Origin of the sequence: Streptomyces racemochromogenes (assembly GCF_044129415.1) — a bacterium.
GTDB lineage: Bacteria > Actinomycetota > Actinomycetes > Streptomycetales > Streptomycetaceae > Streptomyces > Streptomyces racemochromogenes_A.
This window is the reverse complement of the sequence record NZ_JBBDHD010000011.1, coordinates 1-107,011: the sequence shown is the minus strand read 5'-3', so window position 1 is coordinate 107,011 and position 107,011 is coordinate 1. Positions and strand designations below refer to the sequence as shown.

Annotated in this window: 101 protein-coding genes and 3 pseudogenes; 47 read left to right on the top strand and 57 right to left on the bottom strand. The window is 73.2% G+C overall.

Going from position 1 to position 107,011, the window contains the following annotated elements:
• Positions 1 to 69 precede the first annotated feature (69 nt).
• The gene (locus WDV06_RS06930; protein WP_395508754.1) at positions 70 to 231 is read left to right on the top strand and encodes a hydrophobic protein; all 162 of its coding nucleotides are present in this window, start codon (positions 70 to 72) and stop codon (positions 229 to 231) included.
• A 58-nt stretch (positions 232 to 289) separates the two neighbouring features.
• Here the strand turns inward: WDV06_RS06930 and WDV06_RS06925 are convergent, their stop codons facing one another.
• Positions 290 to 802, bottom strand: coding sequence for a DUF3291 domain-containing protein (locus tag WDV06_RS06925; RefSeq protein WP_395508753.1), 513 nt, complete (start codon positions 800 to 802; stop codon positions 290 to 292).
• 32 nt (positions 803 to 834) lie between these two features.
• Positions 835 to 1,515 (bottom strand): helix-turn-helix transcriptional regulator, encoded by a 681-nt coding sequence (locus tag WDV06_RS06920; protein ID WP_395508752.1) that lies wholly within the window; start codon positions 1,513 to 1,515, stop codon positions 835 to 837.
• A 95-nt stretch (positions 1,516 to 1,610) separates the two neighbouring features.
• Here WDV06_RS06920 and WDV06_RS06915 point away from each other — a divergent pair, with 95 nt between their 5' ends.
• Positions 1,611 to 1,979, top strand: coding sequence for a VOC family protein (locus WDV06_RS06915; protein WP_395508751.1), 369 nt, complete (start codon positions 1,611 to 1,613; stop codon positions 1,977 to 1,979).
• A gap of 139 nt (positions 1,980 to 2,118) precedes the next feature.
• Here WDV06_RS06915 and WDV06_RS06910 read toward each other — a convergent pair whose 3' ends face one another.
• Positions 2,119 to 2,730, bottom strand: a complete 612-nt coding sequence (locus WDV06_RS06910; protein WP_395508750.1) for an SGNH/GDSL hydrolase family protein — start codon at positions 2,728 to 2,730, stop codon at positions 2,119 to 2,121.
• Between the two features lie 273 nt (positions 2,731 to 3,003).
• The gene (locus WDV06_RS06905) at positions 3,004 to 6,504 is read right to left on the bottom strand and encodes a BTAD domain-containing putative transcriptional regulator (RefSeq protein WP_395508749.1); all 3,501 of its coding nucleotides are present in this window, start codon (positions 6,502 to 6,504) and stop codon (positions 3,004 to 3,006) included.
• Positions 6,505 to 6,730: 226 nt separating this feature from the next.
• On the opposite strand from WDV06_RS06905, the gene WDV06_RS06900 reads away from it, so the two are divergent.
• Positions 6,731 to 7,429, top strand: a complete 699-nt coding sequence (locus WDV06_RS06900; protein WP_395508748.1) for a hemerythrin domain-containing protein — start codon at positions 6,731 to 6,733, stop codon at positions 7,427 to 7,429.
• A gap of 42 nt (positions 7,430 to 7,471) precedes the next feature.
• Here the strand turns inward: WDV06_RS06900 and WDV06_RS06895 are convergent, their stop codons facing one another.
• The 3 genes from WDV06_RS06895 to WDV06_RS06885 form a co-directional block, all read right to left on the bottom strand.
• A complete protein-coding gene (locus tag WDV06_RS06895; RefSeq protein ID WP_395508747.1) occupies positions 7,472 to 9,001 on the bottom strand; it encodes a glycosyltransferase in 1,530 nt (509 codons plus the stop codon).
• Positions 8,998 to 9,159, bottom strand: coding sequence for a hypothetical protein (locus tag WDV06_RS06890; RefSeq protein ID WP_395508746.1), 162 nt, complete (start codon positions 9,157 to 9,159; stop codon positions 8,998 to 9,000). The genes WDV06_RS06895 and WDV06_RS06890 overlap by 4 nt, the downstream gene beginning before the upstream one ends.
• Positions 9,160 to 9,301: 142 nt before the next feature.
• Positions 9,302 to 10,213: a LysR family transcriptional regulator gene (locus WDV06_RS06885; RefSeq protein ID WP_395508745.1), complete on the bottom strand. Its 912-nt coding sequence runs from the start codon at positions 10,211 to 10,213 to the stop codon at positions 9,302 to 9,304.
• Positions 10,214 to 10,545: 332 nt separating this feature from the next.
• On the opposite strand from WDV06_RS06885, the gene WDV06_RS06880 reads away from it, so the two are divergent.
• Both WDV06_RS06880 and WDV06_RS06875 read left to right on the top strand, forming a co-directional pair.
• Positions 10,546 to 11,175, top strand: coding sequence for a sigma-70 family RNA polymerase sigma factor (locus WDV06_RS06880; protein WP_395508744.1), 630 nt, complete (start codon positions 10,546 to 10,548; stop codon positions 11,173 to 11,175).
• Positions 11,176 to 11,559: 384 nt separating this feature from the next.
• Positions 11,560 to 12,564 carry a hypothetical protein gene (locus WDV06_RS06875; protein ID WP_395508743.1) on the top strand — a complete coding sequence of 335 codons (1,005 nt, stop codon included), beginning with the start codon at positions 11,560 to 11,562 and terminating at the stop codon, positions 12,562 to 12,564.
• On the opposite strand, the gene WDV06_RS06870 is transcribed toward WDV06_RS06875, so the two are convergent.
• Positions 12,518 to 12,904 (bottom strand): hypothetical protein, encoded by a 387-nt coding sequence (locus tag WDV06_RS06870; protein WP_395508759.1) that lies wholly within the window; start codon positions 12,902 to 12,904, stop codon positions 12,518 to 12,520. The two genes, WDV06_RS06875 and WDV06_RS06870, sit on opposite strands and share 47 nt — an antisense overlap.
• A gap of 357 nt (positions 12,905 to 13,261) precedes the next feature.
• A complete protein-coding gene (locus tag WDV06_RS06865) occupies positions 13,262 to 13,480 on the bottom strand; it encodes a hypothetical protein (protein WP_395508742.1) in 219 nt (72 codons plus the stop codon).
• Between the two features lie 210 nt (positions 13,481 to 13,690).
• Here WDV06_RS06865 and WDV06_RS06860 point away from each other — a divergent pair, with 210 nt between their 5' ends.
• Together WDV06_RS06860 and WDV06_RS06855 are read left to right on the top strand one after the other, a co-directional pair.
• On the top strand, positions 13,691 to 14,206 hold the full coding sequence (locus WDV06_RS06860; protein ID WP_395508741.1) for an Imm50 family immunity protein: 516 nt from the start codon (positions 13,691 to 13,693) through the stop codon (positions 14,204 to 14,206).
• Positions 14,193 to 14,588 (top strand): Imm50 family immunity protein, encoded by a 396-nt coding sequence (locus WDV06_RS06855; RefSeq protein WP_395508740.1) that lies wholly within the window; start codon positions 14,193 to 14,195, stop codon positions 14,586 to 14,588. Before WDV06_RS06860 ends, WDV06_RS06855 begins: the two co-directional genes overlap by 14 nt.
• 2 nt (positions 14,589 to 14,590) lie before the next feature.
• On the opposite strand, the gene WDV06_RS06850 is transcribed toward WDV06_RS06855, so the two are convergent.
• On the bottom strand, positions 14,591 to 15,190 hold the full coding sequence (locus WDV06_RS06850; protein ID WP_395508739.1) for a TetR/AcrR family transcriptional regulator: 600 nt from the start codon (positions 15,188 to 15,190) through the stop codon (positions 14,591 to 14,593).
• 85 nt (positions 15,191 to 15,275) lie between these two features.
• Positions 15,276 to 16,166, bottom strand: coding sequence for an SDR family NAD(P)-dependent oxidoreductase (locus WDV06_RS06845; RefSeq protein ID WP_395508738.1), 891 nt, complete (start codon positions 16,164 to 16,166; stop codon positions 15,276 to 15,278).
• A 760-nt stretch (positions 16,167 to 16,926) separates the two neighbouring features.
• Between WDV06_RS06845 and WDV06_RS06840 the strand changes: the two genes are divergently transcribed.
• The 5 genes from WDV06_RS06840 (at position 16,927) to WDV06_RS06820 (ending at position 22,322) form a co-directional block, all read left to right on the top strand.
• Entirely contained in the window at positions 16,927 to 17,448 is a 522-nt protein-coding gene (locus tag WDV06_RS06840; RefSeq protein WP_395508737.1) for a MarR family winged helix-turn-helix transcriptional regulator, read from the top strand.
• Positions 17,449 to 17,573: 125 nt separating this feature from the next.
• Positions 17,574 to 18,035: a hypothetical protein gene (locus WDV06_RS06835; RefSeq protein ID WP_395508736.1), complete on the top strand. Its 462-nt coding sequence runs from the start codon at positions 17,574 to 17,576 to the stop codon at positions 18,033 to 18,035.
• Positions 18,036 to 18,088: 53 nt separating this feature from the next.
• Complete coding sequence (locus WDV06_RS06830) at positions 18,089 to 18,955, top strand: NmrA family NAD(P)-binding protein (protein ID WP_395508735.1); 867 nt, start codon at positions 18,089 to 18,091, stop codon at positions 18,953 to 18,955.
• 136 nt (positions 18,956 to 19,091) lie between these two features.
• Positions 19,092 to 20,450: a ricin-type beta-trefoil lectin domain protein gene (locus tag WDV06_RS06825; protein WP_395508734.1), complete on the top strand. Its 1,359-nt coding sequence runs from the start codon at positions 19,092 to 19,094 to the stop codon at positions 20,448 to 20,450.
• 402 nt (positions 20,451 to 20,852) lie between these two features.
• Positions 20,853 to 22,322, top strand: a complete 1,470-nt coding sequence (locus WDV06_RS06820; protein WP_395508733.1) for a hypothetical protein — start codon at positions 20,853 to 20,855, stop codon at positions 22,320 to 22,322.
• A gap of 27 nt (positions 22,323 to 22,349) precedes the next feature.
• Here the strand turns inward: WDV06_RS06820 and WDV06_RS06815 are convergent, their stop codons facing one another.
• The 3 genes from WDV06_RS06815 to WDV06_RS06805 all read right to left on the bottom strand — a co-directional run bounded on the left by WDV06_RS06815 (position 22,350) and on the right by WDV06_RS06805 (position 25,284).
• Positions 22,350 to 23,129 (bottom strand): amino acid ABC transporter ATP-binding protein, encoded by a 780-nt coding sequence (locus tag WDV06_RS06815; RefSeq protein WP_395508732.1) that lies wholly within the window; start codon positions 23,127 to 23,129, stop codon positions 22,350 to 22,352.
• Positions 23,126 to 24,016 carry an ABC transporter substrate-binding protein gene (locus WDV06_RS06810; protein WP_395508758.1) on the bottom strand — a complete coding sequence of 297 codons (891 nt, stop codon included), beginning with the start codon at positions 24,014 to 24,016 and terminating at the stop codon, positions 23,126 to 23,128. The genes WDV06_RS06815 and WDV06_RS06810 overlap by 4 nt, the downstream gene beginning before the upstream one ends.
• Before the next feature lie 110 nt (positions 24,017 to 24,126).
• The gene (locus WDV06_RS06805; protein WP_395508731.1) at positions 24,127 to 25,284 is read right to left on the bottom strand and encodes an LLM class flavin-dependent oxidoreductase; all 1,158 of its coding nucleotides are present in this window, start codon (positions 25,282 to 25,284) and stop codon (positions 24,127 to 24,129) included.
• A gap of 611 nt (positions 25,285 to 25,895) precedes the next feature.
• On the opposite strand from WDV06_RS06805, the gene WDV06_RS06800 reads away from it, so the two are divergent.
• The 5 genes from WDV06_RS06800 to WDV06_RS06780 all read left to right on the top strand — a co-directional run bounded on the left by WDV06_RS06800 (position 25,896) and on the right by WDV06_RS06780 (position 30,970).
• The gene (locus WDV06_RS06800; protein ID WP_395508730.1) at positions 25,896 to 26,861 is read left to right on the top strand and encodes an amino acid ABC transporter permease; all 966 of its coding nucleotides are present in this window, start codon (positions 25,896 to 25,898) and stop codon (positions 26,859 to 26,861) included.
• Between the two features lie 168 nt (positions 26,862 to 27,029).
• Complete coding sequence (locus WDV06_RS06795) at positions 27,030 to 27,998, top strand: amino acid ABC transporter permease (protein WP_395508757.1); 969 nt, start codon at positions 27,030 to 27,032, stop codon at positions 27,996 to 27,998.
• 29 nt (positions 27,999 to 28,027) lie between these two features.
• Positions 28,028 to 29,044, top strand: coding sequence for a transporter substrate-binding domain-containing protein (locus WDV06_RS06790; RefSeq protein WP_395508729.1), 1,017 nt, complete (start codon positions 28,028 to 28,030; stop codon positions 29,042 to 29,044).
• Entirely contained in the window at positions 29,041 to 29,832 is a 792-nt protein-coding gene (locus WDV06_RS06785; RefSeq protein ID WP_395508728.1) for a GNAT family N-acetyltransferase, read from the top strand. Before WDV06_RS06790 ends, WDV06_RS06785 begins: the two co-directional genes overlap by 4 nt.
• Positions 29,833 to 29,896: 64 nt before the next feature.
• Entirely contained in the window at positions 29,897 to 30,970 is a 1,074-nt protein-coding gene (locus tag WDV06_RS06780) for an LLM class flavin-dependent oxidoreductase (RefSeq protein ID WP_395508727.1), read from the top strand.
• Positions 30,971 to 31,013: 43 nt separating this feature from the next.
• Here the strand turns inward: WDV06_RS06780 and WDV06_RS06775 are convergent, their stop codons facing one another.
• On the bottom strand, positions 31,014 to 31,931 hold the full coding sequence (locus tag WDV06_RS06775) for a PhzF family phenazine biosynthesis isomerase (RefSeq protein WP_395508726.1): 918 nt from the start codon (positions 31,929 to 31,931) through the stop codon (positions 31,014 to 31,016).
• Positions 31,932 to 32,026: 95 nt separating this feature from the next.
• Between WDV06_RS06775 and WDV06_RS06770 the strand changes: the two genes are divergently transcribed.
• Entirely contained in the window at positions 32,027 to 32,998 is a 972-nt protein-coding gene (locus WDV06_RS06770) for a LysR family transcriptional regulator (protein ID WP_395508725.1), read from the top strand.
• On the opposite strand, the gene WDV06_RS06765 is transcribed toward WDV06_RS06770, so the two are convergent.
• Together WDV06_RS06765 and WDV06_RS06760 are read right to left on the bottom strand one after the other, a co-directional pair.
• The gene (locus WDV06_RS06765; RefSeq protein ID WP_395508756.1) at positions 32,995 to 33,261 is read right to left on the bottom strand and encodes an SHOCT domain-containing protein; all 267 of its coding nucleotides are present in this window, start codon (positions 33,259 to 33,261) and stop codon (positions 32,995 to 32,997) included. The two genes, WDV06_RS06770 and WDV06_RS06765, sit on opposite strands and share 4 nt — an antisense overlap.
• A 342-nt stretch (positions 33,262 to 33,603) precedes the next feature.
• Positions 33,604 to 34,320, bottom strand: a complete 717-nt coding sequence (locus WDV06_RS06760; RefSeq protein WP_395508724.1) for a hypothetical protein — start codon at positions 34,318 to 34,320, stop codon at positions 33,604 to 33,606.
• 432 nt (positions 34,321 to 34,752) lie between these two features.
• Between WDV06_RS06760 and WDV06_RS06755 the strand changes: the two genes are divergently transcribed.
• From WDV06_RS06755 to WDV06_RS06740, 4 genes are all read left to right on the top strand, one after another.
• The gene (locus tag WDV06_RS06755; RefSeq protein WP_395508723.1) at positions 34,753 to 36,621 is read left to right on the top strand and encodes a ThiF family adenylyltransferase; all 1,869 of its coding nucleotides are present in this window, start codon (positions 34,753 to 34,755) and stop codon (positions 36,619 to 36,621) included.
• The gene (locus WDV06_RS06750) at positions 36,618 to 37,655 is read left to right on the top strand and encodes a 3-oxoacyl-ACP synthase III family protein (protein WP_395508722.1); all 1,038 of its coding nucleotides are present in this window, start codon (positions 36,618 to 36,620) and stop codon (positions 37,653 to 37,655) included. Before WDV06_RS06755 ends, WDV06_RS06750 begins: the two co-directional genes overlap by 4 nt.
• A gap of 77 nt (positions 37,656 to 37,732) precedes the next feature.
• Positions 37,733 to 38,713 carry a beta-ketoacyl-ACP synthase III gene (locus tag WDV06_RS06745; RefSeq protein ID WP_395508721.1) on the top strand — a complete coding sequence of 327 codons (981 nt, stop codon included), beginning with the start codon at positions 37,733 to 37,735 and terminating at the stop codon, positions 38,711 to 38,713.
• Between the two features lie 62 nt (positions 38,714 to 38,775).
• A complete protein-coding gene (locus tag WDV06_RS06740) occupies positions 38,776 to 39,051 on the top strand; it encodes an acyl carrier protein (protein ID WP_395508720.1) in 276 nt (91 codons plus the stop codon).
• Here WDV06_RS06740 and WDV06_RS06735 read toward each other — a convergent pair.
• The 4 genes from WDV06_RS06735 to WDV06_RS06720 are packed head-to-tail and all read right to left on the bottom strand — an operon-like array spanning position 39,044 to position 41,119.
• Positions 39,044 to 39,550, bottom strand: a complete 507-nt coding sequence (locus WDV06_RS06735; protein WP_395508719.1) for a GNAT family N-acetyltransferase — start codon at positions 39,548 to 39,550, stop codon at positions 39,044 to 39,046. The genes WDV06_RS06740 and WDV06_RS06735 overlap by 8 nt on opposite strands.
• Positions 39,547 to 39,966, bottom strand: coding sequence for an arsenate reductase ArsC (locus WDV06_RS06730; protein ID WP_395508718.1), 420 nt, complete (start codon positions 39,964 to 39,966; stop codon positions 39,547 to 39,549). Before WDV06_RS06730 ends, WDV06_RS06735 begins: the two co-directional genes overlap by 4 nt.
• The gene (locus tag WDV06_RS06725) at positions 39,966 to 40,739 is read right to left on the bottom strand and encodes an aquaporin (protein WP_395508717.1); all 774 of its coding nucleotides are present in this window, start codon (positions 40,737 to 40,739) and stop codon (positions 39,966 to 39,968) included. Before WDV06_RS06725 ends, WDV06_RS06730 begins: the two co-directional genes overlap by 1 nt.
• Positions 40,736 to 41,119: an ArsR/SmtB family transcription factor gene (locus WDV06_RS06720; RefSeq protein ID WP_395508716.1), complete on the bottom strand. Its 384-nt coding sequence runs from the start codon at positions 41,117 to 41,119 to the stop codon at positions 40,736 to 40,738. The genes WDV06_RS06725 and WDV06_RS06720 overlap by 4 nt, the downstream gene beginning before the upstream one ends.
• An 82-nt stretch (positions 41,120 to 41,201) precedes the next feature.
• Here WDV06_RS06720 and WDV06_RS06715 point away from each other — a divergent pair, with 82 nt between their 5' ends.
• The gene (locus WDV06_RS06715) at positions 41,202 to 41,630 is read left to right on the top strand and encodes an ArsI/CadI family heavy metal resistance metalloenzyme (RefSeq protein ID WP_395508715.1); all 429 of its coding nucleotides are present in this window, start codon (positions 41,202 to 41,204) and stop codon (positions 41,628 to 41,630) included.
• An 18-nt stretch (positions 41,631 to 41,648) separates the two neighbouring features.
• Here WDV06_RS06715 and WDV06_RS06710 read toward each other — a convergent pair whose 3' ends face one another.
• Positions 41,649 to 42,149, bottom strand: coding sequence for a carboxymuconolactone decarboxylase family protein (locus tag WDV06_RS06710; protein WP_395508714.1), 501 nt, complete (start codon positions 42,147 to 42,149; stop codon positions 41,649 to 41,651).
• Positions 42,150 to 42,243: 94 nt separating this feature from the next.
• Here WDV06_RS06710 and WDV06_RS06705 point away from each other — a divergent pair, with 94 nt between their 5' ends.
• The 4 genes from WDV06_RS06705 (at position 42,244) to WDV06_RS06690 (ending at position 47,495) form a co-directional block, all read left to right on the top strand.
• Positions 42,244 to 43,185, top strand: coding sequence for a pirin family protein (locus WDV06_RS06705; RefSeq protein ID WP_395508713.1), 942 nt, complete (start codon positions 42,244 to 42,246; stop codon positions 43,183 to 43,185).
• Positions 43,186 to 43,206: 21 nt separating this feature from the next.
• Positions 43,207 to 43,563, top strand: a complete 357-nt coding sequence (locus WDV06_RS06700; protein ID WP_395508712.1) for a GNAT family N-acetyltransferase — start codon at positions 43,207 to 43,209, stop codon at positions 43,561 to 43,563.
• 131 nt (positions 43,564 to 43,694) lie between these two features.
• Positions 43,695 to 46,394 (top strand): AAA family ATPase, encoded by a 2,700-nt coding sequence (locus tag WDV06_RS06695; protein WP_395508711.1) that lies wholly within the window; start codon positions 43,695 to 43,697, stop codon positions 46,392 to 46,394.
• Between the two features lie 111 nt (positions 46,395 to 46,505).
• Entirely contained in the window at positions 46,506 to 47,495 is a 990-nt protein-coding gene (locus WDV06_RS06690; protein WP_463668208.1) for an AraC-like ligand-binding domain-containing protein, read from the top strand.
• Positions 47,496 to 47,499: 4 nt separating this feature from the next.
• Here the strand turns inward: WDV06_RS06690 and WDV06_RS06685 are convergent, their stop codons facing one another.
• From WDV06_RS06685 to WDV06_RS06640, 10 genes are all read right to left on the bottom strand, one after another.
• Entirely contained in the window at positions 47,500 to 48,243 is a 744-nt protein-coding gene (locus WDV06_RS06685) for a GPR1/FUN34/YaaH family transporter (RefSeq protein ID WP_395508755.1), read from the bottom strand.
• Positions 48,244 to 48,260: 17 nt separating this feature from the next.
• Positions 48,261 to 50,156: an amidohydrolase gene (locus WDV06_RS06680; protein WP_395508709.1), complete on the bottom strand. Its 1,896-nt coding sequence runs from the start codon at positions 50,154 to 50,156 to the stop codon at positions 48,261 to 48,263.
• Positions 50,153 to 51,106, bottom strand: a complete 954-nt coding sequence (locus tag WDV06_RS06675; protein ID WP_395508708.1) for an alpha/beta hydrolase — start codon at positions 51,104 to 51,106, stop codon at positions 50,153 to 50,155. The genes WDV06_RS06680 and WDV06_RS06675 overlap by 4 nt, the downstream gene beginning before the upstream one ends.
• 134 nt (positions 51,107 to 51,240) lie before the next feature.
• Complete coding sequence (locus tag WDV06_RS06670; protein WP_395508707.1) at positions 51,241 to 52,071, bottom strand: alpha/beta fold hydrolase; 831 nt, start codon at positions 52,069 to 52,071, stop codon at positions 51,241 to 51,243.
• A gap of 62 nt (positions 52,072 to 52,133) precedes the next feature.
• Entirely contained in the window at positions 52,134 to 53,579 is a 1,446-nt protein-coding gene (locus WDV06_RS06665; RefSeq protein WP_395508706.1) for a dihydrolipoyl dehydrogenase family protein, read from the bottom strand.
• Positions 53,576 to 54,145 (bottom strand): Dps family protein, encoded by a 570-nt coding sequence (locus WDV06_RS06660; protein ID WP_395508705.1) that lies wholly within the window; start codon positions 54,143 to 54,145, stop codon positions 53,576 to 53,578. Before WDV06_RS06660 ends, WDV06_RS06665 begins: the two co-directional genes overlap by 4 nt.
• 108 nt (positions 54,146 to 54,253) lie before the next feature.
• Positions 54,254 to 54,745 (bottom strand): DoxX family membrane protein, encoded by a 492-nt coding sequence (locus WDV06_RS06655; RefSeq protein ID WP_395508704.1) that lies wholly within the window; start codon positions 54,743 to 54,745, stop codon positions 54,254 to 54,256.
• A gap of 5 nt (positions 54,746 to 54,750) precedes the next feature.
• On the bottom strand, positions 54,751 to 55,413 hold the full coding sequence (locus WDV06_RS06650) for a hydrolase (protein ID WP_395508703.1): 663 nt from the start codon (positions 55,411 to 55,413) through the stop codon (positions 54,751 to 54,753).
• A 299-nt stretch (positions 55,414 to 55,712) separates the two neighbouring features.
• A complete protein-coding gene (locus tag WDV06_RS06645) occupies positions 55,713 to 60,521 on the bottom strand; it encodes a tetratricopeptide repeat protein (protein ID WP_395508702.1) in 4,809 nt (1,602 codons plus the stop codon).
• Position 60,522: 1 nt separating this feature from the next.
• Complete coding sequence (locus WDV06_RS06640; protein WP_395508701.1) at positions 60,523 to 60,918, bottom strand: trypco2 family protein; 396 nt, start codon at positions 60,916 to 60,918, stop codon at positions 60,523 to 60,525.
• A 360-nt stretch (positions 60,919 to 61,278) separates the two neighbouring features.
• Here WDV06_RS06640 and WDV06_RS06635 point away from each other — a divergent pair, with 360 nt between their 5' ends.
• On the top strand, positions 61,279 to 62,838 hold the full coding sequence (locus WDV06_RS06635) for a serine/threonine protein kinase (RefSeq protein WP_395508700.1): 1,560 nt from the start codon (positions 61,279 to 61,281) through the stop codon (positions 62,836 to 62,838).
• A gap of 11 nt (positions 62,839 to 62,849) precedes the next feature.
• Here WDV06_RS06635 and WDV06_RS06630 read toward each other — a convergent pair whose 3' ends face one another.
• Positions 62,850 to 63,116: a hypothetical protein gene (locus tag WDV06_RS06630; RefSeq protein WP_395508699.1), complete on the bottom strand. Its 267-nt coding sequence runs from the start codon at positions 63,114 to 63,116 to the stop codon at positions 62,850 to 62,852.
• A gap of 211 nt (positions 63,117 to 63,327) precedes the next feature.
• Here WDV06_RS06630 and WDV06_RS06625 point away from each other — a divergent pair, with 211 nt between their 5' ends.
• The 5 genes from WDV06_RS06625 (at position 63,328) to WDV06_RS06605 (ending at position 72,273) form a co-directional block, all read left to right on the top strand.
• Positions 63,328 to 64,869, top strand: a complete 1,542-nt coding sequence (locus WDV06_RS06625) for a sigma-70 family RNA polymerase sigma factor (RefSeq protein WP_395508698.1) — start codon at positions 63,328 to 63,330, stop codon at positions 64,867 to 64,869.
• A gap of 323 nt (positions 64,870 to 65,192) precedes the next feature.
• Positions 65,193 to 67,580 carry a non-reducing end alpha-L-arabinofuranosidase family hydrolase gene (locus WDV06_RS06620; protein ID WP_395508697.1) on the top strand — a complete coding sequence of 796 codons (2,388 nt, stop codon included), beginning with the start codon at positions 65,193 to 65,195 and terminating at the stop codon, positions 67,578 to 67,580.
• Positions 67,581 to 67,621: 41 nt separating this feature from the next.
• A complete protein-coding gene (locus tag WDV06_RS06615) occupies positions 67,622 to 70,246 on the top strand; it encodes an RICIN domain-containing protein (protein ID WP_395508696.1) in 2,625 nt (874 codons plus the stop codon).
• 163 nt (positions 70,247 to 70,409) lie between these two features.
• A complete protein-coding gene (locus tag WDV06_RS06610; protein WP_395508695.1) occupies positions 70,410 to 70,577 on the top strand; it encodes a hypothetical protein in 168 nt (55 codons plus the stop codon).
• 862 nt (positions 70,578 to 71,439) lie between these two features.
• Complete coding sequence (locus WDV06_RS06605; protein WP_395508694.1) at positions 71,440 to 72,273, top strand: hypothetical protein; 834 nt, start codon at positions 71,440 to 71,442, stop codon at positions 72,271 to 72,273.
• 135 nt (positions 72,274 to 72,408) lie between these two features.
• On the opposite strand, the gene WDV06_RS06600 is transcribed toward WDV06_RS06605, so the two are convergent.
• The 4 genes from WDV06_RS06600 to WDV06_RS06585 form a co-directional block, all read right to left on the bottom strand.
• Positions 72,409 to 72,855: a hypothetical protein gene (locus tag WDV06_RS06600; protein ID WP_395508693.1), complete on the bottom strand. Its 447-nt coding sequence runs from the start codon at positions 72,853 to 72,855 to the stop codon at positions 72,409 to 72,411.
• Between the two features lie 118 nt (positions 72,856 to 72,973).
• Positions 72,974 to 74,209: a threonine--tRNA ligase gene (gene thrS / locus WDV06_RS06595; RefSeq protein WP_395508692.1), complete on the bottom strand. Its 1,236-nt coding sequence runs from the start codon at positions 74,207 to 74,209 to the stop codon at positions 72,974 to 72,976.
• A gap of 397 nt (positions 74,210 to 74,606) precedes the next feature.
• Entirely contained in the window at positions 74,607 to 74,765 is a 159-nt protein-coding gene (locus tag WDV06_RS06590; RefSeq protein ID WP_395508691.1) for a hypothetical protein, read from the bottom strand.
• 155 nt (positions 74,766 to 74,920) lie between these two features.
• Positions 74,921 to 75,868 (bottom strand): helix-turn-helix transcriptional regulator, encoded by a 948-nt coding sequence (locus tag WDV06_RS06585; RefSeq protein ID WP_395508690.1) that lies wholly within the window; start codon positions 75,866 to 75,868, stop codon positions 74,921 to 74,923.
• A 111-nt stretch (positions 75,869 to 75,979) separates the two neighbouring features.
• On the opposite strand from WDV06_RS06585, the gene WDV06_RS06580 reads away from it, so the two are divergent.
• On the top strand, positions 75,980 to 76,615 hold the full coding sequence (locus tag WDV06_RS06580) for a TIGR03086 family metal-binding protein (protein ID WP_395508689.1): 636 nt from the start codon (positions 75,980 to 75,982) through the stop codon (positions 76,613 to 76,615).
• Positions 76,616 to 76,639: 24 nt separating this feature from the next.
• Here the strand turns inward: WDV06_RS06580 and WDV06_RS06575 are convergent.
• A pseudogene (locus WDV06_RS06575) lies at positions 76,640 to 76,807 on the bottom strand (GNAT family N-acetyltransferase); the annotation flags it as partial.
• A 227-nt stretch (positions 76,808 to 77,034) separates the two neighbouring features.
• On the opposite strand from WDV06_RS06575, the gene WDV06_RS06570 reads away from it, so the two are divergent.
• The 6 genes from WDV06_RS06570 to WDV06_RS06545 all read left to right on the top strand — a co-directional run bounded on the left by WDV06_RS06570 (position 77,035) and on the right by WDV06_RS06545 (position 83,500).
• The gene (locus WDV06_RS06570; RefSeq protein ID WP_395508688.1) at positions 77,035 to 78,465 is read left to right on the top strand and encodes a cryptochrome/photolyase family protein; all 1,431 of its coding nucleotides are present in this window, start codon (positions 77,035 to 77,037) and stop codon (positions 78,463 to 78,465) included.
• Positions 78,466 to 78,573: 108 nt separating this feature from the next.
• Positions 78,574 to 79,194, top strand: coding sequence for a sigma-70 family RNA polymerase sigma factor (locus tag WDV06_RS06565; RefSeq protein ID WP_395508687.1), 621 nt, complete (start codon positions 78,574 to 78,576; stop codon positions 79,192 to 79,194).
• Positions 79,195 to 79,294: 100 nt separating this feature from the next.
• The gene (locus tag WDV06_RS06560; RefSeq protein ID WP_395508686.1) at positions 79,295 to 80,551 is read left to right on the top strand and encodes an NAD(P)/FAD-dependent oxidoreductase; all 1,257 of its coding nucleotides are present in this window, start codon (positions 79,295 to 79,297) and stop codon (positions 80,549 to 80,551) included.
• Positions 80,548 to 81,345 carry a DUF1365 domain-containing protein gene (locus tag WDV06_RS06555; protein WP_395508685.1) on the top strand — a complete coding sequence of 266 codons (798 nt, stop codon included), beginning with the start codon at positions 80,548 to 80,550 and terminating at the stop codon, positions 81,343 to 81,345. Before WDV06_RS06560 ends, WDV06_RS06555 begins: the two co-directional genes overlap by 4 nt.
• The gene (locus WDV06_RS06550) at positions 81,342 to 82,679 is read left to right on the top strand and encodes a class I SAM-dependent methyltransferase (protein ID WP_395508684.1); all 1,338 of its coding nucleotides are present in this window, start codon (positions 81,342 to 81,344) and stop codon (positions 82,677 to 82,679) included. The genes WDV06_RS06555 and WDV06_RS06550 overlap by 4 nt, the downstream gene beginning before the upstream one ends.
• Positions 82,676 to 83,500 carry a DUF1295 domain-containing protein gene (locus WDV06_RS06545; protein WP_395508683.1) on the top strand — a complete coding sequence of 275 codons (825 nt, stop codon included), beginning with the start codon at positions 82,676 to 82,678 and terminating at the stop codon, positions 83,498 to 83,500. The genes WDV06_RS06550 and WDV06_RS06545 overlap by 4 nt, the downstream gene beginning before the upstream one ends.
• 392 nt (positions 83,501 to 83,892) lie before the next feature.
• Here WDV06_RS06545 and WDV06_RS06540 read toward each other — a convergent pair whose 3' ends face one another.
• The gene (locus WDV06_RS06540) at positions 83,893 to 84,915 is read right to left on the bottom strand and encodes a MerR family transcriptional regulator (RefSeq protein ID WP_395508682.1); all 1,023 of its coding nucleotides are present in this window, start codon (positions 84,913 to 84,915) and stop codon (positions 83,893 to 83,895) included.
• 118 nt (positions 84,916 to 85,033) lie between these two features.
• Between WDV06_RS06540 and WDV06_RS06535 the strand changes: the two genes are divergently transcribed.
• The 3 genes from WDV06_RS06535 (at position 85,034) to WDV06_RS06525 (ending at position 87,253) form a co-directional block, all read left to right on the top strand.
• Entirely contained in the window at positions 85,034 to 85,465 is a 432-nt protein-coding gene (locus WDV06_RS06535) for an SRPBCC family protein (protein ID WP_395508681.1), read from the top strand.
• A gap of 221 nt (positions 85,466 to 85,686) precedes the next feature.
• Complete coding sequence (locus WDV06_RS06530) at positions 85,687 to 86,349, top strand: MSMEG_1061 family FMN-dependent PPOX-type flavoprotein (RefSeq protein ID WP_395508680.1); 663 nt, start codon at positions 85,687 to 85,689, stop codon at positions 86,347 to 86,349.
• A gap of 97 nt (positions 86,350 to 86,446) precedes the next feature.
• Entirely contained in the window at positions 86,447 to 87,253 is an 807-nt protein-coding gene (locus tag WDV06_RS06525; RefSeq protein ID WP_395508679.1) for a hypothetical protein, read from the top strand.
• Here WDV06_RS06525 and WDV06_RS06520 read toward each other — a convergent pair.
• The 6 genes from WDV06_RS06520 to WDV06_RS06495 all read right to left on the bottom strand — a co-directional run bounded on the left by WDV06_RS06520 (position 87,244) and on the right by WDV06_RS06495 (position 94,443).
• Positions 87,244 to 87,864, bottom strand: a complete 621-nt coding sequence (locus WDV06_RS06520; RefSeq protein ID WP_395508678.1) for a hypothetical protein — start codon at positions 87,862 to 87,864, stop codon at positions 87,244 to 87,246. The two genes, WDV06_RS06525 and WDV06_RS06520, sit on opposite strands and share 10 nt — an antisense overlap.
• A 281-nt stretch (positions 87,865 to 88,145) precedes the next feature.
• Positions 88,146 to 89,237, bottom strand: a complete 1,092-nt coding sequence (locus WDV06_RS06515) for a hypothetical protein (protein WP_395508677.1) — start codon at positions 89,235 to 89,237, stop codon at positions 88,146 to 88,148.
• 77 nt (positions 89,238 to 89,314) lie between these two features.
• Positions 89,315 to 90,385: a hypothetical protein gene (locus tag WDV06_RS06510; protein WP_395508676.1), complete on the bottom strand. Its 1,071-nt coding sequence runs from the start codon at positions 90,383 to 90,385 to the stop codon at positions 89,315 to 89,317.
• 524 nt (positions 90,386 to 90,909) lie between these two features.
• A complete protein-coding gene (locus WDV06_RS06505) occupies positions 90,910 to 92,703 on the bottom strand; it encodes a hypothetical protein (protein WP_395508675.1) in 1,794 nt (597 codons plus the stop codon).
• A 229-nt stretch (positions 92,704 to 92,932) separates the two neighbouring features.
• A complete protein-coding gene (locus tag WDV06_RS06500) occupies positions 92,933 to 93,577 on the bottom strand; it encodes an NADPH-dependent F420 reductase (RefSeq protein WP_395508674.1) in 645 nt (214 codons plus the stop codon).
• 53 nt (positions 93,578 to 93,630) lie between these two features.
• Positions 93,631 to 94,443, bottom strand: coding sequence for an inositol monophosphatase family protein (locus WDV06_RS06495; protein WP_395508673.1), 813 nt, complete (start codon positions 94,441 to 94,443; stop codon positions 93,631 to 93,633).
• A 125-nt stretch (positions 94,444 to 94,568) separates the two neighbouring features.
• On the opposite strand from WDV06_RS06495, the gene WDV06_RS06490 reads away from it, so the two are divergent.
• Positions 94,569 to 95,573, top strand: a complete 1,005-nt coding sequence (locus WDV06_RS06490; RefSeq protein WP_395508672.1) for a LysR family transcriptional regulator — start codon at positions 94,569 to 94,571, stop codon at positions 95,571 to 95,573.
• On the opposite strand, the gene WDV06_RS06485 is transcribed toward WDV06_RS06490, so the two are convergent.
• The 5 genes from WDV06_RS06485 to WDV06_RS06465 all read right to left on the bottom strand — a co-directional run bounded on the left by WDV06_RS06485 (position 95,524) and on the right by WDV06_RS06465 (position 100,335).
• Positions 95,524 to 95,841, bottom strand: coding sequence for a hypothetical protein (locus WDV06_RS06485; RefSeq protein WP_395508671.1), 318 nt, complete (start codon positions 95,839 to 95,841; stop codon positions 95,524 to 95,526). The two genes, WDV06_RS06490 and WDV06_RS06485, sit on opposite strands and share 50 nt — an antisense overlap.
• 253 nt (positions 95,842 to 96,094) lie before the next feature.
• On the bottom strand, positions 96,095 to 96,490 hold the full coding sequence (locus WDV06_RS06480) for a hypothetical protein (protein WP_395508670.1): 396 nt from the start codon (positions 96,488 to 96,490) through the stop codon (positions 96,095 to 96,097).
• 227 nt (positions 96,491 to 96,717) lie between these two features.
• Positions 96,718 to 98,838: a hypothetical protein gene (locus WDV06_RS06475; protein ID WP_395508669.1), complete on the bottom strand. Its 2,121-nt coding sequence runs from the start codon at positions 98,836 to 98,838 to the stop codon at positions 96,718 to 96,720.
• 10 nt (positions 98,839 to 98,848) lie between these two features.
• Positions 98,849 to 99,853, bottom strand: coding sequence for a hypothetical protein (locus WDV06_RS06470; protein ID WP_395508668.1), 1,005 nt, complete (start codon positions 99,851 to 99,853; stop codon positions 98,849 to 98,851).
• The gene (locus WDV06_RS06465) at positions 99,850 to 100,335 is read right to left on the bottom strand and encodes a hypothetical protein (protein WP_395508667.1); all 486 of its coding nucleotides are present in this window, start codon (positions 100,333 to 100,335) and stop codon (positions 99,850 to 99,852) included. Before WDV06_RS06465 ends, WDV06_RS06470 begins: the two co-directional genes overlap by 4 nt.
• A 352-nt stretch (positions 100,336 to 100,687) precedes the next feature.
• Here WDV06_RS06465 and WDV06_RS06460 point away from each other — a divergent pair, with 352 nt between their 5' ends.
• Positions 100,688 to 101,323, top strand: a complete 636-nt coding sequence (locus WDV06_RS06460) for a VOC family protein (protein ID WP_395508666.1) — start codon at positions 100,688 to 100,690, stop codon at positions 101,321 to 101,323.
• Positions 101,324 to 101,423: 100 nt separating this feature from the next.
• On the opposite strand, the gene WDV06_RS06455 is transcribed toward WDV06_RS06460, so the two are convergent.
• Positions 101,424 to 102,164, bottom strand: a complete 741-nt coding sequence (locus WDV06_RS06455; protein WP_395508665.1) for a class I SAM-dependent DNA methyltransferase — start codon at positions 102,162 to 102,164, stop codon at positions 101,424 to 101,426.
• Between the two features lie 895 nt (positions 102,165 to 103,059).
• Here WDV06_RS06455 and WDV06_RS06450 point away from each other — a divergent pair.
• Positions 103,060 to 103,518, top strand: coding sequence for a hypothetical protein (locus WDV06_RS06450; RefSeq protein WP_395508664.1), 459 nt, complete (start codon positions 103,060 to 103,062; stop codon positions 103,516 to 103,518).
• A 16-nt stretch (positions 103,519 to 103,534) separates the two neighbouring features.
• Here the strand turns inward: WDV06_RS06450 and WDV06_RS06445 are convergent, their stop codons facing one another.
• The 6 genes and pseudogenes from WDV06_RS06445 to WDV06_RS06420 all read right to left on the bottom strand — a co-directional run bounded on the left by WDV06_RS06445 (position 103,535) and on the right by WDV06_RS06420 (position 106,731).
• Positions 103,535 to 103,948 (bottom strand): hypothetical protein, encoded by a 414-nt coding sequence (locus tag WDV06_RS06445; protein ID WP_395508663.1) that lies wholly within the window; start codon positions 103,946 to 103,948, stop codon positions 103,535 to 103,537.
• Between the two features lie 56 nt (positions 103,949 to 104,004).
• Complete coding sequence (locus tag WDV06_RS06440) at positions 104,005 to 104,178, bottom strand: hypothetical protein (RefSeq protein WP_395508662.1); 174 nt, start codon at positions 104,176 to 104,178, stop codon at positions 104,005 to 104,007.
• Positions 104,175 to 104,639 (bottom strand): hypothetical protein, encoded by a 465-nt coding sequence (locus WDV06_RS06435; RefSeq protein ID WP_395508661.1) that lies wholly within the window; start codon positions 104,637 to 104,639, stop codon positions 104,175 to 104,177. Before WDV06_RS06435 ends, WDV06_RS06440 begins: the two co-directional genes overlap by 4 nt.
• Positions 104,640 to 104,730: 91 nt before the next feature.
• Complete coding sequence (locus WDV06_RS06430; protein WP_395508660.1) at positions 104,731 to 105,396, bottom strand: hypothetical protein; 666 nt, start codon at positions 105,394 to 105,396, stop codon at positions 104,731 to 104,733.
• A pseudogene (locus WDV06_RS06425) lies at positions 105,393 to 105,557 on the bottom strand (DUF2199 domain-containing protein); the annotation flags it as partial. The gene WDV06_RS06430 and the pseudogene WDV06_RS06425, both read right to left, overlap by 4 nt.
• A gap of 100 nt (positions 105,558 to 105,657) precedes the next feature.
• Positions 105,658 to 106,731, bottom strand: coding sequence for an alpha/beta hydrolase family protein (locus WDV06_RS06420; protein ID WP_395508659.1), 1,074 nt, complete (start codon positions 106,729 to 106,731; stop codon positions 105,658 to 105,660).
• 84 nt (positions 106,732 to 106,815) lie between these two features.
• Between WDV06_RS06420 and WDV06_RS06415 the strand changes: the two are divergent.
• A pseudogene (locus tag WDV06_RS06415) lies at positions 106,816 to 107,011 on the top strand (ArsR family transcriptional regulator); the annotation flags it as partial.

The window sequence follows — 107,011 nt, the reverse complement described above, 5'->3', positions numbered from 1 at the left end:
AGTTCGCGTGGAGTTCGCGTGCATGGGCGGCGGGGGGCCGGGCAGACGACGGCTCGGAGGTTGATAATCATGGTTCCCCTGCTTCTCGTTCTCCTGCTCGCGCTGATCCTCTTCGGTGCCGGTTTCGCGGTGAAGGTCCTCTGGTGGGTCGCCGTCGCGGTGCTGGTGCTGTGGCTGGTCGGTTTCGTCGCCCGTCCCCAGGGCGGTGGCGGCCGCTGGTATCGCTGGTAGCCGCATGCGACACGCGGTGGGGCCGGCTGCGGCGTGCGCGGTCATCCTGCCCCACGGGTCAGTTGACCGCTTCAGGCTGCGGGGCCGGCACGGCCGGGAGGTGCCCGGAGGCCTCGGCCGCGGTGTAGGGGGAGGCGAAGGTGAACGCACGCGGGGACGGCCCGTGGGCCCGCAGGTCCGCCAGCCGCTCCATGCCCTCGTCGACGGTGGGGAGGTGACCGGCGGGGACCCACCAGAGCACCAGGTGCGCCCGGACGTGCCGTTCGAACCATTCGCGGCGCCGCTGCATGGCCTCAAGGTGGCCGCTGCGGTAGGTGAAGTCCCACAGGGCTTCCCGGGTTTCCCACACCGACATGGTGACGATCACGTTCTCACCAGCGGGGCGCAGACCTGTGGCGTCGGCCGCGCCTTCCTCGGCGAGCCTCCACACGAAGCCGGGCGCGGCGTCGGCGGAGGCGTTGACCGGGTCGAGCAGCTCGACAAACGGCGCGACGCGCGGGTCGTCGAGGGGGTGGAGGAGCGTGGCGACGTTGAACTGGGCGAGGTGGGCGGCGGGCGCGGATGGGGTCATGGCCTCATCCCAGCACGCCCCTCTTTTCTATGTCAATCATTATTGTTTTTAGTAGACTCGACCACGACGCAGCAGTCGCCCGGCCGGGCGTCCATGCGTGCGCGGACGGGGCTGTCCGTGCCCAACAACCCTTCGAGCAGGGCGAGGTTCATGCCGCAGACGAGCGGTGGGAAGCGTTCGGCGACCACGTGGAAGGGGCAGTTGCGCATGCGGACGACGCGTGCGGCTCCCTCGGTCTCCCCCTGGACGCCTTCCAGACGGGGTTCGTACCCGCGGGCCGCCAGCATCTCGATCGCCTGGTCGAGTCCTGCGCAGGGGGCGGCCGAACCGCGCAGGGACTCCCCCCGGCGCCGGGCGGCGGCGCGGAGCCCGTCGTCCAGCCCGGCCTCCTCGGCGGCCTCGGCGAGCAGTTCGGCGGCCGTGCGGTAGTCGCGGGCGGGGAGTGAGACCGAGTGCTCGGTTCGCGTCCGCGTGTACACCTTGGCGGGGCGGCCCGCCCCCGGCCCCGAGCGGCCGGTCAGGCGGCGGCTGCCACTCTCCAGCAGGCCGGCTTCGACCAGCCGGTCCAGATGGTGCGCGGCGAGCGTGCGCGCCACCCCGGCCGCCTCGGCCGCCTCGTTGCGGCCGACCTCGCGGCCCTGCGCCGCCACGTACTCGTACAGGCGGCGCCGCACCGGATCCTGCAGGGCCGCAATCGCGTCGATGTCCTCCACTTGCCCATTCTACGAACAACACGGATTGGAGATAGAACGGCGGACCGCCTCTATGGTGTGCATCGCGGACGTCCACTGATCGGCCCGGAGGTGCCATGTCCCTGCAGATGAAGCTGTGCGCGATCACGCTCGACTGCTCTGATCCGCTGGCTCTGGCGGCGTTCTACCAGCAGGCCACCGGCCTCGAACCCCACCCGAAATCCGACGCCGACTTCGCCGGTCTCAACGGCGAGGGCGGACTCTTCATCGGATTCCAGCGAGTCGACGGCTACCGGCCTCCCCGCTGGCCCGACCAAACCGTTCCTCAGCAGTCGCACCTCGACTTCGCGGTCGATGACCTGGACGAAGCGGAGAGCCGGCTGCTTGAGCTGGGAGCGGGCAAACCTGACCATCAGCCGAACGAGGACAGGTGGCGGGTCCTCACCGATCCGGCCGGGCATCCCTTCTGTCTGGTCAGAGGCTGAGGGACGCTGCCGCCGACTGAGCGCCCCCACGTGGACGGGACGGCCCGCCACCTCGTCCATCCGGGCCCGGCGTGACCGTGCACGCCCCATGGTTCGGCGGGCAAGGAGGGCGCGGCTGACAGCTCCGGGGCGGCGTGGCTCAGTAGCGGGGCGTCATGGGCCCCAGGCCCAGGGCCCGCAGGGTGTGTTCGGCCATCTGGAGGTGGCCGGCGGCGTTGGGGTGGGCCGGGTCGTCGAGCCAGGAGATGGGATCGGCGTCGCCGAAGTGCGCGCGCCAGTGGGCCTCGTGGTCGACCAGCAGGGACCCGGTCTCCTCGGCGATCTCGCGTACGGCCTGTGCGTACGCCGGGAGCCGGCCCCGAGCCTCCCGGCCGGCCACGCTGACCAGCACCGGCGTGTGCAGGACGGTCTGGGTCTGCGCTCCCGACCGGTCGATGATCCGTCGCATGGCGTCGCGGAACTCCGGCAGCCCCGCCAGACCGGCCCGCGCATCGTTGGTGCCGAGCGAGAGGGAAAGGACGTCGGGCGCGAAGCGGCCGATGAGGTGGTCGTACGAGCCGAGCACGTCCACGGCACGCCAGCCGGACACACCGCTGTTGACGACGATGTCGGTCAGGCGGTCCAGCTCCCACCTGATGCGTTCCTGCAGGTGCTCCACCCAGCCGCGTGCGCCGTGGGTGTGCAGTACGGCCTGGGTGATGCTGTCCCCGGCGGCCACCCACGTCATGGGCTGGGCAGACAGGCGGATCATTGCGTCCTCCTCGATGGTCACGGCTTTCCAAGATCACACGCATAACGCACGCACCCGCCGCGACCTTCCCCCGGCCGCCGGTCTCGGGGCGCCGGGTCGTCCCGTTCCCGAGCCCTCGACCTCACCCGCGGCATCCGCCGGCGCCTGGGCTGCCGGCCCTGCGATGGCGGACAACCGGTCCGCCGGCGACAGACACCGCCCCACCACCGCCCGGGCCCGTTCCCACCCCGCTCCCGGACCACGTCCACCAGCTTCGCGAGCCGGTGCTTCCGCTCAGAACGCGAACGTGCGGTGGCGGCCGAGTGACGTCGCCAGTTCCGCAGCGGCGCGGCGGGCGGCTGCCGCGTGGTGCGGGGCGTGCCAGGCCAGCGCGACGCGCTCGGCGCGGGCGTACGCCTCGGCCGCCGCCGCCTCCTCACCGAGCAGCCGGTACAGATCTCCCAGCGGGTGGGCCAGCGGCCGGGAGGCGTAGGCGGCGCCCGCCGCGCCCCCGAACTGGTCCCGGAGCGGGAGCAGATGCCGGACCAGCAGCCCGGCTGCGGACAAGTCCCCGCACAGGACCGCCAGTTCGCTCCGGTAGTCCAGTTCGATGCCGTACAGGTGGTCTGTCACCGGCGCGGTGGGGAGGGAGATCGCCCGTGCCTCGTCCAGCCTCCCCTGACGGGCCAGAACGAGGGCGTGTGCCACGGCCACCGGGGCGCCGACCGCCTCGTGAACCTCGCGGATGCTCCGCTCGATGTCCGCCGTCCGCCCCTGGGTGAACCGGATCGTCCACAGGCCCAGCGTGCGCGGCCCGTTCGCGTGGTGCGCTCCCACCCGGCTGAACAGCTCGTCGGCCTGGGCGTAGCGTTCCTCCGCCTCGGTGAACCGCCCCGTGATCGCGGCGAGCATGGCCTGGGTGGTGGCGTTGATGCCGCGCGCCCACAGCATCTCGTACCGGTCGGCGAGGTGCAGTCCCTCGCTGGTGTGCCGGTTGACGCCCGCCGGGTCGTTGCGGCTGGCGGCCGTCATGGCGTCGAGGTGCTCGCACACCCACCGGTACGCGGGCAGGTCGTGCTCGCAGGCCAGGAGGCGCAGTCGGGCGACGAGGGGGTCCCGTTCCCGAGCGTGGTGTTCGAGGGGAAGCAGTCTGGCGGAGGTCATCAGGGCGGCGGCCAGCAGTTTCGGCTCCCCGGAGGCGCGGGCCAGCGCCAGCTGCGCGTCGGCCGCTGCCCGGGCGCGCGTGGCGTCTTCGCCGGCCACGGCGTCCGCCAGCACCTGGAGGACCCTGGCCCGGGTCTCCTCGTCGAGCGAGCGGTCCCCGGCCAGCCGCTCCAGCCTGGCCAGCGCCGTCCGGTCGAAGAGTCCTTCCAGCCGGCTGCGCCAGGGGGAGGGCTCGGTCCAGGCTCCGTAGACGGCGGCTACCAGGTCGTCGCGCCGGGCCCGCACCGCCAGTTCCACGGCGCGCCGGCGGGTGTGCCGGGCCGCGTCGGTGGCGCCTGCGCGGATCTGGGCGCCGAGCAGGCGGACCAGCAGGCCGACGGTCGCGTCCGGTGCCGCGTGCGGGTCGGTGGCGGCCGCCGCGTGCACGTCGATGGCCTGCGTGAGCAGGCCGACGGCAACGTCGTGCGCGTATCTCCGCTCGGCCAGCTCGGCCGCGCGCAGGGCGTAGTCCACGGCCAGCGGCGCGTTGGCGGTACGGCCGGAGCGGGCGAAGTGGTGGGCCAGCGCCGCCAGGTCGTCGGGGCGATGGCGGCGCAGGACCGCGGCGACGCGGTCGTGCAGCCGGGCCCGGCGCACGCCGGTCAGACCGGTGTAGACCGTGTCCCGTACCAAGGCGTGCACGAAACCGACCCTGCCCGGACCCGGTTCGGTGAGCAGGTCGGCCGCGAGCGCGGCGTCGAGTCCTGCCAGGACCGTCTCCTCCTCCGCGTCGGCCGCCTCCACCAGCAGCGCCACGTCGGCTTCCGCGCCCATGACGGACACCAGGCGCATGGCTGCGAGCGCGGCGTCCGGCAGCAGCGCCAGCCGGCGACGCAGGACGTCCCGGACGCCTTGGGGGACTTCCGAGAGGGCGACGAGTTCGCCTTCGCCGGCCAGGAGCCGTGCGCTCTCCCACACGTAGAACGGGTTGCCTCCGGTACGCGCGGCGATCGCGGCCAGGGTGGCCGGGGCCACCGCGGTACCGCACACCGTGGTGACGACGGTGGCCACGGCGTCGGCCGGCAGCCCGCCCAGCGCGATCCGGTGCGGCGGGCGCGGGGCGAGCTGGGCGAGCGTCTTCGCCAGCCGGTCGCCCACCTCCGACGGCCGGTAGCAGGCGACGGTGAGCAGGGGCACGCCCACGGCTGCGCCCGCTGCCTCCAGCAGCGCCAGTGTCTCCGCGTCGGCCCGGTGGAGGTCCTCCAGCAGCACGGCGAGCGGCCGCTCGGCAGCCGCGGCGGACAGCCAGGCGGTGAACGCCCGGTGCATGCGGAAGCGGCCGGCCGTGGCTTCGTCGCGGGTGGCGGCGGGCGCTGCCGCCGGCTCGTGCAGCAGGACGGCCAGCTCGGCCGGGGCCGCGGGCTCGGCCCGGCGGGCGAGCGCGCCCAGCGCCTCGACCCAGGCCCAGGCGGGCGGCGCCCCCTCGTGTGCGGGGCAGCGCCCCACCACCACCGTCCAGCCGTCGCTCGCCAGCCGGTCGGCGAGCCGGCTGAGGAAGGCCGATTTGCCGGCGCCGGCCTCTCCGGTGACCAGCATCACGCCCCCGCCCGCCCGCGCGGCGCGCGCGGCGGCCTCGGCGGTGCGCAGTTCCTCCTCCCGGCCGAGGAACAGCCTCCCCGCGTCGGCGCCGGGCCTCCCCGCGTCGGCGCCGGGCCTCCCCGTGTCCGCGCCGGGCCTCCCCGTGTCCGCGCCGGGCCTCCCCGTGTCCGCGCCGGGCCTCCCGGCGTCCGCGCCGGGCGTCGGCGCCTGCGCTCCGCCGGCGTGGGCGCCGTTCAAGGCGACCGGACCTGACGCCGAGGACGGGACGGACGTTCCGGGGGCCGTTGACGTCTCGGCGCGCAGGACGTCCAGGCGCTGTTCCAGGATGGCCCGCTCGACGCTGCCCAGCACGGGAGAGGGATCGCAGCCCAGTTCCTCCCGGATGACGGCCCCGGCCCGGCGCAGCGCGGTCAATGCGTCCGCCTGCCGCCCGCAGGCCCAATGGGCGAGCGCGAGCAACCGCCACCCTTCCTCCCGCAGCGGCTGCGCCGCCACCAGGTCGGCGGCCGCCCGTGCCGCCTCGGCGGGGGACCCGGTACGCAGGTCGGCTGCCGCAGCGAGCTCACGGGCGTCCGCCAACAGCCCGGTCAGCCGGGCCGCTTCCGGTGCGGCCCAGTCTTCGTCGGCGTGTTCCTGGAACGCCGGCCCCCGCCAGCAGGCCAATGCGTCGGCCAGCAGTTCCCGCGCCTGCGGTGCCGGAACCTTCCGGGCCTGCTCCAGCAGCCCCTCGAAGTGCCAGGCGTCCACCGCTTCACCCGGCAGCCGCAGCGCGTACCCCGGCACGGAGGTGACGAGCAGGCACGCGGGGGCGCGGGGCGGTCGCTCCGGTTCCAGCAGTCGGCGCAGGTTGGACACGTAGGTGTGCAGGGAGACGAGGGCCTTGGCGGGCGGGGTGCCGCGCCACAGGTCCTCGGCAAGCCGGTCGACCGAGACCACGGCGCCGCGGGCGACCAGCAGCCGGGCCAGCACGGCACGCTGCCGCGGGGCTCCCAAGGGGACGGCCGTACCCTTCGTCCCGGCTTCCAGGGGACCCAGCGCTCGTATCTGCAACACGCCCGTGAATCTACCGGAGATGGCTGGGACGCCCGCTGGACAGAAGGTAAACGCCCCTGCTCAGAGGGGGTGTGGCACGAGGGCCGGCCGAGCGACGGCGACAGTGGGGGCCGGGCGGACTGCGGGCACCCGCCAAGTCGGCACCAAGTGGGTGGGAAGTGAACGCCAAGAGGCGGTCGGCACGCTGCTCCCTCCCGATCCGCCGACGATCCCGGAGCAGTCAAGCGTGTCCTCCAGCCGCACCCCCGGCCCCGCCCGCCCGTACACCCACGAGATGGTCGTGGTGCACCGGGTCTTCCGGCGCGAGTCGGCCCTTCTCCCCCGGCTGGTACGGGCCGTACCCGACGGCGACACGCAGCGCGCCGCCGTCGTCGGCGCGCACCTGACCGAGTACGTCACCGGCTTGCACCACCACCACACGGTCGAGGACGAGACGATATGGCCGCTCCTGCGCGAGCGTGCCGACGCCGTCGCCGCCGGCGCGGACGTCGTCGTGCGCATGGAGGAGCAGCACGCCCGCATCGACCGGACCCTGAGCGAGGTCTCCGCCCAGGCCCCCGCCTGGCGGCTGACCGCCGACCGGTCGGCCGCGACGGAACTGGCAAGGGTCCTGGAAGAGCATCGCGCCGCACTCCTGGAGCATCTCGACGACGAGGAACGGCTGGTCCTGCCCCTGGTGGAGCAGCACTTGTCGGTCGCCGAGTGGGACGCGGTGGGCCGCCGCGGACTGGAGACCGTTCCCAGGGACAAGCTCATGCTGGCCCTGGGGTCGCTCCTCGAAGACGCCGACCCGCAGGAGCGTGCCTACTTCCTGGACAAGGCGCCCCTGATCGGCCGGCTGCTGTGGCGGGCCTTCGGCAGGCGCCAGTACGCCGCCGCCTGCCGGGCCCTGCGCGCCCCTCTCCACGGAGGCACGCGGCAGTGACCGCCCTCGCATCGGGGCCGCTCGACGCAGAGGGCGCACGTTTCACGGTGTCAGGGCCGGGGCGGCCGCTCCTGGCTCTCCCGGATGCTGTAGCCCGACTTCGACGCTGTCGCGGGTGCCCCAGCGGTTGATCCGGTGGCAGGTGGCCATCGCGTAGAGGTACATCGGCCGCAGGACGACCGCGCGCCAGAGGGCGGCCACGGGGGCCAGGGCGAACAGGAGGAGGGCCTGACGTGTGGTCATGTCCGAGCGCCGCACGGTGAACAGGCGCAGGGCCATCAGGTAGCTCATGACGGTCGCGATGGCCACGCCGGAGAGGAACAGTGTTCCCAGGTGGCCGCGCAGGTCCGGCTGGGCGAGGACCGCAACGGGGATGGCGAGGCCGAGCAGTACGTGGACGTATTCGGCGACGGTCGTCCAGAAGACGATGCCGGTGGCGGGGAGGTAGCGCAGCCACCACAGGTGGCGCACGGTGGTGCCGCGCATCCAGCGCATCTGCTGGCGCAGGTAGTGACCGGGCCGCTCCGGGGCGAGGGTGAACACCAGGGAGGACGGCTGGTGGACGGTGTCTCCCGCCAGCAGCCCGTAGAAGGTGAGCATGGAGTCGTCGTTCATCTGCATGGGCCGGCCGCGGAACGTCTCGTTCTCGTAGACGCCGGCCGCACCCCTGACGATCTCCGCCCGGTAGAAGGCGAGGGTGCCGGAGTTGATCGTGACCCGCCCGAGGACGGACTGGGCGCTGCGCAGTCCACGGGTGAACGGCAGGTAGAGCAGGTTGATCATCCTGGTCAGGGCGTTGGCGTCGTGGTTGAGGACGAGGACCTGGCCCGCGACGGAGGTGACCCGCGGGTCGGCGAAGGGCTTGAGGCCCTCTTCGACGGCGTGGAGGTCGAGGACGGAGTCGCTGTCGAGGGTGACGAAGACGTCGGCGTCGTCGTGGGCGAGGACGGTCATCTGGGCGTGGCGCTTGCCGCGGTTGGGTGTGCGGTTCCAGGTCACTTCCGGCATGCCGGGGGTTCGGGTGCGCCTGAGGAGCTCGGCGCGGACGTCGTCGTAGGTGAAGGGGGCCCCGTCATCGTCGACCGACCCGTCGTCGACGACGTGGATCCGCTGTACGGGGCGGGTCTGGCGCAGGACCGAGTCGAGGCAGGCCCGCAGGGCCTGGGGGTCCTCGTTGTAGACGGGGATCTGGACGGTCACGGTGAGGGCGTCGAGGGCGGGACGGGCGGCGGGTGCGGCCGTCCTGGGCCGTTCGAGCCAGGATACGGGCACCCACCACAGCAGCAGGAAGGAGACCAGCCAGGCCAGGGCCATGCCACCGGGCTGCCCGCCGGTCCATGAGGCGGCCACGCTCACCGTGTGGGCGATGCCCCAGGCCAGGAAGGCGATGAGGGGGACGGCGGCCAGGAGGGCCAGGGTCCGCGGGCGGACGTGGCGGGCGCGCGGCGGGTCCGGGACGGGGGACGGGGAGGGTGCGGGGGCCGCGGGGCCGTCCGGGGTGTGGAGGGGGGCGGCCCCGGCGGCGGCATCGGTGGGCCGGGCCGTTCCGGAGGGGCCGGGGTGGGGGGTCACCGCTCCACCGGCCCCTTCTGGCGGCGGAACGCCAGGCGTACCAGCAGGGCTCCGAGGACCACGGTGGCGATGCTCGCGCCGACGAGCCACAGCTGGCCGGTGGCCAGGCCGGTGGCCGCGAGGGTGCCGCCGGGGGCGGTGGCGGATGCGTAGGGCATGGGGTCTTCCTTCGGATGCGAGGGTTTCTCGGACTCGGGCGTGGTGGGAGGGCGGACGTCGTTGCGGTTCGGCTGGTCGTGCGACGGCCGACGGGTCGGTTGGGGCGGTGCCTTCAGCGGGGTGGTGGCCGGGTGGGCCGCTTTACGGGCGGGGCAGGCAGGCGATGGCGCAGAGGTCCCGGGCGGGGCCGACGGGCCGCTGCCCGGCGGGCCAGACGGCCCGCAGGCGGCGCCGGATGCGCAGTCCGGACACGGTGACGGCGGTCAGGGTTCCGGCCGCCAGGTCGTGGGCGACGGCCAGCGAGCTCACCACCGCGGGGCCCACTCCGCCCATGGCGGCGTTCTTGATCGCGGTCGTGGAGGCGAGTTCCAGCAGGGGTGCGGGCGTCCAGCCGGGTGCCTGGGCCTTCACCGCCTGCTCGAACGCGGTACGGGCGCCGGAGCCCTGCTCGCGCTGGATCAGCTCGGCGGACGCCAGCTCCTCGACCGTGATCGCCGTACGGCCGGCCCACGCGTGCCGGGGTGCGACCACGACCAGCAGTTCGTCCTGCGCCACCGTTCTGCCGGCCAGCCCCCTGGGGACCCGGGGGCCCTCGATGAAGCCGATCGGGAACCTGCCTTCGAGGACGGCTGCCGCCACTTGCGCCGAATTGCCCGCGTCCAGCGCCACGGCGAGGTCGGGGCTCCGCAGCCGCAGGTCCTTGAGCCAGCGCGGAAACAGGTACTCCACGATCGTCTGGCTGGCGACGACGCTCATCTGTGAGCTGTGCTGCTCGCGCAGGGTCGCCAGGGCGGCGTCCATGCGTTGCGCGGCCTCGATCACGTCCTGTGCCAGCGTCGCCACCAGCGTCCCGGCGGGGGTGGGTCTGGAGCCCAGGGCGGAGCGTTGCAGGACGGGGGCGCCGACCAGTTGTTCCAGGTAGCGGATGCGGGAGCTGACCGAGGGCTGGCTGATGTGGTGGGCCTGAGCGGCCCGGCCGAGGCTGCCGAGCTCGATGACGCTGAGGAGGAGGTCGAGGGCGGGGAGGTCGGGTACTCGGGGCGAGATGCGCATGAAAGGTGCCTCGTCGTCGGTGGTTTCGCCCGGCCTTCGGAAGGCACGGTTCGTCGTGTCCGCGCCCCCTCGCGGGTGGCGGACCGGGTCGGCTGCTCGGGGCTCGGCCGCTCGGCGCGGCCGCTCGTGCTGGGGGCTCGGCGGTCGGGTGCTCGGACAGGGCGCCCGTCGCGGAACGGCTGCCGTCGGGCGCCGCCGGCGTGGAGGCGCGGTGTCCACGGGGCCAGGGCCCCTCTCCAGCTAGCCATGCCTCATCCGGATAGGTCAAATCCGGATGAATGGCCGCCGGGCGCCAACTGGATACGACACGTCCGGATGAATACGGTGGCGGAATGGCGGCTGAGCAGCAGAATCCGGAGACCACGCGGGCCCACGGCGGCCCGCCGGACTTCACAGGTCCCCTGTCACCCCCGCCGCCCCTGCCGGACCTGGTGGGGGCCCCGGGGACCTGGGTGCGGGAGGAGCTCGCCCACGGCACCTTCGAGGCCTGGCACTTCTTCCGCCACGGATCGGCGGGCTCCGCGCCCACCCACGTGTTCATCCAGCCGGTCGCGAACGGGGACCCCGCCGCCGTCGCGCGAGGGGTGACCACGACGGTCCTGCGGGAGGTGCGGCCCGCGGAGGCCGCCGAGGCAGCACGCCGGGGGCACCGGACGGGGCAGGCCGAGAGGTATCCGCTCGCCGAGCGCGTCGAGGAACTCCTGCGGACGCCGGACCGCCCCACCGAGGCATACCTCGCGGCGGTCGCCCTGCGTTACGAACGCCTGGCGGATGCCGGCAACCGCTCCCCCGTGCGCAGCCTGGTGGAGATCACCGGCCTGCCGCTCGGAACCGTCAAGTCACACATCCAGCTCGCCAGGAAGAGAGGCCTGCTGGAAGCGGTCGGGGCGAAGGCGGGCGGCCGGGCGACCGCGCGGGCGCACGCTCTCGTGGCGGCGGCGGAGCCGGGAGACGGCGGCTGACGGCCCCCGGGCCACCGCCGTGCCGCAACTCCGGAAAACTCGTCCCGTATCCACCCGCACCGTTTCCGTTTCCATCTCCATGACGGCGGCCACGTCCGGCCCGGCCGGCCGGGCCGCCTCGTCCTCGTTCCCCGAGCTCCCGGGGCTTCGGCCAGCATCGCCGCCGCGGCATCCCCTGCCCAGGGGGGACGGGCCGATGCGTCCATAGACCCGTCCTATGCGAAGCGGCCCGGCCGACACGCCCCCGGCAACCGGCAACCGGCAACCGGCACGCATCGACTCGGCCTATGGGCCCATCGGGCCAACCGCCCTACTGCCGGACGCCCTCCCGGCCCGAGGGTGAGCGGGAAGCACACCGCACCATGGAGGGACGAAGAAGTGAACGTGACGCACATGGCCGTGGCCACCGCGGTCGCGGCGATGGCACCGGCAGCCCTCGGGGCCGCCCCTTCGACCGCGGCCGAGCGGTCCGACACCGGGGCGAACGTGCCGGACCGGGCTCCCGCGGCCGACGTCGGGTCACCGGCCGAGGGGGACGCACCGTCCGCGCCACCGGTGGGACCCCCGGAGGAGGGGACGCCTGCCCCCGTGCCCCCGGCTGCCACTCCGGCGCCGCCGCCCCTCACCGCCGCGCCGAAAGCCCCGGTCCTGGGGCTGGAAGGCGTGCCGGAGTCGTTCGAGGCGGGCGGGGGATGGGGAGCGTTCTCCGTCACCGTGGCCCACTCCGCCGGCAGCGAGGCGGAGCTCTACAGCCTCGTCCTGAGCGTCGGATCCACCGGACAGGTGGCCGAGCGGGACATCCGGCTCCAGGCCTTCCTGGAGGGAGCCTGGCACGACCTGTCGTTCATCCCGGCCGGGGGCGAACCCATCGCGTACATCGCACGGAACGTCGCGGTCCCGACGGACGTGCTCACCATCCCCGTACGCGCGAGGTTCAGCACGCAGGCCGCGCTCACGGACATCTACTTCATGTGCGGCGGCAGCAGCATGACGCATGAGGACATCCGTTCCGCCAGCACGTACGCCTGGTCGGAGATCGTCGCTCCGTCCGAAGGAGGCGAGGATCCCGGGAACGGCGAAGACCCCGGCGAGGGTGAGGACCCGGGGCACGGCGCCGGCCCCGGGGAGGGCGGCAGCGCCGGGGACGGTGGCGGCCCCGAGGACGGTGGGGGCCATGCCCCGGGCGACACCCCCGCCGGTCAGGACCACGGCGGAGGGGTCGCCGTCTCCGTGCACGCTCCCGGCGGCACAGGCCGTCTTGCGGAGACCGGGGCCGACGGCCGTGATACCGGTCGGCTGCTGGGTATCGCCGCACTGGTGACGGCCGCGGGGGGCGGGCTGCTCATCGGAACCGGCAGGCACCGGCGCCGCCGCGGACGGGCTTCCTGACGCCCATCCGGCACCGGCCCGCTCCGGCCGCTCGGGCCGAGCGCGGCCCGTTCGGCTCGAAACGCGGGCCCGTGGCCGGGCGGTCCGGGCCGTCCACGGTAGGTACTGACGGCGAGTCATCGTGCCGTCGGGGGACGGGCTCATCGTGGGTCGGGCCGGCCGCGGACATGATGGCCTGCCAGGGGGCGGCGTCGAAGACGAGCTTGATCGAGGTGATCCGGCCGTCGCGCAAGCGGAAGTGCTCGGCCGTGTGCTGGGTGATGCCGACGGCAGGGGCGGTGTGGACGTCGTAGACCAGGGTGGCCTCGGTCTCGCCGTACAGCTCGCTGATCAGCTCCACGCCGGTGACGATGCCGTCGAGGTGGCCGGTGGGGCTGTCGGAGGTGACGAAGGGGCTGCGGAAGCGGAGGCCTCGTGGTAGGCCCGGACCGTGCGTCGGGTGGCTGCGGAGGCTGTGTCGGTGGGCATGGGGTGCTCCGTCGTCGTCGGTCGCGGAGGCGGGCGAGGTCGTCTTGGGTGAAGCCCTGGAAGACGGCGGCCACGGCGCGTTGCGTCGGCTGCCGGAAGGCGTCCCGCCAGTCGCGGCCGGCCGGGGTGATCGTGACTCGTACCGACCGGCGGTCGCGCGGGTCCTGGGCCCGCCGCGCCAAGCCGTCACGTTCGAGGGTGTCGACCATGCCGGTGACGTTGCGGGAACTCACCCCCGCCGCGCGAGGACGTCGAGCGCCCCCGCGCTGAGCCCACGTCCCCCCGCACCGTGCGACCCCAGCCGGTCGACCGCCTGCGAGGCCGACCGGACGGCTGCGGCCGTCTCCATCGTGCGGGTGTCACCGCCTGCCGAGAACACCTGCAGGGAGTCCCGGACGCCGGGGTCGTAGAGGGAGCCGTCCGGGTCACGGGGTGTCGAGGGCGACACCACCAGAGCCCGTCGCCACGCAGGCCCCATGCCGTCTCCGGGACCACCTCGCCGGGACGCGTCAGTCTCGTGCCGGGGCGATGTGATCGGACCGTGGGCGGGCGGTATCCTCCCAGCTCAAGTGCACTTCCTCGGTCTCCCTGCGCCGCCTCGGGCGAGGAGTCGCCGGTCTTGCCGGGTACGAAGCACCCAGAGCGGAGGGGTCCGCCCATGTCAGCCGACGGATGGCCGGAGTTCTTGGTCCACTCCGAGCGGTTCACCGCGCTCTACAGCGAGCTGCCGGCACTGGAGGGCCTGGTTCTCAGATCGGTGCACCTCGGTCCGTACGGTCCTGCTGTGACGTTGCGGGTCGAGCTTCCCCGCTTCCCCGACCTGGCTCCGCAGGACTGGACCGAAGCCGGCTGTGACCGTTTCGAGGCCCAGATCGAGTTCCTCGCGGTCGAGGACCTTCGGATGCGGGGCGTCCCGCACAGCACCGTGGTCGACATCGAGTTCGGTTCCCGGGTCCGGACGCCGGAGCGCCGGATCAGGATCGCGGTGAGCGGTCCGCAGGTCGCGCTGGGTTTCACCGCGCACGCCCTCAAGGTGGGCCGTCTCAATGCCTATCGCTCCGGCACCGAGGGTCCTTACACGGCTCGGCGGTGGTTCGTGAGTCCCCTTGACCGGCGCCTGCACCAAGGGGTGCTGCCTCCCACGACCGCGAAGGTGTTCTATGAGCGGGCCTGACTGGTCTGCCGGGGTGGCCGGCTCCGAGGCGCTCCGTGACGTCCTGGGCTCACCTCCACCACCGCTCACCGACTACCACCTCGACTCCGTCCTGGTCGACGAGCGCGAATCGTCGGTCACCTTGAGGTTTTCCGCGTTCGGCGTCCCGGCCGGTGCCGCCGGGCTGTGGCGGGCCCGGGGCCACAACGCGGTCGAGTTCGTTCTGGTCTGCGTGGGCGTGACCAACTTCGAGGTGGACGGCTGGTCCGGCCGGCCCTTGACCGTCGCCAGGCTTGGCCGCCGAACCGTCGTGCTCGCCGGCCAGGACGGGCGCGTGTCCTTCGAGACCGACGAAATCCGTGCCCAGTACCCGGTCGGAAGCCTGCGGAGTCGGGCCGAGTGACCTCAGCCCGACGGCAGACGAGGATCAGCCTCGGTCCCCGTCGCCTGCAAGCCTTCGAGGAGGGCGGTGAGGTAGCGGTGTGCGGTGTCGATCCGGTCGGCGGGGGTGCCGCCGTGGACGCCCACGGCGTGGGCGATGCCGCACATGAGCGGGACGAGGTCGGCGGCGGTGAGGTCCGGGCGGATCACTTCGGCGTCGCGGGCCCGGGCGAGGAGGGTGGCGCCGGCCGACGCCAGTGACTCCTTGAGTTCCGTGGTGCGCGGCACGGCGTCCGTGGCCGCGGCGGCGACGGGGGGCAGGGCGGCGTCGGTGACCTGCGCCTCGACGGTGCGGAAGAGGAAGCCCGTCAGGCCGCGCCAGGGGTCGGCGTCGGCCAGCGCCTGCCGGCCGTGGGCGGCCAGGTCCTCCAGGCACGGCGCGGCGACGGCCTCCAGCAGCGCCTCGGGCGTGGCGAAGTGACGGTAGACGGTGCCGACGCCGAGGCCGGCCCGGCGTGCGACGTCGTTGAGCTGCAACGGTGTGCCCTCGTCGACCAGGTCGCGGGCGACGGAGACGATCCGCTGCCAGTTGCGGGCCGCGTCCTTGCGTAGAGGGGTCGTCATGAGGCCATGGTAATCGGATGGTTCATCCGAATGGTTCCGCCGCCCGCCGCCGGGTTCCCTCGCCGCCGCGCCGCCCGTCGGACGCTCAGGCGGGGGCGAGCGGCGCGTGCCGTTCGCTGAGTCGGCGTACGGCTTCGGCGACGCGGGGGTCGGCCGCCGCGCGGTGCGGGGCGACCGGGTGCGCCTGGGCGCCGATGACGATGCCGGTTCGGCCCGTCAGGCTCTCGTCGGTGGCGGCCGCGATGGAGGGCCTGGCTGCCACGGACGCCGGCCCTGAGGTCGAGCGCTCGAAGGTGCGGCGCACCAGGGGCCACAGCAGCCGCAGGGCGGGCGAGACGATCTTCGGGTCGGTCATGGTGCCGTTGGTCATGTCGGTCGCGGCCCCTCCGGGATCGGCGGCGAAGACCGAGACGCCGGTGCCGTCCAGTCGGTCCGCCAGGTCCAGGGTGTAGGCCAGGTTGGCGAGCTTGGCGCGGCCGTACCAGTGGAAGCCGTAGTAGCCGCCCGGCGGCTCGACGGCGTCGAAGACGCGCTTGGCCAGGGCGACCGCACCCGAGGTCACGTTCACGATCCTGCTCGGCGCACCGGCCGCGAGGGTGGGCAGCAGCAGTTCGGTCAGCAGGTACGGCGAGAGGTGGTTGACGACGAACGACGCCTCGACACCGTCCCGGGTCTGGCGCTCGGCGAACATCGCCCCGACGTTGTTGACCAGCACCGTCAGTGGTTCGCCGGAGGCGGCGTGGTCGTCCGCGATCGTCCGGGCGAGCGCACGGACCTGGTCGAGCGAGGCGAGGTCCGCGGACAGGAACCGGGACGGGTGCACCGGGTCCGTCGCGTTGATCCGCTCGACGGCCTCGGCTCCCCGTTCGGCGTCCCGCCCGATCACCGTGACCGCGAAGCCGGCGACGGCCAGCCCCAGCGCCGTCTCCAGGCCGATGCCGGCTGTTCCGGCCGTGACCACTGCTGTCTTCTTCATGTGCCCCTCCACCCTGACAACCAATCGGATAGGTCATCCACTTCGTCGGACGGTAGCACAGATGCGGATGGACTATCCGCTTGAGGTCTCGGCGGCAGCGGCGGTGCGGCCGCCGACAGGAAGACAGCCGAGCGCCTGAGGAATGACGACGTGACGGCGACAGCTCGTGAGTCGGCCCGTCGATCCTGACGACAACGGCGCGGACCGCCGGCGAGCGTCGGCTGCACGCGCCTCAAGCCGCTCCACGCCATACCGCCGGGCGGAGGCTTCTGCCGCGCGCGGGGCGTCCGCCCGGCCGGCCCTGGCGAGAGTGGTTCCGGGGGCTGCGCGGGCCACGGCCGAAGGCGTCGAGGCTTTGCCGGTCGGTCAGGTGTCAAAGGCGCGCCGGCGGGCACGAGCGGGACCATGACCGTGATGCTGCTGCTCCTGCTCCCTCTCGGCCTCGCCCTCGTCCTCCTGGTGACCGCCGAGCCCCCGCGCCACAACCGACACCGCCAGCACTGACCTGCCCGGGCGAGGCCGCGGGCGCGAGGCGCCGCGCCGCCCGCCGCCCTGCCCGCGTCCACCTCCCCGCAGGTGGCAGCGCGTGGGAGGCGGCCGGTTCCGCGGTGGACACCGACCCCGGACCGTGGAACCCCACCCTGTTCGACCTCGCCGGCGGCGACGACCCGCAACTCCACGCCTGCCCCGCGTCCGTGGAGCATCCGCACCTGCTCTCGGCGGCTTGACCGGCAGATGGTTAGCTGCCATATTACTTCTCATGAGTGACGAGGACGCGAACCCCGGCGCTGCACCCACGCTCGAACAGGCGCGGAAGCAGATCGCACGGTACGGACTTGAGGCCGACCCGCAGGCGGTGCTCGTCGCGGTGCGCCTGATGGCCGCCGGGGCGCGCCTGGACCGGGCCTCCGAAGTGCACTTCGCGCGTTCCGGGCTGTCGACCGGACGCTACCGCCTCCTGGTGGACCTGGAGGACAGCGACGGGGAGAAGTCGCCGTCGCAGCTCGCGAAGAGCCTCGGCGTCTCGCGCGCCACGGTGACCGGCCTGGTCGTCGGCCTGGAGCGAGAGGGTCTGGTGGCTCGCCGCGCCTCGACGGAGGACGGGCGGGGCGCGGTGGTCGTCCTCACGGCGCGCGGCAGCCGGCGGTTGCACGACATGGCCGCGGACCACTTCGCACGGCTTGAGGCGCTGGTCGGCGGACTGGCCGCCGACGAACGCGGGCTGTTCCTCGACCTCCTGGAACGGATCACTCGGCGGATCGGCGCGCTGACCGCCGAATAGCGGCGGCATCACTTCCACGCGGGGGGGGGCGACCGCCTCGACCCCCGCGCGGCACCCTTTCTCACACCCTAGTAGTTAGCCCCCTAAGTATATAGTTAGCCAGCTTATTACCTTCGAGGAGTCATATGAGTCCCCCATCCGGAACCGTCCAGCGCGACTCCGCCACGCGTCCGTTCACCCTGTGGACGGAAGTCGCGACCGCCTATCTGGCTCCCGCGCTCACCGCCGGGCTCGGCGGATTCCTCAGTGGGCAGCCCGCAGTGACCAGGGCGGCCTTCACCTCCATCGGAGCCACCTCGGCCGTGGTGGCCTGCATCGTCGGCGCATGGCTGCACCGCGGGGGCCGGCCCCGGCGGTGGACGACCTCGATGCCGCGACCGCTCCTCACCCTCGGACTCGCCATCACAGCGGTCGCCATCGCCGGCGTGGCCGGATGGTTCGCATCCGACTGGCTGCCGTCGCACACACCGGTGCCCGATGCCGGATGGCTGAAGCGGCTGCGGATCGACCTGCCGCTGTCGGCCGGCCTGGCCACCACCATCGTCACCTGGCGCTGGCACGGCACGACGTCCCGGCAACCGACCTGACCCAGCCCCTTCCCCTCGATTCTCCCGACCCCTCACCCGCGAGAGGCAACACTGTGATCACCATCATCGGCGCCACCGGCGCCACCGGAAGCGCCCTGCTCCAGCGGCTCATCGCACTCCAAGTCCCCTGCCGCGCCGTCAGCCGCACCCCCGACCGTCTGCGCGCCGCCATCGGCGCGAACACGCCGGTCGAGATCGTCGGTGCGGACGCCGCCGACCCCCGGACGCTCCGCGACGCCTTCGAGGGATCCACCCAGCTGTTCCTCTCCATGGCCAACAGCCCGCGCCAGGCGGAGCTGGAGACCAACGTGATAGACGCCGCGGCCCACCGCGGGGTACGGCACGTGGTCAAGCTCTCCGCCCCGGCAGCCGAGCCCGACTCACCGGTGGCCATCTCCCGCAGCCACTGGCGGATCGAGGAACACCTGGCCGCCACCGGAATGACGGCCACGCTGCTCCGGCCCTACGCCTTCATGCAGAAGCTGCTCCTGAACGCCCCCGCCATCGCCGAGGGCGTACTCATCGGAGCCATGCGCGAAGCACCCTGCAACTACATCGACGTCCGGGACATCGCCGACGTCGCCGCCGAGACCCTCCTGCGCCCCGGCCTCGCCGGGGCCACCTACACCCTGACCGGCCCCCAGGCCTTCAGCAACCCCGAACTCGCCCGCCTGCTCGGCGAACTGACCTGCCGCCCCGTCCGCGCCATCGACCTGCCGCCCAGCGAGTTCCGCAACCACCTCCTGAACACCGCACACATGCCGCCCTGGCTCGCCGACCACGTCGTGGAGATCCAGCAACTGGCCATCACCCGACCGGAATCCCCCAACGACACCATCGAGACCCTCCTCGGCCGCCCCGCCAGGACCCTGCACACCTTCCTCCGCGAGCACCTCCACGCGTTCACCACGTCCGCCTGACGGACCGCCCGACCGGCCGGTCCTGGCGGAGCGAGCCGCCCCCACCTCTCCTATCATCTGATCAACTCCCGGTCCGGGCCCCGTTGGTGGCTCCGGACCGGGGGCTTTCACGAGAGGCAACGGGGATTTGGCATTCATGGGCAAGTACCGGAAAGCAGTGATGGCGGCCTGTGCCGTGGCGGCGGTCGCGGGCGGCGGGCTCCTCGCCCCCACGGCCTTCGGTACCGAAGGCACTGAAGGCGGCGAAGGCACCGAGACCGTGGTGGAGGCCGCTGCGTCGGAGGCCGCCGAAGCGGTCACGATCCCGCGGGTCGAGGACGCGTTGGACGCCCACGCGTCGGACTCCGCCACCTCCACCAGCGACAACGCGGCCTTCAAGGACGGCGTGATGACGCCCGGCGGGCCGGTGGCGGCCGCACCGCGGTCGGGTGTCGCCGCGGGCGGCGCCACCAGCGCGCCCTCGGGCACGGGATGGAAGCTGAGCGGGGCCACCAGGTGGCTGGCGACCGGCTACACGATCAGGTTCTACGACCAGAAGTCCGCGGACTGGCTCGCCCCGTACGCGAAGGCCACGGCCGCCGACCTCCAGCGGATCACCACGCTGCCGGTCACCGTCGACACCAAGCCCGTGGGCTGGGAGCACGTCCGGCTCAAGGGCGAGGTGATCGTCGGCGTGCTGCACCGGCCGTGCGTACCGCCCGCCGGCGAGGGCAGCATGGGCAGCACCGGCTGGAAGGTGGTCCGCGACGGGTCCGGAACGGCCAACCTCAGCTGCGGTTTCACCAGTTCCTCCGTGCCGGAGACGGTGACCAGCGGACACGCCTACATCGACGACTCGTTCTTCACGGCGCAGGGCAAGCCCACGGCCGAGATGGGCGAGACGTACATGAGGAACCACATCAGCCACGAGCTCGGTCACACGCTCGGTCTCACCCACGCCAACCGCAGCCTGACCAAGGGCGACTGCGTCAAGGGCACCGACTCCGGGGAGTTTCCGGTGATGTGCTCGCCGACGTACGCGTACCAGGACAAGCGGGCGGGCACGTACGTCCAGCAGTTCGACGTCCAGGGGCTGCGGCTGCTCGCCGCCGGGGCCGGCGCCGCGCTGCCGCCGCAGGGCAAGGTGACGGGCCTGGGCGGCAAGTGCCTGGACGTCAAGGGCGGCAAGGCGGCCAACGGCACGCAGATCCAGCTCTACACCTGCAACGGCTCGGTCGCCCAGTCGTGGATCCTCGGCAAGGACGGCACATTCCGCGCGCTGGGCAAGTGCCTGGACGACTCGCGCAACCTGACCGCCAACGGCAACAAGATCCAGCTGTACGACTGCAACGGCAGTGCCGCGCAGCGCTGGACGGTCAACGGCAAGGGGCAGATCGTGCACGCGGCCTCCGGCAAGGTGCTCGACGTGACCGGCGGCAAGACCGACAACGGCACGCCGGTACAGCTGTACGCGGCGGGCGGCGACAAGCGCCAGGTCTGGGTCGCGCCCAAGTAGGAGCGACGTCGGTCGCCACGGAGCGCCCGCGCGGGTGCCTGGCAGGGTCCTGCGCGGGTGGGGCGGCGCGCCGCACGGGGCGTGATGTGTTGCCGCCGTGCTGCGGGGACGTGAACGGGATGAACAAGCCGTGGCGGGCGGCCGCGGAAGGATCCGGACCGGGCGGGCAGCGGCTAACGTCCCCGTGTCAGAGCCGTTCCGGGGAGCGACCGCCCCGCGGGACCGGGCCCGGCCGCACCATCGGCCGGCGCCTCGCCCGCCGGCCCCGCAGCGCCGGGCACACCCGCGCGCCCGCCTCCGATCCGGGCACGCCGCACCGTGCGCGGCCCTTCGTCGCGAACGGGCGGCCCGCGCCGCAGCCCCGTGCGCTCCCCTCCAGTCCCGAGGACCAGGACACCCTTGATGCCGTACTCCCTGCCCACGGGCGGGCGCCTCGCCGCGCTCGCCCTCTCCCTCGCCGTGACCCTCGGCGCCACCGGCCTCACCGGGGCCCCCGCCTCCGCCGCCACGCCCGCGGCGTCCGCGTACGGACCGCAGCCCCCGCAGAACCCCTTCACCGCGGCCAACGGCGCCGCGACCATGCACGGCGACAGCGCATCCAGCGGCACCACGGCCTCTCCCGGGCCCGGAACCGCCGCCGTCGACTACTCGCGCACGGCGCTCGCCTCCGCCTGCCCCACCGTCGTCGTGGGCGGCGACGGATACGTGGTGGCGCTCTGCACCACCATCTTCGGCCGGACGCCGACCGTCCACCTGCTCGACCCCGCCACGGGAGCCGACCTGGCCTCCCTCGCCCTGCCCAAGGGCAGTCTCTTCGGCGGCGTCTACGCCTACCTGGACAACGAGGACCGGCTCGTCGCCGTCGACGGGAACCACAACCTCCTGCGCATCGGGCACCACCGCGCCGGAGGCGCCTGGACCCTGTGGGTCGACCAGTCCACCCCGCTCGGCGACGCCGTCCCCGCAGGGGACGACATCGTCGGCCTGACCCCCGACTGGGACGGCAGGGTCTGGTTCGCCACCAGCGGCGGCGTGATCGGAACCGTCGACACCGGCACCGGGGCGGTGCGCAGCATCCGTACCGGTGAGGGCGTCCAGAACAGCATCTCCACCGTGCCCGGCCGCACCGCCGTGGCCACCGACCACGCCCTCTACCTGCTGTCCGCCGCTCCCGACGGTACCCCCGTCGTGGACTGGCGGGCCGCCTACGACCGGGGTCCGGCCCGCAAGCCGGGCCAGCTGAGCTGGGGCACGGGCACCACCCCGAGCTTCTTCGGGCCGGGCGACGGCACCGAGTACGTCGCCATCGTCGACAACGCCGACCCGCACGGGAACCTGCTCGTCTACCGGGCGGACGGCGGACCGGACCCGATCTGCCGGATCCCCGTGCTCACCCAGTACGCACGCAGCGGCACCGAGGACGCCGTCATCGCCACCGGGCGCAGCGTCTTCGTCACCAACACCTACGGCTACCCCTACCCGGCCCTGCCCGAGGGCGCCCCGGCCAGCCGGCCCTCCTCCGCGAACTTCGACGGCGGTCTCAGCCGCATCGACGTCAACGCGCAGGGGACCGGCTGCGACGTGGTGTGGAACAGCCCGGTGAAGTCCGCGGCGCTGCCCCGCCTCTCCCTGGCCGACGGCCAGATCTACACCGTCTCCGTGACCGGGCCGACCGGCAGCGCCGGCCTCAACACCTTCGCCCAGTACCACCACTCCGTCATCGACCCGGCCACCGGCGCCCAGACCGCTTCCTCCTTCCTGGGCATCGGACTGGTCTACAACCCGCTCCAGATGCGGGGGACGGCCGCCCCGGACGGCACCCTCTACCAGGGCACCGAAACGGGGGTGGTCCGGATCTCCAGGCGCCGCTGACCCGCGCCCGGCCCGCCGCGCGGAGGGTCAGACGGCCTTGGCGAGGAAGGCCCGGGTGCGCGGGTGGCCCGGGTCGTCCAGGACGGCGGCGGGCGGGCCCTGTTCGACGACGGCCCCGCCGTCCATGAACACGACGGTGTCGGCGACCTCGCGGGCGAAGCCGATCTCGTGCGTCACGACGATCATGGTGGTGCCCGCCCGGGCGAGGTCCTTGATCACGTCGAGGACCTCGCCGACCAGCTCCGGGTCGAGCGCCGAGGTGGGCTCGTCGAAGAGCAGGACCCGCGGTTCGAGGGCGAGGGCCCGGGCGATGGCCACGCGCTGCTGCTGGCCGCCGGACAACTGCCGGGGGCGGGCGTCGGCCTTGTCGGAGAGGCCGACCCGGTCGAGCAGCCGGCGGGCCGTCGCCTCCGCCTCCCGCCGCGGGCGCCCCAGCGCGGAGACCGGGGCCTCGACCAGGTTCTCCAGCACGGTGAGGTGCGGGAAGAGGTTGAAGTTCTGGAAGACGAACCCGATGCGGGTGCGCTGCCTCAGCACCTCCTTCTCCTTCAGCTCGTACAGCTTGCCGCGGTGCCTGCGGTAGCCGATGAGGTCGCCGTCGACGCTCACCCAGCCGCGGTCGACCTTCTCCAGGTGGTTGATGGTGCGCAGCAGGGTGGACTTCCCCGAGCCGGAGGGGCCGAGGACGACGGTGACCTCGCCGGTCCGGACGGTCAGGTCGATCCCGCGCAGCACCTCCAGCGGTCCGTAGTTCTTGTGGACGCCGCGTACGTCGACCATGACGTCGTTCACGGGTGCGCTCCTCATGTGTGCTCGGCGGGGTTGATCCGGGCGGCCTCGACCGCGGAGGCTTCGGTGCCCCACTTCTTCAGGATCCGCGCGTAGGTGCCGTTCTTGATCAGCTCGTTGACCGCGGCCTGGACGGCCTGGGTCAGCGGGGAGTCCTTCTTGAAGGCGAAGCCCACGTCGAGGCGGTGGTATTCGCCCAGGAAGGTGGTCTGCGCGGCGGGCTGCGCGGCCTGGTGGCGCAGGCCGTTGATCGTCGACATGACGACGTCGATGCGGCCCTGCTGGAGTGCGGTGGTGACGGCTCCGGGTTCGGAGAAGACCTTGACCTCGTAGGGCTTCTTGCCGGCGGCGGTGCACACGCCCTTGCTGTCGGTGAGGGTCTTCTCGAAGGTGGTGCCCGCTCCGGTGCCGACGGTCAGTCCGCACAGCTGGACGAGGTCGGTGATCCGTGTGGTCAGCCGGGTGTTGCCCGTCTTGACCGCGAAGCCCTGCCCGTCGTTGATGTAGGTGACGAAGTCGACGCTCTTCAGGCGTTCGGCGGTGACGCCGAAGTTGCCCGTGCCGAGGTCGTACTTGCCGCTGCCGAGGGCGGGCAGGATCGTCTCGAACGAGGCGCCCTGCCGGTCCGGTTTCACGCCGAGGACCTTGGCCACCGCGTCGGCGATGTCGATGTCCTGTCCGGCGGGCGGTTTGTCCTGTCCGTTCGGATAGTACGCCGAGGGTGGGGATCCGATGGAGCTGCCGATCCTCAGGGTTCCCGTGCGGCGGACGTCGGCGGGGAGCAGGGCGGCGACCGCGTCGACGGTCCGTACGTCGGCCACGGGGTCGTCGGCCGGCGGCCGGGCGGCGGCCTCGGCGCCCGTCGGCGCCGGGGTTCCGCCGGATCCGCAGGCGGTCAGCGCCATGAGGGGCAGGGCGGCCAGGGTGGCGGCCGTGCGCAGGGCGGTGCGCTTCGCGCTCCGGGGCGGGTCGCCCGGGCACGCCCTGCGTCTGCGCGGGGTGCGGTCGGCGGGGGTCATGCGCGCACCGCCGCGACGGCCCGGACGGGGGAGGCGGCGGGCCGCGCGGCCTCGCGTGCGGCGTCGCGCTTGGCGACTTCCTCGCGGACGAGCGGGATCACGTACCGGCCGAAGTCGATGGCGTCGTCCAGGAGGTCGTAGCCGCGGGCCGAGAGGATGTCGACGCCGAGGTCGTGGTAGTCGAGCAGGGCCTGTGCGACGGTCTCGGGGGTGCCGACCAGGGCGTTGGAGTTGCCGGCGCCGCCGGTGGCCGCGGCGGTCGGCGTCCACAGGGCCCGGTCGTAGCGCTCGCCCGCTTCGGCGATGGCGATCAGCCGCTGGGAGCCGGTGTTCTGCGGGGCCGCCGTCTCCGTGACCCCGCCCCGGTGGTGTCGTGCGGGGGCGGCCGCGCGCCGCTGCCGGATGGCGCCCAGGGTGCGGTGGGCCTTCTCCCAGGCCAGTTCCTCGGTGGGGGCGATGACGGGGCGGAAGGCGACCTGGATGCGCGGGACGTCGGTGCGGCCGGCGGCCTCGGCGGCCGCCTTCACCGCCTGGATCTGCTGGGCGGTCTTCTCCAGCGGCTCTCCCCAGAGGCAGTAGATGTCCGCCTCGGCCCCGCCCGCGGCGTAGGCGGCGGGTGAGGAGCCGCCGAAGGAGACGTCGGGGCGCGGCTGCCGGGCGGGGAAGACGTCGCTGACGAAGTCGTGGAAGCGGTAGTGCTCGCCCTCGTGGTCGAAGGGCTCGTGGGTGGTCCAGATCTTCTTGACGATCCGGATGTACTCGCGCGTGCGGGCGTAGCGCTCGTCCTTGGTGAGGGTGTCGCCCTCGCGGGCCTGTTCGTGGTCGTTGCCCCCGGTGATGAAGTGGACCGTCAGCCGGCCGTCGCTGATCTGGTCGAGGGTGGCGAAGGTCTTGGCGGCGTAGGTGGGGTAGGAGACGTTGGGCCGGTGGGCGAGCAGGAGCTGGAGGCGGTCCAGACGGGCGGCGATGTAGGCCGCCGCCGGCGCGGGGTCCGGCGATCCGGAGCCGTAGGCGAACAGCACCCGGTCCCAGCCGTGTTCCTCGTGTGCCCGGGCGAGCCGGAGCGTGTACTCCTTGTCGAACGCGGCGCCGGATCGCGCGGTGGTTTCGGAGGCGTCGTTGGTGGCGGCGATGCCGAGGAACTCCACGGGCATGGGGTGGCCTTTCGGAAGGACGGTGGTGCGCACACGGGCAGGGGTGGGCGTCGGCCCGGACGGCCGCCGACGGGGATGCGGACGCGGGGTGCCGCGGGGGCGTGACGACGCTGGGCGTCGGGGACTCGGGGGTCTTCGGGCGGCGGCAGCGCACGTCCGGGCGCACGCCGCCCCGCCGTGGCACGGCGGGTGGTGCGCGGGGATCTCGGCCCGCGACGGGGTCACCGAGGGAGGGAAGGGCCGATCAGGCAGCCCGCTGCCGCATCAGGCGCGACACGCGGCGGACCACACCCGACCGAAGTCGATGTGGCCGCGCGAGACGAGGCGCTGATGGGCGTTCATATGACTACTTGAGCAGTACGCGATGGTCTTCGTCAAGCAACGGCCCGGATCCCGGACGGTCCCGACGGCCGGACCGGACGCGCCCGACGGACCCGGACCGGGCCGCACGGTTGACAGCGCCGGGCCGCGGGCGCATACGATCGACGGCGGATCGGCCCCGCCCCGCGCGGCGGCCCTTCCGGCCGCGTTGAGGGACGCGGCGAGCGTGACGACACACGTCCCGGACCCCCACCCGTCCACGCCCCGATCCCTCGACTGGAGGGCCTCCCATGGCCACCGCCCCTTCCCCCGTCTCCCCCTCCCTCGCGGAGCCCGCGCCGGCGCCCGGCCCCGGCCCCGACGGCGGGCCGCCGCGGATCGTGCCGAGGCGGCGCACCGGCCGCCGGCTGTCCGCAGCCGCCGCCCTGCTGGTCTTCGCGCTGGTGGTGCGTTCCGTGGTCCTCAACGACGCCTTCCAATGGGACGTGGTGGGCCGCTACTTCACCACCTCCGCGGTACTGAGCGGGCTGCTGCTCACCCTGTGGCTGACCGGTGTCGTGATGGTGCTCGGCTTCGCCGCCGGCACCGTGCTGGCGGTGATGCGGCTCTCCGAGAGCCCGGTCCTGCGGACCCTGAGCTGGGGCTACGTGTGGATCTTCCGCTCCACGCCGCTGCTGGTGCAGCTGCTGTTCTGGTTCAACATCGGCGCCCTGTACCCCACTCTGGGCCTCGCGATCCCGTACGGCCCGGAGCTGTTCAGCGTCAGGACGGTGAACCTGCTCGGCCCGACGCTCACGGCCGTCATCGGCCTGACCCTGCACGAGAGCGCGTACGCCGCCGAGGTGGTGCGCGGCGGCATCCAGTCCGTGGACCCCGGCCAGACCGAGGCCGCGCAGGCGCTCGGCCTGAGCAGGGCGCGCACCCTGCGCCGGATCGTGGTGCCCCAGGCGATGCGCTCGATCGTGCCGACTGCCGGGAACATGCTGATCGGCACCTTGAAGGGCACGAGCGTCGTCAGCGTGCTGGCCGTGCACGACCTGCTGTACTCGGTCCAGCTGGTCTACAACCAGAACTACCGGGTGATCCCGTTGCTGTTGGTGGCCACGCTCTGGTACGTCGCCGTCACCACCGTGCTGAGCGCGGGCCAGTACTACGTGGAGCGGTACTACGCGCGGGGCACCTCCCGCGACGGCGCCGCGGGCACCGGCAGAAAGCCGTTTCATTTCACCAAGAGGCGTTATATGTACGGCCGATGAAATCGGCCCGCGTATGCAGGCATTCCGATATCGAGGCCGTTGACACCCCTTCTCCGGGCTGCCTAGCTTACGCCGCAGCCCCCATCCGCCGTTTCTCCTCCACGGCATCAAGGCTGCTTTTCGATTCTGCGCTTCGCCGAAGCCGCTGGAGTTTCCGTGACCGAACCCCTGCTCCTCCCCGCGCCCGGCGGCCCTTCCGGCCCGTCCGTCCCCTCCGGTCTTCCGGGCACCGCCGAACGGGTCCTCCCGCTCCGCCGACCCGGCCGCTGGGTGACCGCCGCCGTCGTCCTGGTGCTGGTCTCCCAGGCCGCCCACGGGCTGATCACCAACCCGTTCTACCAATGGGACCGCTTCGCCTACTGGTTCCTGCGCCCGGTCGTCCTGGACGGGCTGCTCGTCACCCTCCAGGTGACCGCGTACAGTGCCGTCCTCGGCCTGGCCGGCGGTGTCCTGCTGGCCCTCGGCCGGCTGTCGGGCAACGCGGTGGTGCGGTCGGTGAGCTGGACGTACGTCTGGCTGTTCCGCTCCGTGCCGCTCATCGTCGTCCTGATCTTCCTCTACAACTTCAGCGCCCTCTATCCCACGCTCGGCATCGGGGTGCCGTTCGGGCCCGCGTTCGTCACCTTCGACGAGTCCCGGCTCGCGACCGACATGGTGATCGCCGTGGTCGGGCTGGGCCTGTGCGAGGCGGCGTACGCGGCCGAGGTCGTGCGGGCCGGTGTGCTCTCCGTCGACCAGGGCCAGCACGAGGCCGCGGCGGCCCTCGGGATCCCCCGGTGGCGGCAGTTCACCCGGATCGTCTTCCCCCAGGCGCTCCGCTCGATCGTCCCCTCCTACGTCAACCAGCTGATCGGCCTGCTCAAGGCCACCTCGCTCGTCTTCTACGTCTCGCTGCTCGACCTGTTCGGCTCCGTGCAGAGCCTCGCCGCGACCTATCCCGGCGACGTGGTGCCGCTGCTGCTGGTGGCGACCGTCTGGTACGTGATCCTCACCAGCCTGGTCTCCGTCGCGCAGTACCACGTCGAGCGGTACTACGCCCGCGGCGCCCTGCGCGCCGTACCCGCGAGTCCCCTCCAGCGGGGCCGGGCGGCCCTGCGCGACCTGCGGCTCCGCTTCCGGCGGGAGACGGCCCCGTGACCCCGTACGCACCCACGAGAAGGAACCCCATGCGACGCCAGTCCACTCTGCGCTCCAGATTCGTCCGCGGCCTCGGCGCGGTGACCGCGACCGCCTCCCTCGCCGCGGGGCTCACGGCGTGCGGCGGCGAGGCCGAGGCCGACAGCGCCGCGACGGGCAGGGTGACCATCGGCGCCGTCTCCAACGGGGCCGCCCGGCAGGCCGAACTGTCCGTCCCCGTCGTCCAGTCCCTGCGCGCACAGCTGCCGAAGGACGTGCGCGAGCGCGGCGAGCTGGTCATCGGCGTCGGCGCCCTGCCCGCCGGCTTCCCGCCGCTCGCCTACGTCGGCACCGACCAGAAGACCCTCACGGGCGCGGAGCCGGATCTCGGCCGCCTGGTCGCCGCGACCCTGGGGCTGAAGCCGGTGTTCAAGAACTCCACGTGGGAGAACCTCTTCGTCGGCATCGACAGCGGCAAGGTCGACGCGGCCTTCTCGAACGTGACGGTCACCGAGGACCGCAAGAAGAAGTACGAGTTCGCCTCCTACCGGCAGGACAACCTGGCCTTCGAGGTGCTGAAGGACAGCACCTGGAACTTCGGTGGCGACTACCACGCCCTGGCGGGGAAGACGGTGTCGGTGAGCAAGGGCACCAACCAGGAGAAGATCCTCCTGGAGTGGCAGGCGAAGCTCCGGTCCGAGGGCAAGGACGTCGAGGTCAAATACTTCCCCGACCCCAACAGCGTCTACCTGGCGCTGAGCGGCAGGAAGATCGACCTCAGCTTCGGCCCGAACCCCTCCATCGCGTACCACGTCACGCAGACCGCGAGCAGCGGCGCCCCCACACGCACCGCGGGTTCGTTCTCCGGGGCAGGCGAGGGCCTCCAGGGGCTGATCGCCGCGACGGCGAAGAAGGACAGCGGGCTGGCGAAGCCGCTGGCGGGCGCGGTCGACCACCTCATCGCAAACGGCCAGTACGCCCGCGTCCTCGCCGCCTGGAACCTCTCGAACGAGGCCGTCACCACCTCCGAGGTGAACCCGCCCGGCCTCCCTCCGGCCGCCTCATGAGCGCGGGCACGGAGACGGAGACGGGCACGGAGACGGGCACGGACCTCGGCGCGCCCGCGCGGGCCGCAACCTCCCCGCACGTCCTGGACAACGCGGCGTGGGCCTCGCTGGCCGGTGCGCACTCCGGCTTCGCGGAGCACCCGTGCGGAACGCCGCCCGGCACCTCCCGCGCCGCCCGCTACGACCCGGACGTCTCCCCCTTCGCCGCCCTCGCCGACCCGGCCGACCCCCGCTCCTGGGCGGACCTGGCCCTCCTGGTCGGCCCGGGCCGGACCGCCGCCCTCTCCGGGCTCCTGACGCCGCCCGAGGGCTGGGAGACCGTCGGCTCCGTCGCGGGGGTCCAGCTCGTCGGCACCTCCCTGCGCGCCGAACCCGCCCCGGAGGCGGTCCGACTGGGGCCCGCCGACGTACCGGCGATGCTCGCCCTGACCGGGCTGGCGAAGCCGGGGCCCTTCCTGCGCCGCACCGTGGAACTGGGGACCTATCTCGGCATCCGCCACCGGGGCCGGCTGATCGCCATGGCCGGGGAACGGTTGCACCCGCCCGGGTGGACCGAGATCAGCGCGGTGTGCACCCATCCCGGGTACCGGGGCCGGGGCCTGGCGACCCGGCTGGTGCGCGCCGTGGCGGCGGGCATCCGGGAGCGGGGCGAGATCCCCTTCCTGCACACCTCCGCGGCCAACACCGGCGCCGTCCGCCTCTACGAGTCGATCGGATTCACGGTGCGCCACCGCCCCTTCTTCATGGCGGTCCGGGCCCCCGTCGGTACACCCGCCGAACACCCTTGAGAAGGAAGGCTGATTCCGACGTGTCCTCATTGCCTCTCCCGGCGGCCCGACGGGCGGTGGTCGCGTGAAGTTCCTCGCCATCACCCTGATCACGGATTCCACGGACCCGGTGACGGGCGCCCCCACCCCCACGCGCGAGCGGTTCCGCGAGGTCGTGGCCGCCGCGCAGCTGGCGGAGTCGCTCGGCTTCGACGGTTTCGGGGTGGGTGAGCGCCACGAACGGCCGTTCCTGTCCTCCTCGCCGCCGGTGGTGCTCTCCCACATCGCCGCGCTGACCCGCCGGATCCGGCTGTTCACCACCGTCACCACCCTGAGCCTGCTCGATCCGGTGCGGGCGTACGAGGACTACGCGACGCTCGACCACCTCAGCGACGGCCGCCTGGAGCTGATGATCGGCAAGGGCAACGGCACGGCCCAGCGGGAGCTGTTCGACGTCACCCCCGAGGAGCAGTGGGAGCGCAACATCGAGGGCTACGAACTGTTCCGGCGGATCTGGCGCGAGGACAAGGTCACCGCCGAGCCGCGCTTCCGCCCCGCGCTGCACGGGGCGGAGGTGCTGCCGAGGCCGTACCAGCGGGCCGTCCGGATCTGGCACGGCAGCGCCACGAGCCGGGAGTCCGTCGACCTCGCCGCCCGCCACGGGGACCCCCTCTTCTCCGCGAACGTCACCCATCCCATCGGCCCCTACGCCGAGCTGGTCCGCCACTACCGGGAGCGCTGGCGGCACTACGGGCACGATCCGGCCCACGCGGTCGTCGGCGCGGGCACGGCCGGCTTCCACACGGCCCCCACGTCGCAGCAGGCGGTACGGGCCTACCGGCCGGCCTTCGCCCGGTACCTCGACGCGCACGCGCGGCAGGGGCTGGACCCGGTGTTCCCGACGCTGGAGGACTTCATCGAGCGCAGCTCGGCGCTGATCGGCAGCCCCCAACAGGTGATCGCGAAGGTCCACCGCTACCACGCGGAGTTCGGCCACACCGTCCTGCACCTCCAGGCCGAACCGGGCGGGCTCACCCACGCCGAGCACCGCGCCTCGTTGGAGCTCTTCCAGTCGGACGTCGCCCCGGTGCTCCGGCGCGAGATCCCCGACCCCGCCTTTCCTCCAGGGGACGGCCGGACGGCGCCGTCGGACGGCTGAGGAACGTGAGGCGCTGCCGCAGCCGCCCCTCCCGGCAGCTTTTTCAGCCCTGCGCGCGGCCGGTCCGCCCGGCTTCGACCTCGACGGTGCGTGCGCTCGTGCCGGCGATCGCCACCGCCTGCCCGCTCACCCACACCCGTGGGTCCGTGGTGGACGCCTCGACCCGGAGCAGGCTGAGCCGGCCGAGGTCCTCGCCCTGGCGGATGGTGAAGGCGCCGGAGGGCGGGAGGGCGCCGAGGGTGCGCAGGTAGCCGCCGAAGGCGGCGGCCGCGGCTCCGGTGGCCGGGTCCTCGACGACACCGCCGATCGGGAAGGGGTCGCGGGCGTGGAAGAGGTCCTGGGCCTCGCGCCAGACCAGCTGGAGCGTGGTCCAGCCGTGACGGTGCATCACCTCGGCCAGGGCGTCGAAGTCGTAGTCGAGGGCCGCGAGACGCTCGCGGGTGGCCACGGCCAGGACCAGGTGCTCGTTCCCGCCGAAGGCAACGTGCGGGGGGAGTGCGGTGTCGAGGTCTTCGGGGGACCAGTGCAGGGCCGCGAGGGAGGCGTTCACCTCCTCGTCGGCCGCCGGCCGGGAGCGGGTGGGGACGCTGGTGAGCGTCGCCGTCACGGAGCCTCCGGGCTCGGCGGAGGTGTCCAGGGCGATCTCACCCACCGGCGTGTCGAAGACGAGCGGGCCGGGACCGAGCCGCTCCGCCAGAGCCACCGCGGTGGCGACGGTCGCGTGCCCGCAGAAGGCCACCTCCGCCAGCGGGCTGAAGTAGCGCAGCCGGAACCGGCGCGCCGCGTGGTCGGCGGCCGTGACGAAAGCGGTCTCCGAGTAGCCGACTTCGGCGGCGGTCGCGAGCATGGCGGCGTCGTCGAGTGCGGCCGCGTCCAGCACGACGCCGGCCGGATTGCCACCGGCGGGGTCGGTGGTGAAGGCGCTGTAGCGCAGGATTTCGGGGTGCGTCCTCAGGTTCATGCCCCCACTGTCACACCCGCGCAGACATCCCCACAAACGATGGATACGGATCGCAGCCATCGATGTCTCCGATGAGGGCGACTATCGTCTACGGCATGGACACCAGACTCCTGCGCACCTTCACCACCGTTGCCCGGACCGGCAACCTGACCGCGGCCGCGGAACGCCTGCACCTCGTCCAGTCCACCGTCACCGCCCAGGTGCAGGCGCTGGAGAAGGAACTCGGCCTGCGCCTGTTCGACCGGCTGCCGCGCGGGGTGGTGCTCACGGGCGCCGGACATGAGGTACTGGGGCAGGCCGAGGCAGTCCTGGAGGCCGAGTCCCGGCTGCGGGCGGTCGCCTCCTCGGCCGGCGGCACGGGCGGTCGGGTGACCGGACGCGTGGTGCTCGCGGCCGGCGAGACGCTGGTCTCCGCCCGGCTGCCGGGACTCATCGCCGCGCTCCGGCGCAGCCACCCCGGGATCGAAGTGGACATGCGCACGATGGGGACTTCGGCCGCCGTGGCAGCGCTGCGCACCGGCGAGCTGGACCTGGCGCTGCTGCTGGAGGACGAGGCCTCGTTCCGCGACATCGCCTGCACACCGCTGGCCCGCGAACCGCTGGTCCTCGTCTGCTCGCCCGAGCACCCCGCCGCCCGCAGAACCCCGGATGCGCCCACCGACTGGGCGGAGCTGGCCCGCGAGGACTACTTCCTGCACGAGCAGGGTTGCTCGTACAGCGACCGCTTCCTTGAACAGCTGCTCACCGCGGCCCGGGGCACACAGCCCCGCATCACGCGCTTCGGCAGTCTGGAGGTCGCCAGGTCCTGCGTCGCGGCGGGCCTCGGCCTCAGCCTGCTGGCCCGCGCCAACGTCGCGGAAGCGCTGGAAACGGGCCGCCTGGCACAGGTGCCCGGCCCGCGGTTCCCCGACGTCACCGTCCAACTGGCCCGCCACCGCCGACGCTGGCTCTCCCCCGCGGCGGCCGCCCTCACCACGGAACTCCCCCACCACTTCCCCCCACTGAACGCCGTCACGAAAAGCCGGCGCGACCGTACCGCCCCGCAGCAGTACGGGGAAACGGGCTAGGGGGCGTTCCGGGGGTGGCCGTGCAGGACGGCCAGGCGGCGCTCGTACTCGTCCGCGTCGATCTCTCCTCGGGCCAGTCGCTGGGCGAGAATGTGTTCGGGTGCCGGGGCGTCGGCCGGGGTGTGAGTGTGCTCCTGGGGGCGGTTCAGGGCCCGCACGAGGAGCACGGCCGCGGCGATGATCAGCGCCCAGAACAGGATCATGCCGGCCGTCATCGCGAACCAGCCCCATCCGCTGCCGTCGGGGTCGTACCAGAACATCATCACCGCTCGCCTTCTTCGTCGACGGGGTTCGTCCTGCCTGCATCGTCACGCAGACCGGGCTGCGGGGGACGGGGCCGAACGGGTCCCTTCCGGGGCCGCCCGGTCCCTGCCTCGCGGCACCGCGAGGGGGCGCATGCCGGAAGGGCGGGCCGGACGGGGAGGCGAGAGCCGGCCCCCGCCGAGCCGGATCCGCCCGGTTGGAGGACGGTGTCCAGCGGGTGGACGTGGTCGTTCGGGGCGGCTACAGCCCGAACCTGATCAAGGTCCGGCCGGCACGCCGCTGGAGCTGGTCTTCGGCCGGCAGGAGGGCACCTCGGATCCGCCGGCGGCGGAGTGCGGCGTTCAGCGCAGGATGCTGACCGCCCGGGCGATGACCAGAAGCGACGTCAGCAGCGCCGCCACGCTCTGCACGGCCATGAGCACCTTGGCGCGCGCGGACAGGGGCATCGTGTCGGTCGGGCTGAAGGCGGTCGAGTTCGTCAGGGACACGTACAGGTAGTCGATGAGGGTGGGGACCCAGTCGGAAGCCTTGCTGGCGCCGTCCGCCACTTCCTGCACCGCGTCGTCGTTCTCGTCCTGCGAGAAACGGAAGTCGGCGAGTTGCAGCTCTTCACGAGGGGTCTGGGTACGGCTGACGGGGCCGCCGCGGTCGAGTTCCCAGTACGCCAGCCCGAACGCGATGACGTTCGTCAGCCACACCTGGAGTGCCGCCACGAGCAGGGAACGCCCGTCGTCGACTCCGGCGTAGAGGAGCTCGTGGACGAGGATGCCGAGGGCGGTCAGATTGCTCCCCACGATGAGCATGACCAGCGCCACCGACAGGAAGCGGAACACCTTCGTCTGGCGGGTCAGACGACGCGGGTTGATCGCGATCAACGGCAGGAGGAGCAGTACCTCCAGGGCTGGGAGCACGTAGCGCGGAGCGATCAACAGCTTCTGTGGCAGCGCCAGGTAGAGAAGGAGGGCCGCCAACACGGCGACGACCGCGGGCAGCCTGGCTTCGCCGCGCCGTTCGTGGCGCGGATGGCGGATACGGGCAGCGGCCCTGCTACCGGACATGCCAGTCCCTTCTGACACCCGCACCGAAGAGAAGTGACCTCCCCACAGCCGTCTGCCCCGCTCAGGGCCCTGCATTCGCCCGTCCCCCGAAGTGTTCGGAGCGTGGTGGGGTGGTGACGGTGGGCGCGTGGGGGCGCGTTGGACTGGCCTTGAGTGCGCCGGTGGGTTGGGGAGGCGTGCGCCGGAGCCGTGCGCGCTGGGCGGCGGCCGGGCGGGTAACGGCGCCGGGTCGGTCCGGGCAACTTCGCACGTCAGAGCCGCCAGTGGGCTGCTGGGCGCCCACTTCACGCTGGCGTGCGCCCCCTGCGGGCACCATCACCCGGAAGGATGCGCAACGACCGTCAGTTCGATTACTTGCACCGTAACGACGGTGCCTCTTGATCGTTTCCCAGGCCGACGCCCCATGGCTCAGTCAGTTCCGATCTTCAGTTGATGACGGGGGAGGCCTTCGTGCCCATGCAGACGGTTCCGACCACGACCCGATGGCTGGTGACCGCCTTTCACCTGGAGCGCGGGCCCGGCTGCGAAGCCGTGGCCGAGCGCGTCCGGCGGCTGCGGGCACGCATCCTCTTCGACCACGGCCGACGGCCCGAGTTCCGCAAGGGCCGGGGGGTCTACGCCGACGACCAGGAACTGGACTACGGTGCCTGGCACTTCGTGGCGAGACGCCAGGCGGACGGCCCGCCACTGGGCTACGTCCGGTTGTGCACGCCGGAGGCGGGCGAGCTGTTCCAGACACGTTCCTTCATGGGTGAGGAGCGGTACCGGGATTTCCTGCTGGCACACGGCCTCGGCGAGGAAGAAACGTTCGAGCACAGTCGTCTGGTCGTGGAGCACAGGGCGCGCAAGCTCGGCCTCGGCGTCCACCTCAACGCCGTGGCCATCGCGGCGGCCCGCCACCTCGGCGCCAAGGCCATGGTCGGCACGTCCGGCACGGCGGACGGGCAGGACCTCTTCCACGCGCGGTTCGGCTTCCGGCACGTCGCGGGCACCCGCCGGTACGTGGAGCAGTACACGGAGGACGTCGTGGTCATGCTGTACCGGCCCACAGGCGGTTCCGGCGCGTACGCCGCCCTCGTCGACGAACTGGAAGAGGCCTTCCCCGGACTGGTGAGGCCCCTGTCGGACATCGACGCGGCGCAGTGGGACGAAGGCGGTGCGGGCCCGGCCGCCGGACCGGTCGCCGAGCCCCCCGCCGTGGACGCGGACGGGGACGAGCCGTGCTGGCGCCCCACCCTGTTCGATCTCCGGCGGCCCGGGGACGCCGCGGCCTTCGAGGCCCTGCTGGGTTCGGGCGGCGTGCGGGAGGTGGCGGACACCGTCGCGGAGCAGCTGGTGGAACTGGTCACCTGCCGCGAACCGGCACTGCGCTGCCGGCCGGAGGACGTGGAGCGGGCCGTCGCCGCGCAGCTGGCGGGACGGCCGGTGCGGGAGTACGGAACGTGGGTGTGGTACCCCTGGTCCGGGCGGCTCGTGCACCTGCTCCCCCGTGAGGAGTTCCGCCTGGTGCGCACGGACCGTAACCGCGGGCGCATCGAACGGCCGCAGCAGCGGCACTTGCTGGAACGCCGGGTGGGCATCATCGGCCTGTCGGTGGGCAGCAGTGCCGCGCTCACCTTCGCGATGGAGGGCATCGCCGGCGCCTACAAGCTGGCGGATTTCGACGCGCTCAGCGTCTCCAATCTCAACCGGCTCCGGGCCGGGGTGCACCACCTGGGTCTCAACAAGTGCGTGATCGCCGCCCGGCAGATGGCGGAGATCGACCCCTGGCTCGACATCGAGATCTTCCCGCGCGGCCTGGACGACGCGTCGATGGCGGAGTTCTTCACCGGTGGACACGGGAGCATCGACCTGCTCGTGGAGGAGTGCGACGACCCGCGGGTCAAGCTCGCCGCCCGGGAATGGGCGCGGCACCTGCGCGTGCCGGTGGTGATGGACGCCAACGACCGCGGCCTGCTGGACGTGGAGCGCTTCGACCTGGAACCGGAACGTCCGCTCCTGCACGGGATCCTCGGCGACGCCACCGCGGAGGACCTCAAGGACCTCACACCCGAGGAGAAGGTCGACGTCATCTTGGCCATGGTCGACCGGGACCGCATCAGTGCCGAGCTGGAGGCCTCGATCGCCCGCCTCGGGACGACCTTGAGCAGCTGGCCGCAACTGGCGTCCGGGGTCGCGCTGGGGGGCGCCCTCACCGCGGAGGCGGCCCGGCGCATCCTGCTGGGCCTGCCCCGCCCCTCGGGTCGCTTCTACGCCGACCTCGCCGTCCTGACCTCGGCAGAGCGGAGCGTCGTGGCATGAGCACCCGCCTCCTCCCCGGAGCGGAGGCCTCCCACACGGGAACCGGCCCGTCGGGGTCCTTCGCCATCACCGGGAGCGGACTTCACGTCCCGCCCACCGTCGTCACCAACGAGGAGATCACCCGGGTCACGCACCGCAACGGCGACTGGATCACCTCCCGCACGGGCATCCGCGAGCGGCGGCGGCTCGCGCCGGACCTCGCGACCTCCGACATGTGTCTCGCCGCGGCCCTCCCCGCCCTGCGGGCCTCCGGTACCGACGCACGGGACCTGGACGCCGTCATCGTGGCGAGCTACACCCAGGACCAGCCGATGCCTTCGACGTCCGTGATGCTCAAGGACGCCCTCGGGGCGCAGCGAGCGCTCGCCCTGGACGTGTCGCAGGCCGCCTGCGCATCGGGCATCCACGCTCTGCTCATCGCCTCCCACCTGCTGCACAACCCGTGCTTCCGGCACGTGCTGGTCGTCGGGGCCGACTGTGCCTCGCGCATCATCAGCCCCACCGACCGCACCGCCGGCGTGTTCTTCGGCGACGCGGCCGCGGCCGCGGTCCTCAGCCGCACCGAAACCGAGGGGGCCGGGCTCCTCGCTTACGACATCGGATCCGAGCTGTCCTACGCCGTCCAGGTGCCCGCCGGAGGGTCCCGTCGCCCCGCCAGCACGGAGAGCGTCTCCTCCGGCGGCCACTACGTCGTCATGGACGGCCGGGCCGTGTGGGACACCGCCACCCACCGCCTTCCCGAGAGCATCGGCAACGCCGTCGGCCGTGCGGGCCTGACCCCCCAGGACATCGACCACTACTTCCTCCACCAGGCCAACCTCAACATCCTGCAGGCGGCGCAGCGCCGGCTGGGCATTCCCGCGTCCCGCATGCCGGTCACGCTGGACGAGCTGGGCAACACCGGATCGGCGGGGGTGTTCACCGCCTTGCACCGCGTCGTCGGCCGCGGGGGCCTACGCCCGGGAGACACCTCCGTCATCTGCGGGATCGGGGCCGGGTTCCACTGGGGAACCCTCGTCCTGCGCCAGCCCTGAGCCCTCGCGTTCTCGACCACCCTTCCCGACCACCCGTTGAGCCACTCGCCTCCCCCTACCCGAAGGCTGCCCGCCCCATGATTCGGACAGCGGTCGTCGCCGCGGTCGCAGGACACCTCCCGCCCCGCGTCGTCACCAACCACGACCTGGCCCTGCGCTTCGACACCACCGACGAGTGGATCCGCACCCGTACGGGCATCGCCCGGCGCCACCACGTCGACCCGGGTACCACCACCAGCGACCTGGCGGTCCAGGCGGGACGCCGCGCGCTGGAGAACGCCGGTGAGGAGCAGGTGGACCTGGTCGTCGTGGCCACCACCACCCCCGACCGGCCGTGCCCCGCCACGGCACCCACCGTCGCCACGAAGCTGGGGCTGACGGGCGTCGCCGCCTACGACGTCTCCGCCGTCTGCACCGGCTTCCTCTACGCGCTGCACGCCGCCGCGGCGGCCGTACAGGTGGGGTCCGCCCGCCGGGCCCTGGTCATCGGTGCGGAGACGTTCAGCACCCTCCTCGACCCGGCCGACCGCACCACCGGCGTCATCTTCGGAGACGGCGCCGGCGCGGTGCTGCTGCGGGCCGGGGAACGCGGCGAGCCGGGATCGCTGGAATCCATGCACCTCGGCAGCGACGGGACCATGGCCGACCTCATCACCGTGCGCGGGGGCCGCGGCGACGCCGCCCCCGACGATCCGTACTTCCGGATGCAGGGAACCCCCGTGTTCATGGCGGCCGTACGGCACATGGCCCAGTCCACGCGCAGCGTCCTGAACGACGTCGGCTGGAGCGTCGAGGACGTCGACCACCTCATCGGTCACCAGGCCAACACCCGCATCCTGCGGGCCGTCGCGGAGAAACTGAACCTCCCGCCGCAGCGCGCGCTGGTCAACATCGACCGCGTGGGGAACACCGCCGCGGCCTCGATTCCCCTGGCCATGGCCGACGGCCACAGCACGGGCAGGCTCCGGAAGGGCGAGCGGGTCGTCCTGACCGCCTTCGGCGGCGGAGCCACCTGGGGCGCCGCCGCGCTCACCTGGCCGGACCTGCCCGCGCTGTGAGGGCCGCCCGGCCACCCCGACCACTCAGGCACCGCGAGCCCACTCCCCCGAAAGGCACTTCCATGTCCGACGCCGTGCTGGCCGTCCTCATCGACACCCTCGTGACCAGGTTCGACACGCCGCCCGGCAGCGCCGACGCCCACACCTCCCTCGGGGAAACGGCCGTCGACTCCCTCGCCCTGGTCGAGCTCGGCCTCATCCTCGAAGAGCGGCTGGGCACTCCCGTCCCCGAAGGCGTCCTGCACCCCGAGCAGACCCTCCGGGAGGCGGCACAGGCTCTGGCCGCGCTGCACTCGTCGGGCCCCGCACCCGTGTCCGCGCCTCCGGCGTTCAGTTGACGAGGGGGCTTCGGCGTTCGACGAGGACGACGTCGCGCCATGTGCCGTGGTGGCGACCGATGCGTTCGCGGGTGCCGATGATGCGGAACCCGGCGCGTCGGTGGAGGGCGAGGCTGGCGGTGTTCTCCGGGAAGATGCCGGACTGCACCGTCCAGATCCCGGCGGCGTCGGTGGAGGCGAGCAGCGCTTCCAGCAGCGCGAGGCCGACCCCCCGGCCGCGGGCGTCGGGGTGGACGTAGACGGAGTGCTCGACGACGCCGGCGTAGGCGCACCGGTCGGATACGGGCACGACGGCGGCCCACCCCAGCACCCGGCCGCCGTCGAGCGCGACCAGGCGGTGGTCGGGCAGCTTGGCCCTGTCGAACGCCTCCCAGGCCGGGGCGCCGGTCTCGAAGGTGGCGTCGCCCTCGTCGATGCCGAGCTGGTAGATCGCCAGGACCTGCTCGGCGTGCTCCGGGCGCAGGGGCGCGATGCGCACGCCGGTCTCGGGGGCCGTCACGCCGCGGGCTCGATGCCGAGCTCGGCGAGCAGGCCGCGGATGCGGCGTTCGATCTCGTCGCGGATCGGCCGGACCGCCTCGACGCCCTGCCCGGCGGGGTCCTCCAGCTGCCAGTCGAGGTACCGCTTGCCGGGGAAGTAGGGACAGGCGTCGCCGCAGCCCATGGTGATCACCACGTCCGAGGCCTGCACGGCCCCGGTGGTGAGGACCTTGGGGGTCTCGGCGGAGATGTCGATGCCGACCTCGGCCATGGCCTCCACGACGGCCGGATTCACCGTGACGGCGGGGGCGGATCCGGCGGAGCGGACCTGGACGCGGGTACCGCCGAGGTGGGTGAGGAACGCGGCGGCCATCTGGGACCGGCCGGCGTTGTGCACGCAGACGAACAGCACGGACGGGGTGGCGGAGGCGCTCATCAGGCCAGGGCGCTTTCTTCGGTGGAACGGGCGGGGGCGACGGGCTGCCGCCCTGTCCGGGGGACGACGACCTCGTCCCGGTCCGCGGCGGCCGGGCGGCCGAAGCAGACGGCGACCAGGCCGAGACCGGCGGCGGCGCCGAGCAGCTGCGCGGCGAGGAACGGCAGCACGGAGGCGGGGGCGATGCCGGCGAAGGTGTCGGTGCACGCCCGGCCGATCGTCACGGCCGGGTTGGCGAAGGACGTGGAGGAGGTGAACCAGTACGCCGCACCGATGTAGGCGGCGACCAGCAGCGGCGCCAGGTGCGCGCGGCCGGCGCGGGCCAGGCCGAAGACGAGCCAGACGAGCCCGGCGGTGGCCACGACTTCGGCCAGCCACAGGTGTCCGGCCCACCGCTCGTGGGTGGAGAAGGCGACCAGCGGCTTGCCGAACATCGCGTCGGCCAGCACCGCGCCCCCGACCGCCCCGGCGACCTGGGCGGGCAGGTACGCGGCGACGTCGCGCAGGGCGGGGCCGTCGCCGGTGCGGCGGGCGGTGAACCAGGCAGCCAGGGTGACCGCGGGATTGAAGTGCGCCCCGGACACCGGGCCCAGGAAGGCGATGAGCACGCCGAGGCCGAAGACGGTGGCGAGTGAGTCGGCCAGCAGCTGCGTCCCGACGTCGTGGGTCAGTTCGGTGGCCTGGATCCCGGAGCCGACCACCACCGCGACCAGCGCGGCCGTCCCCAGGCCCTCGACGGCGGCCCGGCGCAGCAGCGGGGCGGGCGCGCTCACGCGGGGGTCTTCGCGGACACGGCGGGAATCTCCAGCAGGGCCGCCGGCTTCGCCAGGGCCTCGGGGAGCACCCAGTAGTACACCCACGTTCCACGCCGCTCGGAACCGACCAGCCCGGCCTCGCGCAGCACCTTCAGGTGGTGGGAGATCGTCGGCTGGGAGACGTCGAACGGGCCGGTGAGGTCGCACACGCACGCCTCGCCGCCCTCGTGGGAGGCGATCAGGGACAGCAGGCGCAGCCGGATCGGGTCCGACAGGGCCTTGAACATCCGCGACAGCTCGGCCGCGGCCTCCTCGCCGAGCGGCTCGCGGACCATCGGCGCGCAGCACGCCGTCTCCTCGTCCTGTCCGAGCACCGGCAGACCAGCTTGTTTCGACATTCCTCAATATTGACAGCCGTCGATCCCGGTGGCAAGGTCGAGCTATATCGACAGATGTCGAAACAGCAGTTGGGAGACCGCCATGTCCCGTGTCCAGCTCGCCCTGCGCGTTGCCGACCTCGAAGCCTCGATCGCCTTCTACTCCAAGCTGTTCGGCACCGAGCCGGCCAAGCGGCGCGAGGGCTACGCCAACTTCGCCGTCACCGAGCCCCCGCTCAAGCTCGTCCTCATCGAGGGCGAGGCCGGCGAGGACACCCGCCTGGACCACCTCGGCGTGGAGGTCGCCTCCACCGAGGACGTCACCGCGGCCACCACCCGGCTCAAGGACGCGGGCCTGGCCACCTTCGAGGAGAACGACACCTCCTGCTGCTACGCCCTCCAGGACAAGGTGTGGGTCACCGGCCCCGGAAAGGAGCCGTGGGAGGGCTACGTCGTCAAGACCGACGCCGACACCCTGGGCAAGAGCGCCGAAGGCACCCCGGACGCCTGCTGCGGCACCACCGCCTGCTGACCCCCGACGAGCGCCCGGTCAGCGGGCGGGCGCGTCCCGTACCGGGTGCTTGCTGAGTATCGAGACCCGGTTGAAGGCGTTGATCGTGATCGCCACCCAGATCACGGCCGAGATCTCGTCGTCGTCCAAGACCTCGCGCGCCTGCGCGTACGCCCGTTCCTGCGCGAGGGCGTCGGCGGGGTGCGTGGTGGCCTCGGCGAGGCCGAGGGCCGCGCGCTCGGGGGCGGTGAAGAGGTCGGTGTCGCGCCAGGCCGCGAGCACGCCCAGGCGCCGGGCGGCCTCTCCGGCGCGCAGGGCGGCGCGGGTGTGGACGTCGAGGCAGGAGGCGCAGCCGTTGAGCTGGGAGACCCGCAGGTTGACCAGCTCGACCAGGATGCGGTCCAGGCCGGCCTCGGCGGCCGTCGCACGGACGGTGTCCGCGGTCTTGACCAGCGCCCGGTACGCGGCGGGGCTCTGCTTGTCGAGGTAGATCCGGTCCTTGGTCGGGTGCGCTTCCGCGGTCCGCGCCGTCTCGGTCACCGTGGGCTCCTTCGCCTGTTGTCCTGGGTCGTCTTCGGGACTATGATCACCGATAGTTGTTGAAAACGAAACTATTTTGGAGAGGGGCCGGGAGATGGAGCACGCGGAGGCAGGGACCGAGGCCGCGGTCGAGGTCCTCTCCGCCCGGGACGTCCCTCTGGGCGGACCTCGGGCGATGACGGTACGGCGCACCCTGCCGCAGCGGGACCGGACGCTCATCGGGGCCTGGTGCTTCGCCGACCACTACGGCCCCGACCGGGTCGCCGACTCCGGCGGAATGGACGTCGCACCCCACCCGCACACCGGACTCCAGACCGTGAGCTGGCTGTTCAGCGGCGAGATCGAACACCGCGACAGCCTGGGCACCCACGCCCACGTGCGGCCCGGCGAGATCAACCTCATGACCGGCGGACACGGCATCAGCCACACCGAGGTCTCCACCCCCGCCACCACCGTACTGCACGGCGTACAGCTCTGGGTGGCCCTTCCGGACGAACACCGCCACGCGCCCCGCGAGTTCCAGCACCACGCACCCGGACCGGTCCGCGTCGACGGCGCAGGCCTGCGGGTCTTCCTGGGCACCCTCGCGGGCCAGGCCTCCCCCGTCCGCACCTTCACCCCGCTCCTCGGCGCCGAGATCCTGATCGACGCCGGCGCCACGGTCACCCTCGACGCGGACCCGGAGTTCGAACACGGTCTGCTCGTCGACACCGGCGACGTCCGCTTCGAAGGCACGCCCCTGCGTCCCGCCGAACTCGGCTACGCCGCCCCCGGCCGTACCACCCTCACCCTGGCCAACGACTCCGGCCACCCGGCCCGGACGGTCCTCCTGGGCGGCCCACCCTTCGAGGAGGAGATCGTGATGTGGTGGAACTTCATCGGCCGCAGCCACCAGGACATCGTCGAAGCGCGGGAGGAGTGGGAGCGGGCCTCCGACCGCTTCGGCACCGTCGACGGCTACCCCGGCGAGCGGCTCCCCGCCCCAGCCCTGCCCAACGCCGTCATCACACCCCGCAAGAACCCCTCCCACCGCTGACATCGCCCCGGAAGGCCCGTCATGAGCGACCAGACCACCGCCCTCAGCACCACCGCCCCCGCCGTCGTGCGCGTCGACGCCCGCCACCGCTACGAGATCCTCGTCGACGACGCACGCGCCGGCCTCACCGCGTACCGCGACCGCGACGAGCAGCGGGTCTTCTTCCACACCGAGATCGACGACGCCTACGCCGGCCGGGGCCTCGCCGCGATCCTCGTCGAACAGGCCCTGACCGACGTCCGCGCCTCCGGCAAGCGGATCGTGCCCGTCTGCCCCTACGTCGCCAAGTTCCTCACCAAGCACCGGGAGTTCTCGGACATCACCGACCCCGTCACCCCCGAGGTCCTCACCTGGCTCGACGCCCGCCTGGGACGCTGAGCCCGCACGGAGCGCGAGTTCGTCATCGGGGCGGCGGCGACTATGCTCCGGCCAGTGCCCTCCGACCGGGCCGCCGGACGGTGCGGGCGGAGGACGCGTCTTCGCAGGCATGAGGTTTCGGGAGTCCCGTGGTGATCGGACGTCAGGAAGAACGGGCGTTCATCGCCGAGGCGCTCTCCCCCCGAGCGGCGTCGTCGGTGCTGCTCCTCGGGGAGGCCGGAGTGGGCAAGACCCTGCTCCTGGACACCGCCGTCGAGGAGGCCGGCCGCGCCGGCGCCCGGGTGCTGCGCGTGCGGGGCAACGCCGCCGAGTCCGAGCTGGCCTTCGCCGGCCTGCACCAGCTGCTGCTGCCGCTCCTCGACGACGTCGGCGGTCTGCCGCCCCGTCAGCGCGCCGCACTGCTGGCGGCGTTCGGCCTCGGGGACGACCCGGCTCCGCCGGACCTGATGATGATGAGCCTGGCCGTGCTCACCCTCACCTCCCAGGCCGCGTCCACCGCGCGGCTGCTGCTGGCCGTCGACGACGCGCAGTGGCTCGACCGCGGCAGCTGCCAGGTGCTCGGTTTCCTGAGCCGCCGCCTGGACGGCGAGTCCATCGCCCTGGCCTTCGCCGCCCGCGGGTGGCGCCCCGACTGGCTGGACGCGGCCGTCCCGGAGCTGGTCGTACCCCCGCTCCCGCCCGCCGAGGCGGAGGAACTCCTCGCCGCGCAGCCGGACGCCCCCGTCGGGGCGGCCCGCCGCCACCTCCTCGACACCGCCGCCGGCAACCCGCTGGCCCTGGTCGAGCTGGCCCGGTCCTCCGCCCGCGACGGCCGCCTCCCCGCCGTCGGCCCCGTGCCGGTCACCGATCTGCTGGAGCGTACGTTCGCCGACCAGCTGGACGCGCTGCCCGCCCCCACCCGCGCCGCGCTGGTGGTCGCCGCGGCCGCCGAGGGCGCCGCCCTCGGCGACGTCCTCGCCGCACTGCCTTCCGGCCCCGACACCGACGTGTGGCTGCCCGCCGAACGCGCAGGACTCGTACGCCTCCAGGCCGACCGCATCGCCTTCCGCCACCCCCTGATCCGCTCCGCCGTCTACGGAGCCGCCCCGTTCGCCGAACGGCGACGCGCACACCTGGCGCTCGCGGCCGTCCTCGGCGCGGACCCGGACCGGCGGGCCTGGCAGCTGTCCGCCGCCACGGTCGCCCCCGATCCGGAGGTCTCGGGCGAGCTGGAGCGCACCGCCCTGCGCGCCCTCGCCCGGGGCGCCGTCGCCGAGACCGTCGCCGGCCTCGAACGCGCGGCCCAGCTGCACCCCGTGACGGCCGAGCGGACCCGGCTGCTGTCGACCGCGGCCTACGCGGCCGTCGTCGCCGGCGACACCGAGCGGGCCGAAGCCCTCGCCGCCGACGCCTCCCGCCTCGACGTCGGCCCGGAGGCGCTGCGCTGGATATCGGCGCTCAGCGGCCTCGTCGCCATGCTGACCCTGCGCCTGGAGCGCGCCTTCGCCCTGGTGGTGCCCGACGAGCTGCCCGGCTCGGCGCAGATCGACGCGGGCGTCTCCACGATCGCCACCGGCGTCGCGTACCACTCGGGGCTCCCCGCGCAGCGGGAGCGGCTCCGCCCCATGCTCGCGGCGCGCTCCGGCGACGACGGCATGGCCACCCACCCGTTCCACCTGTGGGACACCGGCTGCACGGCGCCGTTCGTCCACGGACCGGCGATCCGCGCACTGCTGCCCGCCGTGACGGCCTCCCCCGGCCTGCTCCCCACCGAGCGCCACACGCTGGGCGTCCTGTGCCTGCTGCTCGACGAGACCGAGACCTCCATCAGCCTGCTCGGTGAACTCGTCAACCCGCAGTGGGAGGGCGCCGCGGACTTCCATGCCGGGACCACCGCCGCCGACCTGGCCTTCGCCCATCTCGACGGCGGCCGATGGGCCGACGCCCGCCTCGGCGTCGAGCGGCTGGCCGAAACGTTCCTGGCGGGCCGGCACACCCTCGGGCCCGCCCGTGCCCTGGCCGCGCTGGCCACCGTGTGCGCCCTGACGGGCGAGGTGGAGACGGCCCTGAGCCACGCGGCGGCCGTCCTCGCCGTCACCGAACCGGCCGGGGCGCTCGCCACCGCGGCCCGCGCCCACCGGGCCGCCGGTCTGGCGGCCTCCGCCGTCGGGGACCACACCGCCGCCCACCGCCACCTGCGTGCCCTCTACGACGGAGCGGGGGCACCGCTGCACTACCACCTGTCCTGCTACGCCGTCGCCGACCTCGCGGCCGCCGCCGCGCTCACCGGCCAGGCCGAGGACGCCCGTACCGTCCTCGCCCGGGTCCGTGCCGAGGTCGGCGACGGGGCGTCGGCCCGGCTGCGCCAGGTCCTGCTGCGTACCACGGCGCTGCTCGCCGAGCCGGCCGACGCGGGAGCGCACTTCCGGGAGGCCCTGGAGGACCCGGCGGGCGGGCGCTGGCCCTTCGAGCGGGGCCAGGTGTGGCTGGAGTACGGCGAATGGCTGCGCCGGCAGCGTCGGATCGCCGATGCCCGCGCGGCGCTGACCAAGGCGCGCGCGGTCTTCGAGGGGCTCGGCGCCGGCCCCTGGGCGTCCCGCGCCGAGGCCGAACTGCGCGCGGCCGGCATCGCCGTCGAATCGGCACCGCACAGTGCCCTGCGCTCGCTGACCCCGCAGCGGCAGCGGATCGTCCGCCTCGCCGCCCAGGGTCTGACCAACCGGGAGATCGGCGAACGGCTGTTCCTCTCGCCGCGCACCGTCGGCACGCACCTCTACCAGGTCTTCCCCGTCCTCGGGGTGTCGGCGCGCAGCCAGCTGCGCGACGTGGTGGAGCGGGAACCCGGGGACTGAGGAACGCGGGCGTCCACGACGTACGTCATGTGACGGATGGCCCCGGCGGGCGGGGGTCCGAGAGTGGGTGCAGAGCGCCCCCTACCGCACCCGGAGCCTGACATGTCCGTCATACGGTCCACCCTCGCGCTGCCGCCCGGTGAGCGCGCCGAGTACTGGCACGAGCTGGTGTCCGGCACCTTCATCCCGCTCGACGTCCGGCTGCACGAACCGGTGCCCTCGGCCGGGACGATCACCAGCAGGCGGCTCGGCCCCCTCCAGATCTCGGAGGTGGAAGCCGGACCCCAGACGGTGGACCGCAGCGCGCGCAGGATCGCCCAGGGCGGTGAGGAGTACCTGACCGTCACCCTCCAGCAGAGGGGAAGCGCACGGCTCACCCAGGGCGGCCGCCAGGCCGTCGCCGGCCCCGGCACCTTCACCTGCTCGGACGCCGGACGGCCCTACCGGCGCGAGCAGCCCGGCACCTTCCGCTTCACGGCCTTCCGGGTGCCCAAGGCGTCTCTGGGCGTCCCGGACGGCGATCTGCGCACCGCCACCGGCACCCTGTTCGACGGCGCCTCCGGGACGTCCGGCCTGGTGGCGGCGTACCTGGGCCGGCTGGCCGAACAGGCCGCCGGATTCGACCCGCACACCGCGCACCGGCTCGCCCTGACCACCTCCGATCTGCTGGCCGTCCTGTTCCGCGAACGGGGCGGCCGGCTCGACCCGCAGGCTCCGGAGCACGCGCACGGCATGCTGACCCGTGTGCAGGAGTACGTCCTGCTCCACCTGGGCGATCCCGCCCTGGGGCCGGAGCGGATCGCGGCGGCCCACCACATCTCGGTGCGGTACCTGCACAAGCTGTTCCGTACCGGGGGCACGACGGTGGGGCGCTGGATCCTGCGCGAGCGGCTGGAGCGCTGCCGCCGCGAACTGGCCCGGCCGGCGGCCCGGTCCGTCCCGACCGTGGCAGCCGTCGCCCAGCGCTGGGGGTTCGTCAGCCCCTCCCACTTCAGCCGGGCCTTCCGTGCCGCCTACGGCATGACGCCCCGCGAATGGCAGGCCGCCGCCCGCCTCCGGCCGGCCGGGGCGCCCGGCCCGTCGGACCGGGCGTCGCGGTGACGGCTCACAGGGTGCGGCGTACGCCCGCCTGGCGTTCGATGTTGCGGAGTTGGACGGTGAGGTTGCCGTCCATGGCGTGGTGGGCGGGTCCGCTGCGGCCGATGGGCAGGACTTCCTCGCCGCGCATGTCTTCGAGCATGAGGGCGAACGCCGCGTAGGTGGCGACGAGGGCGACCAGGACGCCCAGGGCTCCCGCCGTGTGGGTCAGCCATGCCGTGTCGGTGAGTCCGCCCAGTCCGGTGGCCGCCCAGCGGGGCAGGGAGGCGACGAGGACCAGCCACAGGGCGCGCTTGGGCCGGGTGACGGCCGCCATCAGCGCCCCGAAGCACAGGAACGCCAGGTTGAAGACGCCGAGGACCCGGGTCCCGCCCGGGGCGCCGCTGCCCATGACGAGGGCGTAGGCGAGCCAGCTGCCGGCGAAGGTGCCCATCAGCGTCGCGGCGATCACGTCGCGGGCCTGGAAGGCCAGGTGGCTGACGAGGAGTTGCAGGGCGAAGGCGGGCAGTACGCACAGGGCGACCGCCCGTCGGTCGGTGGTGTCCAGGACGCCCAGTTGCAGGCAGCCGGTCATCAGGGAGGCGATGGCCACCGTGAAGAAGCCCAGTGGCATCGGCGAGGCGATGGGGCGCAGGTTGATGCGGGTCATCGCCCGCAGGTCCGGTTCGAAGTGGCGCCCCGATGTGTCTGGGGTCCCGGGTTCCTGCGCGGGTGGGGAGCCGGTGGGCTCAGCGGTGGCGTCGGGGCTCATCTGCTGGTCCTCCTCGTTCAGTGCGTCAGGCACGGGTCGACGGGGCAGGCCGGGCCGGGGGCGGGGCCGGCACCGGTGCGGGCCGCCCGCCAGGCCCGGTGGAGTTCGGACTCGGCCACCATCTCGGCCACGGTGTCGGCCTGGGCGGCGCCGTCGCCGCGGGCGGCGTATCCGCCGAAGTGGGCGACCGGGCTCCACGCCGGGGAGACCGGTGGTACCGCCTCCTCCAGGCCGGCGTACTCGGCCGTGGCGTGCACGATGCGTCCGCCGACCACCGTGCACACCGACTCGATGTCGGGGATGGTCTCGGCGGGCACGGTGAAGTAGTCGTGGGAGAGAACGGCCAGGTCCGCGTAGCAGCCTTCGCGCAGGACGCCCTTGACGTCCTCCTCGCCGGTCAGGCGGGCACCGCCCCGGGTATAGAGGTCGAGCGCCTGGCGTCGGTCGAGGAGGTTCGCGGACGGGTACAGGGGTGTGCCGCCGACGGTCCGCCCGGTGACGAGCCAGTGCAGGGCGACCCACGGGTTGTAGGAGGACACGCGGGTCGCGTCGGTGCCGGCGGCGACGGTCAGCCCGCGGTCGAGCATGGCGGAGACCGGGGGTGTCCGGGCGGTGGCCTGCGCGCCGTAGCGGTCGAGGAAGACCGCGCCCTGGAAGGACATCCGGTTCTGCACGGACAGGGAGCCGCCGAGGGCGGCGATCCGGTCGAGGCTGTCGTCGCGGACCGTTTCGGCGTGGTCGAACAGCCAGCGGTTCCCGGCGGGGAAGAGGCCTTCGACGGCGAGCTTCTCGAACACCGCCAGGTCGCGCCGGATGGTCTCGTCGTAGGTGGCGTGCAGGCGGAAGCCCCAGCCGTTCTCCATGAGCAGCCGCACGGCCTGCTCGAACTCGGCCTCGTAGCCGGGGTCGAGGGCGGGCCGGGGTTCGGCGAAGTTCTCGAAGTCGGCCGCCGCCCAGGTCAGGTTCTCGCCCGCGCCGGCGAGGCGCAGCCATGCGTCGCCGTCGCCGGGACGGACGGCCTCGGTCCAGCGGCGCAGGTCGTCCAGCTCCTGGCCGGCGGTCTGCGGGAAGAGGTAGTACGCGATGCGCAGGGACAGTTCCCCCGAGCGGGCCAGGTCGGTGACGGTGGCGTAGTCGTCGGGGAAGTTCTGGAAGCCGCCGGCGGCGTCGAGCGCCGAGGTGAGGCCGAACCGGTTGAGTTCGCGCAGGAAGTGCAGGGTGGAGGTGCGCCGGTCGGCTTCGTCCAGGCGCGGCGCCTTGGCGAGGGTGGAGTACAGCACGAGGGCGCCGGGGGCGGCCAGCAGCACTCCGGTGGGTTCGCCGTCGCGGCCGCGTACGATCTGTCCGCCGCGCGGGTCGGGGGTGTCGCGGGTGAAGCCTGCGGCGCGGACGGCGGCACGGTTCATCAGGGCCGACTGGTAGAGGTGGAGGACGAAGACGGGGGTGTCGGGGGCGGCGGCGTTCAGTTCGGCGACCGTCGGCATGCGGCGTTCGGCGAACTGCTCGGGGGTCCAGCCGCCGACGACACGGATCCACTGGCCCTTGGGGGTCCGGCCGGCCTGCTCGCGCAGCATCGCCAGGGCGCGGCGCAGGCTCCGTACGCCGTCCCAGCGCAGTTCCAGTACGTAGTTCAGGCCGCCACGGATGACGTGGAGGTGCGAGTCGTTCAGTCCGGGGACGACCCGGCGGCCCAGCGCGTCGACCACCCGGGTGTCCGGGCCGATGAGGTCGACGAGGTCGTGATCGTCTCCCAGGGCCACGATGCGGCCCTCGCGGATGGCGACCGCACCCGCCGAGGGGCGGAGGGGGTCTCCGGTGTGGACCTTGGCGTTGCGGACGACGAGGTCCGCGGCGGCCGGGTGACGGTGGGCGGACGGCGTCATGCCGGCGACGGGCATGCCGGTGTCGTTCATGCCAGGGCCTCGCGGAGGGTGTCGGTGGCCAGGCGGACGGCCAGGCGGGCGGCGCGGGTGTCGCGCAGCGCGTCGAGCATCACGAAGTCGTGGATGGTGCCCAGCACGCGCAGGGAGCTGACGGGGACACCGGCCTCGCGCAGCCGGGCCGCGTACGCCTCGCCCTCGTCGCGCAGCACGTCCGCCTCGGCGGTGACCACCAGGGCCGGCGGGAGCCCGGTGAGCTGCTCGACGCTCGCGCGCAGCGGGGACGCGGTGGGCCGGGCGCGTTCGGCCGGGTCGGTCGTGTACTGGTCCCAGAACCAGCGCATGGCGTCACGGCGCAGGAAGTAGCCCTCGGCGAAGTCCGTGTAGGAGGCGGTGTCGAAGGAGGCGTCGGTGACGGGGTAGAACAGCACCTGCGCGAGGAGGCGTACGTCGCCGCGTTCCTTGGCCATCAGGGTGAGGGCGGCGCTCATGTTGCCGCCGACGGAGTCGCCGGCGACGGCGATCCGCGCGGGGTCGAGGTCGTGGGCGGTGCCGTCGGTGGTGATCCACCGGGCGACCGTGTAGTTCTGCTCGATGGCGACGGGATAGCGGGCCTCGGGCGAGCGGTCGTACTCGGGGAAGACGACGGCGGCGTGCGCGCCGAGGGCGAGTTCGCGCACCAGCCGGTCGTGGGTGCGGGCGTCGCCGAACACCCAGCCCGCGCCGTGGATGTAGAGGACCACGGGGAGGGTGCCGGGGGCGCCGCGCGGGCGGACGATGCGGGTGCGGACCTCGCCGGTCGGGCCGCCGGGGACCACGATCCACTCCTCGTCCACGGGCGGCAGGGCGACGCCGTCGCCGCTCTGCACTCCCTCGACGGCCCGACGGCCTTCGGCGACGGGGACCTCGTAGAGGTAGGGCGGCTTCGCGGTCGCGTCGGCGAAGGCCTGGGCGGCGCCTTCCAGCACCGGACGGTGGGACATGCGGGCTCCTTGATCGGTCGTGGTGTGGCTCGAATGCGTTTCCGGGGGCGGTACCGGGGTGGCCCCCGGGGGTGCGGGGCCGGCGGCCGCTCCCGGACGGGAGACGGCCACCGGCGCGTCGGGGTGGGGCCGGCTCAGCCGAGGAAGGCGAGCAGTGCCTCGTTGACCTCGTCCGCGTGGGTCCAGAGGAGACCGTGCGGGCCGCCGGGGACGACGACCAGTTCGGCGCCGTCGATCAGGCGGGCCAGCGGGACCGCGGTGGAGTCGATGGGCAGGGTGCGGTCGGCGTCGCCGTGGACGATCAGGGTGGGGACGTCGATGCGGGGCAGGTCGGCGCGGAAGTCGGTCAGCCAGGCCTGGACGCAGTCGAGGGTGCCCTTGGCGGAGGCTCCGACGGCGACGTTCCAGCTCGCCCGCACCGCCTGCTCGCTGATGCGCTCGCCGCCCAGGACGTCGACGTTGTAGAAGTCGGCGAGGAAGGCGGTCATGAACGCGAACCGGTCGGCGCGGATGGCTTCCTCGATGCCCTTGAAGACCACGCCGTCGACCCCGGCGGGGTTGTCGTCGGTCTTGAGCAGGAACGGCGGGACCACGCCGATCATGACGGCCTTGGCGACCCGCTCGGAGCCGTAGGTGCCGAGGTAGCGGGTCACCTCGCCGGTGCCCATGGAGAAGCCGACCAGGACGGCGTCGCGCAGGTCGAGGGTGGTCAGCAGCTGGTTCAGGTCGGCCGCGAAGGTGTCGTAGTCGTAGCCGTCGGCGGGCTGGTCGGAGCGGCCGAAGCCGCGCCGGTCGTAGGTGATGACCCGGTTCCCGGCGGCGAGGAGGGCAGCGGTCTGCTTCTCCCAGGAGGCGCCGTTGAGCGGCCAGCCGTGGATGAGGACGACCGGGCGGCCGTTGCCGTGGTCCTCGTAGTAGAGCTCGACGGGCGCGGAGTTGCCCTCGGCGACCTTGATGTACGGCATGTGTGTACTCCTCGTGTGTGCAGATGGATGGTTCTGTTGGGTCGGGCGGGGGTGGTGGGGGCTCAGAGGCCGTAGGCCTCCAGCAGGCGCAGCCAGATCTCGCTGACGGTGGGGAAGGCGGGGACCGCGTGCCACAGGCGGTCGAGGGGGACCTCGCCCGCGACGGCCACGGTGGCCGTGTGGATGAGTTCGGTCGCCATGGGGCCGGTCAGGGTGCAGCCGAGGACGACCCGCCGTTCGGCGTCCACCACGAGCTTGGCGTGGCCGCGGTAGCCGTCGGCGTGCAGGGCGGCTCCCGCGACGTCGTCAGTGCGGTATTCGGCGGTGCGCACCGTGAACCCTGCCTGGCGTGCCGCGCGTTCGGTCAGCCCGACGCTCGCCGCCTCGGGAAGGGTGAAGACGGCCTGCGCGGCCGCCGCGCGGACCGTCCCCGGCTGCCAGGAACCGACGGCGGCCGGCCGTCCCGCGTCAGCCGCGAGCGCGGCGGCGCAGGCCCGGGCCTGGTACTTGGCCAGGTGGGTGAGGTGCGAGCGTCCGGATACGTCCCCGATCGCGTAGAGCCAGCCTCCGGGCACCGAGGTGACCCGGCCGGTGTCATCGACCGGCAGCCCGGCCGGGGCGGACGCCGGGTGCCCCGGGACGACGTCCTCCAGGCCCAGGCCGGCGGTGCGCGGCCGGCGTCCCACGGCCACGAGCAGTTCGTCGCAGCGCAGAACGCCGCCGTCGTCGGTCGTGACGCTCACCTCGCCCGTGTCCGCGTCACGGGCGGCCGCCAGGGCGGTGACCCCGAACCGCACGCCGATGCCGAGGCCGGTCAGTCCGCGGGCGATCTCCTCGCCCGCGCAGGGCTCCCAGTCCGACAGCAGCGCCCGGCCGCGGACCAGGAGGGTGACCTCCGCGCCCAGTGAGCGCCAGGCGGTGGCCGTCTCGCAGGCCACCACGCCTCCGCCGACGACGACCAGGCGGTCGGGCACGGCGTCGGCCGTGGTGGCCCGCTCGCTGGTCCACACGCCGATGCGGTCCAGCCCGTCGATGTCGGGCATGACCGGTTCGGAGCCCGTGGCCAACACCACGGCCCGCCCGGCCCGCAGCACGCGGGTCGCGCCGTCGGTCGCCGTGACGCGCACCCGGCGCTCGCCGTCGAGCCGGCCCCGGCCGCGCACCAGGGTGGCGCCGGCCGCCGTGAGCCAGGCGGCCTGGCCGCTGTCGTCACCGCGTCCGGTGAAGCGGTCCCGGCGCGCCAGGACGGCCTCGGGCTCGGGCGGTCCCGTCACCGACTGCCGGGCCCCGTCGACCGCACGGGCCGACGCGAGGGCCGCGCCCGGCCGCAGGAGGGCCTTGCTGGGGACGCACGCCGTGTAGGAGCAGGCACCGCCGACGGCCCCGTCCTCGACGACGGCGACGCTCAGACCGGCGTGCGCGGCCCGGTCGGCGAGGACTTCCCCGCCGGGCCCGGCGCCGATCACCACGACGTCGTACGTCTCGACCGTCTCCTCGGGCTCGGTCACACCCGTACCAAGGGGGTGTCGACGAGGTGTTCGGCGAGGAACCACACCTGTGCTTCCCCGGTGCGGACGACCTCGGAGACCAACAGGTCGTTGCTGCCCTCGTCGCCCTCGGCCGAAATCCGGGAGGCGGCATCACGGGCGTCGACGAGGATGCGCTCGTGCGCGTCCAGGAGCCGCGAGAGCATGACCGGGACCGGCTCGACGCCGTCGGGCGGACGGGGGATGGAGGTCAGCTCGGCGACGTGGCGCGGATCGCCGACCGCGACGCCGCCGAGGCTCTGGATGCGCTCGGCCAGCGAGTCCACCAGGGCGGACTGGGCCGTGGCATGATGGTCCAGCAGTTCGTGGAGCATGTGGAACGTCGCACCGCGGACCATCCAATGGTGCTTGCGGTACAGGGCGTGGAGGATCTGTGTGTCGGCGAGTATCCGGTTGAGGCGTTGACAGGCGTACATGCGCGTGTCGTGGCCGAGGCCGAGCGGAAGCTGCTTGACCGTCCCGAAACGCTGGGTCTCGGGGCTCTTCTGGTGCAGCAGCGGCTGGCCGCCGCCGGTTGCGGTCTCCATGGCGGAGTTCTCCTCGGGTGGTGCGCGATGTCCTGTGGGGTGGCCCGGCCGCCGGTTCCAGGGGGAGTCGGCCGGCGGCCGGGCCGGAATGGGGGGCTGGGCGGCCGGCTAGGCGGTGGGGGTGCGGTGCAGCACGAGCCGGGTGAGCAGTCCGCTGCCGACGCCGGCCGAGAGCACGAGCGCCGTCCACCACAGGGGGTACGTGTCCAGGCCCAGTGCCGCGTCCAGGGACCAGGCCCCGGGGCCGGTCGCGGCCAGTGCGGCGGCGGCGCCGATCAGCACGAGGGGGTACTCGTAGCCGTCGTTCTGCACCCAGAGGCCGTTGGGCCACTTCACGGTGAGGGCGACGGTCATGACCCCGATGGCGCCGGTCGCGGCGAGCGGTGTGAGCAGCCCGGACGCGAGCAGCAACCCGGAGCCGATCTGACCGCCGCCCGCCGCGAGGGCCGTGAGGGCGCCGCCGCGGAAGCCGTCCGCGCGGAACTCCCGCGCCCCGCCGTCGAGTCCCCTCCCGCCGAGGCGCGTGCTGATCTTCTGTACTCCGTGGCCAGCGATGAGCAGGCCGACCAGCAGCCGGAGGGTCAACAGGCCGGTGTCCACGGGGGTCAGCCGGCCGCGTGCGCGCCGATGACCGTCTGCGCGTAGACGACGCCGAGGCCGTACGCGCCGGCGTGCTCCTTGACGATCTCCATGACGGCGCCGTACGTCTCGGTGCGGGCCCAGTCGCGCTGGAGCTCCAGCAGGACCTGCACCCAGGTGACCGGGACGGCGCCGGCGGCGATCATCCGCTGGAGGGCGTGCTCGTGGGCGGCCGGGGTCACGCCGCCCGAGGCGTCGGAGACCACGTAGACCTCGTAGCCCTGCTCCAGGGCCGACAGCGCGGGCAGGACGAGACACACCTCGGTCCACAGGCCGGACAGGATGATCTTCTTGCGGCCGGTGGCACGGACGGCCTCGACCAGGGCCTCGTCCTCCCAGGCGTTCATGCTGGTGCGGTCGATGGGCTTCTGGTCGGGGAACACCGCGGCGAGCTGGGGCAGGAGCGGGCCGGAGAAGGACTCGGCGGCGACGGTCGTGAGAACGGCGGGCACGTCGAAGGCGCGGGCCGCCTTGCCGAGGCCCACCGTGCTGTTGATGATCGCGGCGCGGTCGCCGCTGCCCGTGCCGAAGAACATCTGCGGCTGGTGGTCGACGAAGAGCATGACCGCGTTGTCGGGGGTGAGCAGGTCGGAACTCGGGCCGGCGTGCACCTGGGCGATGTCGAACATGAAAAGAGGCGTCCTCTCGTGAAACGGGAGACCGAAGCGGTCGAGGGGCCGGTCCGTCACTGCGGTGACCGGCACTCCCTGAACGTAGGTCCGCGCCGGCCGGACGGGTTGCCCGAGCGCGCCGCGCTCATTGCCGCTGCGTGCACTCCTTGATCACGGGCCGCGGGCCCCTCCCCCATCGGCTCGGTCACCCGCGCCGGTGCGTGCGGCACGGGATGTCGCCGGGCAGGGGCGCGGGGGCGCGGCAGAGCCCCTGGCCCATGCCAGGGGCTCCTGAGGCTGGACAGCCGCTTCGGGCGTCAGGATCCGTCTGTGCCGGAGGGGCGCAGGGGGCGACCCCGTTCGCCCCGTACCGCTGACAGTTCCGACCGGGCCTTCGCCGTGTCCGGGTGGGCGGGCCCCAGGATGCGGGTCCGGTCCTCCACGACGGACGTCAACAGCCCGATGGCCTCGCCGGTGCGTCCTGCCTGCCGGTGGGAGGAGCCGAGGTGGTGTCGGGCGGTGAGGGTCTGGGGGTGGTCCGGGCCCAGGGCCCGGACGCAGGCGGCCAGGGCCTGCTCTCCGACGGCGATGGCCTCGGCGAGGCGCCCGACGAGCCGGTAGGACACGCCGAGGCCGCCCTGGGCGGTGAGGGTTTGGGGGTGGTCCGGGCCCAGGAGCCTGGTGCGGGCGGCCAGGACCTGCTCTCCGACGGTGACGGCCTCCTCCAGGCGCCCGGCGAGGCGGTAGAAGGGGGCGAGGTTGCCGTGGGAGAGCAGTGTGTCCGGGTGGTGGGGGCCCAGGAGTCGACGGCGGGTGGCCAGCACCTGCTCCCCGAGGGCGATCGCCTCGTCGTTGCGGCCGACTCCGTGGTAGGAGAAGGAGAGGTTGCTGAGGGCCGTCAGGGTCTCCGGATGCTCCGGGCCCAGGACCCGCACCTTGTCGGCGAGGACCTGCTCCTCCATGGCGATGGCCTCGTCGAGGCGTCCCGCGTCCCAGTAGCAGCTGGCGAGGCTGCCGCGGGCGGTGAGGGTGTCGGGATGGTCGGAGCCCAGGACGCGGGTGCGGTCGGCAACCACCCGTTCCAGCAGGGCGGTCGCATCGGCGGTGCGCCCGGCCTGGTGGTAGGCCGCGGCGAGGTTGCTGCGGGTGGCGATGGTGTCGGGGTGCTCGGGGCCCAGGAGCCGCTCCCTGTCGGCGAGGACCTCCTCCCCGAGGTCGATGGCCTCGGCGGAGTGCCCGGCCTGGTGGTAGGCCGTGGCCAGGTTGCTGCGGGTGGTGAGCGTGCTGGGGTGGTGCATGCCGAGGATCCGTACCTCGTCGGCGAGGACGTCCTCCTCGATCTCCACGGCATCGTCGAGACGTCCGGCCTGTTGAAAGGCCGTGGCCAGGTTGGCGCGGGCGGTGAGGGTCCGGGGGTGGTGGGGGCCCTGGACGCGCGCGCTCTCGGCCACCACCTGTTCCAGCAGCGTGATGGCCCGGGCGGCGTGCCCCGCGTCCTGGTGGGCGAGGGCGAGGTTGCCGCGGGCGGTGAGGACCTCGGGGTGCTCCGGGCCCAGGAGCCGCTCCTTGCCGGCGAGGACCTCCTCCCCGAGGTCGATGGCCTCGGCGGTGCGTCCGGCCTCCTGGAGGACCACGGCGAGGTTGCTCCGCACCGTGAGGGTGTCCAGGTGGTGCGCGCCCAGGACGCGCACGCTGTCGGCGGCCGCCCCTTCCAGTAAGGAGACGGCCCGGGCGGTGTCCCCGGCCTCCTGATGGGCCAGGGCGAGGCTGCCGCGGGCGGTGAGGGTGTCGGGATGGTCGGAGCCCAGGACGCGGGTGCGGTCGCTCACCACCTGCTCCAGCAGCGTGACGGCTCGGGCGCTGTGTCCGGCCTGTAGTCGGCAGACCGCGAGTTCAGCACGGACACCGATGGTGTCGGGGTGGTCGGGACCCAGGGAGCGGACGCTGTCGGCAGTGAGCCGCTCAAGCAGGGCGAGGGCGTCCCCGGTCCGTCCGGCGTGTCGGTGGCAGGCGGCGAGGACGCCGCGCGCGGCGAGCGAGTCGGGGGTGTGGGCCAACACCTCTCCCAGCAGGGAAGCGGCTTCGTCGGTGCGGCCCATCCGTACCAGCAGGGCGGCGAGCTCGGTCCGGGCGGTCAGGGTCCTGGGGTGGTCGGGGCCCAGGAGCCGCGCCTGGTCGGCGGCCACGTCCGTCAGCAGGCCGAGGGCTTCGTCGCCGCGCCCGACCAGGCGGTAGGACGAGGCCAGGTTGCCACGGGCCACGAAGGTCTCGGGGTGGTCGGGGCCCAGGACGCGCGCGCTGTCGGCCGCCACCTGCTCTTCGAGGAGGACGGCCTCGTCCGTTCGCCCGGCCCGGAAGTACGACAGGGCGAGGCTTGCCCGGGCCGTGAGGCTGTGGGGGTGGTCGGGGCCCAGGAGCCGGACGCGGTCGGCGAGGACCTGCTCCTTGACGGCCAGCGCCTGCTCGTTGAGTCCGGCGTCGTGACAGGAGTCCGCGAGGTTGCCGAGGGCGCCGAGGGTGTCGGGGTGGTCGGGGCCGAGGACCCGTCGGCAGTCGGCCACGAGCTGTTCGAGCAGAGCGACCGCGTGGGCGGTGCGCCCGGCCTTCCGGTGGGCGAGGGCGAGGTTGCCGCGCGCCGCGAGCGTCTCGGGGTGGTCCGGGCCGAAGGTCCGCGTGTCGTCGGCCACCGCTCGTTCCAGCAGCGGCACGGCGTCGCTGGTGTGCCCGGCCTGCTCGTGGCAGAGCGCCAGGACGCCCCGTGCCGTGAGGGTGTCGGGGTGGTCGGGGCCCAGGATGCGCTCGTAGTCGGCGAGCACCTGCTCCCCGAGGGCCACGGCATCATCCGGACGTCCTGCCTGTCGGTGGGCGAGGACGAGGTTGCCGCGGGTGGCCAGGGTGTGGGGGTGGTCGGGGCCCAGGAAGCGTTCGTGGTCCGAGAGGACCCGCTCCCCGGTGGAGACCGCCTCGTCGAAGCGTCCGGCCTGCCTGTACGCGACGGCGAGGTGGGCGCGGGCGCTGAGCGCGTCGGGGTGGTCGGGGCCGAGGAGGCGCCCGCCGTCGATGGCCAGCTGGTTCCAGTGGGCGGTGGCGGCCGTGGCCAGGCCGGCTTCGAGGAGGCTGGTGCCGTAGCGGAAGAGCAGGCGGTGGGCGTGGGGGTCGGAACGGTCGAAGTGCCAGAGGAGTCCGCCGGCGTTGCCCCGCAGCGCTTCGGTGTTGGCCCTCAGGACGACGGCGAGGGCGTGGTCCTCGTGCTCCTCCGCCGGCCACAGGGCGAGGAGCGCGTCGGCGGCCGTGCCGTACGGGCGCTCGCCGGCGGGGGTGGTGTCGAGGGTGGCGCGGGCGGTGAGCGCGTGGAGGGTGACCTGCCGGTTCGGTTTCTCGGTGAGGGTGAGGAGGCTGTAGTTGTGCAGGACGGCCAGGGCGTCGAGCGCGTCGTCTTCCCGCACCCCTCGCACGGCGCCGCGCCCGTCCTCGACCGCGGCGCGCTCGTCCCCCGCCGCTGCGGCACGGGCGCGGGCGAGGTGCTCCAGAACCGGCTCGGTGGCCCACAGGGCCTCGGGATGGCCGGCGGGGTCGAGGAGCGAGGCCAGGACCAGCGCGTGCACGGTGAGCGGGTCCTCCTGCCGGACGGCGTCGAGGGACAGCAGAAGGGCCACTGCGACGGACAGGTGGTAGCCGTCGACGCCGTCGCGTGCCGGTAGGACCTCCTCCAAGGACCGGCCGCGCTCACGGAACGACTGGAGGTACCGGCTGCTGCTGCGCCGCCGCTGGATCATGTAGGCGGCGGCGTAGGCAAGCGCCAGGGGCAGGTGCCCGAGCGCCTCGGCGAGGTCGGCGCTCCCGGCGTCCAGCAGGTGGGAGCAGCGGGCGCCTTCGAGGCGCTCGCGCAGGTAGGCGGCGGACTCGGAAGCCGAGTAGACGCCGACGTCCACGAGTGCGCGCCCGGCGTCGCTGGCCGCGGCCCCTCGCAGCCGGCTGGTGGCGATCACCCGTCCGCGGCCGCCGCGGCTCGTGGCGGGCCACAGGTTGCCGAGGGTCTGGTCGGTGATGTTGTCGAGGACGACCAGCCACGTCCTCTCGGTGGTGGCGAGCCAGGCCAGGAACGCGGCCGCGTCCTGTTCGACGGTCTCCGGCTGTCCGCCGACCCCGGGCACCCGCACCTTCACCGCGGTGCGGGCGTACGCCTCCAGCACACCGGCCGGCCGTGTGGCGTCCACCCACAGCACCAGGTCGGTGCCCTCGTTGACGGCCCGGCGGGCGTAGTGCGCCGCGAGCTGGGTCTTGCCGACCCCGCCCTGCCCGGCCAGCACCTGGGACAGGACGACGGTGCCGGACCTCTCCCGCGCGTCGTCGATGACCTCGCACACCGCGGTTCGCGGTTGGAAAGCACTGGGTTCGGCTGGGAGATCGCCCTCCAGGACCGGCCAGTGGACCGGGCCCTTCTGGGCTTCGACCGACTCCAGGTCGGGCATGATCCGGCGGTCGCCGTGCCGTGACAGGAGGTCGGCGAACCGCGGGATCCCGAACAGGGGGTGGACCGGCTGGGCGTGCAGGCGGCGCTGCCCGAGTGCCGGGTCGGCTTCGGTGACGACACCGACCAGCCGTCCCTCGCAGAAGACGGCGCTGCCCGAAACCCCCGCCCACGGCGACGCGCCGTTGCGTCCCCTCCGGTGCTCGGGCCAGATCGGGGTGTCCAGGACCCATCCCCCGCCGGTCCTGGAGGTGCCGGCCGGGGGCAGGTCGCCCCGCAGGTGCTCCACCTGCGGTTCCCCGCCGTCGTCGGCGAACGAGGGGAAGCCCAGGCCCTCGTACGACAACAACGCGGCCCCCGCCGGCCGGCCCCACCGCACGGGGGCGGAACCGCCCACGTCAACGGGCTTGTCCAGCCAGAGCAGCGCCACGTCCACCGTGTCGGCGATGTGGTCGTGGGGAGTGGGCCAGCAGACGCGCACGCCGCGCCGGTGCAGCTCGTTGCTCAGGACCGGATGCCCGACGCGCACGCTCAGCCACGGTTCGGGTTCGCGCACGACGTGGAGGCTCGTCAGGACCAGCTGGGGCCCGATCAGATAGCCGGTGCCGTTCGGTGCGTCCCCTACGCGGATCAGTACCAGTCTCTTCGGATCCATGTCACTCGTCCCAGGGCTCGGGCTGCGACGGCTCGGACGGCTGAGAGCCGTAGGCGGGGTGCGGCGCCCTGCCGTACGCGTGGGGGACCGCGGCACCGCGCTGGACCAGGAAGCGTCGATCCGGGCCGAGGGCCTCGTCCAGGACGTTCAAGGTGAGGGTGAGCCGCTCTCGCCGGACGGCCCCGCGGGCCCCTCCGGCCTCGGCCTCGCCCTTCGTGCCGAGCGCGCCGACGGACACCTTCACCTTGCCGGTGCCGTCCCGCCGGAACTCGACCTCCAGCTCCAGCTCCGCCTTCTCCACTTCGAACCTCAACTGCTGCCCCGCTGCGTCGGTCTGCGCCTGGTACAGCTCCGAGCGCAACTGCCGCAACGCTTCACTGAGACTGATCTCGTCCATCCGTACCGTCCCCACCCATCCGTGGCCGCCCGACACCGTGGTGCTCGCGGCGCACAACCGGTCCAGCCCACCCACGACGGCCGCAACAGACCCGCTCCGTCGACGCGTACCAGTCTGCTGGCGGAGGAGGGCGCTCGTCCCGGGAACGGCCAACTGTCCACCCCGCCGCGCGCCGGGAGGGCGGTCGGCCGCTGCGGTGGCACAGCTCGGCATCGGCCGCAACGGATCGTGCACCCGCCGAGTCGGTGCGCTGGCATCCTGATCCCGAGCCGGATCGAGGGGGGCGCGCACGGCGGGCGGAGGACCGCCGGGGCGCCACGGTCCGTGACCACCGCACGTCTCAGGAGGAGCCAGGTGAGTGTGAGCGGGCTGCACGCGGGGGACCCGAAGAAGATCGGCGGTTTCAGGCTCGTCGGTCGGCTGGGTGTGGGGGGCATGGGCGTCGTCTACCTGGCGCAGGGCGCTGACGGCCGACTCGTGGCCCTCAAGAGGCTCCGCGAGGAACTCGCCGCGGACTCCGAGTTCCGCGCCCGTTTCCGGCGTGAGGCCGCAGCGTTGCTGCGGGTCCAGGGCGCCTGCACGGTCCGCGTTCTGGCGGTCGAGGTCGAGGCGAGCACCCCGTTCGTCGTCATGGAGTACGTACCGGGTCCGACACTGGCGGAGTACGTGGGCGAGCACGGACCGCTGCACGGCGACATGGCGCACGGATTCGCCGTCGGCCTCGCCGAGGCGCTCGGGGCGATCCACCGGGCCGGGATGGTGCACCGCGACCTCAAGCCCGCCAACGTCCTGCTCGCGCAGGACGGCCCGAAGGTCATCGACTTCGGCATCGCGCAGGCCGTCGACGGGACGGCGCTGACCCGCACCGGGATCGCGGTCGGGACCGTGGGCTACATGGCACCGGAGCAGGTCCGGGGGCAGGCCGGACCGCCGGCCGACGTGTTCGCATGGGCGATGACCGTCGCCTACGCCGCCACCGGACGGCCACCGTTCGGCACCGGGCCGTCCGAGGCGGTGCTCTACAGGATCCTGCACGACGAACCCGACCTCGACGGTGTTCCCGCCCGGCTCGAACCACTCCTGGCGGCGGCCCTGGACAGATCGCCCGAGCGGCGTCCCACGCCCGGTCGCCTGCTCGCCGAACTGAGCGGCGCCGAGGGCCCCGCAACGGCCCCCGTGACGGCGATCGACGCGGAGGCCGTCACCACGGTGCTCGCCGCGGCGTGGCGGATGCCCGAGACGGCCGTGCCGCCGGTTCCCCGGCCGAAGCAGCGCACCACGCGGGCCGCCGCCGCGGCGGCGGTACTCCTGCTGTCGACCGCCGGGATCCTGTGGGCGGTGCTGACGGGCGGCGACGGTTCGACGGCGTCCGGCGCCGCCGGCTCGGCCGTGGCTGCGAGCGGGTCGGCGGGCACGGCGGGGCCCTCCTCGTCCTCGAAGGGGCCCACGCCGGCCGCCGACACCGGAACGAGGACACCCTCGGCCCCTTCCGGCCCGACCACATCCCCCGCACAGCCCGCGCCGTCACCGTCCGCGCCCACGGGTGCGATCACCAACACCCACAGCGGCCTGTGTCTCGACACCAACGGTCCGCAGCGCCCCGGGCTGGAGGTGGTGCTCCGCGCGTGCGGGTACTTCAGCGGCCAGATCTGGCAGTACGACGGGACGAGCCGGCACCTCACGAACCCGCCCAGCGGCCTGTGCCTCGACACGAACGGGGAACCGGCCGCCGGCGCCCGGGCCGTGCTCGGTCCCTGCGGCAACCACACGGGCCAGCAGTGGCAGTACGACGCCACAGGCGGCCCGTTCACCAACCCCGCGAGTGGCCTGTGCCTGGACACGGCCGGCCCCCCGGCCGTCGACACCGGCCTGCTCCTCAACCCCTGCGGGAACTACACCGGCCAGCACTGGAGGATCTGAACCGGCCGGAATCAGCAGCGGTAGCCGTGGGGAACCCGGAGGAGGGCCACGAAGACCCACAGCATGGCCGCACTGCCGAGGGTGCCCCCGAGGAGGGCTGCCGCAGGGCTCCGGCGTCCTGCGTACCCGATGAGCACCCCCCACCATACGGTCGCCGTGATCGTGAGCAGGGCTCCGTAGAAGACCAACGCGAGGCCGTTGGCCGCGCCGTTCACTCCGACGTCGCATGCCCGCCAGGCCGCTGACAGCAGGACCGACCCGAGCACGCCAGTGCTCACACCGGCCACAGGGCCGGTCACCCGAGCCCCCCACTGTCCGCGCGTCATGTGCGATTCCTGACCTCTGGGACGTTCTCGCCCGGAGCTTACCTCGCGGTGTGTTCACGGCGTCCGCCGCGCTCGCACCGCCACCCGAGGGGCGGCGGGCGGCTGTTCGGAGGCTAGGGTGTGACGCCGTACTCGGCGGATCGCTTCCCGGAGGAGGGTGGGAATGGGGCTCATGGACGCGAACCACGCGAGGCTGGTCATCGCGGCGCAGGCCGGTGACGACCGGGCGCGCGAGGAGCTGATCGCCGCATACCTGCCATTGGTCTACAACATCGTCAGGCGGGCGCTGAGCGCCGGCGCCGACGCCGACGACGTCGTCCAGGAGACCCTGCTGCGCGCGGTGCGCGACCTGCCCGCCCTGCGGGCCCCCGAGAGCTTCCGGTCCTGGCTGGTGGCGATCACGCTCCGCCAGATCAACACGCACTGGCAGCGGCATCGCGCCCTCGCCGACCGGACCGCGGACATCGACGAGGCACTCCTGATACCGGCTGCCGGCGCCGAGCCCGAGGACGCGACGATCCTGCGCCTGCGCATGTCGGACGAGCGCCGTCGGGTCGTCGAAGCCGGCCGTTGGCTCGACCCTGACCACCAGGTGCTGCTGTCGCTGTGGTGGCAGGAGTGCGCCGGCCTGCTGAGCCGTGACGACATCGCCGCCGCGACGGGCCTCACCGTCGCCCATGCGGGCGTGCGTCTGCAGCGCATGCGCGAGCAGCTCGACCTGAGCCGGACGATCGTCGCCGCGCTGGAGGCGCAGCCGCGCTGTGCGGGGTTGGACGAGACCGTCGCCGGCTGGGACGGTCTCCGTGCGCCGGTGTGGCGCAAGCGGATCGCGCGGCACACCCGTGACTGCCAGGTCTGCCTGGCGACGACGACGAAGCGTGTCCCCGCCGACGAACTGCTGCTGCTCACCCTCGCACCGCTGGCCGTGCCGGCCGGGCTCGTCGCCGCGCTGGCCGCCAAGGGCCTGCTGTCGGGCGCGGCCGCGGGCTCCGCCGGGCTCGCCATGGCACCTGCCGCCGCCGGCACGGCAACGGGAGGAGGCGGTCTGCCCGGCGCGCTGACCGGCACGCTGCAGGCGGTGACCTCTCATCCGCTGCTGAGCCTCGCCGCCGGCGCGGTGCTCGTCGCGGGCACCGCCACCTACGCGGCGTGGCCCGAACCGGCGGCCCGGGAGCCCGGGGTCACCGCCGCCCGCACGGCGGGCGAGCCCACGCCGGTCCCCTCGCCCGCCACCTCGTCGGCCGGGCCGTCCCCGTCCGCGCCGCCGGTGAGTCCGTCCGCCGTCGCGGGCACCGTTCCGCTGGGCGCGCAGGCGCTGGAGTCGGTGGACGAACCGGGGCTGTACCTCTCGTACGCCGACGACCTGGCCACGCTCGGCCGGGTTTCCGCCCGGGTCACCTTCACGGTCGTCCGGGGTCTGGCCGACACCCGGTGCGTGACCTTCCGCGCAGCCGACGGCCGCTATCTGCGCCACCGTGAGCTGCGCCTGCGGCTGAGCACCGACGACGGCAGCGAACTCTTCCGGGAGGACGCCACCTTCTGTCCGCGCCCCGCGGCGGCCGCGGGGGCGGTGACCCTGCACGCGCACAACTATCCGGGGTCGGTCATCCGGCACCGCGACGGCGGCATCTGGCTCGACGGCTCCGACGGCACCCGGACCTTCGCCGGACAGGCTTCCTTCATCGTGCGCAGGGTCCAGGGCTGAGCACCGCTTCCTGAGCCCTCCCCGGGGACGACCAGCCCGGCGGGCCCGTCATAACACTTTCCGCCTGCGAGATGCATCACCCGGCGGATCGTCCGGGCGGGGCGACTTTTTCGTTACGAGGCCACGCGTTCGGAAGCCTCCACTTCGTGGGGTTTCCTTTCCGCCGCTCACCCTGAGGTGCCGGCGCGGAAGGTTCCCCGGCTTCCCCCGTACGCATCGCCTGAAGAAAGCCTTCCCATGACGCGACACTTCCACCGACCCCCGGTGCCCGGCCCGGACACGAGCACGGCGCCCAAGACGGCCCGTGACCCCCGAGGTGAATCATGAAGGGCACGCACCGGCTCGCCCGCCGGCGCCGGACCGTGACGACAGCGCTGGCGGCCGCGGCGCTGGTGGCGGGCGTCGTGACGCTGCTGCCCGGCTCCGCCGGGGCCGCGACCCCGCTGGGCACGCAGGCCGCCCCCTCGGGCAGGTACTTCGGCACCGCCGTGGCGGCCGGCAGGCTGGGCGACCCGGCGTACTCCACGATCCTGGACCGGGAATTCAACATGGTCACCCCGGAGAACGAGATGAAGTGGGACGCCACGGAACCGTCCCGTGGCAACTTCACCTTCGCCGCCGCCGACCGGATCGTCGACCACGCCGCGGCACACGGCCAGCGCATGCGCGGCCACACCGCGGTCTGGCACTCGCAGCTGCCGCCCTGGGTCAAATCCATCGGTGACGCGAACACGCTGCGCGGCGTGATGAACAACCACATCACCACCCTGATGGGCCACTACAAGGGCAAGGTCTACGCCTGGGACGTGGTCAACGAGGCCTTCGCCGACGGCTCCACCCAGCACCGCGACTCGGTGTTCCAGAAGGTGCTGGGCAACGGCTTCATCGAGGAGGCGTTCCGCACGGCCCGGGCGGCCGACCCCTCGGCCAAGCTCTGCTACAACGACTACAACATCGAGAACTGGTCGGACGCCAAGACCCAGGGCGTCTACAGCATGGTCAAGGACTTCAAGTCCCGCGGCGTGCCGATCGACTGCGTCGGGTTCCAGAGCCACTTCGGCCCCGGCGGCCCCCCGTCCAGCCTCCGGACCACGCTGGCCGGCTTCGCCGCCCTGGGCGTCGACGTCCAGATCACCGAGCTGGACATCGCCCAGGCCTCGCCCGCCCACTACGCCGACACGGTCAAGGCCTGCCTGTCAGTGGCCCGGTGCACCGGCATCACGGTGTGGGGCATCCGCGACGGCGACTCCTGGCGGCGCGGCGAGAGCCCCCTGTTGTTCGACGACAACGGCAGGCCCAAGGCCGCCTACACCGCCGTCGTGAACGCCCTCAAGGCCGCCACCGGCACCACCGGCGGGACCGGAGGAGGCGGTACCGGGGCGATCAGGGGCGTCGCCTCCGGTCGGTGCATCGACATCGAGAACGCCGGCACGGCCAACGGCACGCGGGCACAGCTGTGGGACTGCAACGGGCAGACCAACCAGCGCTGGACCTACACCGCCGGCAGGCAGCTGACGGTCTACGGCAACAAGTGCCTGAGTGCCAAGGCCAACGGCACCGTCAACGGCACCGCGGTGGTCATCGGGGACTGCACCGGCGGCGCCGGCCAGCAGTGGACCGTCAACCCCGACGGCTCGATCGCCAACGTCCATTCCGGGCTGTGCCTCGACGCCGTCGGCGCGGGCACCGCCAACCGCACCGGGATCCAGCTGTACTCCTGCTGGTCCGGCGGCAACCAGAAGTGGACCGGCCCGTCCGGGACGCCGGCCCCCACGACGCCGGCGCCGACGGGCGGCACGTGCGCTCTTGCGTCGACGTACCGATGGACGTCGACGGGTGCGCTGGCGCAGCCGGCGAACGGGTGGGCGTCCCTGAAGGACTTCACCACCGTGACGTACAACGGCAGGCACCTGGTCTACGGGTCGGACTTCTCGGGATCGTCGTACGGCTCCATGATGTTCGGCCCCTTCGCGAACTGGTCGGACATGGCGTCGGCCGGCCAGACCGGAATGAAGCAGCCCGCGGTGGCGCCCACGCTGTTCTACTTCGCACCCAAGAAGATCTGGGTGCTGGCGTACCAGTGGGGCCCGTGGCCCTTCATCTACCGCACGTCGAGCGACCCGGCCGACCCCGACGGCTGGTCCGCGCCGCAGCCGCTGTTCACCGGCAGCATCCCCCGCACCGAATCCCCCACCGGCCCCATCGACCAGACCCTGATCGCCGACGACACGAACATGTACCTGTTCTTCGCCGGTGACAACGGCAAGATCTACCGGGCGAGCATGCCGATCGGGAACTTCCCGGGCAACTTCGGCTCCTCCTACACGACCGTCATGAGCGACACGCCGGACCACCTGTTCGAGGCGCCGCAGGTCTACAAGGTCCGGGGCCAGAACCAGTACCTCATGATCGTCGAGGCCAGGGGCGCCCACCAGGACCGCTACTTCCGCTCGTTCACGGCCCCCGGCCTGAACGGTCCGTGGACCCCCCAGGCCGGCAGCGAGGGCAACCCCTTCGCTGGCAAGGCCAACAGCGGCGCGACCTGGACCGACGACATCAGCCATGGAGACCTGGTCCGCGACAACCCCGACCAGACCATGACCATCGACCCCTGCCACCTGCAGTTCCTCTACCAGGGCAAGAGCCCGGCGGCGGGCGGCCCCTACGACCGGCTGCCGTACCGGCCGGGTGTCCTCACCCTGCAGCGCTGACCTGCCCCGATCCACGGTTTACGCAAGGAGAACACCTCCCCATGAACAACCCCAAGAACGACGGGCGCCGCGGGCGTCACCGCCGGCGCTGGGCCGGGACCGGACTGCTGCTCGGTGTGCCCGCCGTCCTCGTGCCGTACCTCCTGTTGGTGCAGGACGACTCGCAGGCCGCGACGGTCGACGGCGACGCCTACTACCGGCTGGTCTCCGTGCGGAGCGGCAAGGTGCTGGACGTCAACGCCTTCTCCACCGCCGACGGTACCCGCGTCCAGCAGTGGACCGACCAGAACACCGCCAACCAGCAGTGGAGGCTGCGCCCCACCGGGGACGGCCACTACGAGCTGGTGAACCGCAACAGCGGCAAGCTCCTCGGCATAGCGGGGGACTCGACCGGCCCGGGGGCCGCCGCCGAGCAGCAGAGCGACACCTCCTCCACCTCCCAGGAATGGCGGATCGACGAGGTGAGCGGTTCCGACGCCGTCGTCCTCACCTCCCGCAGGAGCGGCCAGGTCCTGGACGTCGCCGGAGGCTCCGCCACGGATGGCGCGGCCGTCATCCAGTATCCCGGGCATGGCGGCACCAACCAGCAGTGGAAGCTGGTGAAGGCGGCCGGCACCCAGGCGCCCGGTTCCGGACCGTACACCTGGCGCAACGCCCAGGTGGTGGGCGGCGGTTACGTCACCGGGCTGGTGTTCAACCCGCGGGAGAAGGGCCTGCTGTACGCGCGCACCGACATGGGCGGCGCCTACCGCTGGGACACCGGAGCCGAGCGGTGGGTCCCGCTGACCGACTGGCTCGGCGAGAAGGACTGGAACCTGCTGGGCATCGACGCGCTGGCCACCGACCCGGTGGACCCGGGCCGGCTCTACCTCGCGGCGGGCACCTACACCAACGACTGGGCGGGCAACGGCGCGATCCTGCGGTCCACCGACCGCGGCCGCACCTTCCAGCGCACGGAGCTGCCCTTCAAGCTGGGCGGCAACGAGGACGGCCGCGGGGCCGGAGAGCGACTGGCGGTCAATCCCTCGGACAACGGGACACTGCTGCTGGGCACCCGTAAGAACGGCCTCTGGCGCAGCACCGACCACGGCGCGACGTGGAGCCGGGTCTCCTCGTTCCCCGTGAAGGACGGGGCGGGCAGCGGCGCGGGCATCTCCTTCGTGACGTACGGCCCCGCCGGCAGCAGGACGGTCTATGTCGGTGTCGCCGACAGGTCCGCCCCCCTGTACCGCTCCACCGACGGCGGCAGCACCTGGCAGGCCGTCCCGGGGCAGCCCACCGGCCAGCTGCCGCAGCACGGCGTGCTCTCCGGAGACGGCCCGCTGTACCTGACGTACACCAACGCCCTCGGGCCCAACGGCGTGACGGGGGGCTCGGTCTGGAAGCACACCCCGGCCGACGGGGCGTGGAAGAACGTCTCCCCGTCCCAGGGCGGCTACGGGTTCTCCGGTCTGGCCGTCGACCCGCGCAAACCCTCGACGGTGATGGTCACCACCCTCGACCGGTGGTGGCCGCAGGACGAGATCTACCGGACCACCGACGGCGGCACGACCTGGAAGGCGCTGGCCGGAACCTCGGTACGGGACGCTTCCGCCGCTCCCTACGTCGGTACCGGCACCGGGCACTGGATGACCGCCCTGGCCATCGATCCCTTCGACTCCGGGCACGTGCTGTACGGCACCGGCAACGGCATCCTGCGCAGCAAGGACGCCAACGCCTCCGACGGCGGCGGCACCAGCCACTGGACCGTGGGCGCCCGGGGGCTGGAGGAGACCTCACTGCTGGACGCGATCGCCCCGCCCGGCGGCGCCCAGGTCATCACGGCCATGGGCGACCAGGGCGGATTCCGCCACGACTCCCTCACCGAGGTGCCCGCCGGGCGGCTGAAGAACCCGACGATGGCCAACAGCACCGGCATCGACTTCGCCCAGTCCAACCCGTCGGTCATGGTCCGTGTCGGCAGCGGCGGCGAGAAGGACGGCGCCTGGTCCACCGACGGCGGCATCAGCTGGAACGGCTTCGCCTCGGAGCCGGTGGGCGGCGCCGACAGCGGCCGTGTGGCGCTCTCGGCGGACGGCTCGACCATCGTCTGGACCCAGGCCGGGCAGGTTCCGTACCGCTCGGCCGACAAGGGGGCGAGCTGGTCGAGGGTCAGCGGCCTGGGCGCCGGCGCCGTGGTCGTCGCCGACCGCTCCTCGGCCGGTACGTTCTACTCCCTGGCCGGGGGCACGCTCTACGCCAGCACCGATGGCGGCGTGACGTTCACCGCCCGCGCCGCCGGCCTCCCCGACGGCCGGCTCAAGGCCGTTCCGGGCGTCGCCGGCGACCTGTGGATCGCCGGCGGTGCCAGGGGGCTGCTGCACTCCACCGACGGCGGACGCACCTTCACCACGCTCGCCACGGTGCGGTCCGCCTCCGCCCTCGGCTTCGGCAAGGCCGCACCGGGCGCCTCCTACCAGGCCCTGTACCTGATCGGCACCGTCAAGGACGTCACCGGCGTCTTCCGCTCCACCGACAAGGGCGCCACCTGGCTCCGCGTCAACGACGACGCCCACCAGTGGGGCGGCATCGGATCCGTCGGCGTCATCACGGGCGACCCCGACACCTACGGCCGCGTCTACATCGGCACCAACGGACGCGGCCTCCAGTACGGAGACCCGTCCTGATCCCCGTGCTGGTGGTCTGACGCGCGGCCGGCAACAGAACGGGGAGCCGCTCCTCCCGACCGGTGCGAGACCGCGGTCGGGAGGAGCGGCCTTCCGCCGCCTCCGACGAGGAGGGGCGGCAGGACATGTGTGAAGGCGCCCCGCGCCGGTAAAAGGTGCTGGTATGCCGCACACCGCCGAAGGCCTGGCCCACGCGATCGCCCGCGCCGTCCGCGACGGCGACGACCAGCGCATCAGCCACTTGCTCAAATCCTTCGCCCAGCAGGCCGACCTGCCCGCCCTCCTCCACCTCCGCCACATCCTCGACCAGCCCCCCGGCCCCACCCGCTGAACCCCCTTCGGGGGCCGGTCCAGGTGCCATCAGCCGGAACAGGTGTGGGGGTGCAACGGCACCACCGCGTGACGCCTCCGACGATCGCGGTCGTGGAGCTCGACCCCGGCACGGGCTTCGCCCGGTGGCCCTGCCACGGCGGTGCCGAGCAGCGGTGGACGACCTCCGCCTGACCGCCGGGTGGCCGGCCACCGGCGGCCTTCGACCGTCGTCTCGCGGCTGCTTCCTCACGAAGCCGCGGGACGACGGGCCCGGGAGCGCGTGGCTACGGTGTGCGGCCCGCTCCGCCAGGGTAATGACCCTCGGCGGGCGGCGCGTGGTGAGCGCCGACGCTCCGGTGCCGGTCCTGCCGGGCCCCCGGCCTCACGGGACCGTATGGTCCACGGTCCTCACGCTGTGGCTGCTCGCGTTGTTCCTCGGGCCGCTGATCGCCTGCGTCGCGGTGCGCCGGATCGTACGCGCGAGCCGACCAGGACGCTCCGCCCTCCTCCTCGGCCCGACGAGGAGACGCCGTCGCAGGCCCCGCGCACCGCACAGGAACCGGACGCCGAGCGGCGCGCAACCGCCGACTGCGCGAACGGGGCCGGCGGTACTGACCCGGTGGTGACCGGGTCCTGCGGCGACCCCATAAGCTTCCGTCACTCCATGTGACGATCGCCGGGGCGGGCCAGTGTGTGAGGGTGAAGACATAAGCGCTGGTCAGAGCAAGTCTTTGGGCCGTTGACCGGCGTGTCGCCGGGGGCGGGAGGGCGGCTCCGATTGCGGTACGTGACGGAGTGGCGGTGACTGGTAGAGGGCATCTCCCCCGCCCCGGGCCGACTCCGGCCACACCACAGCCTCATCACCGAACAGGAGCGAGCCGTTGCACCGCATCACCCGCTATTCCGTTCCCGCCGCCCTCTGCGTGACCCTGCTGACCGCGTCCCCGGGTATCGCGGCAGTCGCCCGCGGTCCCGAGCAGCCGCCCGTCAGCGTCACGGGACAAGCCGTCCCCGGCAGTGACGCGCTGCTCGCACAGGTTCAGTCGCTCGGCGCTGCCGCCGGGATGCTGGAGCCCGTCACGGATCTCCTCTCGGCGGTGCTGAAGTCGCCGGACGGGAAGGTGTCGGCGGCCGAACTGGCCGCGGTCAAGGCGAAGATCGAGCCCGCGTTCGCCGACCTGAAGAAGTCGGTGCCCGCCGCGCAGGCTCCGGCGAATCCTGTCGTCAACACCCCGGCGAAGCCCGCGGACCCGCCGGCCGACTCGGCTGCCAAGCCCCCGGTCGCGAAGCCGGCCGACCCCGTGGCGAAGCCCCCTGCCGTGGAGGCCCCGGTAGCCCAGCCTCCTGCCGCGCAGCCCCCGGCCGCAGAGCCCGCGAAGCCCGCGGCCCCGGTGGCGCAGCCCCCGGCCGCCGAACCCGCCAAGCCCGCCGCGCCGATCGCCCAGCCCCCGGCCGCCGAACCGGTGGCGAAGCTCCCGGCCGTGGAACCCGCCAAGCCGCCCACCGTGCTTCCGGCCGTCGCTCCCAAGTCCGCCCGCATCGAGCAGGCTTCCGCCGCGATCGACAAGCTCAAGGGCTCCGTCGACGGCCTGCTGATGGTCGCCGAGAAGGGCGCCCCCGCGGCCGACGCCAAGGCCAAGGCCACCACGGTCGTGACGGACCTGAGCGCCGCCCTGGTCGCCCTGCTCAACGCCCACAAGGCCCCCACCGACTGAGTGCGGGCCCACACCGAGCCGTCCCCGGCGCCCTTCGGGCACCGGGGACGGCTCGCGTCCGGACTCTGTGGCCCCCGCAAGCTTTCGAAGCCGGGGATCATCTCGTGTCGAGGGGTGAACCCCGATGCGGCTGCGTCACAGTGACCACCAGCAGTACAGACCCATGCCGCTCCCCTGAGCACGCGAGGCCAAGCCGGCCAGGGCTTCCAGGACACCGGCCGCGGTATCGACGTCGACCTGGCTCCGCTGCAGTTCCTCTGCCTGGGACCATGGCTCCGCGAACCGCACGAGGCCATCCGGAGTGGCGGTGACGAGTGCCTCGATCAGCGAGTCCGACAGGCTGAACACCAAGGGACCGTCAGCTTCTGGCGGGGACAGCAGTCGTCCCGACCGCGGACGCCGGCTGGCTTCTTCATAGGTGCAGCCGGTCGCGATCCCTTCCAGTCGAGCAACGGCGACCACGGGGTCGATGCCCTTCAGGGAGACCGTGTCGAGTGCGCACTGGGCCGGGCCGCCAGGCATGTGAGCCACGGCGGCGGCAGCTTGATCGTCAATAGCGGCGAAGTAGTCACACAGAGTCACACCGTCGATTCTGACATGCACGCCGGCCAGCCCGGGCCGGTCGGCTGATGCCGATGGCCTCGTCGATAAACACGACGGCCGGAGAACGGACGGCAGCAGGCGGGGGGCGGGGAGGCGGTTACGGGGTGGCGGCGGTCCACAGGCGGGGGCTGTGGGCCGCGATGAGGGCGCTGACGCGGGTCAGTACGTCGCCGGCCGGCTGGGGGTCGAGCCTGCGGCCGTCGCGCAGCCGCAGCGCCACGTGATCATCGGCGGCCTCCCTGGCGCCGATGACGGCCTGGTAGGGAACCAGGCGGGCCTCCCGGATCCGGGCGCCCAGGCTGCCGCGGTCCGGTCCCGCGATCCGGGCCCGCAGTCCCAGACCGGCGCAGCGTTGGGCGAGGGCCGCGGCGTGCGGCAGTTCGGTGTCGGATATCGGGAGGATCACCAGCTGAGTGGGGGCCAGCCAGGCGGGGAAGGCACCGCCGTGCTGTTCGATGAGATGGGCGACGGCTCGTTCCACGCTGCCGATGATGCTGCGGTGGACCATGACCGGGCGGTGTCTGGCACCGTCCGCGCCCATGTAGTGGAGGTCGAACTGCTCGGGCTGGTGGAAGTCGACCTGGACGGTGGACAGGGTGGACTCCCGGCCCGCACCGTCGGTGACCTGGACGTCGATCTTGGGTCCGTAGAAGGCGGCCTCTCCCTCGGCTGCCTCGTAGGGCAGGCCGGAGCGGTCGAGGACGTCGGTCAGCAGGGCGGTGGACCGCTCCCACTTCTCGGGGGCGGCGACGTACTTGCCGCCGGGACCCGGGAGGGAGAGCCGGTATCGGGTCGGGGTGATGCCGAGCGCCTCGTACGCCCGGCCGATCATCTCCAGCGCGGCGTGCGCCTCCGCCGCGACCTGGTCCAGGGTGCAGAAGATGTGCGCGTCGTTGAGCTGGATCGCCCGCACCCGGGTCAGCCCTCCGAGCACGCCCGAGAGCTCGGAGCGGTACATGCCGCCCAGTTCGGCCATGCGCAGGGGCAGTTCGCGGTAGCTGTGGGAGCGGGAGCGGTAGATCACCGCGTGGTGGGGGCACAGGCTCGGCCGCAGGAGGACCTGCTCGCCGCCGACGTCCATCGGGGGGAACATGTCGTCGCTGTAGTGCGCCCAGTGGCCCGAGATCTCGTACAGTTCCCGCTTGCCGAGAACCGGTGAGTGGACGTGCTGGTAGCCCGCCCGCCGCTCGGCGGTGCGGATGTACTCCTCCAGGGCGTGCCGTACGGCCGCCCCGTCGGGCAGCCAGTACGGCAGGCCGGCGCCGATCAGCGGGTCGGTGTCGAACAGACCCAGCTCACGGCCGAGCTTGCGGTGGTCGTGCGCGGTGGTCATCACGGTCTCCCTTGCTGGTGGCGGAGCAAGTGACCGGGCCTACGACGCAGCCCCGGGGCACTTGCCCCGGGGCTGCGGATCAGGTCGTCTGTCAGCGCGCCGGGACACTCTCCGGCGTCGTCGTCATGGCAGCGCGCTTCATGCCGCAGACGCTAACAGGACGCGGCGATGTCCGCCCCGTCATTTCCCCCACGGCCCCACCGCGCCCGCCCTCGAACGGCCGGCGCTCGCGCTCACCCAGGAGATCACCGCCGGCAACGGCCCGCGCCGCCTGCCCCGGCCCACCGAGGCGCTCGGGCACCGCGCCGCGACGGGATAACGGCTCACCGTCTCCGGCGCCGGCGCCTCGCCTTCCTGGTCGGGGGCCCGGGAACCGCGACGCACGGCCAGTGGGACATCAGCCCCGCTCCGCCTGCTCCCAACGTGCCAGGATCTCGGCGACGCGCGGGTACCGCTCAAGGAGCTCGGCATCCGTGAGGTCCATGCCCGCTGCCCCGAGGATCGCGGCGGTGCCGACCGGCAGGGTCCGCTCTCGGGTGCTGTACTCGTCGGTCACGGGACCTCCAGCTTTCGGTCGTTGATGCGCCTACGATCCGCCTGGCACGTGCCTCCGTCAAGCCCTGCGGAGGGGGTCGTTCCATAAGGAGCACATCTCGCTCACTCCAGCTCTGCGAGCCCGCTCCCGGGAAGCGCCCGGGGCGGTGCGTGCGGTCAGTCCTCCGCGTACATCCCCGTGAGTTCGGCGCCGATCCGGGCCAGCCACTGCCGTACCTCCGGGGGCTCCAGCACTTCCACCCGCGAGCCCAGCCCGGCCAGGTGTCCGGCCAGGGCCTGCGCGGCCGGGCCGTCGACCCACACCTCGGTCCATCCGTCGGGCAGGGGCCCGCCGACGCGCACGCGGCCGCCGAGGAGCCGGTGCAGCAGGGCCAGCGCGTCGGGGTGGACGCGGGCGCGGGCGGTCACCGCGTGTATGCCGTCCCGGAAGGCCCCGGACAGCGCCCGCCACGCCGTGGCGAGGTCGAAGTCGGGCGGCCGCACCACCGGTTCACCCGTCGGCTCGACGGAGGTGACCCGGCTGAGACGGAAGGTGCGCAGGCCCTTGTCCGTACCGGCGACCAGGTAGTCCACTCCCGCCTTGGTCACGAGCCCGAGGGGGTCGACCGTACGCTCGCCGGCCGGTTTGCGGGCACCCGCGTATCCGAGGCGGACCCGGATCCCGTCGATGACGGCTCCCTGGAGCGCGGAGCGGTGGGCGGCGTCGGCGGTGACGGCGTTGCTGGACCAGTCCGTCGCGTCGACGACGCCTGCGCGGGTCGCGGCCTGGGCCTGCTCCCGCAGGGGTGGCGGAAGGGCCCGGACCAGCTTGCGCAGGGTCGTGCGCAGCTCGGGGGTGGCCGACAGGGGGCCGGTGGCGAGGAACAGCGCCCGGATCTCGTCGGCGGTGAGCCCGGTGAGGTTCGTACGAGCCCCTCCCACGAGGGACCAGCCGCCGCCGCGGCCGCGCTGTGAGTAGACGGGTATGCCGGAGGTGGCCAGGGCCTCCAGGTCACGGCGCGCCGTGCGCTCGGACACCTCCAGTTCGGCGGCCACTTCGGGGACGGTGACGCGGCCGCGTTCCTGGAGGAAGAGCAGGGTCGCCACCAACCGGTCGGCTCTCACGTGCCTCGTTCCTCCTGCGTCGGCGTCATCGTCCTCGTCATCGTCCCCGTCTTCTCATTCTCTTTGGAAAACCGGCCAGAAGGTGGCCACTTCTGCTTCCAGGATGGACGCATGAACAAGACCGAGCAGCTCATCGCCACCCCGTCCGACTCCGCCGATGCCGTCATCGCCCCTTCCTCCGTCGACCCGCGGACCGACCTCGCCGCTGCCATCGAGCTGGCGGGCCGTACGCTGGCCGCCGTCCGGCCCGAGCAGTACGACGCGCCGACCCCGTGCGAGGAGTTCGACGTGCGGCGGCTGTCGAGCCACCTCGTCGCCGTGGTCCGGCGGATCTCGGTGATCGGGCGGGGCGAGGACCCGTTCAGCGTCCCGTCCTTCGCCGACGAGGTCGCCGACGGTGCCTGGGCGGCGGCCTGGGAGCCGGGCGCCCGCGAGGTGGCGCGGGTGTGGGCGGACCCGGGCATCCTCGGCCGGCAGCTGCGCCTGCCGATGGGCGTACTGCCGGGCGCGGCCGCCGCTGCCGTCTACACGCACGAAGTCACGGTGCACACCTGGGACCTGGCGAAGGCGACCGGACAGGAACCGGAATGGGACCCGGCCCTCATCGAGCGGGTGATCGGCGTGGTGCGTCGCGCGCTGCCGGCCGAGACCCGCGGCGGCCGGATCCCCTTCTCCGACGTGGTGGACGTGGAGCCCGGAGCCCGGGCCATCGACCGGCTGGTGGCCTGGGCCGGACGCCGCCCCTGACCTCACGGGGCCGCCCCGCGCCGCCGCCCGCTCCGCAGCCAACCGCAGGGCCCCGGCGGCGTATCCGCGACCGCCGAACTCCGGAAGGATCCCGTACCCGGTCTCGTACACCTCCTCCTCCTCCCCGTCCCACTCCCGCTCCCAGTACCCGACCGAACCGATGGCCACGTCACCGAGGTGGGCGATCGGCATCTCGTCGCCCCCGTCGGGCTCAGGTAGCGCTGATGGCGTTCGGCGATCGCCCGCTCGGTTTCAGGGCCCCCGAGATGCCCGGTCGTCTCGGGGGTGTTCTGGCGGCTCTCGCCCGCGGAGGCGGGAAGTGCATCCGTCGGGCCGCCGCGGGCGGAACGGTCCGTACGTGTTGCCGTGATCCGCCGGCTCCCGTGCGGGGTCCGGTGGCCGAGTCCCGGGAGTGGCCGATGACCGTCTCCGTAGTGCTGTTCACGTCCGATCTGCGGGTGCAGGACCACCCGCCGATGCGGGCCGCGCTGGAGGGAGGTGGGGAGGTGGTGCCGTTGTTCGTGCGGGACCCTGCCGTGGAGCGGGCCGGTTTCGCGGCCCCGAACCGCCTCGCCTTCCTCGCCGACTGCCTCCGCGACCTCGACCAGACACTGCGCGGCCTCGGCGGCCGGCTCGTCGTGCGGTCGGGCGAGGTGGTCGAAGAGGTGTCCAGGGTCGTGCGCCAGGCCGACGCCGATGAGGTGCACATGGCGGCCGGGTACACGGCTTTCGCACGGGCCCGGGAAGCGGGGCTGCGGCGCGCGCTGGAAGCCGAGGGGTGTCGTCTCTACGTCCACGAGGGTGTGGGCGGGGTCGTACCGCCCGGCGACATCACCCCCCAGGGATCGGGGCACTTCGCCGTCTTCACCCCGTACTACAAGCGCTGGCGGGCCGAGCCGCCGCGCACCCCCCTGTCGGCGCCCCAGAAGCTGCGGGTGCCCACGGGGCTGCGGTCCGAGGAGGTGCCCGGCGCGGCGGAACTGTCGGGGGTGTCGCCGGGGCTGGCCCCCGGCGGCGAGCGGGAGGGCCGCAAGCAGCTGCGGTACTGGCTCTCGCACCACGTCGAGAGCTACGAGGAACGGCATGACGACCTCGCGGGCGACGCCACGTCCCGGCTCTCCGCCCATCTGCACTTCGGGACGCTGTCGGCACGCGAGGTGGTCTTCCGGGCGAGCCGGGGCGGGGGTCCGGGCGCCGCGGCGTTCATCCGCCAGGTGTGCTGGCGGGACTTCCACCAGCAGGTCCTCGCGGCCCGCCCGGAGGCCGCCCGGCAGGACTACCGCTCCCGCGACGACCACTGGCGGCGGGGGCCGGAAGCGGAAGCGGACCTGGCGGCCTGGCGGGAGGGCCGGACGGGATACCCGGTGGTGGACGCCGCCATGCGCCAGCTCGCCCACGAGGGGTGGATGCACAACCGCGGCAGGCTCATCGCCGCCTCGTTCCTGACCAAGACGCTCTACGTCGACTGGCGCGAGGGCGCCCGCCACTTCCTGAGCCTCCTGGTGGACGGGGACGTGGCCAACAACCAGCTGAACTGGCAGTGGGTGGCGGGCACCGGAACGGACTCCCGGCCCAACCGGGTCCTCAACCCGGTCCTGCAAGGCCGCCGTTACGACCCGCACGGAGCGTACGTCCGGCGCTGGGTCCCCGAGCTCGCCGGACTCGGCGGCGCGGCCATCCACGAGCCCTGGCGCCTGACCGGCGCCGAGCGGGCGGCCTACGACTATCCGGATCCGCTGATCGCCCTCCCGGAGGGCCTCGCGCGGTTCCGGGACGCGCGCCGCCTCCTGCCCCCCGACGTATTCGATGCGGAATCGACGCGAGTTGCCCCCGGTGATGCCGCCCGGTGAACCTGGTCCCCTCGCGTCCGCCGGACTCCGGAGATTTCATCCCCCCCCACGGCGGTTGTCTTCGCTCCGGCGGACGCGGTGAGGACGCGATCCGGAGGAGGCGGCGTCATGACCGCAACGCAGGCAGGCGGCGAGATCCCGGTCCGGCCGGCCCCCCGGGCCGGCGTGCCGGAGCAGGGCCCGGTCCGGGACGCGGAGATCGTCTCCTTGCTGGACCGGGGCGATGACCGCTGGCTCGCACTGGCACACCGCCGCTGGAGCCGTCTCGTCCACGCCCATGCCGTACGCGTCCTGGGGGACGCGCGTGAGGCGGAGGACGTGGCACAGCAGGTGTTCGTCGCGGCGTGGCGCGGCCGGAGCGGGTTCCGTCCGGACCGGGGCACCCTGCCGGCGTGGCTGATGGGCATCACCCGGCGCAAGACGGCGGACGCCCTGAGCGCTCGGACGCGGCGCCTGGAACTCGTGGCCGCCGCCGGCGGGCAGGCCCGCGACGAGACGACCGTGGGCGTCGACCACGTGATCGACCAGCTCGTGGTCACGGAGGAGCTCGCCCGGCTCCCGCGGGTCCAGCGCGACGTCCTCGCCCTCACCTACTTCGGCGATCTCACCCAGGTGCAGATCGCCGACCGCACCGGGCTGCCGCTCGGCACCGTCAAGAGCCACGCCCGGCGGGGCATGCGAAGGCTCCGCCTGCGGGCGGCCTCGGGCGCCCTGGAAGGCGGCCGCTGAAAAAGGGACCCGTCCGGCGGGGGCGCGGCACCGAAGCATCCGATGAAGGCGGGGCCGTGGGCGCAGCATCCCCGGCCCCCGGACACCAGGGGTGGACACGATGGACCGAAGCAGCATCGCAGTGATCGGAGCGGGTGTGTCCGGCCTCACGGCCGCCCACATCCTGTCCCGTGCCCACGACGTCGTCCTCTACGAGGCTGACGGGCGCCTCGGAGGTCACGCGCACACCCACGAGGTGGCGACCGGCCGGGGCGGGACGCTCGGCGTCGACACGGGCTTCATCGTCCACAACGACCGCACCTACCCCCACCTCCTGCGGCTCTTTCGCGAACTGGGCGTGCACACCCAGGAGTCCGAGATGAGCATGTCGGTCCGGTGTGACGGCTGCGGCCTGGAGTACGCCGGTGCCCGCGGACCCCGGGGCCTGCTCGGCGGGGGGAACCTGCTGCGCGGCCGCCACCTGCTGATGCTCGCCGACGTCCCCCGCTTCCACCGCGCCGCCCGCCGACTGCTCGCCGACGGCGACGCGACCAGCACCCTGGGCACGTTCCTGCGGGACAACCGCTTCTCGCCGTACTTCGTCGGCCACTTCGCGATCCCCCTGGTCGCCGCCGTGTGGTCCTGCGCACCGGCCACCGCGCTGCGGTACCCGGCCGCCTACCTCTTCCGCTTCCTCGACCACCACGGCTTGTTGTCGGTCACCGGATCCCCGCGGTGGAGGACCGTCACCGGCGGGTCCAGGGCCTACGTCGAGCGAGCCGCCAAGTCCCCGGCCCGCGTCCTGACCTCCACACCGGTCCGCGCGGTCGTCCGCGGAGCCGGCCGCGTACGACTGGTCACGGAGGACGGGGAGAGCGCCGAGCACGCCGCCGTGGTCATCGCCGTCCACCCGCACCGGGCGCTGGGCCTCCTCGCCGATCCCACCGAGCTGGAACGCCGCGTCCTCGGCGCCTTCACCTACTCCCGCAACCCGACCGTGCTGCACCGCGACACCACCGTCCTGCCCCGCGGCCGCCATGCCCGGGCCTCCTGGAACTACCGGCTCCCCTCCTGCTCCGCCCGCCCGGGATCCGTACAGGTCAGTTACGACATGAACCGGCTCCAACGGCTGCCCGGCCACGAACCGCACATCGTCACGCTCAATCCCGGGGACCGGATCGACGAGAGCAGGGTCCTGGCGCGGATGGTCTACGAACACCCGGTCTACACGGCCGAATCGGTGGCGGCGCAGCGGCTGCTGCCCGCCCTCAACGACGGCGTCACCGCCTACGCGGGGGCCTACCACGGGTGGGGGTTCCACGAGGACGGCTGCCGTTCGGGCGTCGAGGCCGCCCGGTCCCTCGGGGTGGCCTGGTGACGCCGGCCCCCGCCCGCCCGGCGCCGCGCGTGCCCGCCCTGTACGCGACGGAGGTGCGGCACACCCGGTCCGCGCCCGTCCGGTACGGCCTGCGGCACCGGACGTACCTGTGGCTGGTCGACGTGGACGACCTTCCGGTCCTGCCCCGGGTCCTGCGCCCGCTCGCCCGTTTCGACGCCCGCGACCACTTCTCGGGCGCGGCCCCCGGCCTGCGTGCCGGTCTGGACGCCTACCTCGCCTCCCAGGGCGTCCACGGCGCCGACGGGCGGGCCTTGATGCTGGCGCACGCGCGCGTGCTGGGACACGTCTTCAACCCCCTGACCCTGTACTGGTGCCACGCCAGGTCCGGCCGTCTCGTGTGCGTGGTCGCGGAGGTCCACAACACCTACGGCGAGCGCCACTGCTACCTCCTGCGCCCCGACGACCGGGGCGGCGACCGGGGCGGCGGCGCGGCGGCCGAGGACTTCGAGGTGGCCAAGGACTTCTACGTCTCCCCGTTCTTCGGCGTCGAGGGGAGCTACCGGATGAGGCTGCCGCTGCCGGGCGACCGCCTCGACCTGACCGTACAGCTGCGCCATGCGGACGGTTCGCGGCCCCTGACCGCCACCGTCCGCGGAACGCACCGCCCGGCCGGAACCCGTGCGCTGCTCGCGGCGCTGCTGCGCAACCCGTGGCCGACCGCCGGCGTGTCCCTCGGCATCCGCCGGCACGGGATCCGCCTCCGTCTCAAAGGCCTGCCCGTCCAGCCGCGGCCCACCCGCCCGGCCCGGCCCGTCCAGGAGGACGCGCTGTGACCCTCACCCTCCCTCCCGCTTCCCACGGCGGGCCCCGCACCGGCCGGCACCTGGTCGACGCCGCGCTCTGGCCCGACGTCGCCCGCCTGCCCCACGCCTCCGCCCTGCGGACCGCGGCGGCCCGCCGGATCGTGGAACGGGCCTTCCGCCGCCTGCCGTTGCGGGTGCGTACCGCCGGCGCCGCACCGCTGGTCCCCCGGCAGCCCCGGCCAACGCCGGACAGCCCGCCGACCCCGACGCCGACGCCCACCCCGATCCTCACCCTGCATGATCCCGACGCGTTCTTCCGACGGGTCGGCGCGGACGGCCTGATCGGCTTCGGCGAGTCCTACATGGCCGGCGAATGGGACGCCGACGACCTGGTCGCGGTCCTCACCGTGCTCGCCCGCCACGTCGACGACCTCGTACCGCCGGCCCTGCGCCGGCTGCGCGGCGCCTGGGTGCGGCGCAGACCGGCCGCCGACCTGAACACCGTCGACGGCGCCCGCCGCAACATCCACCGGCACTACGACCTGTCCAACGAGCTCTTCGCCACCTTCCTCGACCCGACGCTCAGCTACTCCTCGGCCGTCTTCGCCTCCCTGCCCGCCGACGCCGCGGAGCTGCCGGCGGCCCAGCACCGCAAGATCGACCGGCTGCTCGACCTCGCGGGGACCGGACCGGGCAGCACGCTCCTGGAGATCGGCACGGGCTGGGGAGAACTCGCGATCCGGGCCGCCCTGCGCGGCGCCCGCGTCCGCACCGTCACCCTCTCCCGGGAACAGCGCGAGCTCGCCCTCCGCCGCACCGCGCACGCCGGCGTCGCCGACCGGGTCACCGTCGAGCTGTGCGACTACCGGCGCCTCGACGGCACGTACGACGCCGTCGTGAGCGTCGAGATGATCGAAGCCGTCGGCGCCGCCTACTGGCCCGCCTACTTCAGCACCCTGCACCGCCTGCTGGCCCCCGGCGGCCGCGCCGTGCTCCAGGCCATCACCATGCCCCACGAGCGGATGCTGCACACCGCCCGCACCCACACCTGGATCAGCAAGTACGTCTTCCCCGGAGGCCTCATCCCCTCCCGGGAGGCCATCGCCCGGCACAGCGCGGCCGCCGGGCTGTCCGTCGTCCACGACAGCGGTTACGGCGACCACTACGCGGAAACGCTCCGGCTGTGGCGCGAGCGGTTCCTCAGCCGCTCCGCCGAGGTGACCGCCCTCGGCTTCGACGACGCCTTCCGCCGGATGTGGGAGCTCTACCTCGCCTACTCCGAAGCCGGCTTCCGCTCCCGCTACCTCGACGTGCGCCAGCTCGTCCTCACCGCCCGGACCGGGGCGGACGAAGGCACCGGATGAGCGCCGTCGACACCGCAGCCCTCGCCACCGTCCTGGCCGCGGCCGCCGGTACGGCGCTCGCCGTCATGCTCCTCACCTTCGCCGTGGCCCTGGTCAAAGGGGTGCACAGGATCGTCGACAGCGCCTGGGGCCTGGCCTTCGCGGCCGTCGCCGTCGTCGCCTGGTTCCCCTCGGCCGGCCACGGCGACCCCGTGCGGAGGACCGTGGTGGCCCTCGCCACCGTCGTGTGGGGGCTGCGCCTCGCGGTGCACATCGCACGGCGCGGCCGCGGCCACGGGGAGGACCCCCGGTACGCGCGGATGCTCGCCCGGGCGCCGGGCAGCACCGCCCTGTACGCGCTGCGCACCGTCTACCTCCTCCAGGGCTCCCTGGTCTGGGTGGTCTCCCTGCCCGTCCAGGTGGCCGTGCTGCTGCCCCGTTCCCTGGACGCCGCGGCCGCGCTGGGGCTGCTGCTGTGGGCCGTCGGACTGTTCTTCGAGGCGCTCGGGGACCACCAGCTCGCCCGGTTCAAGGCGGACCCCGCGAACGAGGGCCGCATCATGGACCGCGGCCTGTGGGCGTGGACCCGGCACCCGAACTACTTCGGCGACTTCCTCGTCTGGTGGGGCCTGTACCTGACGGCCTGCGCCACCTGGCAGACCGCGGCCGCCACCGTCGTCTCCCCGCTCCTGATGAGCGCCCTGCTGATCAAGGGCAGCGGCAAACGCCTCCTGGAGGCCCACATGGCCGGCCGCCCCGGCTACGCCGACTACCTGGCCCGCACCAGCGGTTTCCTCCCCCGGCCGCCACGCTCCCGGGAAGGGGCGCACCGAAGGCCGTAACGGCCTTGTCCGGCGGGCCCGCGGACCGTCCCGCGGGTCGGGTTCCGCCGCACTGCTCCGGCTCCCCGGCGGCCACCGCCGAGGGCCTGGAGCCCCGCACCGCTGCCGAACCCGCCCGCCGGTCGCATGCACCGCTCCGCCGCGGCGCTCGCCGTGAACGGACAGCCGGCCTCGTTCCGTACGCCGCTCCCCCACCGGGGAGGAAACGGTTCCCGGGCCGGTCCCGCCCGGGACGCCGCCGCCGCGCGGCCCTGCCGGCCGCCGGGCACCCGTCCGTGCGCGGGGTGCCCGCCCGAGAACGACGCGGTCACCTCCGCTCGGCCCCCGTTGAGACATCGGGACGCGCAGGGCTGTCACGGCGACGGGTGACGGGAATCGCGGACCTCATGGCGTCATGGCCTCATGGCCGCCGCGGCCGGCTCGACGTAGAGCGCCGAGAGCGCGTCCACCGCCTCCCTCAGCCCCCGAGGACGCCTCATCCCCTCGGTCGCGGCCCGCGCGGACCAGCCCGGGCCCGCGAGGAAGACGAGAGGAGCCGTCCTCGCCCCCTTGAGGCCGAACGCCGTCGACGCCACCCGCCGGGCCAGCGCGCCCTCCGCCGTCGAGCGGGACTGGGACCACAGCACCACGGCCATCGGGCCCGACCGGGCCACCGCCGCCCGGAGAGCCTCTGCGGGCACGGCCGCACCGAACATCCGGATCGGCAGACCCCGTTCGGCCAGAGCGGCGGCCAGCGCCTCCAGCGGCAGCGTGTGCTGCTCCCCCGGCATGCAGGCCAGCAACAGCGGCGCCGCGTGAGCCGGCGTCCGCGGGATGGTGGCGGCCACGCGCCGGAGCACCGTCGACACGTGCCACGACAGCAGGTGCTCCACCTCGACGTACCGGTCGTCCGTGGACTCCCACTTGCGCCCCACCGCGTGGAGGGTCGGCACCACCACCTCCTCCCAGGCGGTCACCAGCCCGTGCGCCCGCACCGTCCCCTGGAGCAGGGCGTCCATGGCCGGGCCGTCGAGCCGTACCGCGGCACGCGCCAGCCCGCGGCACTCCTCCCGCACCGCCCCCAGGGGCAGCCCGCTCCCGGGACCGCCCTGACGGCCGCGCCCCGGGGCGCCCGCCGGCACGGCCTCCCGGGCCGGCGTGGGCGGAGCCGGCTCACCCCTGTCGGCGGCGTCGGGACGACGCCGCGAAGCCTCCGCGGCACGGGCGGCCTCGGCCGGGGGGATACCGGAGGAGGTGAGCCGGCACATCTCCTCCAGCATGGCGATGTCGCCGGGCATCCACCGCCGGTGTCTGCCGCCCTCCCGGACGGCCGGCCCGATGCCGTACCGCTGCTCCCAGGAACGCACCGTGGTGGGTGACACCCCCAGGCGCCGTGCCACCGCGCCCGTGGAGACACCGAGGGTCCTTTCGGTCATACCCCCCACACTACGATGCGACATCGATGCGAGCTACACGACGGCTGCATCCGACACGCGGGCGAGGCCGGAAGACACGTACATACCCGGAGGCAGCCGTCCCGCCGAGGAGGCGACGATGATCCACGTAGTGCGCACGATGCTCGTTCCCCGCCCGATGCAGGACGCCGTGAACTACTTCGCGGACTTCGCGCACGCTCAGGACTGGGACCCCGCGACGGTCTCGTGCGTCCGCCTGGACGGCGGGCCCGTGGAGCCGGGCGCGCGGTGGCGCAACGTCTCGCGCTTCCGCGGACGCACGAGCGCGCTGGTCTACCGGCTCGACACCCGGGAGGCCGACCGCCTGGTGTTCACCGGGGAGAACGCCTCGGTCCGCGTCACGGACGAGCTCCGGTTCGCGCCCGCGTCCGGGGACGTGACCCGGCTGACCTACCGTGCGGCTTTCGGTTTCAAGGGAATCGCCCGCCTGGCGGCCCCGTTCCTGCGCCGGGAGGTCGACCGCCTCGCCGACGACGTCGCCGCCGCCGTCCCCCGTACGACGGCTCCCTGACACCCGCCGCACCAGCCCCGTGCAGGCATCCACGGAAGGCAGCCCTGCCGGGTCCCTCCGCCCCCGCGCTGGGTGCGCGCCAACGCCGCAGGCCCCCCGCCGACCGAGCCGCACGGCGAGGCGTGACGAGGAGGCGGTAGCCACCCCGCGTGGGCACAGCGCGTACGCACCAACAGACATTGACCCGTCGTCAGGCCGGCCCGTCCCTTAGGGTCGCTGGCATGACGACGACACACCTCTCGACCAGCGCCTACGACTCGCTTCGCAAGGACGCCGTGTCCGACCTGGAGACGCTGCGCCAGACCTATGCGGCGCCCAACGACACCGCCGTACGCAAGCAGATGACCGAACTCACGGAGCAGACCCGGCGCCTGATCGGCTGCTCATCGCTGGTCCTGGTGGCCAGCGCGGACGCCGAGGGCAACTGTGACGTCTCCCCGCGCGGCGGCCCCGCCGGATTCGTCTCCGTCCTGGACCCGCGGACGGTGGTCATACCCGACGCGACCGGCAACAAGCGTCTGGACACCCTCCAGAACGTGATCGCCACCGGACGGGCGGGGCTGCTCTTCCTCATCCCCGGGCGCACCACGACCCTCAGGGTCAACGGCCGGGCCTGTGTCTCCACCCGGCCGGAACTGCTGTCGCAACTGACCGCCGTGGGCAAGCCCCCGGCCAGTGCGCTGGTGGTGGGGATCGAGGAGGTCTACCCGCACTGCCCCAAGTCGCTCCTGCGCAGCGGGGCCTGGAAGCCGGAGCAGTGGCTGCCGGCGGACGCCCAACCGACCTCGGCCGAGGTGACGCTGGCGCAGCTGCGGATGCCGGGGGTGACGATCGCGGACATCGAGCAGGCGGAAGCGGACTCGCTGAAGTACCGCTACGAGTAACGAGCCCGTGTCCGAGCCCCTGCCGGCATCCGGCCGTGAGCCCTGAGCGGCTGCCGAACATCGCTGGCCCCGCCCGTGGCAGTAGTCTGCGCTGGCCATGAACATGCAGACTTCCGACCGGAACAGACTGCCGGACGAGCCGCCGATCCGGAGGCTCTTTCGGGACGTCGTCGCCGACCGTCTGCCAGACCCGTTGCCGCCGCAGGCCGCGATGTTGTTCGACTCCTGGGTCGACCCGTTCTGGACGGACGACAGGTTCTTCCTCGGCGACTTCTACAGCGAGATCCTTCATCAGGACACCTGCCAGCCGGGCACTGCCGACGGCGTCCCCCTGCTGGCCGCCCTGGCCGTCGACGACCGGGTGCCGCCGCAGGAGCGCTTCGGTGCAATCATCCTGCTGTTCAGGACCGCCACGGTCACAGACCGCCACCTGGCCGACTGCTGGCCCCATACACCTGGGGATTCGGATCCCGTGAGCGAGGGCCGGGCCCGCACGGCGGTCCGGACCTGCACGCCCGACCTGCTTGCCCGGTGGGCAGTCGAATGCCCGGCCGTACGGCTGGCACTCGCAGGCCTCGCGGTGGTGTTCCCTACCGCCCGCACGCTACCCGCCCTGACCCCACGTCTTCGGGGCTTCGTCGAGCGGCACCCACAGGGCACCGACATCGGTGACTACGTGCGGTTCGTCCTTGTCATGGCCGCCCAGAACGACGAACGGACCCTCGCGACCGTCGAGTCCCTCACCGACGTCTTCTGGCACGGCACTTCCCGCAGAGCGCCGACACCGGCCCGAGCTCTCCACCTGCTCGGCCAGATGCTGAACCGGGTCGGATCGGGCCTCAGAGGTTCCGCGCTCCGGCGGCGGCCGAGCCGCAGAAGGGCAACCCCTCACGGCTACGCCTGAGGCGTGCGGCCGCTTCCCGTCTCCACGCCACTGAGCATGTCGTCCCGCACCCCCACGTGACGTGTCTGCGTGGCGCGCAACGCAGCTCGGATCTCACCGGGCACCCCGAGGTCATGACGCATGGCGTCTCCCATGGCGTGGATCAACGGCCAGAGAGCCTGCTGCGCTTCCGCGGCCGAGAGCAGCGTCTCGCCCACTCGTGGGTTCCCCTGTTCCTGACGCTTCACCTGCCCATAGACACGGGTCAGTGCCTCATTTACCTCCCAGGCCGCTGCGAGCACGGCACCAGGGGCAATCATGATGGCCTCGGACCAGCCATTTCGCTGACCGTCCTTCGCCTCTTCCAGCGCCCGCACGTCGTCGTCCGAGACCGCACGATCCCGCAGGACGTAGAGGTGCCGACTGAGGGCTGTGGCGAACTGCCGAGCGTCACGGTGCAGGTCGGTGTAACTCCTGCGGCGCAGTTCCCGGTCCTCGCGCGCCTCCTGGATGGCGCGGCTCAGTTCCAGCTCACGCCGCTTGGTCCGGTCGGCACCGCGCTGGGTGAGCAACGCGGCCCCGAGGGTTCCTGCAACCCCGACTATCGCGATCAGTGCCGCTCCCATGTCCATGAGCAGCACTCTAGAAGGAGGGGGACTCTCGGGTGGAGGCGGCGTTGAAGAGAAGGCCTGTGGCAATCAGGACTCCCCCTGTGGGGACACCTTTCGGTGCCGCCCCACCAGGACGGCCGCGCGACGGCGGTGCTCGACCTGGTGGCCGCCGACCACACCAGCGATGCTCGCCGAGGCCCTCATCACCGGCGCATCACCGCGCAGACCTCATCGCCTTCTCCGCCGCCGAAGGACCTGGAAGCGTCCTGGCTCACGGTTGCTGCAAAGGGGTCTTCGCGGTCTCAGGGCTTGTGGCCGTGCCGTACGTCCAGGCAGAGCGCCCAGACGTCCGAGTAGCTGCCCTGGGAGGGCGAGCCGCCGCTGTGGGTGGCGGCCGTCCAGTACGACGGGTTCGCGGTCCCGTCGCCGGCCGGGGTGCCGGCGGCGTCGCTGGGGAAGCTGCCGTTGAGGTGGGGGCCGCCCGAGGTGGCCTTGCCGAAGTCGGTCGTGGTCACGTTCCCGCCGCTGATCGCGGCGCCCCCGCTGACCAGCCGGCCCTCGCCGCGGGTGCAGCCGGCCGTCGCCGTCTGGCCCGTGGAGGCGGTGTTCGGGCCGCTGACCTCGGTGAAGCGGACCGTCGTGGAGACGTGCTTGAGGTCGATGTCGTCCGTACTGCAGATCGCGTAGGCGTAGGTCATGTTGTCCGCGCCGCGCCCGCCCCCGATCCCGCCGACCGCCGTCCAGGCGTCGGGGTCGTGCTCGCCGTCACCCGCCGCGATGGCGCCGAAGTGGTGGTCGGCATCGTTGAAGGTGGGGAAGCTTGCGATCGGCTTGAGGCTGCCGACGCTTGCCGGGGTGGTGCGGGCGCCGCCCCCGATGAGGACCGTGCCCGTCGGGCAGGTCGCCGTGACGAGCTTGGACGACAGCCCGGTGGAGGGCCCCTGGGCCTTGTTCATGACGACCTGGGTGTGCCGGATCAGGTTGCTGCTCAGGCAGATCGCGTACGGGGTGGTGGAGAAGGCGTCGCTGCTGCGGCTGCCGCTGCCGCCGAACGCCATCCAGTGCGCGGCGTCGGTTCCGACGACCCCGGGCGTGTCGACGTACTCGGTAGCGCCGTCGGCGCTGGGCACCATGCCCATCACGTGGTTGCCGTTGGACATCTCGTCACTGCCGATGGCCTGGTCGGCGCCGCCACCGGAGACGAGCCCGTCCGGACAGTCGGCGTGGGACGAGACACCGGTGAAGGGGGTCGGAGGGCCCATGGTGGGCCCGGGGCTGACGACGGTGACGTCGGCGGTCTTGGCGTGGGCGGCTTCCGGCACCGCGATGGTCAGCAGGGCGGCCAGGATCAGGGCTTTGCCTGCGGCGGTGCCCCGCCGGGGTTTCATGCTCATGGGGATCTCTCTCGTGTGTTCGTGCGGGGAGGGGGCGGTTGGCGTCCGTCGGGGTCCGGCTGCCGGCAACGGCCTTCTCAGACTCCGTCGTCGGCGCACAGGGCCCAGGCGTCGGTGTAGGTGCCGGGAGAGGACTGGCCGCCGGTGTGGGCGGACGCCGTCCAGTACGCCGCCGTGGTGGTTCCGTTGCCGACCGCGGCACCGCCGGAGGTGCTGGGGAAGCTTCCGTTGAGGTGGTCGCCGCCCGAGGCCGGACCGGTGAAGTTGGTGGTGGTCACGCTGCCCCCGCTGATCGCGGCGCCGCCACTGACCAGGTTCCCGTCGCCCTGGCCACAGCCGGCCGTCGCCGTCTGGCCGGTGCTCGCGGTGGTCGGGCCGCTGACCTCGGTGTGGCGGACCTTCACCGTGGTGCCGCCGATGCCGCTTCCGCTGCAGATCGCGTAGGCGTAGGTGTAGTCGGCGCCGTTGGCGCCGGAGTCCCAGCCGACCGCCGACCAGGAGTCGGGGTTCGTCTCCCCGTCCGCCGCGGCCTTCGCGCCGAAGGCGTGCGCGGAGTTGTTGAAGGTGGGAAAGGTCGCGATCGTCTTGAGGCTTCCGGTGTTGCCCGGGGTGGTGCGGGCGCCGCCGCCGAGCAGACGGGTGTTGGCCGGGCACGTCGCCGTGACGAGGCCCGTGGTCGCGGCGGCCGTGGGGGTGTTGGCCTTGTTCATTACGACCTGGGTGTGGGTGATCAGGTTGCTGGTGATGCAGATGGCGTAAGGGGTGGTGGCAAAGGAGGCGTTGACCTGGCCGCCGCTTCCGCCGAGGCCGAGCCAGTGGGTCACGTCGGTGCCGACGACGCCGGTGGAGCCGGTGTACTCGGTGGTGCCGTCGGAGCTGGGCGAGGTGCCGTTGACGTGGTTGCCGTTCACGCTGGAGCCGGTACCGATGGCCTGGTTGATCCCGCCGCCCGAGATCAGGCCGCTGGAACAGTCCGCGTGGGTCGATATCTCGGAGTTGGCGGAGGCGGGGCCGCTGGTGGCCCCGGGGGTCTTCACCGTCACGCTCACGCTGTTGGCGTAGGCGGCGTCCGGCAGGGCCAGGGCCAGAACGGCACCCAGGAGGACCGCCCTGCCTGTGGCGAAGCGGCGGATGAGTCGTGCGTTCATGTGGGTCTTCCCATCTGATGGGTGACGAGCGAAGGGGCGTTGCACGCGTGTGGGCCCCTCCGGGGGGGGGAGGGTGGCGCGGGCGGCGTGTGCGGTACGGAGCGGAGGAGGCGCACGGGCATCGTCGGTGCGGAGTTGCCACGGCATCGCAACGGCTGCCTGTCTCGCGGATGTACGCCGCTCAAGGGCAGACCGGGGATTCGGACCGGCCATCTCGCCGCTCTGTCCCGAGCGGCGCATGCGGACTCTAGCAGCCCTCAAGCCCGGCATCTACCCAGCTTTTTTGTACTTTCAAGTAGCAGATGCGTGGGTGGGAGTGGCGCCCGTTCCCCCCACCGAGCTCGACAGGTCTCGGCGGGCCGGGCCCCCTGCACGGGGCGGAGTCAAGCGGGCCGGGGCCTACAGCCGGCGTCCTCCGGGTGGCGGGGCCCGCAGGTGGTGGCGGGCGCCCGCGACTCCCGGGCGTCGGCGGCGACCCGGTGCGCCGTCTTCGGCGTCGGTCGGCGTGCGGGGCGGCGCCCCGGTCAGTTGGTCTTCGTGTTGCGCAGGTGGGGTCCGATGTAGCCGACGATGATCTTCTGGGTGGTGCCCTTGGTGTCGTCGAGGAAGTGGACGCGCGGCGAGGTGGCGCCCTTGCTGTCGAGCTTGAGGTGGGCCTCCATGACCGCCAGGCCCGAGGGGTTCACGGTCTCCGGGACGGGAAAGACCCGCAGGCCCCCGAACTGCTCCATCGTCGCGGATCCCTCTGCCATCGCCACCTGCTTGGCCGGCCAGCCCTGCACGCCGGGCAGCGATGCCGTGCAGAAGTCGTAGAAGGCACCCTTGAAGCCGCTCTGGGCCTGCCCGGCATAGGAGTCCAGGGCGCGCAGGGCCAGCCATGCCTTGCCGGCCCACACCCGGGCGCGGTCGTTGTCGTCGAGGTCGATGCAGGTCTCGCGGTCGGCGGTGAGCAGGACGCGGGTGAAGGTCTCGCGCCCGTCCCAGAGCTCCTCGAAGGACGTCGGCAGCGGGTGGGGTTCGTCGAGGGCGGCAGTGGCGTCTTCGTGACGGCCCTGTTGGTAGAGGCGCGAGCGCAGCTGGTCGGCTTCGGCCTGTGCACGCTGCGCTTCTTCGAGCGCTTCGACGGCGTCCTGGAGGTTGTGCAGGGCTTCCTGGCGGGTCCGGGCGAGCTGGTCTTCGAGGGAGGTGGTGGTGCGTTCGGCGAGGCGGGTGCTGGTGCGCCGCTCCTCGATCTCCTCGTCGGCGGTGCGCAGCAGGCCGAGGAGGAGGGCGTTCTCCTCGCGCAGGTGCCGTATCTCGTTGAGGGTGTCGGCGGGGACGCGCGGCTGGGGGACGGCGGTGAGGGCGTCGCGGCGGCGCTGGGTGGCGGCCTCGTCGTCGGGGAAGCGGAGGTCGCGCAGGAGCTGGGGTACGGGGGCCTGGGTGGCGTGGCGTTGGGCGGCACGGGCGATGGCGTTCCACGCGCGGTCGGCGGGATCGCGCATGCGGGCGGGGCTGACGAACCGGTGGCGTGCGGCGTCCGGGGGCCAGGCGGGGTCGGTGCCGGGCAGGAAGGTGCGTACGGCGCCGGGCGCGACCCGGTGGTGTTCGCCGATCTCGTGGCGGAAGGCGTCCACGGCGGCCTCGTCCGCGAGGAGGTAGAGGCCGGCGGAGCCCGCGCACTGCGGCATGACCTGACGCATCCGCTGCGACCAGAGGGGGTCGGGTTCGGTGGTGCGGGCGGCGACGACGACCGGGTTGTGGCGGTCGGGATCGCAGAGTACTTCGATGAGGTCGTCGACCTGGGCCCGGGCCCGCGTGACCTGGAGCGCGTGGACGGTCAGGCGGCCGCGGCCGTCCACGGGCCTGAGCTTGGCCACGAGCTTCTCGACGATGGCGGGCCGACCCGGTCGCAGACCGTCGGGGTTGCCGTTGGGGAAGCACTCCAGCGACACGGCGACCGCGGCCTTGTGTCCGGTGCCGGGCGGGGCGAGGACGGCGGTGACGGTGGTCCGCCAGGTGGCCTCGGGCCGGTCCTCGCGGAGCTGGATGCGCAGGGCCCGCTCCGCGCCCTTTTCGTCGTAGCGGGACTGGCTGGTGAGCACGGTCATGGCGTCGAGGTGGTGGACGCCGCTGGTGCTGGGGGCGTCCGGGTACCGGTTCTTCTTGGTCTTGATCCAGGTGATGGTCTCGCTGCGGACCGCCTCGAAGAGCGAACGGTCGGCGTGGGGGACGGTCAGGGCGGTGCGGAAGGCGAGCTGATCGTGGACCCCTGGCGCCGAGGGGTCCTCGGCTGGGCGTGATCGGGTGGGAAGCGGCGATGCAGAAGTCGTCAACATGGCCTCACTCATGGTCTGTTGGCCGGAAGCCTTGCGGCTCCGGCCTGCACAGAGCGTAGGCCCACCGGGCAGGCCGGGCGGTCCGTTTGGACGATCCGGAACCGTCCGGACAGCTGCGTCGGCCCGCGCGCGGTGTCAGCCGACCCCGCCGAGGCGGGGGGCGGCCGCTGCACGACGCGGCGAGGGTGGCCGGCCCGCCCCCCGGCCGGTCACACCAGGCCTTGGCGGGTCAGCGTGCGATCGAGACGGCGAAGGGCTTGAAGCCGTGCCGGCGCAGTATGTGGGGCACGACCAGGATCATGGCCTCGGTGGCGCGGGCCGTGGTGATGTCGCCGAGATCCTCGATCCGTTCGGGCTGCCAGCCCAGGTCGCCGAGCAGGCCGCTGACGGTCTTCTTCGCGTGTTCGTCGTCGCCCGAGAGATAGGCGGTCGGCGGGGTGGCCAGGGATTCGGGAGCGGTCATGACCATGAACAGCATGGTGTTGAGGGTCTTGACCACGCGGGTGTCGGGGAGCGCGGCCTGGAGCTTCTCGGCGAGGCTGCTGCCGGGATGGCACAGGTCACCGGGCAGTCCGTCAGCGGCGTCGCGGGTGGCGTTGGAGACGTCGATGAGGATCTTTCCGGAGAGCTCGGTGCGCAGGTCGGCGAGACGCTCCAGGGAGGTGTCGCCGGGCGTCGCGTTGATCACGATGTCCGCGGTGCGGGCGGTGGTGCGCTGGTCGGCGAAGGCGATCCCCGGGGCGGGCCCGGTCGTGGGGGCGGCGGTGCCTTCGGGGCTCCGGCCTCCGAGGGTGACGTGGTGTCCGGCGGCGGAGAGCTTGCCGGCGAGGTTGGTGCCGACGCGTCCGGCGCCCAGGATGCCGATGGTGGACATGACGTGGTGCTCCTTGCGGGGTGTGGGCGTGGAGTGGGAGCGGGGGTATCCGGTCAGGCGAGCGGCGCGAGGACCTTGAGGGCGGCGCCGTGGATGCCGGGGGCGGCGGCCAGGAAGTCGCGGCTGCCGGTGCTCCAGGGTTCGCCGGTCAGGTCGGTGACGGTGCCGCCGGCCTCGGAGACCAGCAGCGCACCGGCGACCAGGCCGGAGCGGACGTCGGAGAACTGCCAGAACGCGTCCATGCGTCCGGCGGCGACGTGGATGAGCTGCATCGTGGCGGGAACGGACACGCGCACGACCAGGCCGTTGACCAGCATGGCGGTGACGGAGTCACCGATCCGCCGGAACGTGCGCTCGTCCTCGCCGGGCTTGGCCTGGCCGGTGCCGATGAGCGCGGCGCCCAGGTCGGTCTTGGCGGACACCTTCAGGGGACGGCCGTTGAGGCGGGCGCCACCGCCGGCAACGGCGGTGTACGTGTCGCCCGTCAGCGGCAGGTGGACGACGGTGAGCACCGGCTGGTTGTCGCGGACCAGGGTGGCGGTGACGGCCCAGTCCTCCAGGCCGTGGACGTGGTTGATGTTGCCCTCGGCGGGGTCGACGACCCACCACTCCCCGGCCGGGAGCGCGCCGCCGGCGAGTTCGTCCTCGGCCCACTGCGACCCCGGACGGGCCCGCAGCAGCGGTTCCCGCAGCGCGTCCAGCACCGCGTCGTCGTTGGCGTGGATCTCGGCGACGACCTCGTCCAGGCTCACGCCCCGGGCGTGCGGGGTGTGGCGGTCGCGCAGTACGAGGCCGGCGGCCTCCACGACGGCGGTCACGTGGGCCAGGAACGTCGCGTCGGCGTCGAAAGGCATGGCTGTGCTCATGGCGGGCTCCCTGGGGGGATCGGTGGAGGTGGGGAAGCGGTGGCGTTGTCTCGCCCCGCACTTCGACGTTAGGCCGCCCGACCATTAACAACAAGTGCATGCTTGTCACTTGTAGAGTTACCGTCATGCAACTGGATCTGAACCTGCTCACAGCCCTGGACGCCCTGCTGGAGGAGGGCAGCGTCGCGGGCGCGGCAGCGCGCCTGCACGTCACCTCACCGGCGATGAGCCGCACCCTGGGCCGCATCCGCAAGGCCACCGGTGACCAGATCCTGGTCCGCACCGGCCGCAGCATGGTGCCCACCACCCGCGCACTGGCCATGCGCGCCCAGGTCCACGCCCTCGTGCAAGAGGCCCACCTCCTCCTGTCCACGCAGCAGGAGCTCGACCTGGCGGCACTGGACCGGGTGTTCACCGTGCGCTGGCACGACGCCCTGACCGCTGCCTGCGGCACCGCGCTGACCACCGCCGTGCTCGATCGGGCCCCCGGCGTCCGGCTGCGGCTGTCCGCCGAACCCGGGACGGACGACGCCGAGCTGCGCCGGGGTGAGGTCGACCTCGAATCCGGCTCCGGCACTCCGACGCTCCCCGACATCCGCCACCGCCTCGTCGGCAGCGACCGGCTGGTCGTCGCCGTCCGCCCCGGCCACCCGCTCACCGAGGGCCCGCTGAGCATCGAGCGCTACGCGGCCGCCGGACACCTCACCGTTTCGCGGCGCGGTCGCCTGCGCGACCCGATCGACGACGCCCTGACCGCAGTCGGCCTCGAACGACGGGTCGCCGCGGCCGGGCCCACCGCCGCCTTCGCCCTGCAACTCGCCCTCGAAACCGACCTGGTGGTCACCCTCCCCGAGGCGGTCACCCGCACGGCCCGGGAACAGCTCGGCCTGGCCACGCTGGCGCCGCCGCTCCCGCTGCCGGACGTCCCCCTGTACCTGCTGTGGCACCGGCGTTACGACAACGACCGCGCCCACGCCTGGCTGCGAGACCTGGCCACAGAAGTCGTCCGGGCGCTCTTCACGCCCCCGACCGCCTCCCCGCAGCCCCCGACCAGCCGGACGGGGGCCTCCGTCGTGCGGGTTACCAGGAGTGCCAGTGCTCCTGGTGACGGGTGCGATAGGGCTCGATGACGGTCTCGGGGTCCCACAGCGCACGCCGTGCTTGGACCCGCAGCCGCATGCGGGCCACGCGTTCCCGGAGGTTCGCGTCCTCCTTGAGGGAGGGGGAACGCCAGGCGCAGCAGTAGGCGTGGACCTCGAAGGCACGGCGGATGCGCTGGGGCCGGGGACGGCGGCCCTCCTTCGCCGCGCGGGCCTTTTCGGCGTGGGAGTAGCGAAGGCCGACGAAATCCACCCGGCGCTCGGGCTGTTGGTGGAGCTCCTGGCCCGGGGAAAGCAAGCCGCGCGCTGCGCGGCGACGTCTGCCGTACGGGGTCTGATGATGGGGAACGTGGTGGGCGGTTCGTGACACGTAGGCCTCCGCAACACGCCCCAGGACTGTCCTGGGCGCGCTACCGGAAGCCGAAGGCACTCCTCCCCCGCATCGCCCCTCGTCCTCCCCGAACCCTCTGGGCGCCTGCCGCCAGTGATGCACAGTCAGTCTGATGCTCCCACCGGCAGTCAAGGCTGCCAAGAACCTGAGAGGGGCCTGGTCAGGTTTGGCAGGGGTGCAGGGAGACGCTTTCCGATCCGACGCTGATCTGCACCCAGGAACCGTCCAGGCCGATGGGGAGGGGTGATGCCAGATCGAAGAGCACGGTCCAGTGGCCCATCTGGAGGTATGCGGCGCCGTCGTCGGCCAGGTGGAGGCGGCCACTCATGACCACCCGGTCACCTTCCTGCCGGAGTTCCGGTTCGGCGGCAGCGGCTGGCTGGGTGTTCCGGCCCCAGTGGATGTCGTCGTCGACGGTCCATTCGACGAGGTGCCGGCCGTCCGCTCCTCGCTGATCACCGCGCCAGAGCACCACGGCGGTTCCGATGGGGGTGTGAACCCGAACTGTCATGTGCTGCTGCGGGGTGCGCGGCAGGCTCTCCGTGCGAACGAACATCGCCTCATCATCCATGACGTCACGTCTCGGGACCGATGAGTTTTCGGGTGGCGGGGGTCAAGCGGCGGTGAGTCGCCGAACCGCGGGGCATCCCCCTGGTCTGAGATCCCGACGGATGAAGGGCGTGCTCCCGTAGTGCTGTCCTGGTTCGGCGGGGGTCCGTCGGGCGGGGGCACGACCCGACGATGCGTTGCCTGGCCCCGCCTGGTGACCGCCCGTCACACGCCTCAGGTCGACCGGGGTCCGGGGGGTCGGCGCAGGTGGCGGAGGTCGGCGAGGCCGAAGGGGGTGGCCGTGCTCTCCTCGGTCGCCGACGCCACCAGCACCGCTTCCAGCATCATCTCCTCCAACGAGGCCTCCCCGGTCACGCGGCGCAGGCACAGCGAGAGGATGGCCAGGGTCCGTTGCTGCGCGGCCAGCTCGGGCGAGTCCTCGGGGAGCAGGTCGACGAGTTCCGTCTGGATCTCGACCACCCGACGCAGGACGGCGTGGTCGTGCAGCTCCTCGACGCCTCCGTACAGCGCGGACGCCACTTCCTGGCGGAGCCTGATCTGCCAGCCCAGCGAGATGTGGGCGAAGGACGGGGCCGCCAGTACGCCCTCGGCGGCCGCTGACAGGACGGCGAACCGCTCCGCCGTGGGGCTCCGTGCGAACGCCTGCTCCGCCTTCTCCATCCGTGCCACGAGGGGGTCCAGGTCCGCTTCGGCGCGGCGGCGGCCGGGCTCGCGCGGGGTGGCGGGCGGGTCGGGCAGCAGGGTGTCCGGCCAGGGCTTGGCCTCGAAGTTGTGCAGCACCCGCATGACGTCCCGGAGCATCCCGTGCGAGGTGTAGAACTCCTCGGGGGCGGTCACCAGGCGGAATCGGACCTTGTCGCGCCGATCCACCAGCGCCCGGGCGGCACGCTCGGCGGTGACGCGGGCGGTGGGGACGATGAGCACGGGCGAGGAACTCTCGGGCCGCAGCAGGAGGTAGGCCACGCCGTCGAGCTCGGAGTGGGCCACCATCATCGTCACCGGTCCGCGTTCCTCGTCGAGACCCAGCACCGGCAGTTCGACGAGCAGGGCGCGGTGCGGGGTCCGGTGCTGGAGGAGGACGACACGCCGTCGTGCGGCGAGCCTGCGGTCGCCCGTCAGCACTCCGGCGAGGTCGCCGCCGCCGTCGCGCAGGCACAGGGTCGTGCCCTCGTCGAGTTCGCCGAGCCATTCGTGGAACCAGGCCGGTGACAGGTGGCAGGCGCGCTGGTCCTGCCAGGGCGAGACGAACCACAGGGCCGTGTCGCCCTTGTCGAGCCACATCGGTTTCCCGCCGACGGGCTCCACGCCGGGCACCCGGACGGGGAGGGCGTTGTGCAGCACGTCGACCAGTGGGTAGCCGTGGAGTTCGTCGGTCGGGGGGTTGACGTCCATCCGGCCGTGGGTGGCCGTGGTCGGGGTGAGGACGACCGACAGCAGGGCCGGATGCAGGCCGGGCATGTTGAGCGCCGGTACGGCCCACAGGCCGGCCAGCGTGTCCCGGTCGTGCTGCGGCAGGGCGGTGTCGGAGAGGAGGGGGCCGATCACGTTCTCCACGAGCCCGTCCACCCATGCGGGGGTCGCGACGTCGGCGGGGAGCCGGCCGTACTCCAGGGGTTCTCCATCGAGGCGTACGTGTGCGAGCAGGCCGGCGGTGGCCTCGGGGCCCGCGTCCACCGCGCGGCGCAGGTCCTCGTCGGGCAGCTCCTTCAGGGCGCGGCACAGAGCCGGGAAGCGGCGGTCCGGCCGGTTGCGCGGGACGCGCAGCCATCGCTCGGCCCGTTTCGGCCGGTGGAGCCGCTGCGGCTGCCACGCTTCCAGGACGGGGACGGCGAGTGCGAGCCGGCCCAGGGTGAGGGCGGTCTGCTCCCGGGTTCCAGGAGGCAGGTCGCGGGTGCGCAGCCACTCCAGGGCGTCGGCGGCGTCGAGGTAGGGCTGGGGGTGCCGGGCCCGGTAGGCCTCCATCGCGGCGGGCTCGACGTGCAGACCGGGCAGGAACGTCGCCACCGCCTCATGAGTGAACCGGGAAGCCTGGATGGTGGCAGCGAGCAGCCGCGCGCACCGGTCGCGCAGCGCCCCGGACTCGTAGGGGTCCATGGCGGAGGGGCTCAGGACGAGCTGGGTCCAGCCCAATGGGGTGGTCCGGAGCAGGACGTCGTGCACGGACTCGTGCGCGAGGATCTCCGTGAGCGAGTCGCCCTTGATGATCCGGTCGATGCTGACGAGGATGCGGCCGCCCCGGCAGAGTCCCGCCCAGTCCCGGCTGAAGTGCAGGTCGCGCGCGGCGGAGTCGGTGCGGGAGCGGGAGTTGGAGGCGGCGTGGGAGCGGCGGGGCATCGCGGGCCTTTCAGGGTGAGCCTTCTCCACCGGGTACGGCGGGCGGTGGGGCCGGCTCGTGTGCGTGTCCGTGTCCGTGTTCGTGTTCGTGCTGGTACGGGAGGGCGGTGAGCGGTACGCCCTGGGCCCAGAACCGGGTGAGCCGGCGGTTGAGGACCTGTTCGGCGTCGGAGTCGGGGGGCAGGGGCAGGTGCAGGGCGGTCACGAGGTCGAAGCGGTGCAGGTCGAAGGCTGCCGACAGGGTTTCGGCGTAGCCGCGGGCCGCGGCCACGGCCGCGCGGTAGGCCACCCGGGCCGCCAGGAGGAAGACGGCCGGGCTCGCCGGCCACCAGCCGTCGCTGCCGAGGACGAGGGGGACGCTCAGCAGGCCGGTGGCGCCCGCGGTCGCGCTCAGGCGGCACGCCAGGTCGAGCTGGTCGCGCCGGTCGTCGACGACGGCCCGGAGCCCGTCGCCGAGCAGGGGGTACAGCCGGGGCCACCACACCACGGCGTCCGCCCCGTAGGCGGCGCCCGCCGTCGCCTCCCCGGCGCGCAGGGTGTTGCCGAGCGCCGTGGGGAGCAGGGGAACCGTGGGTGGCGGGAAGCTCCGCGCCAGTTGCCAGGCGGCGGCCAGGATCCGCTGCCGTTCGGCCCCGGTGGGGTGGGCGGTGACGACCTCGGCCGCCCGGTCCAGGCGGTCCCGGGCACGTTCCTGGAGCTTCACCGCATACCGGGCGGCGGCGCGGGCCGGCCGCGGCCAGTACCCCTCCAACAGCCGGACGAGCGGGGCCTGAAGGGGGTGGAGGAGGACGGCGAGGAGCAGCGCGCCCAGGGCGAGGCCTGCGAGCACCGCGCCGGAATGGCCGTGCAGGCGGGACAGCGCCCGGGACACCTCGATGCCGCCGCCGGCGGCGCGGGCGGCGAGGAGCAACCCGAGGTAGGCCAGGGCGGCGTACGTGGGCAGGTAGCCGACGAGGGTGAACCGCGAGGCGGTCAGCCGGGTCATGCCGGTGGCGAGCTCGGTGGGGGCGCTCACCGCCCGGCCGTCTCGTACGGTTCCATCGGCAGCCGGTGCGCCGGGCAGGCCGGCGGGACGGCCGGGTGGCGGGCGACCAGCACGGTGGTGTCGCCGTGCGGGCAGCGGAACTCCAGCAGCGCCCAGGACACGGGTAGTCCGGGGAGGGTGGCACCGTCGCCGGTACCCAGCGCGAAACCGCCTTCGGTCTCGCGGCGGGCCGCGCCGCCGTCGCCGTCTTCCTCGCCCTCTTCCTCTTCGTCTTCGTCTTCGTCGTCCGGCTTGCCGCCGGCCTCCAGCAGCACCTCCTCGTCCCCGTCGGCGTCCACCCACCGGAACGACTCGCCACCGAGCGCGATCACCACCGCCCGCACCCCGGCCGGCGCCGAGCCGAGCAGCCGGCGTGCGATGTCGGCGTCGCCTTCCCCGAGTTCGCCCGGGAACCCGCCCCGGCGCACCCACACCATCACGTCGCCGGCCTGCTCCCCACGGACGGTCCTCATGCGTGCCCCTTCCCCCTCGGCCGCTCGCGGCCGGTACGAAGACCACATGATGCAGCGGTGTGTCGGAGCCTGTCCGGCGGTTGAGGCCACTGCTGCGGATCGGGTGCGGACGGTGCCGCGGGAGCCGAAACCCACTCGCACACCAGGTCGCCCATCGTCCATCCGTACGGTCCAGGCAGCCGACAGGTGCGAGGAGTCGTGGGCCTCGACCAGGCGGCAGCGCCGCTGCCGGGCTTCGGCCGCCGGGACGACGATGATCGATCCCCTTGCCGGCCGAATCCATGGCGGACGCGGCCGCGGCGGCGGGCGTGGCGGCGCGATATGCACGGGGTGTCGGGTGGATGATGGCGCCGTGCGACTTGATCACGTGTCCTATGCGGTGGCCCGCGACAGCTTCGTCTCGACCGTCCAGTGGATCGGGTCGGCTCTCGGCGCCGGGTTCGTCGACGGCGGCGTGCACCCGCGCTTCGGCACCCGCAACTTCGTTCTCCCGCTGAGCGGCGGCACGTACGTCGAGGTCGTCACCACACTCGACCACCCTGCCGCCGACCGCGCACCCTTCGGCCAGGCGGTCGCGCGCCGCGCCGCCGAGGGCGGCGGCTGGCTCGGGTGGGTGGTCTCCGTCGACGACATCGCCCCGGTCGAGGCCCGCCTCGGCCGTACCGCGGCCGAGGGCCACCGTGTCCGCCCCGACGGGTTCGACCTGCGGTGGAAGCAGATCGGCCTGCTGGAACTGATGGAGGACCCGCAACTGCCCTACTTCCTGCAGTGGTTGGTCCCCACCGAGGAGCGCCCGAGCGCCGACCCGCGCACCTCCACCTCCATCCACGGGGTCTCCATCGCCGGCGACGCCGCCTCCATCGCCGAATTCCTCGGCGAACCGGCCGACCACCCCCTCGACCAGATCGACGTCACCTGGGTCGAGGATGAGGAACCGGGCCTGGTCTCGGTCGAGTTCGCCACCGCCCACGGCCCGGTCACGATCTGACCCGGTCCCGACCGCCCAGGGAAGCCGCTGATCGCCCGCCGGGACACCGAGCGCTGCCAAGGCAGGCATGCCGCCGTCGCCGGCCCGGGGGGGGGCGACCTCAGGCCGGCTTGCGCCACACGGAGACGTGCTTCGCGGAGTCCTGGGTGAACGGAGACCCGTCCCAGTCCGCAACGCGGCGTTCCAGTTCGAGCCCGGCGATCCGCGCCATCAGGTCGAGCTCCGCCGGCCAGGCGTACCGGTGCCGGGAGTTCTCGCGGCGGTAGTGGCCGTCGTCGCCGTCGCGGGTGAAGTGGTGCGAGACGAGCACCTGCTCGACCAGGTCGAAGGTGTCGAAACCGAGATGCCGCTGGGAGACGTCGAACGGCACCGCGACCTGGCCGGGCGGCAGAAGCCGCAGCGGCGGCACACCCAGCTCGATGACGAAGCGCCCGCCGGGCTCCAGATGCCGTGCGGCGTTGCGGAAGCACTCGACCTGCTCGTCCTGCGTGAGCAGGTTCGAGATGGTGTTGTAGACGAGGTAGACCAGGGTGAACCCGCCGGGAACGACGGTGGTGGCCATGTCCCCGATGACTACCGGGAGGGTGTCCTCGTCGATCTTGCGCCGCAGCACCGCAGCCATGTGCTCGGACAGTTCGATGCCCGCCACCGGCACGCCGCGTTCCCGGAGCGGGACTCCCACCCGTCCTGTTCCGATGGCGAACTCCAGCGCCCGGCCGTCTCCGGCGAGCTCGGCGAGGAAGTCGAGGGTCGGCCCGAGAACGGCAGCCGAGGACGCCTCGGCCTCCTCGGCGTCGTAGCGGTCGGCGGTCGCGCGGGTCCACAGTTCACTGCTCGTCACGGGTGGCCACTGTGCCGGGTACCGGGGGACGCTGTCGACGCATTTACGCGCTCCGCGGCTCAGCGTGCACGCCCTACCCGGACGCTGCCTCCGGACCTGCGTTCAGCAGGTGGGGATCGTCCCGGAACCGACCTTGACGTTGCCGGAGTAGATCCAGCCTCCAGCCTCTCCGCCCATCGGTGTCGGGGGTTGCCGTTCCAGTCGTCCCCCGGAGCCCTTGCTTGCGGGCACCGACTGTGCTGATGGGCCCGGCCGGTCGTGGAGCCGACCGATACCGTCCCGAGCCGACGAACCGCTCATGGGCCGAACCGCCCGCCACGCCCCTGGGGTTCGAGCAGGTCTCGTCTCCGCCGCACCAAGGGCCCGGGCTCCAGCCCCTTCAGTAGTCACCATTCGTCCCCGTCTCATGGCAGACGGTATGTTTCGGCGGTGGCGTTCTCCTCGATCGGCCTCTCGGCGGCCACCATGGCCACGATCCTGCTGTCGTTACCGCAGCCCGGACCGGCCCTCCACCAGGCTCCGCAAACGTGTGTGCCGTCCGGACAGGACTCCCGGGGGCGGTCCTCCGTCGACCAAGGTGTGATCGCCTGGGAGGACGAGACCGTCTTCGGCGACGCCCGCACCTACGCGGTAGGCCAGTGGACCAGCGGCAACCTCAAGCACGTCACCTTCCACCCGGACACCGCCTCGGAAATCGCCGACCTGGAGTGGAACGACACCCGCTCCAGCGGCGGGGACTGGAAGAACGTCCTGGCCCGCTGGACCGGCCTGCCGGGCACCGACAGCGTCACGTCGCCTCCATCATGTGGGCCGACAACGCCGAGGCGGCCCGCGCCGGGATCGACCAGATCACCAACACCGACCGCACCGCCTACCACCAGCTGTGGGGATGACCATGCGCAAGCCCCTCCTCATCGCCGCCGTCTCCGCGGGCGCCGCGGTCGCCCTGGCGGGCGGCGCGTGGCTCGGCTGGGACCAGTACCGCACGGCACACGCCACGACCGAGTCCGTGCACGCCTTCGACACCACCGACCCGGCCCTGGTCGCCCCCGAGGCCACCGCCGTCTTCACCGGCACCGTCCTGGAAGACCTCGGCCGGCGGACCGTCGAAGGCCTCCCTTCCGACGCCTACCGCGTACGCGTCAACCGCGTCCTCAAGGGCAGCGCGGCGGGCGAGATGCTGGTCAGCCAGAGCGACGAGACAGAGCACAAGTACCAGGTCGGCCAGACCTACATGTGGGCCACCAATCCCGCGACCCGGCCTGAGGAGGGAGTGGCACAGCTCTACGACGCCGACCCCCGGCCGGCCGACGACGCGGACATCGCCGTCTGGGCCGCGGCCGTGAAGAACTGACGTCGGCGCCAGCCGGTCACAGTCTGAACAGGACCCCGCGCCAGGTCCATCCGGAGCCGAGGACGGCCCTCTGCAGCGGGACCCGCATGTCCCGGGTGCCGAAACGGAACGTCTCGACCTTCCCCTGGCTGCCGTCCGCCGCCTTCCTGCCCTCCCACTGCCGGTACACCATGTCCGAGGGCCCGCGTCCGTACTGCCGGTTCGCCCCCTCGGACGTCGGCGCCCACCGCTCCTCAAGGACCCGGACGGCGTGCGTCCCGGCGTCCAGGCGCATCCGGGTCCGGAGGGTGACGTCCAGCGAGGGGATGACGCACTCCGCGACGAGATCCGCACCGCCGTCCTGCGGGGTGGCCTCGCGGACCGTGAACCGCGCGTCCGGTCCGGCGGCCGCGAGCAGTGCGGCCCGGACCTCCCCGGCGGACCTCGGCACGACACCGCCGCGCGGGTGGGCCGTACCGGCCAACTTGTCCCTGAGCCGCCCCACCGCTACGCGCCCGTCCCGGCGAAGTCCTGGAAGTCGCCGAGGGCTTGGGCCAGGTCCGCCTGGGACTGGATGAGGTCGCGGCGCGCTCCGCCGGCGACGGCCTGGAAGGCCAGCCGCTGGGTCTGCGCGGGCACGGCATAGCCGACCTCACGCCGCTGGACCTGCGGTGTCCTCACAGGTCGCTCAGCTTCGACTGCGAGGCCCGGAACTGGTCGCGGATGCCGGTGTCGTTGCGCGCGAACAGGCCCGAGGCGCCGCGCAGGGCGCCCTTCTCCGCCGAGAGGCGGCCCATCAGGACCTTCACCTGCTTGTCCCAGGTCTCCGCCACCGTCTTCAGGCCGGCCGCCGTCTCCCAGCCCTCGAAGCCCTTCTGGGCCGTGCTGGTGGCGTCGTCCGCGACCTCGGTGGCCTTCTTGGTGTTCGGCTCCAGCTCGGTCTCGATCGTGCCGGCCGCTTCCTGCTTCTGCTTCGGTGTCGAGGCGAAGTCCCCCGGGCCGGCGCCGAGTCCGGGCACCGGTCCGGGTGCGGGCCCGCCCGAGGGCTCCGTCGGCACGTGGTTCAACCGCATGCCGATCTGCTCGTCCGCACCCGCTGTCTGCCCGGCGGCCGCCTGTCCGTGGCCGAAATCGTCTGGCATGCTCGCGCCTCCCCCGTCAGAAGGTCCTGATCATATGCTCGGACCCGGCACGCGGGGCAACCGACCCGCGCGCCAGTTCCGCGCCCGCGGGTCAGCCGCCGTGGAGACCCCACGCGTCGAGCCCCCCGTAGATGTGCGCTTCGAGGCATTGCGGGGCGTCAAGGCCCACGGCCTCGCCTCGGTACAGGGCGACGAGTGAGTCCTTGCCACGCCACCAGGCATCGGTCACGCCCTGCACTTCGGGCACCGGCTCGTAGCCGCCGAGGTCCAGTGCCGCGGCGGCCTCGCCCCTGAGCCGTGTGACGTTCTTGGCCCAGCGACGGGCATGTGCGGCGAGCGCCAAGGACTCCACCCACCCGGCCGTGCTCGCATGCAGGGGCGTCCAGTGGTCCGCGTCGATCCCGAAGGCCCCATCGGGGCCGATCACGAACCCGTAGGCCATGGACACCCGGCAGTCCCCCGCCGGGAACGACCAGCCCTCCGCGGCCGACCCTTCGGGGCAGTCGGCGTCCAGGACGCGCGGGCCGCCCTCATAGAACGGGGCCGGCGGGAGGGCGAGGCCGCCCCAGCGGTCCTGGAAGGCCGCGGCTCGTTCGATCTCCGCATCGGGGATCCCGTGTCCGATCCACGCGTCGCGGTGCCGCCGGATGTCCCGTCGGCGCAGGCGGATGCCGTCTGCCTCGACGAACGACTGGGCTCGGCGGCTCAGGCCGGCGGGACCGACCGGGAGGGGCGATAGGCAGTCGTCAGCCGTCACTTGGTGCTCTCCCCGTCAATGGAGTGGCGCACAGCCGCCGCGATCTCCCGCACGCGGTCCAGGGTAATGCCCGTGCGCTGTTCGACGGCGAGGGGGTGGTCAGGGGGCTCCAGCTCGACGAAGGGGCGCTGACCGACCGGGCGGGTGTGCACGTGCGTCTTCTATCGCTGGTCATGGCGGTGCAGCCTGGTCTTCCGCCTGCGGGGCCGACAGCGGTGTACGGGCCAAGGGCGGCCTTGACCGCTGCTGCGGCTGCTCCCGCTACCGCAGGTGGCGGGTGAAGAAGGCTCCCAGCCGGCGCCGTACCTGAGCCAGTGTCACCGCGGGGTCGCCGGAGCCGACGAGCGCGTCCCGTGCCGTCGCCGTCACCAGGCCCGCTGCCTGGAGGCGGGGGACGAGGGGGCCGTAGTCGGTGAACGCCCAGTGGTTCGCGGCGGGGAGCAGCGCGCGGTGGCCGGGGAGGCCGGCCCAGGACGACTCGATACGGGCGGCCCCGTCGAATCCCTCGGTGCGGAACAGGAGGAGCGGCCGGGTGAAGCCGGCCGGCGTCGGGTACAGGTCGAGATAGCCCTCCAGATTCGCCACCGCGCACACCCGGCGGTCGGCCTGCGCCGCATACACCGCCGCCGCGCCGCCCGCGGAGTGCCCGTACAACCCGATCCGGCGCACGTCCATGACCGGGGCGAGCGGCAGGGCACCGAGCCGGTCCAGGACCAGGCGGAGGTCCGCGATGCGCGTGTCCGTCATCGTGCGAAAGGTCGCCGGGTCCGGCGGCCCGGTCAGGACGGTCGTGCGGAGCCCGGTCGGCAGCTCCACCTGGGAGGCGTCACCGGGGTGGTCGACGAGCACGACCACTCGGCCGTGGCCGGCCAGGTCCTCGGCGAGGGTCGTGCCGAGGGTGCGGGAGTCCCCGCCGCCGGGTGAGTACACGAGGACCGGCCGCCGTCCGGGCAGCGGCGGCGCACCCGCGTACCCGTGGGTCAGGACCGCGCCCCAGTCCACGGTTCCGGGCTGCGGCAGCCCGGGGTGGACGCGGGGCGCGAGGCCGGCGAACGCCTGTGCCTCGGCCCGGGTGAGCTGCGGGGCCCGGGAGAGGCCGCGTACCGATCGGGCCGGGTACAGGACGGTCAGCATCAGCTCCCGTATGCCGCCGACCCACGGGTCCGTGCGGGCCGGGTCCGTCAGGTGCACCGTCCGCATGCCCACGGGGTACGGGCCTGAGGGCGCGGGCAGCCGCAGGGCCGGCCCGCTGCCGGAGGCGGACGCGGCCGTGGGCAGGAGGGCGGCGGCACCTGCGCATAGGGTGCCTTTCACAAGGGTGCGTCGAGAAGTCATACGGCCATCCTTGGGGCCGGCCCGCCAGGACGCGAAGGTTCAGGCCCTGGCCGAAAGGCTGGCGCGGGGAGAGGAGTTGTGCGGGTGCTGCGCGTGCACTTCACCGCCGAGGACCTCACCCGCATCCGGTTCGCGCGCCGCCCGGCGCCGCTCCAGGAGCTGCACGCCGCCTTGGCGACGGCCGTGGCCCACAGTGGCGGGCCGCTGTTCGCACCGTGGCGCGGCCGCGTCCTGCGCTCCCTGCCCGCCTCCGCCGGCCCGCTCGCCGACCTCGCCCCGG

What these genes read in the sequence shown, in the direction of transcription:
- WDV06_RS06800 (WP_395508730.1), top strand. Translation starts at nt 25,896, where the DNA reads ATGGCCACCGCCCCTTCCCCCGTCTCCCCCTCCCTCGCGGAGCCCGCG.
- WDV06_RS06790 (WP_395508729.1), top strand. Translation starts at nt 28,028, where the DNA reads ATGCGACGCCAGTCCACTCTGCGCTCCAGATTCGTCCGCGGCCTCGGC.
- WDV06_RS06685 (WP_395508755.1), bottom strand. Translation starts at nt 48,243, where the DNA reads ATGAGCCCCGACGCCACCGCTGAGCCCACCGGCTCCCCACCCGCGCAG.
- WDV06_RS06530 (WP_395508680.1), top strand. Translation starts at nt 85,687, where the DNA reads ATGACGACGACACACCTCTCGACCAGCGCCTACGACTCGCTTCGCAAG.
- WDV06_RS06880 (WP_395508744.1), top strand. Translation starts at nt 10,546, where the DNA reads ATGGCGGCTGAGCAGCAGAATCCGGAGACCACGCGGGCCCACGGCGGC.
- WDV06_RS06750 (WP_395508722.1), top strand. Translation starts at nt 36,618, where the DNA reads ATGAGCACCCGCCTCCTCCCCGGAGCGGAGGCCTCCCACACGGGAACC.
- WDV06_RS06885 (WP_395508745.1), bottom strand. Translation starts at nt 10,213, where the DNA reads ATGCGCATCTCGCCCCGAGTACCCGACCTCCCCGCCCTCGACCTCCTC.
- WDV06_RS06645 (WP_395508702.1), bottom strand. Translation starts at nt 60,521, where the DNA reads ATGGATCCGAAGAGACTGGTACTGATCCGCGTAGGGGACGCACCGAAC.
- WDV06_RS06675 (WP_395508708.1), bottom strand. Translation starts at nt 51,106, where the DNA reads ATGTCCCACCGTCCGGTGCTGGAAGGCGCCGCCCAGGCCTTCGCCGAC.
- WDV06_RS06640 (WP_395508701.1), bottom strand. Translation starts at nt 60,918, where the DNA reads ATGGACGAGATCAGTCTCAGTGAAGCGTTGCGGCAGTTGCGCTCGGAG.
- WDV06_RS06820 (WP_395508733.1), top strand. Translation starts at nt 20,853, where the DNA reads ATGCCGTACTCCCTGCCCACGGGCGGGCGCCTCGCCGCGCTCGCCCTC.
- WDV06_RS06620 (WP_395508697.1), top strand. Translation starts at nt 65,193, where the DNA reads ATGAAGGGCACGCACCGGCTCGCCCGCCGGCGCCGGACCGTGACGACA.
- WDV06_RS06740 (WP_395508720.1), top strand. Translation starts at nt 38,776, where the DNA reads ATGTCCGACGCCGTGCTGGCCGTCCTCATCGACACCCTCGTGACCAGG.
- WDV06_RS06610 (WP_395508695.1), top strand. Translation starts at nt 70,410, where the DNA reads ATGCCGCACACCGCCGAAGGCCTGGCCCACGCGATCGCCCGCGCCGTC.
- WDV06_RS06515 (WP_395508677.1), bottom strand. Translation starts at nt 89,237, where the DNA reads ATGAGCATGAAACCCCGGCGGGGCACCGCCGCAGGCAAAGCCCTGATC.
- WDV06_RS06535 (WP_395508681.1), top strand. Translation starts at nt 85,034, where the DNA reads ATGATCCACGTAGTGCGCACGATGCTCGTTCCCCGCCCGATGCAGGAC.
- WDV06_RS06475 (WP_395508669.1), bottom strand. Translation starts at nt 98,838, where the DNA reads ATGCCCCGCCGCTCCCACGCCGCCTCCAACTCCCGCTCCCGCACCGAC.
- WDV06_RS06680 (WP_395508709.1), bottom strand. Translation starts at nt 50,156, where the DNA reads ATGAACGACACCGGCATGCCCGTCGCCGGCATGACGCCGTCCGCCCAC.
- WDV06_RS06420 (WP_395508659.1), bottom strand. Translation starts at nt 106,731, where the DNA reads ATGACTTCTCGACGCACCCTTGTGAAAGGCACCCTATGCGCAGGTGCC.
- WDV06_RS06720 (WP_395508716.1), bottom strand. Translation starts at nt 41,119, where the DNA reads ATGTCGAAACAAGCTGGTCTGCCGGTGCTCGGACAGGACGAGGAGACG.
- WDV06_RS06930 (WP_395508754.1), top strand. Translation starts at nt 70, where the DNA reads ATGGTTCCCCTGCTTCTCGTTCTCCTGCTCGCGCTGATCCTCTTCGGT.
- WDV06_RS06915 (WP_395508751.1), top strand. Translation starts at nt 1,611, where the DNA reads ATGTCCCTGCAGATGAAGCTGTGCGCGATCACGCTCGACTGCTCTGAT.
- WDV06_RS06805 (WP_395508731.1), bottom strand. Translation starts at nt 25,284, where the DNA reads ATGCCCGTGGAGTTCCTCGGCATCGCCGCCACCAACGACGCCTCCGAA.
- WDV06_RS06615 (WP_395508696.1), top strand. Translation starts at nt 67,622, where the DNA reads ATGAACAACCCCAAGAACGACGGGCGCCGCGGGCGTCACCGCCGGCGC.
- WDV06_RS06660 (WP_395508705.1), bottom strand. Translation starts at nt 54,145, where the DNA reads ATGGAGACCGCAACCGGCGGCGGCCAGCCGCTGCTGCACCAGAAGAGC.
- WDV06_RS06670 (WP_395508707.1), bottom strand. Translation starts at nt 52,071, where the DNA reads ATGCCGTACATCAAGGTCGCCGAGGGCAACTCCGCGCCCGTCGAGCTC.
- WDV06_RS06480 (WP_395508670.1), bottom strand. Translation starts at nt 96,490, where the DNA reads ATGTTCGTTCGCACGGAGAGCCTGCCGCGCACCCCGCAGCAGCACATG.
- WDV06_RS06745 (WP_395508721.1), top strand. Translation starts at nt 37,733, where the DNA reads ATGATTCGGACAGCGGTCGTCGCCGCGGTCGCAGGACACCTCCCGCCC.
- WDV06_RS06435 (WP_395508661.1), bottom strand. Translation starts at nt 104,639, where the DNA reads ATGCCAGACGATTTCGGCCACGGACAGGCGGCCGCCGGGCAGACAGCG.
- WDV06_RS06510 (WP_395508676.1), bottom strand. Translation starts at nt 90,385, where the DNA reads ATGAACGCACGACTCATCCGCCGCTTCGCCACAGGCAGGGCGGTCCTC.
- WDV06_RS06570 (WP_395508688.1), top strand. Translation starts at nt 77,035, where the DNA reads ATGACCGTCTCCGTAGTGCTGTTCACGTCCGATCTGCGGGTGCAGGAC.
- thrS (WP_395508692.1), bottom strand. Translation starts at nt 74,209, where the DNA reads ATGACCACCGCGCACGACCACCGCAAGCTCGGCCGTGAGCTGGGTCTG.
- WDV06_RS06825 (WP_395508734.1), top strand. Translation starts at nt 19,092, where the DNA reads ATGGGCAAGTACCGGAAAGCAGTGATGGCGGCCTGTGCCGTGGCGGCG.
- WDV06_RS06910 (WP_395508750.1), bottom strand. Translation starts at nt 2,730, where the DNA reads ATGATCCGCCTGTCTGCCCAGCCCATGACGTGGGTGGCCGCCGGGGAC.
- WDV06_RS06650 (WP_395508703.1), bottom strand. Translation starts at nt 55,413, where the DNA reads ATGTTCGACATCGCCCAGGTGCACGCCGGCCCGAGTTCCGACCTGCTC.
- WDV06_RS06700 (WP_395508712.1), top strand. Translation starts at nt 43,207, where the DNA reads ATGAGCGACCAGACCACCGCCCTCAGCACCACCGCCCCCGCCGTCGTG.
- WDV06_RS06840 (WP_395508737.1), top strand. Translation starts at nt 16,927, where the DNA reads ATGAGTGACGAGGACGCGAACCCCGGCGCTGCACCCACGCTCGAACAG.
- WDV06_RS06500 (WP_395508674.1), bottom strand. Translation starts at nt 93,577, where the DNA reads ATGTCCACCATCGGCATCCTGGGCGCCGGACGCGTCGGCACCAACCTC.
- WDV06_RS06730 (WP_395508718.1), bottom strand. Translation starts at nt 39,966, where the DNA reads ATGAGCGCCTCCGCCACCCCGTCCGTGCTGTTCGTCTGCGTGCACAAC.
- WDV06_RS06520 (WP_395508678.1), bottom strand. Translation starts at nt 87,864, where the DNA reads ATGGACATGGGAGCGGCACTGATCGCGATAGTCGGGGTTGCAGGAACC.
- WDV06_RS06890 (WP_395508746.1), bottom strand. Translation starts at nt 9,159, where the DNA reads ATGCCCTACGCATCCGCCACCGCCCCCGGCGGCACCCTCGCGGCCACC.
- WDV06_RS06860 (WP_395508741.1), top strand. Translation starts at nt 13,691, where the DNA reads ATGTCAGCCGACGGATGGCCGGAGTTCTTGGTCCACTCCGAGCGGTTC.
- WDV06_RS06850 (WP_395508739.1), bottom strand. Translation starts at nt 15,190, where the DNA reads ATGACGACCCCTCTACGCAAGGACGCGGCCCGCAACTGGCAGCGGATC.
- WDV06_RS06925 (WP_395508753.1), bottom strand. Translation starts at nt 802, where the DNA reads ATGACCCCATCCGCGCCCGCCGCCCACCTCGCCCAGTTCAACGTCGCC.
- WDV06_RS06565 (WP_395508687.1), top strand. Translation starts at nt 78,574, where the DNA reads ATGACCGCAACGCAGGCAGGCGGCGAGATCCCGGTCCGGCCGGCCCCC.
- WDV06_RS06560 (WP_395508686.1), top strand. Translation starts at nt 79,295, where the DNA reads ATGGACCGAAGCAGCATCGCAGTGATCGGAGCGGGTGTGTCCGGCCTC.
- WDV06_RS06580 (WP_395508689.1), top strand. Translation starts at nt 75,980, where the DNA reads ATGAACAAGACCGAGCAGCTCATCGCCACCCCGTCCGACTCCGCCGAT.
- WDV06_RS06765 (WP_395508756.1), bottom strand. Translation starts at nt 33,261, where the DNA reads ATGATGTTCTGGTACGACCCCGACGGCAGCGGATGGGGCTGGTTCGCG.
- WDV06_RS06625 (WP_395508698.1), top strand. Translation starts at nt 63,328, where the DNA reads ATGGGGCTCATGGACGCGAACCACGCGAGGCTGGTCATCGCGGCGCAG.
- WDV06_RS06540 (WP_395508682.1), bottom strand. Translation starts at nt 84,915, where the DNA reads ATGACCGAAAGGACCCTCGGTGTCTCCACGGGCGCGGTGGCACGGCGC.
- WDV06_RS06545 (WP_395508683.1), top strand. Translation starts at nt 82,676, where the DNA reads ATGAGCGCCGTCGACACCGCAGCCCTCGCCACCGTCCTGGCCGCGGCC.
- WDV06_RS06505 (WP_395508675.1), bottom strand. Translation starts at nt 92,703, where the DNA reads ATGTTGACGACTTCTGCATCGCCGCTTCCCACCCGATCACGCCCAGCC.
- WDV06_RS06705 (WP_395508713.1), top strand. Translation starts at nt 42,244, where the DNA reads ATGGAGCACGCGGAGGCAGGGACCGAGGCCGCGGTCGAGGTCCTCTCC.
- WDV06_RS06450 (WP_395508664.1), top strand. Translation starts at nt 103,060, where the DNA reads ATGCGCAAGCCCCTCCTCATCGCCGCCGTCTCCGCGGGCGCCGCGGTC.
- WDV06_RS06465 (WP_395508667.1), bottom strand. Translation starts at nt 100,335, where the DNA reads ATGAGGACCGTCCGTGGGGAGCAGGCCGGCGACGTGATGGTGTGGGTG.
- WDV06_RS06845 (WP_395508738.1), bottom strand. Translation starts at nt 16,166, where the DNA reads ATGAAGAAGACAGCAGTGGTCACGGCCGGAACAGCCGGCATCGGCCTG.
- WDV06_RS06490 (WP_395508672.1), top strand. Translation starts at nt 94,569, where the DNA reads ATGCAACTGGATCTGAACCTGCTCACAGCCCTGGACGCCCTGCTGGAG.
- WDV06_RS06815 (WP_395508732.1), bottom strand. Translation starts at nt 23,129, where the DNA reads ATGAGGAGCGCACCCGTGAACGACGTCATGGTCGACGTACGCGGCGTC.
- WDV06_RS06855 (WP_395508740.1), top strand. Translation starts at nt 14,193, where the DNA reads ATGAGCGGGCCTGACTGGTCTGCCGGGGTGGCCGGCTCCGAGGCGCTC.
- WDV06_RS06755 (WP_395508723.1), top strand. Translation starts at nt 34,753, where the DNA reads ATGACGGGGGAGGCCTTCGTGCCCATGCAGACGGTTCCGACCACGACC.
- WDV06_RS06495 (WP_395508673.1), bottom strand. Translation starts at nt 94,443, where the DNA reads ATGAGCACAGCCATGCCTTTCGACGCCGACGCGACGTTCCTGGCCCAC.
- WDV06_RS06775 (WP_395508726.1), bottom strand. Translation starts at nt 31,931, where the DNA reads ATGAACCTGAGGACGCACCCCGAAATCCTGCGCTACAGCGCCTTCACC.
- WDV06_RS06835 (WP_395508736.1), top strand. Translation starts at nt 17,574, where the DNA reads ATGAGTCCCCCATCCGGAACCGTCCAGCGCGACTCCGCCACGCGTCCG.
- WDV06_RS06770 (WP_395508725.1), top strand. Translation starts at nt 32,027, where the DNA reads ATGGACACCAGACTCCTGCGCACCTTCACCACCGTTGCCCGGACCGGC.
- WDV06_RS06760 (WP_395508724.1), bottom strand. Translation starts at nt 34,320, where the DNA reads ATGTCCGGTAGCAGGGCCGCTGCCCGTATCCGCCATCCGCGCCACGAA.
- WDV06_RS06810 (WP_395508758.1), bottom strand. Translation starts at nt 24,016, where the DNA reads ATGGCGCTGACCGCCTGCGGATCCGGCGGAACCCCGGCGCCGACGGGC.
- WDV06_RS06785 (WP_395508728.1), top strand. Translation starts at nt 29,041, where the DNA reads ATGAGCGCGGGCACGGAGACGGAGACGGGCACGGAGACGGGCACGGAC.
- WDV06_RS06525 (WP_395508679.1), top strand. Translation starts at nt 86,447, where the DNA reads ATGAACATGCAGACTTCCGACCGGAACAGACTGCCGGACGAGCCGCCG.
- WDV06_RS06715 (WP_395508715.1), top strand. Translation starts at nt 41,202, where the DNA reads ATGTCCCGTGTCCAGCTCGCCCTGCGCGTTGCCGACCTCGAAGCCTCG.